Origin of the sequence: Vibrio sp. 2-2(8), assembly GCF_963888495.1 — a bacterium.
GTDB classification, from domain to species: Bacteria; Pseudomonadota; Gammaproteobacteria; order Enterobacterales; family Vibrionaceae; genus Vibrio; species Vibrio anguillarum.
This window is the reverse complement of the sequence record NZ_CAWPJM010000033.1, coordinates 173014-288356: the sequence shown is the minus strand read 5'-3', so window position 1 is coordinate 288356 and position 115343 is coordinate 173014. Positions and strand designations below refer to the sequence as shown.

Annotated in this window: 102 protein-coding genes and 2 tRNA genes (2 of these 104 only partly in view); 46 read left to right on the top strand and 58 right to left on the bottom strand. The window is 44.6% G+C overall.

Going from position 1 to position 115343, the window contains the following annotated elements; translation table 11 throughout:
* Positions 1 to 715, bottom strand: the beginning of a protein-coding gene (locus AACV12_RS10525; protein ID WP_017048956.1) for a SulP family inorganic anion transporter. Its footprint begins 776 nt before the window's first position; the window shows 715 of its 1491 coding nt (coding positions 1-715); its start codon is at positions 713 to 715; its stop codon lies off the left edge, out of view.
* A gap of 301 nt (positions 716 to 1016) precedes the next feature.
* On the opposite strand from AACV12_RS10525, the gene AACV12_RS10520 reads away from it, so the two are divergent.
* The 7 genes from AACV12_RS10520 (at position 1017) to trmY (ending at position 6686) form a co-directional block, all read left to right on the top strand.
* Positions 1017 to 1346, top strand: coding sequence for a metalloregulator ArsR/SmtB family transcription factor (locus AACV12_RS10520; RefSeq protein WP_017046037.1), 330 nt, complete (start codon positions 1017 to 1019; stop codon positions 1344 to 1346).
* An 84-nt stretch (positions 1347 to 1430) separates the two neighbouring features.
* A complete protein-coding gene (gene arsB, locus AACV12_RS10515; protein ID WP_094163596.1) occupies positions 1431 to 2489 on the top strand; it encodes an ACR3 family arsenite efflux transporter in 1059 nt (352 codons plus the stop codon).
* A gap of 368 nt (positions 2490 to 2857) precedes the next feature.
* A complete protein-coding gene (locus tag AACV12_RS10510; protein ID WP_088733488.1) occupies positions 2858 to 3199 on the top strand; it encodes a metalloregulator ArsR/SmtB family transcription factor in 342 nt (113 codons plus the stop codon).
* Positions 3200 to 3220: 21 nt separating this feature from the next.
* A complete protein-coding gene (locus AACV12_RS10505; protein ID WP_170888552.1) occupies positions 3221 to 4222 on the top strand; it encodes an ArsJ-associated glyceraldehyde-3-phosphate dehydrogenase in 1002 nt (333 codons plus the stop codon).
* 12 nt (positions 4223 to 4234) lie between these two features.
* Positions 4235 to 4732, top strand: a complete 498-nt coding sequence (locus AACV12_RS10500) for a cyclin-dependent kinase inhibitor 3 family protein (RefSeq protein WP_170888551.1) — start codon at positions 4235 to 4237, stop codon at positions 4730 to 4732.
* Between the two features lie 42 nt (positions 4733 to 4774).
* Complete coding sequence (gene arsJ, locus AACV12_RS10495; protein ID WP_170900310.1) at positions 4775 to 6007, top strand: organoarsenical effux MFS transporter ArsJ; 1233 nt, start codon at positions 4775 to 4777, stop codon at positions 6005 to 6007.
* 79 nt (positions 6008 to 6086) lie between these two features.
* Positions 6087 to 6686: a tRNA (pseudouridine(54)-N(1))-methyltransferase TrmY gene (gene trmY, locus AACV12_RS10490; protein ID WP_094149725.1), complete on the top strand. Its 600-nt coding sequence runs from the start codon at positions 6087 to 6089 to the stop codon at positions 6684 to 6686.
* On the opposite strand, the gene AACV12_RS10485 is transcribed toward trmY, so the two are convergent.
* Positions 6683 to 9559, bottom strand: coding sequence for an HD domain-containing phosphohydrolase (locus tag AACV12_RS10485; RefSeq protein WP_249371335.1), 2877 nt, complete (start codon positions 9557 to 9559; stop codon positions 6683 to 6685). The two genes, trmY and AACV12_RS10485, sit on opposite strands and share 4 nt — an antisense overlap.
* A 189-nt stretch (positions 9560 to 9748) precedes the next feature.
* Between AACV12_RS10485 and AACV12_RS10480 the strand changes: the two genes are divergently transcribed.
* Both AACV12_RS10480 and AACV12_RS10475 read left to right on the top strand, forming a co-directional pair.
* A complete protein-coding gene (locus AACV12_RS10480; protein ID WP_064626355.1) occupies positions 9749 to 10492 on the top strand; it encodes a phosphatase in 744 nt (247 codons plus the stop codon).
* Positions 10493 to 10589: 97 nt separating this feature from the next.
* Complete coding sequence (locus AACV12_RS10475) at positions 10590 to 10976, top strand: cytochrome b562 (RefSeq protein WP_013868020.1); 387 nt, start codon at positions 10590 to 10592, stop codon at positions 10974 to 10976.
* A 45-nt stretch (positions 10977 to 11021) separates the two neighbouring features.
* Here the strand turns inward: AACV12_RS10475 and AACV12_RS10470 are convergent, their stop codons facing one another.
* The 4 genes from AACV12_RS10470 to uhpT form a co-directional block, all read right to left on the bottom strand.
* The gene (locus tag AACV12_RS10470) at positions 11022 to 12356 is read right to left on the bottom strand and encodes an MFS transporter (protein ID WP_017048480.1); all 1335 of its coding nucleotides are present in this window, start codon (positions 12354 to 12356) and stop codon (positions 11022 to 11024) included.
* 19 nt (positions 12357 to 12375) lie between these two features.
* Positions 12376 to 13911, bottom strand: coding sequence for a signal transduction histidine-protein kinase/phosphatase UhpB (gene uhpB, locus AACV12_RS10465; RefSeq protein ID WP_170900308.1), 1536 nt, complete (start codon positions 13909 to 13911; stop codon positions 12376 to 12378).
* Positions 13911 to 14516, bottom strand: a complete 606-nt coding sequence (gene uhpA, locus AACV12_RS10460; RefSeq protein ID WP_026028260.1) for a transcriptional regulator UhpA — start codon at positions 14514 to 14516, stop codon at positions 13911 to 13913. Before uhpA ends, uhpB begins: the two co-directional genes overlap by 1 nt.
* 195 nt (positions 14517 to 14711) lie before the next feature.
* A complete protein-coding gene (uhpT, locus tag AACV12_RS10455; protein ID WP_017048964.1) occupies positions 14712 to 16106 on the bottom strand; it encodes a hexose-6-phosphate:phosphate antiporter in 1395 nt (464 codons plus the stop codon).
* A gap of 344 nt (positions 16107 to 16450) precedes the next feature.
* Here uhpT and AACV12_RS10450 point away from each other — a divergent pair, with 344 nt between their 5' ends.
* Positions 16451 to 16810 carry a hypothetical protein gene (locus AACV12_RS10450; protein ID WP_170900307.1) on the top strand — a complete coding sequence of 120 codons (360 nt, stop codon included), beginning with the start codon at positions 16451 to 16453 and terminating at the stop codon, positions 16808 to 16810.
* A 35-nt stretch (positions 16811 to 16845) separates the two neighbouring features.
* On the opposite strand, the gene gloA2 is transcribed toward AACV12_RS10450, so the two are convergent.
* The 4 genes from gloA2 to hchA form a co-directional block, all read right to left on the bottom strand.
* Positions 16846 to 17229 (bottom strand): SMU1112c/YaeR family gloxylase I-like metalloprotein, encoded by a 384-nt coding sequence (gloA2, locus tag AACV12_RS10445; RefSeq protein ID WP_017046047.1) that lies wholly within the window; start codon positions 17227 to 17229, stop codon positions 16846 to 16848.
* Positions 17230 to 17238: 9 nt separating this feature from the next.
* A complete protein-coding gene (locus tag AACV12_RS10440) occupies positions 17239 to 18162 on the bottom strand; it encodes a LysR family transcriptional regulator (protein WP_170900306.1) in 924 nt (307 codons plus the stop codon).
* A gap of 104 nt (positions 18163 to 18266) precedes the next feature.
* Positions 18267 to 18986, bottom strand: coding sequence for a PA1136 family autoinducer-binding transcriptional regulator (locus AACV12_RS10435; protein WP_170900305.1), 720 nt, complete (start codon positions 18984 to 18986; stop codon positions 18267 to 18269).
* A gap of 3 nt (positions 18987 to 18989) precedes the next feature.
* The gene (gene hchA / locus AACV12_RS10430) at positions 18990 to 19850 is read right to left on the bottom strand and encodes a glyoxalase III HchA (RefSeq protein WP_170900304.1); all 861 of its coding nucleotides are present in this window, start codon (positions 19848 to 19850) and stop codon (positions 18990 to 18992) included.
* A 338-nt stretch (positions 19851 to 20188) separates the two neighbouring features.
* Here hchA and AACV12_RS10425 point away from each other — a divergent pair, with 338 nt between their 5' ends.
* Positions 20189 to 21385, top strand: coding sequence for a glycine C-acetyltransferase (locus tag AACV12_RS10425; protein WP_170900303.1), 1197 nt, complete (start codon positions 20189 to 20191; stop codon positions 21383 to 21385).
* Positions 21382 to 22413 carry an L-threonine 3-dehydrogenase gene (gene tdh, locus AACV12_RS10420; protein ID WP_170900302.1) on the top strand — a complete coding sequence of 344 codons (1032 nt, stop codon included), beginning with the start codon at positions 21382 to 21384 and terminating at the stop codon, positions 22411 to 22413. Before AACV12_RS10425 ends, tdh begins: the two co-directional genes overlap by 4 nt.
* 165 nt (positions 22414 to 22578) lie before the next feature.
* Here the strand turns inward: tdh and AACV12_RS10415 are convergent, their stop codons facing one another.
* Positions 22579 to 22938: a diacylglycerol kinase gene (locus AACV12_RS10415; RefSeq protein WP_013868010.1), complete on the bottom strand. Its 360-nt coding sequence runs from the start codon at positions 22936 to 22938 to the stop codon at positions 22579 to 22581.
* A 350-nt stretch (positions 22939 to 23288) separates the two neighbouring features.
* On the bottom strand, positions 23289 to 23798 hold the full coding sequence (locus tag AACV12_RS10410) for a cytochrome b/b6 domain-containing protein (RefSeq protein WP_170900301.1): 510 nt from the start codon (positions 23796 to 23798) through the stop codon (positions 23289 to 23291).
* 273 nt (positions 23799 to 24071) lie between these two features.
* On the opposite strand from AACV12_RS10410, the gene AACV12_RS10405 reads away from it, so the two are divergent.
* Positions 24072 to 26027, top strand: coding sequence for an LTA synthase family protein (locus AACV12_RS10405; protein WP_170900300.1), 1956 nt, complete (start codon positions 24072 to 24074; stop codon positions 26025 to 26027).
* Between the two features lie 110 nt (positions 26028 to 26137).
* A complete protein-coding gene (locus AACV12_RS10400) occupies positions 26138 to 26353 on the top strand; it encodes a DUF3820 family protein (RefSeq protein WP_026028221.1) in 216 nt (71 codons plus the stop codon).
* A gap of 17 nt (positions 26354 to 26370) precedes the next feature.
* On the opposite strand, the gene AACV12_RS10395 is transcribed toward AACV12_RS10400, so the two are convergent.
* Both AACV12_RS10395 and AACV12_RS10390 read right to left on the bottom strand, forming a co-directional pair.
* Positions 26371 to 26715 carry a YajD family HNH nuclease gene (locus AACV12_RS10395; protein ID WP_010318547.1) on the bottom strand — a complete coding sequence of 115 codons (345 nt, stop codon included), beginning with the start codon at positions 26713 to 26715 and terminating at the stop codon, positions 26371 to 26373.
* 121 nt (positions 26716 to 26836) lie between these two features.
* Complete coding sequence (locus AACV12_RS10390; RefSeq protein WP_013868005.1) at positions 26837 to 27319, bottom strand: L,D-transpeptidase family protein; 483 nt, start codon at positions 27317 to 27319, stop codon at positions 26837 to 26839.
* Positions 27320 to 27609: 290 nt separating this feature from the next.
* On the opposite strand from AACV12_RS10390, the gene AACV12_RS10385 reads away from it, so the two are divergent.
* Entirely contained in the window at positions 27610 to 29757 is a 2148-nt protein-coding gene (locus AACV12_RS10385) for a GGDEF domain-containing protein (protein WP_094167537.1), read from the top strand.
* 47 nt (positions 29758 to 29804) lie between these two features.
* Here the strand turns inward: AACV12_RS10385 and AACV12_RS10380 are convergent, their stop codons facing one another.
* From AACV12_RS10380 to AACV12_RS10350, 7 genes are all read right to left on the bottom strand, one after another.
* Entirely contained in the window at positions 29805 to 30521 is a 717-nt protein-coding gene (locus AACV12_RS10380; RefSeq protein ID WP_026027736.1) for an SIMPL domain-containing protein, read from the bottom strand.
* Positions 30522 to 30639: 118 nt separating this feature from the next.
* Entirely contained in the window at positions 30640 to 32292 is a 1653-nt protein-coding gene (locus AACV12_RS10375; protein ID WP_170900299.1) for a BatD family protein, read from the bottom strand.
* Positions 32286 to 34169, bottom strand: a complete 1884-nt coding sequence (locus AACV12_RS10370; protein ID WP_170900298.1) for a vWA domain-containing protein — start codon at positions 34167 to 34169, stop codon at positions 32286 to 32288. The genes AACV12_RS10375 and AACV12_RS10370 overlap by 7 nt, the downstream gene beginning before the upstream one ends.
* Positions 34162 to 35130, bottom strand: coding sequence for a vWA domain-containing protein (locus AACV12_RS10365; RefSeq protein ID WP_170900297.1), 969 nt, complete (start codon positions 35128 to 35130; stop codon positions 34162 to 34164). The genes AACV12_RS10370 and AACV12_RS10365 overlap by 8 nt, the downstream gene beginning before the upstream one ends.
* A gap of 7 nt (positions 35131 to 35137) precedes the next feature.
* Positions 35138 to 35608, bottom strand: coding sequence for a DUF4381 domain-containing protein (locus AACV12_RS10360; RefSeq protein WP_013867999.1), 471 nt, complete (start codon positions 35606 to 35608; stop codon positions 35138 to 35140).
* Entirely contained in the window at positions 35605 to 36531 is a 927-nt protein-coding gene (locus AACV12_RS10355) for a DUF58 domain-containing protein (protein WP_013867998.1), read from the bottom strand. Before AACV12_RS10355 ends, AACV12_RS10360 begins: the two co-directional genes overlap by 4 nt.
* Before the next feature lie 20 nt (positions 36532 to 36551).
* Positions 36552 to 37508, bottom strand: a complete 957-nt coding sequence (locus AACV12_RS10350) for an AAA family ATPase (protein ID WP_017044390.1) — start codon at positions 37506 to 37508, stop codon at positions 36552 to 36554.
* Between the two features lie 282 nt (positions 37509 to 37790).
* On the opposite strand from AACV12_RS10350, the gene AACV12_RS10345 reads away from it, so the two are divergent.
* Entirely contained in the window at positions 37791 to 39707 is a 1917-nt protein-coding gene (locus tag AACV12_RS10345) for a methyl-accepting chemotaxis protein (RefSeq protein WP_170900296.1), read from the top strand.
* Positions 39708 to 39765: 58 nt separating this feature from the next.
* Positions 39766 to 39966, top strand: a complete 201-nt coding sequence (locus tag AACV12_RS10340) for a restriction endonuclease subunit S (RefSeq protein WP_013867995.1) — start codon at positions 39766 to 39768, stop codon at positions 39964 to 39966.
* A 100-nt stretch (positions 39967 to 40066) separates the two neighbouring features.
* Here the strand turns inward: AACV12_RS10340 and AACV12_RS10335 are convergent, their stop codons facing one another.
* Positions 40067 to 40747, bottom strand: coding sequence for a DsbA family oxidoreductase (locus tag AACV12_RS10335; protein ID WP_013867994.1), 681 nt, complete (start codon positions 40745 to 40747; stop codon positions 40067 to 40069).
* A 272-nt stretch (positions 40748 to 41019) separates the two neighbouring features.
* On the opposite strand from AACV12_RS10335, the gene AACV12_RS10330 reads away from it, so the two are divergent.
* Positions 41020 to 42381, top strand: coding sequence for an alpha-amylase family protein (locus AACV12_RS10330; RefSeq protein WP_170900295.1), 1362 nt, complete (start codon positions 41020 to 41022; stop codon positions 42379 to 42381).
* Positions 42382 to 42467: 86 nt separating this feature from the next.
* Here AACV12_RS10330 and AACV12_RS10325 read toward each other — a convergent pair whose 3' ends face one another.
* Both AACV12_RS10325 and AACV12_RS10320 read right to left on the bottom strand, forming a co-directional pair.
* Positions 42468 to 44336, bottom strand: a complete 1869-nt coding sequence (locus tag AACV12_RS10325; RefSeq protein WP_170900294.1) for a methyl-accepting chemotaxis protein — start codon at positions 44334 to 44336, stop codon at positions 42468 to 42470.
* A 97-nt stretch (positions 44337 to 44433) separates the two neighbouring features.
* On the bottom strand, positions 44434 to 45042 hold the full coding sequence (locus AACV12_RS10320) for a hypothetical protein (protein ID WP_017043337.1): 609 nt from the start codon (positions 45040 to 45042) through the stop codon (positions 44434 to 44436).
* Between the two features lie 176 nt (positions 45043 to 45218).
* Here AACV12_RS10320 and AACV12_RS10315 point away from each other — a divergent pair, with 176 nt between their 5' ends.
* Complete coding sequence (locus AACV12_RS10315; RefSeq protein ID WP_026028217.1) at positions 45219 to 46325, top strand: 1-acyl-sn-glycerol-3-phosphate acyltransferase; 1107 nt, start codon at positions 45219 to 45221, stop codon at positions 46323 to 46325.
* Positions 46326 to 46409: 84 nt separating this feature from the next.
* Here the strand turns inward: AACV12_RS10315 and AACV12_RS10310 are convergent, their stop codons facing one another.
* A complete protein-coding gene (locus AACV12_RS10310) occupies positions 46410 to 47036 on the bottom strand; it encodes a hypothetical protein (protein ID WP_013867989.1) in 627 nt (208 codons plus the stop codon).
* 121 nt (positions 47037 to 47157) lie between these two features.
* Positions 47158 to 47460 carry a YfcZ/YiiS family protein gene (locus AACV12_RS10305; RefSeq protein ID WP_010318562.1) on the bottom strand — a complete coding sequence of 101 codons (303 nt, stop codon included), beginning with the start codon at positions 47458 to 47460 and terminating at the stop codon, positions 47158 to 47160.
* Between the two features lie 510 nt (positions 47461 to 47970).
* Between AACV12_RS10305 and AACV12_RS10300 the strand changes: the two genes are divergently transcribed.
* Positions 47971 to 48432 carry a TetR/AcrR family transcriptional regulator gene (locus AACV12_RS10300; protein ID WP_013867986.1) on the top strand — a complete coding sequence of 154 codons (462 nt, stop codon included), beginning with the start codon at positions 47971 to 47973 and terminating at the stop codon, positions 48430 to 48432.
* A 93-nt stretch (positions 48433 to 48525) separates the two neighbouring features.
* Here the strand turns inward: AACV12_RS10300 and nadE are convergent, their stop codons facing one another.
* Positions 48526 to 49356, bottom strand: a complete 831-nt coding sequence (gene nadE, locus AACV12_RS10295; protein WP_026029071.1) for an ammonia-dependent NAD(+) synthetase — start codon at positions 49354 to 49356, stop codon at positions 48526 to 48528.
* 104 nt (positions 49357 to 49460) lie between these two features.
* Here nadE and AACV12_RS10290 point away from each other — a divergent pair, with 104 nt between their 5' ends.
* The 6 genes from AACV12_RS10290 to AACV12_RS10265 all read left to right on the top strand — a co-directional run bounded on the left by AACV12_RS10290 (position 49461) and on the right by AACV12_RS10265 (position 54717).
* Positions 49461 to 49973, top strand: a complete 513-nt coding sequence (locus AACV12_RS10290; RefSeq protein WP_170900293.1) for a nicotinate-nicotinamide nucleotide adenylyltransferase — start codon at positions 49461 to 49463, stop codon at positions 49971 to 49973.
* A gap of 40 nt (positions 49974 to 50013) precedes the next feature.
* Positions 50014 to 50523: a hypothetical protein gene (locus tag AACV12_RS10285; protein WP_064626298.1), complete on the top strand. Its 510-nt coding sequence runs from the start codon at positions 50014 to 50016 to the stop codon at positions 50521 to 50523.
* Between the two features lie 490 nt (positions 50524 to 51013).
* Positions 51014 to 51580 (top strand): diaminobutyrate acetyltransferase, encoded by a 567-nt coding sequence (gene ectA, locus AACV12_RS10280; RefSeq protein WP_013867982.1) that lies wholly within the window; start codon positions 51014 to 51016, stop codon positions 51578 to 51580.
* Positions 51581 to 51591: 11 nt separating this feature from the next.
* Positions 51592 to 52857 (top strand): diaminobutyrate--2-oxoglutarate transaminase, encoded by a 1266-nt coding sequence (gene ectB / locus AACV12_RS10275; RefSeq protein ID WP_047689962.1) that lies wholly within the window; start codon positions 51592 to 51594, stop codon positions 52855 to 52857.
* Between the two features lie 9 nt (positions 52858 to 52866).
* Positions 52867 to 53253 (top strand): ectoine synthase, encoded by a 387-nt coding sequence (locus AACV12_RS10270; RefSeq protein ID WP_017048323.1) that lies wholly within the window; start codon positions 52867 to 52869, stop codon positions 53251 to 53253.
* 48 nt (positions 53254 to 53301) lie between these two features.
* Positions 53302 to 54717 carry an aspartate kinase gene (locus tag AACV12_RS10265; RefSeq protein WP_013867979.1) on the top strand — a complete coding sequence of 472 codons (1416 nt, stop codon included), beginning with the start codon at positions 53302 to 53304 and terminating at the stop codon, positions 54715 to 54717.
* Between the two features lie 134 nt (positions 54718 to 54851).
* Here AACV12_RS10265 and AACV12_RS10260 read toward each other — a convergent pair whose 3' ends face one another.
* The 6 genes from AACV12_RS10260 to proV form a co-directional block, all read right to left on the bottom strand.
* Positions 54852 to 56198: a magnesium transporter gene (locus AACV12_RS10260; RefSeq protein WP_017046070.1), complete on the bottom strand. Its 1347-nt coding sequence runs from the start codon at positions 56196 to 56198 to the stop codon at positions 54852 to 54854.
* A complete protein-coding gene (locus tag AACV12_RS10255) occupies positions 56195 to 56761 on the bottom strand; it encodes a mechanosensitive ion channel domain-containing protein (protein ID WP_013867977.1) in 567 nt (188 codons plus the stop codon). The genes AACV12_RS10260 and AACV12_RS10255 overlap by 4 nt, the downstream gene beginning before the upstream one ends.
* 136 nt (positions 56762 to 56897) lie before the next feature.
* The gene (locus AACV12_RS10250) at positions 56898 to 57428 is read right to left on the bottom strand and encodes a MarR family winged helix-turn-helix transcriptional regulator (RefSeq protein ID WP_013867975.1); all 531 of its coding nucleotides are present in this window, start codon (positions 57426 to 57428) and stop codon (positions 56898 to 56900) included.
* Positions 57429 to 57432: 4 nt separating this feature from the next.
* Positions 57433 to 58440, bottom strand: a complete 1008-nt coding sequence (proX, locus tag AACV12_RS10245) for a glycine betaine/L-proline ABC transporter substrate-binding protein ProX (RefSeq protein WP_017043349.1) — start codon at positions 58438 to 58440, stop codon at positions 57433 to 57435.
* Positions 58437 to 59543, bottom strand: coding sequence for a glycine betaine/L-proline ABC transporter permease ProW (gene proW / locus AACV12_RS10240; RefSeq protein WP_017043350.1), 1107 nt, complete (start codon positions 59541 to 59543; stop codon positions 58437 to 58439). The genes proX and proW overlap by 4 nt, the downstream gene beginning before the upstream one ends.
* A 2-nt stretch (positions 59544 to 59545) precedes the next feature.
* Complete coding sequence (gene proV, locus AACV12_RS10235) at positions 59546 to 60733, bottom strand: glycine betaine/L-proline ABC transporter ATP-binding protein ProV (RefSeq protein ID WP_094149352.1); 1188 nt, start codon at positions 60731 to 60733, stop codon at positions 59546 to 59548.
* Between the two features lie 339 nt (positions 60734 to 61072).
* On the opposite strand from proV, the gene AACV12_RS10230 reads away from it, so the two are divergent.
* The 6 genes from AACV12_RS10230 (at position 61073) to AACV12_RS10205 (ending at position 69719) form a co-directional block, all read left to right on the top strand.
* Entirely contained in the window at positions 61073 to 61897 is an 825-nt protein-coding gene (locus AACV12_RS10230; RefSeq protein WP_228209362.1) for a tetratricopeptide repeat protein, read from the top strand.
* Positions 61898 to 62084: 187 nt separating this feature from the next.
* Entirely contained in the window at positions 62085 to 63995 is a 1911-nt protein-coding gene (gene speA, locus AACV12_RS10225; RefSeq protein ID WP_026027469.1) for an arginine decarboxylase, read from the top strand.
* Positions 63996 to 64925, top strand: a complete 930-nt coding sequence (gene speB, locus AACV12_RS10220) for an agmatinase (protein ID WP_013867969.1) — start codon at positions 63996 to 63998, stop codon at positions 64923 to 64925.
* 269 nt (positions 64926 to 65194) lie between these two features.
* Positions 65195 to 67105 (top strand): methyl-accepting chemotaxis protein, encoded by a 1911-nt coding sequence (locus AACV12_RS10215; protein ID WP_020977858.1) that lies wholly within the window; start codon positions 65195 to 65197, stop codon positions 67103 to 67105.
* Positions 67106 to 67158: 53 nt separating this feature from the next.
* Positions 67159 to 68841 carry a pyridoxal phosphate-dependent decarboxylase family protein gene (locus tag AACV12_RS10210; RefSeq protein ID WP_170900292.1) on the top strand — a complete coding sequence of 561 codons (1683 nt, stop codon included), beginning with the start codon at positions 67159 to 67161 and terminating at the stop codon, positions 68839 to 68841.
* 158 nt (positions 68842 to 68999) lie between these two features.
* Entirely contained in the window at positions 69000 to 69719 is a 720-nt protein-coding gene (locus tag AACV12_RS10205; RefSeq protein WP_170900291.1) for a carbonic anhydrase, read from the top strand.
* A gap of 120 nt (positions 69720 to 69839) precedes the next feature.
* Here the strand turns inward: AACV12_RS10205 and AACV12_RS10200 are convergent, their stop codons facing one another.
* The 3 genes from AACV12_RS10200 to AACV12_RS10190 form a co-directional block, all read right to left on the bottom strand.
* Complete coding sequence (locus AACV12_RS10200) at positions 69840 to 71555, bottom strand: putative bifunctional diguanylate cyclase/phosphodiesterase (protein ID WP_013867965.1); 1716 nt, start codon at positions 71553 to 71555, stop codon at positions 69840 to 69842.
* 292 nt (positions 71556 to 71847) lie between these two features.
* On the bottom strand, positions 71848 to 73152 hold the full coding sequence (locus tag AACV12_RS10195) for an inosine/guanosine kinase (RefSeq protein ID WP_094164392.1): 1305 nt from the start codon (positions 73150 to 73152) through the stop codon (positions 71848 to 71850).
* Between the two features lie 113 nt (positions 73153 to 73265).
* Complete coding sequence (locus AACV12_RS10190; RefSeq protein ID WP_026028212.1) at positions 73266 to 73742, bottom strand: CreA family protein; 477 nt, start codon at positions 73740 to 73742, stop codon at positions 73266 to 73268.
* 188 nt (positions 73743 to 73930) lie between these two features.
* On the opposite strand from AACV12_RS10190, the gene AACV12_RS10185 reads away from it, so the two are divergent.
* Together AACV12_RS10185 and AACV12_RS10180 are read left to right on the top strand one after the other, a co-directional pair.
* Positions 73931 to 74440 (top strand): hypothetical protein, encoded by a 510-nt coding sequence (locus tag AACV12_RS10185; protein WP_013867962.1) that lies wholly within the window; start codon positions 73931 to 73933, stop codon positions 74438 to 74440.
* 231 nt (positions 74441 to 74671) lie between these two features.
* On the top strand, positions 74672 to 75364 hold the full coding sequence (locus AACV12_RS10180) for an HAD family hydrolase (protein WP_029189709.1): 693 nt from the start codon (positions 74672 to 74674) through the stop codon (positions 75362 to 75364).
* On the opposite strand, the gene AACV12_RS10175 is transcribed toward AACV12_RS10180, so the two are convergent.
* Together AACV12_RS10175 and AACV12_RS10170 are read right to left on the bottom strand one after the other, a co-directional pair.
* Positions 75321 to 75533 carry a hypothetical protein gene (locus AACV12_RS10175; RefSeq protein ID WP_010318303.1) on the bottom strand — a complete coding sequence of 71 codons (213 nt, stop codon included), beginning with the start codon at positions 75531 to 75533 and terminating at the stop codon, positions 75321 to 75323. The two genes, AACV12_RS10180 and AACV12_RS10175, sit on opposite strands and share 44 nt — an antisense overlap.
* Before the next feature lie 114 nt (positions 75534 to 75647).
* Positions 75648 to 76316 (bottom strand): DUF2238 domain-containing protein, encoded by a 669-nt coding sequence (locus AACV12_RS10170; RefSeq protein ID WP_170900290.1) that lies wholly within the window; start codon positions 76314 to 76316, stop codon positions 75648 to 75650.
* Positions 76317 to 76621: 305 nt separating this feature from the next.
* Here AACV12_RS10170 and AACV12_RS10165 point away from each other — a divergent pair, with 305 nt between their 5' ends.
* Positions 76622 to 77245 (top strand): DNA-J related domain-containing protein, encoded by a 624-nt coding sequence (locus AACV12_RS10165; RefSeq protein ID WP_170900289.1) that lies wholly within the window; start codon positions 76622 to 76624, stop codon positions 77243 to 77245.
* A 165-nt stretch (positions 77246 to 77410) separates the two neighbouring features.
* On the opposite strand, the gene AACV12_RS10160 is transcribed toward AACV12_RS10165, so the two are convergent.
* The 4 genes from AACV12_RS10160 to tesA all read right to left on the bottom strand — a co-directional run bounded on the left by AACV12_RS10160 (position 77411) and on the right by tesA (position 83148).
* Positions 77411 to 79066: an ABC-ATPase domain-containing protein gene (locus tag AACV12_RS10160; RefSeq protein WP_026028209.1), complete on the bottom strand. Its 1656-nt coding sequence runs from the start codon at positions 79064 to 79066 to the stop codon at positions 77411 to 77413.
* An 87-nt stretch (positions 79067 to 79153) separates the two neighbouring features.
* Positions 79154 to 81064 (bottom strand): sensor domain-containing phosphodiesterase, encoded by a 1911-nt coding sequence (locus AACV12_RS10155; RefSeq protein ID WP_170900288.1) that lies wholly within the window; start codon positions 81062 to 81064, stop codon positions 79154 to 79156.
* A 200-nt stretch (positions 81065 to 81264) separates the two neighbouring features.
* Positions 81265 to 82464: an enoyl-ACP reductase FabV gene (gene fabV, locus AACV12_RS10150; RefSeq protein ID WP_170900287.1), complete on the bottom strand. Its 1200-nt coding sequence runs from the start codon at positions 82462 to 82464 to the stop codon at positions 81265 to 81267.
* 81 nt (positions 82465 to 82545) lie between these two features.
* The gene (gene tesA, locus AACV12_RS10145; protein WP_170900286.1) at positions 82546 to 83148 is read right to left on the bottom strand and encodes a multifunctional acyl-CoA thioesterase I/protease I/lysophospholipase L1; all 603 of its coding nucleotides are present in this window, start codon (positions 83146 to 83148) and stop codon (positions 82546 to 82548) included.
* Here tesA and AACV12_RS10140 point away from each other — a divergent pair.
* The 3 genes from AACV12_RS10140 (at position 83147) to AACV12_RS10130 (ending at position 88019) form a co-directional block, all read left to right on the top strand.
* On the top strand, positions 83147 to 83821 hold the full coding sequence (locus tag AACV12_RS10140) for an ABC transporter ATP-binding protein (RefSeq protein WP_170900285.1): 675 nt from the start codon (positions 83147 to 83149) through the stop codon (positions 83819 to 83821). The two genes, tesA and AACV12_RS10140, sit on opposite strands and share 2 nt — an antisense overlap.
* Positions 83821 to 86262, top strand: coding sequence for an ABC transporter permease (locus tag AACV12_RS10135; protein ID WP_170900284.1), 2442 nt, complete (start codon positions 83821 to 83823; stop codon positions 86260 to 86262). Before AACV12_RS10140 ends, AACV12_RS10135 begins: the two co-directional genes overlap by 1 nt.
* Positions 86263 to 86537: 275 nt before the next feature.
* On the top strand, positions 86538 to 88019 hold the full coding sequence (locus tag AACV12_RS10130) for an FAD-dependent oxidoreductase (RefSeq protein WP_445286166.1): 1482 nt from the start codon (positions 86538 to 86540) through the stop codon (positions 88017 to 88019).
* A gap of 44 nt (positions 88020 to 88063) precedes the next feature.
* On the opposite strand, the gene AACV12_RS10125 is transcribed toward AACV12_RS10130, so the two are convergent.
* Genes AACV12_RS10125 through AACV12_RS10115 form a run of 3 tightly spaced genes read right to left on the bottom strand, consistent with a single transcriptional unit; the run spans position 88064 to position 90506 of the window.
* On the bottom strand, positions 88064 to 89008 hold the full coding sequence (locus AACV12_RS10125; protein WP_445286165.1) for a biotin-dependent carboxyltransferase family protein: 945 nt from the start codon (positions 89006 to 89008) through the stop codon (positions 88064 to 88066).
* Positions 88990 to 89709, bottom strand: coding sequence for a carboxyltransferase domain-containing protein (locus AACV12_RS10120; protein WP_170900281.1), 720 nt, complete (start codon positions 89707 to 89709; stop codon positions 88990 to 88992). Before AACV12_RS10120 ends, AACV12_RS10125 begins: the two co-directional genes overlap by 19 nt.
* Before the next feature lie 53 nt (positions 89710 to 89762).
* Entirely contained in the window at positions 89763 to 90506 is a 744-nt protein-coding gene (locus AACV12_RS10115; protein ID WP_026027410.1) for a 5-oxoprolinase subunit PxpA, read from the bottom strand.
* 208 nt (positions 90507 to 90714) lie between these two features.
* On the opposite strand from AACV12_RS10115, the gene galE reads away from it, so the two are divergent.
* Positions 90715 to 91731, top strand: a complete 1017-nt coding sequence (galE, locus tag AACV12_RS10110; protein ID WP_029189705.1) for a UDP-glucose 4-epimerase GalE — start codon at positions 90715 to 90717, stop codon at positions 91729 to 91731.
* Between the two features lie 95 nt (positions 91732 to 91826).
* On the opposite strand, the gene AACV12_RS10105 is transcribed toward galE, so the two are convergent.
* Both AACV12_RS10105 and AACV12_RS10100 read right to left on the bottom strand, forming a co-directional pair.
* Positions 91827 to 93254, bottom strand: coding sequence for a methyl-accepting chemotaxis protein (locus AACV12_RS10105; RefSeq protein ID WP_026029078.1), 1428 nt, complete (start codon positions 93252 to 93254; stop codon positions 91827 to 91829).
* A 186-nt stretch (positions 93255 to 93440) separates the two neighbouring features.
* A complete protein-coding gene (locus AACV12_RS10100; RefSeq protein ID WP_017047351.1) occupies positions 93441 to 94658 on the bottom strand; it encodes an aromatic amino acid transport family protein in 1218 nt (405 codons plus the stop codon).
* 607 nt (positions 94659 to 95265) lie between these two features.
* Between AACV12_RS10100 and AACV12_RS10095 the strand changes: the two genes are divergently transcribed.
* Positions 95266 to 96531 (top strand): DEAD/DEAH box helicase, encoded by a 1266-nt coding sequence (locus AACV12_RS10095; RefSeq protein WP_017047353.1) that lies wholly within the window; start codon positions 95266 to 95268, stop codon positions 96529 to 96531.
* A 10-nt stretch (positions 96532 to 96541) separates the two neighbouring features.
* Here the strand turns inward: AACV12_RS10095 and AACV12_RS10090 are convergent, their stop codons facing one another.
* The 3 genes from AACV12_RS10090 to AACV12_RS10080 all read right to left on the bottom strand — a co-directional run bounded on the left by AACV12_RS10090 (position 96542) and on the right by AACV12_RS10080 (position 99005).
* Entirely contained in the window at positions 96542 to 97252 is a 711-nt protein-coding gene (locus AACV12_RS10090; RefSeq protein WP_013867941.1) for a TetR/AcrR family transcriptional regulator, read from the bottom strand.
* Between the two features lie 114 nt (positions 97253 to 97366).
* Positions 97367 to 98380 (bottom strand): low-specificity L-threonine aldolase, encoded by a 1014-nt coding sequence (ltaE, locus tag AACV12_RS10085; RefSeq protein WP_170900280.1) that lies wholly within the window; start codon positions 98378 to 98380, stop codon positions 97367 to 97369.
* Positions 98381 to 98489: 109 nt separating this feature from the next.
* The gene (locus AACV12_RS10080) at positions 98490 to 99005 is read right to left on the bottom strand and encodes an NUDIX hydrolase (protein WP_017046096.1); all 516 of its coding nucleotides are present in this window, start codon (positions 99003 to 99005) and stop codon (positions 98490 to 98492) included.
* A gap of 277 nt (positions 99006 to 99282) precedes the next feature.
* On the opposite strand from AACV12_RS10080, the gene AACV12_RS10075 reads away from it, so the two are divergent.
* The 4 genes from AACV12_RS10075 (at position 99283) to AACV12_RS10060 (ending at position 102940) form a co-directional block, all read left to right on the top strand.
* Positions 99283 to 100941, top strand: a complete 1659-nt coding sequence (locus AACV12_RS10075; protein WP_013867938.1) for an ATPase RavA domain-containing protein — start codon at positions 99283 to 99285, stop codon at positions 100939 to 100941.
* A gap of 9 nt (positions 100942 to 100950) precedes the next feature.
* Positions 100951 to 102396 carry an ATPase RavA stimulator ViaA gene (viaA, locus tag AACV12_RS10070; protein ID WP_019283198.1) on the top strand — a complete coding sequence of 482 codons (1446 nt, stop codon included), beginning with the start codon at positions 100951 to 100953 and terminating at the stop codon, positions 102394 to 102396.
* A 346-nt stretch (positions 102397 to 102742) separates the two neighbouring features.
* Positions 102743 to 102829 (top strand) — tRNA-Leu (locus tag AACV12_RS10065).
* Between the two features lie 37 nt (positions 102830 to 102866).
* A tRNA-Cys gene (locus AACV12_RS10060) sits at positions 102867 to 102940 on the top strand.
* A 130-nt stretch (positions 102941 to 103070) separates the two neighbouring features.
* On the opposite strand, the gene choV is transcribed toward AACV12_RS10060, so the two are convergent.
* The 8 genes from choV to accD all read right to left on the bottom strand — a co-directional run bounded on the left by choV (position 103071) and on the right by accD (position 112329).
* Positions 103071 to 104258 (bottom strand): choline ABC transporter ATP-binding protein, encoded by a 1188-nt coding sequence (choV, locus tag AACV12_RS10055; RefSeq protein WP_170900279.1) that lies wholly within the window; start codon positions 104256 to 104258, stop codon positions 103071 to 103073.
* A 2-nt stretch (positions 104259 to 104260) separates the two neighbouring features.
* Entirely contained in the window at positions 104261 to 105109 is an 849-nt protein-coding gene (gene choW / locus AACV12_RS10050) for a choline ABC transporter permease subunit (protein WP_017048787.1), read from the bottom strand.
* A gap of 49 nt (positions 105110 to 105158) precedes the next feature.
* Positions 105159 to 106103, bottom strand: coding sequence for a choline ABC transporter substrate-binding protein (locus tag AACV12_RS10045; RefSeq protein WP_170900278.1), 945 nt, complete (start codon positions 106101 to 106103; stop codon positions 105159 to 105161).
* Between the two features lie 36 nt (positions 106104 to 106139).
* Positions 106140 to 107840: a choline dehydrogenase gene (gene betA / locus AACV12_RS10040; RefSeq protein WP_170900277.1), complete on the bottom strand. Its 1701-nt coding sequence runs from the start codon at positions 107838 to 107840 to the stop codon at positions 106140 to 106142.
* An 18-nt stretch (positions 107841 to 107858) separates the two neighbouring features.
* Positions 107859 to 109319 (bottom strand): betaine-aldehyde dehydrogenase, encoded by a 1461-nt coding sequence (gene betB, locus AACV12_RS10035; RefSeq protein WP_170900276.1) that lies wholly within the window; start codon positions 109317 to 109319, stop codon positions 107859 to 107861.
* 21 nt (positions 109320 to 109340) lie between these two features.
* Positions 109341 to 109934 (bottom strand): transcriptional regulator BetI, encoded by a 594-nt coding sequence (betI, locus tag AACV12_RS10030; RefSeq protein ID WP_017046103.1) that lies wholly within the window; start codon positions 109932 to 109934, stop codon positions 109341 to 109343.
* A 216-nt stretch (positions 109935 to 110150) separates the two neighbouring features.
* On the bottom strand, positions 110151 to 110939 hold the full coding sequence (locus AACV12_RS10025; RefSeq protein WP_017048783.1) for a lipase family protein: 789 nt from the start codon (positions 110937 to 110939) through the stop codon (positions 110151 to 110153).
* A 523-nt stretch (positions 110940 to 111462) separates the two neighbouring features.
* Positions 111463 to 112329, bottom strand: coding sequence for an acetyl-CoA carboxylase, carboxyltransferase subunit beta (gene accD, locus AACV12_RS10020; protein WP_017050137.1), 867 nt, complete (start codon positions 112327 to 112329; stop codon positions 111463 to 111465).
* Positions 112330 to 112437: 108 nt separating this feature from the next.
* Here accD and AACV12_RS10015 point away from each other — a divergent pair, with 108 nt between their 5' ends.
* Positions 112438 to 113343, top strand: a complete 906-nt coding sequence (locus AACV12_RS10015) for a LysR family transcriptional regulator (protein ID WP_017050136.1) — start codon at positions 112438 to 112440, stop codon at positions 113341 to 113343.
* Positions 113344 to 114002: 659 nt separating this feature from the next.
* Positions 114003 to 115343, top strand: the 5' portion of a protein-coding gene (nirB, locus tag AACV12_RS10010; RefSeq protein WP_170900275.1) for a nitrite reductase large subunit NirB. It continues 1248 nt past the right edge of the window; 1341 of the gene's 2589 nt are visible here — the first part of the coding sequence; it begins with the start codon at positions 114003 to 114005; its stop codon lies off the right edge, out of view.

Genomic DNA, 115343 nt, shown 5'->3' with positions numbered 1-115343 from the left:
TCATTGATTCTAATAAACCGACAACGGCCAATCCGGCTGAATAAGGAAATATAATCCATAAGGTTTCAAGGTTGAGCGGAACATCTGGCCATAAAAATATCGGTAAAGTATCTGGTAATTCACCCATATCGCCCACAGTGCGAATATCAATGCCAAAGCTGATAGCAATCAGAGTTAAGGCGATAATGCACACTAATGGCGAAGGTAGCAATTTGCCAACCACAGGAACGTAGGGGAATAGGTAGATAATCGCCAGCCCACCGAGTGTCATGGCGTAAACGTGCCATGTTACATTGGTCAGCTCTGGTAATTGCGCCATAAAAATCAGAATCGCCAGCGCGTTAACAAACCCCGTCACGACCGAACGAGATACAAAACGCATCAAATCGCCCAGTTTGAGGTAACCGGCCAGTATTTGTAGAACCCCGGTCAAAACAGTGGCTGCCAATAGATATTGCAAGCCATGCTCTTTGACTAAAGTGACCATCAACAGCGCCATTGCTCCAGTGGCTGCTGAGATCATGCCGGGTCGTCCACCGACAATTGAAATGATCACGGCAATACTGAATGAAGCGTAAAGGCCGATTTTAGGGTCTACACCTGCGATGATAGAAAAGGCTATTGCCTCAGGAACTAATGCTAACGCAACGACAGTGCCAGCTAGAACATCCCCTCGCACATTGGAAAACCAATCGCGCTTAATATTTTGTAGCATACTTGATCTCTAAAAAATGAAATAAAAAGGTGAGTTGTGAGAGGTAAAGATCAATCTAGGGCGGCGTAAGCAGCATTCGCAACGTCTCTTAGTTGATTTTTAAAATGTGATCCTAATCATTGATGTGGTATAGGTCAACCAAACGATCGTTATTTGTATTGCAGTAATCATTTCTCCCGTTATCACGCTGCTTTTCAAGCGCCGCCCGTCGTGCGCGAGGCGCGAGGATAGTTCTGGCGTTTGACTTCCACTCTTTTGCTCCTTACACTTAAATACATTCGATATTCCATATGTATTGTTTATGTGTCGCAGTTTATCTTTTTATAAATCCTTGTCTGAAGAAACGAGGCTTAAATCCTTGCTGTTGATGAAGCACAAAGGGCAGTTGTGTGTGTGTGATTTAATGAATGCGTTGCAATTAAGTCAGCCCAAAGTGTCCCGTCATTTAGCTGAACTGAGAAAAAATGAGCTAGTGATTGATGAACGTCGCGGCAAGTGGGTGTACTACCAAATCAATCCTGAGCTGGAAAGTTGGATGGTGCAGATATTGGACATCACGCTGAGCCACAATACCGCATTGATTGCGCAAGAGCTAACGCGTATTGCTGGCCCATCTTGTCAAAATGAATGAAATTTTAGCGTTGCTATTTCGCCATGGCTGTAAGTAGAAAGTTGTGCGCGGCTCCCTTTTTAGACTGACCGAGAGATGTGATGTATGAGTGAATTACCTGTCTGCGCAGAAGCCTCTGCAGCCGAAAAAATGAGTCTTCTCGATCGCTATCTAACCTTGTGGATTTTCCTTGCGATGGGGCTCGGGGTAGCGATCGGTGTCTTCTTTCCGCAAGTGGCGCAATGGAATGAAAATATGTCGGTCGGTTCGACCAATATTCCGCTGGCGATCGGTTTGATTTTGATGATGTATCCACCACTGGCAAAAGTGAATTACAGCCTACTAGGTGAAGTGACTCGTGATAAACGCGCCATCACACTCTCTTTAGTGATGAACTGGATTGTCGGGCCTATCTTGATGTTTGCATTGGCGATCATTTTCTTACGCGATTATCCGGGTTATATGGTCGGACTGATCTTAATTGGTCTGGCGCGTTGCATCGCGATGGTATTGGTGTGGAATGATATCAGCGGTGGGAACAAAGAGTACGGCGCAGCGTTGGTGGCGCTCAACAGTGCATTTCAAATTGTCACTTACAGTTTTATGGCGTGGCTATTTATTACTGTTTTGCCGCCGTATTTTGGGCTCGAGAGCTTTGTGGTTGATATTACCATTCTCGATATCGCAGAAAGTGTGCTGATTTATCTCGGTATCCCATTTTTAGCTGGTTTTTTAAGTCGCAAATGGTTGGTGGCCGCGAAAGGTGAGCAATGGTACAACGAGGAGTTTATTCCGCGTATTTCACCGATTACGCTAGTGGCACTACTAGCGACGATAGTTTTGATGTTCAGCCTGAAAGGCGAGATGATCATTGAACTGCCGATGGATGTGATACGCGTTGCCATCCCTTTAGTGATTTATTTCTTAGTGATGTTTTTTGTCAGCTTTTTCATTGGTAAAAAACTGGGCATTCCTTACGATCAAAATGCCTCAATTGCTTTTACCTCATCAGGCAACAACTTTGAACTGGCGATTGCCGTTTCGATTGCTGTGTTTGGTTTAAATTCCGATCAAGCATTTGCGGGTGTGATTGGGCCCTTGGTTGAAGTGCCGGTGTTGATTGCCTTGGTCAACGTTGCGCTGCGTATGAAAAAGAAATACTAGCGCTCTCTGAGTCCGAACTTCAGGATATTTTTCTCATTAAATTTCATAACCGTAGACTGTTTTGAAAATGTGAAATGTTTGTGAATGAGTTAGAAACGTCATCTATGTTCTGCTACGCACGAACTCTTGATCCCAATGTTGCGATGCATCGGGGTATGATCGGCGTATCAAAAATAGATCTATTGGGAAATCGATTGTAATCAAAATGCCACAAAAGCCCTGCAACATACCATCAGCTATTTTACTGCTCGCTTTAGCATTGTTCTCTGAAGTCAGCGGTAACTTTTATTTAGCGGTAACTTTTCTATTGACAGCGATTTCTTTTTATATGATACATGTGTACATCCGTATATGCAGAGATAAGTAAAATGCTACCTCATCAGTTTTTTAAATTGCTGTCCGATGAAACACGGGTGCGCTGTTTACTCATGATTGCACGCGAGCAACGAGTGTGTGTCGGCGAGTTGACACAAGCGTTAAATGAGAGCCAACCGAAAATTTCTCGCCATCTGGCTCTACTTCGTTCCAGTGGCGTGGTGGTTGATACAAGGCAAGGCCAATGGGTGTTTTATCGGTTATCGGACCAACTACCCGGATGGATGAAAAAACAAATTCAAGGGCTGATGGAATCCAACTGCCTGAAAAAAGAATACCAACAAGATATGCAAAGGCTGGCAGAGATGGAATCTCGCCCAGAATGCTGTGTTTAGAAGGGATAAAAGGAAATAAAGATGTCGATTAAAGTCGGAATTAACGGATTTGGCCGCATTGGTCGTTTAGCATTAAGGGCGTCATTTGATTGGCCAGAGATCGAATTTGTGCAAATTAACGACGTTGCGGGTGACGCGGCGACCTTGGCTCATTTGCTCGAATTTGATTCAATACAAGGCCGTTGGCATCACCAAGTGACAAGCGACGGTAATGCGATCATTGCCAACGGTAAGGTTATTCGTACCTCACAACAAAAAGCGATCAATGATGTGGATTGGTCTGGTTGTGATGTGGTCATCGAAGCCACGGGAAAACACCGCAAATCTGAGTTTTTGAATCAGTATCTCGCGCAAGGTGTCAAACGCGTGGTGGTATCGGCTCCGGTAAAAGAAGCGGGGATTGTCAATATCGTGGTTGGGGTCAATGACCACATCTTTGATCCACAAATACATCAGATTGTTACGGCCGCTTCTTGCACCACCAACTGCATTGCGCCTATCGTCAAAGTGATTCATGAGCAACTGGGTATTGAACATTCCTCGTTTACGACCATTCATGATTTAACCAACACGCAAACCATTTTGGATGCACCGCATAAAGATCTACGCCGCGCTCGTGCGTGTGGTATGAGTTTGATCCCAACCACAACCGGTTCTGCGACAGCGATTGTGGAAATCTTCCCCGATCTGAAAGACAAAATTAACGGTCACGCGGTGCGTGTGCCGCTAGCCAATGCCTCGTTAACCGACATTATTTTTGATGTGAAACGCGATACCAGCGCGGAAGAAGTCAACGCGCTACTGAAAGCGGCTTCAGAAAATGAGCTCAAAGGCATTCTCGGTTTTGAAGCGCGCCCACTGGTGTCGATTGATTACAAAGGCGATCAACGCTCAACGATTGTCGACGCACTCTCGACCATGGTGGTGGGCAAGCGCATGGTGAAAATTTACGCTTGGTATGATAACGAAATGGGTTACGCAACGCGTACCGCAGAATTAGTACGCAAAGTCGGTTTGGCATAAAGGAGCAAAGAAATGACACATCCTACATGGGAACTGCCTGTTGCAGAAAACAGCGCTGGTTTGGTATTGACGCCTTGCCCGGGGACAAAAGATCTTCCTCTGGTTGAGAGTATTGAACAACTGAGATCTCAAGGTGTTACCGTTGTGGTGACGGCTCTAAGTCACGAAGAGATGCAAGAGAAAGGTGTTGGTGACTTGCCTAAAGTGGTTGAGCACGCGGGGCTGCAATGGTTTCACGCCCCAATTGAAGATGATTGCGCGCCCGACCATCAGTTTCAAACGCATTGGCAAAGTATCTCCCCGTCACTTCATCAGGCGCTTGCCAAGGGAGATAAGATTGCCATGCATTGCATGGGTGGATCGGGTCGTACTGGTTTACTTGCTGCTCATTTATTGCTGGAGAAAGGTTGGGAACTGCAAAACATTATTACTCACGTTCAATCATTAAGACCGGGTGCGTTTACCAAAGATGTACAAGTTGAGTACATCAAACAATTTGTTAATCAATAACAGTCCCAAAGAGCTGCCTTAGGCGGCTCTTTTGCAAAGAGAGTGATTATGCTGTCTCAACTCAACCAAAACGTTCGCCAGTACATGCTAGTGACTTTTAATTATTGGAATTTTACCGTCACTGACGGCGCGCTGCGCATGTTAGTGGTGTTGTATTTTTATGATTTGGGTTATTCGACCTTAGCGATTGCGTCTTTGTTTCTCTTTTATGAATTTTTTGGCGTGGTGACGAACCTGATTGGCGGTTGGCTTGGTGCGCGTTTAGGGCTGAATCGCACCATGAATATTGGCCTTGGCATGCAAATATTCGCGCTCTTGATGCTTGCTGTACCTGCTGCATGGTTAACCATTCCTTGGGTGATGGCGGCGCAGGCGTTATCGGGCATCGCAAAAGATCTCAATAAAATGAGTGCAAAAAGTGCGATCAAAACGTTAGTCCCTGAAAATGCACAAGGCGCACTCTACAAGTGGATAGCCATTCTTACGGGTTCAAAAAACGCTCTAAAAGGGGCCGGCTTTTTTCTCGGTGGCGTCTTGCTCTCTTGGATCGGCTTTCAATATGCGGTAGCGGCTATGGCGGCGGTATTGCTGTTGGTTTTTATCGGCAGTTTGCTTAGCTTGCAAGCCGATATTGGCAAAGCCAAAACCAAACCGAAATTTTCAGAGATTTTCTCCAAATCGCGCAGCGTGAATATTTTATCGGCGGCTCGCCTATTTTTATTTGGCGCGCGAGACGTTTGGTTTGTGATTGCCTTACCCATTTATCTGGGCAGCGTTTTTGGTTGGGATCACAGTGCCGTGGGCGGCTTTTTAGCGTTATGGGTGATTGGCTACGGCGTGATCCAAGGGTTTGCTCCTAAAATAACGGGCAGTGCTTCAGACCAAGTGCCAGATGGGCACTCTGCGCTCGGTTGGGCGGCGTTACTGGCGCTGATTACCGGTTTGATCGCCTACAGCATTCAAGCGCAGTGGCATCCGGAAGTCGTGATCATCGCGGGGTTACTGCTTTTCGGCGCGGTCTTTGCGATTAACTCATCGCTGCATTCCTATTTGATCGTGAGCTATGCCAAGGGGGATGGTGTATCGCTTGATGTTGGTTTTTACTACATGGCAAACGCGATGGGGCGTTTAATCGGTACCGTGCTTTCCGGGTGGGTTTTCCAACTTTGGGGATTAGCGGCGTGTTTGTGGGTTTCGTTTGGTTTTCTGCTGCTGACCACTCTCATTTCATTGGGGCTCCCGAAAAGCAAAGCTGTGTTGACGAGCGAACCGTAGCTTCACCAGTAGATCACTATTCCAGTAGATGGAGATTGTGATAGAGTCCGTGCTTTATTGAATGAATTGAGTCAGTCACATGAGAGCTTTTGTTGTAAGGGCCCGCGCCGCTTCCACGGATAAACAGACTTTTTTAGCCTCTGTTGGGCAAGAAGCCCACACCGAAATTTTGGCCCACGTACTCATGAACGCTATTTTTACTGCGCAGTCGCATCGTGATGACGTGGTGGTCTACTTAGTGCTGGAAAGTACGCAAGATTTCTCGCGGACTTTATGCTTTGAGTCGAGCCAGTTGCACAATATCGGTGGCTTTCACGAGCAAGCCTTGCTGACCAAAATAGGCCTCGCTTTAGATGTTTCTGTGGGTATGGGCAAAGAGCAAACCCGAGAGGTCGAGCAAGGACTCACGGTTGAAACCATCAGTTTTGAAAAGTTGGTGCAACGCCTTTCTGAAAGTTACCACTTGTATTTACTGGATAAAAAAGGCGAAAGTGTCCGTGAGCATCAATTTTCTGACGACAGCTGCTTTTTACTTACAGACCACATCCCGATGCCGAAAAAAAGTTGGAACAGTTTAAAGCGCCTTAATACACAGAAAATCAGCCTTGGGCCTCGAATGCTGTTTGCCTCGCAGTGCATTGTGCTGATCCAGAATGAGTTAGATATTCGCGGTCTTTAAAAAGTCTTTTTCAAACTCATTTTTACTTTTTTTATCTGTGCTTCTTTATCAATTGGGCTGTGCTGATCGGAGTGTAAAAACCGATCCGCATAGTCTTGATAAATCTCTTTTTCTAAAAAGAGTAAGTAAAGCTTCGGATCAATATGGCCTGTGGTGGCCATGGTGGTCATGATCGCGATCGATTCGCTGAGCGTTTTGGCCTTTTTATAGGGGCGATCGCTAGAGGTCAGTGCTTCAAACACATCGGCTATTGCCATCACTCGAGCGGGGATGGAAAGCTGCTCTTCACTTAAACCTCTTGGATAACCCGCGCCATCCATTCGTTCATGGTGGCTTCCCGCAATATCAGGAACGTTTTTCATATGTTCAGGATAAGGTAGCCGCTTGAGCATCATGATGGTTTGCACAATGTGATCATTAATCATAAAGCGCTCTTCGTTAGTGAGCGTGCCACGGCGAATGGACAAATTATAGAGCTCACCTCGGTTATAGCGCAGTTCTCCCGGTTGTAAAATAAAGTTTTCTTGCCACAGATCTTGTGGACGGCAACCGTTCACCCAGTGCAACTGGTGTACGGGTTTATCATCAAGCAAGCGCTCCATAGTGGGCAATGGTTTTGACTCTCCTGCACGTTGGTTCTCTATCCAAGAAGTACCGAGTTGATCATCCAAAGTCCGTTTCCACTCTCTTTGCGCAATTCGCTCTAAGCGGGAAAGGTCATCATCGCTCATAAACTCACTGCCAATATTACATTGCGCGACGAAAGCAAATTCCTCATCAAGGATGTGTTGGTTCGTCAGCAACTGCTGCTTGAGATCTGGCTCGTTCTTGCCTTGCGCAACACCTTGCCAGTAGTCCGTTTCAGCTTGACATTTGAGCAGCTCAAAACGCATTCTAATTTCGTGAATTCTGTCGTAGATCGTTTCTAATTTGGTCGCTTTATCAATCACATATTCAGGCGTGGTCACTTTTCCACAATCATGCAACCAAGCGGCGAGAGTGAGCTCTTCCCACTCTTCATTGGTCATGGAAAATTGTGGGAAATAGGTGCGATCGTTTTCCGCCGCTTTAGTGATCATTTTGGTTAATTCAGGAACTCGCTGACAATGGCCGCCCGTGTAAGGGGATTTGGTATCAATGGCTGATGCGATCAATTCAATAAACGAGTTGAGCATCTCCTTTTGCCGCTGCATTTTGTCGATATTGTCTTTAGCGATTTCGGCAAAACTGAGCAGCTCTCGTAAAAATGCATGTTTGTCTTGCTGATCGGGAGTGATGGCCCGTTCGTAGCCTAGGTTTAATACGCCAACTAACTGCTTGTCTCGGTTGAGCAGTGGGAAAAGATAAAGATCAGAATTATACAGCTCATCTTTATGCTTACGCATCGAATTATCGGTTTTAGATAAGTGAACCGTTTGGCCTTTGCGCAGTTCAGAAAGTAGCCACGGCATCTCTTGAGACAACTGATTGATATCAAGCTTAAAGGGAATGATGGCGTGGTTTGCTGCGGTGATAAATTGGTTATTTTCGTTGGCATAAGTGTAGAGCAAAATAGTTTCAGCTCGAGTGATCAAATAGCTTTGATGGGTAATCGTTTTGGCTAACACACCGAATTCTTGGTTGCTGGCGGTTTCGCGTAATAGTCGCAGCAAGTCGTGCAGTGTATGCTCCATGAGCTCTATCGATTGGGTTAAATTGGCAACTTCGCGGATCCGGCTTTTTGGGTAGCGTGTCTTTTTAAATTCAAAGCGCGTGATGTTGTCGGTCAATTGCACTAGGTTACCTAAAGGGCTGGCGAGCCTTTGCGCCACAAAACCAACTACTGCAAAAGCGATAGCGAGCATGATTAACGCGACAAAAATCTGCTGATCTCGCATCGAGAGCAAATCTGCGATCAAATCGTCTTGCGGTACCGCTTCTGCCAGCAACAAGCGTACATTGTTGTTTAACAGTACTGGCGTTAACGTCACCGACCACGTTGTGCCATTCATATTGACCGTTTCATACAAAGTTTGGCTGCTGACCCGATTCAATATTGGTGCAAAAGTACTTTGCTGTAGCTGCTGTGCAATCTGTGAGGGATCTTGTTGTAGCTCGAACTTAGTATTGTGTTGGGCGAGTGGTCTAAATTGATTATCGAACAAAATGAGCTGAGCACTGTCAGAAAAACCCATCGTACTCATCTGTTTTGACAGTGAGTCAAGCGTGAAATCAGCGCCAAGCACACTCTTTCCATCGGCCGATCTACGTGACAGTGTGACGCCGCTCGTTTGTAGGAAGAAAAAGAAATAAGGTTCCGTTAAGCGTATCGCGCCATCTTGACTTGCCGAGGTAAACCAAGGACGCACGCGAGGATCAAATTTATTATTGTTATCTTGTTTGTCGAGCAGGCTTTCAAGGTTCTGGTCTAAATAGATAAAGCGGTTAGTGCCATCAACTTGAGTGTAATGGGCCAATAGCTGAGCTTGCGCGGGGGCATCAAAACGCTGTTTGGCTTTATCAAAGCTCAGCGATCGAAATGTAGTACAAGCTCCGGCTTCGTCACAATAATAGAGCGCGACCAACTGTGGATTACGTTGGAAGGTCAGCCAAACAGTGGCGAGTTGGCGTGGGTCCGAGATGACTTTATCCGGTTGATCAATTACGTTACTAAAAGCTAAAAAATCGAGCGTAGTCAAGATAGGCGCGGCACTTTGTTTAAATGCTGATTCCAGTTTTTTGCTGTTTTCGCTACTTAATCCTTGTGCACTTACCGTCAGTAGTTGCTGACTATGGTGATAACTTATGCCAATCAATACAATGCCGATCACCATGGCGAGCACTAAAAAGAGACTCGTAATGTGAATGCTCAGTGAGTAACGACGTCGTTTCATAACCAACTCCGAATTGGATGACATTGCTAAGTATTGTTCAATGTGGGTAAGTTGCAAAAAACCATTTCACATCGGTGTGTTTTCATCCGGTCAGAAAGTGTCGATATGGTGAATATATCGCCCTTAGATTGAAGTGCCATCAGCGAGGCTGTTACACTGAAGCATCGCTGTTGGAATGGAATAATTAAAATGAATCTTGTCGTTGATACTCATACTCACACTTATGCAAGTGGTCACGCTTACAGCACGCTCATTGAAAACGCGCGTTCAGCTAAAGAAAATGGATTGGCAATGTTTTGCACAACCGATCATGCGCAGTCGATGCCTGGAGCGCCGCACTATTGGTTCTTCTCCAATCAACGTATTTTGCCGCGCTTTTTAGACGGTGTTGCCATTATCCGAGGAATTGAGTCCAACATCATGAATCGTGCTGGCGAGATTGATGTTCACCCTTCGGTTGACCAAAACTTAGATTGGGTGATCGCCAGTTTTCATGAGCCCGTATTTCAGCCTGCCGATAAAGCGGCGCATACCGAAGCGTTAATCAATGTGATTAAAGGTGGACGAGTGGATGCGCTAGGGCACTTAGGTAACCCTAATTTCGATTTTGATTTTGATGAGGTGATCGCCTGCGCCGCCCAGCATCACGTTGCGATAGAAATTAATAACAGCACCTTAAAAGGACACAGCAGGGTAGGGAGTGTCGATCGCTGTTATGAAATTGCTAAGGTGGCGAAAGCGCATGGTGCTTATGTTACCACTGGCAGCGATGCCCATTTTTGTCAAGATATCGGCCAACTTCACCTGGCCAGTGAACTGCTTGAGAACGTTGGTATTGCTGCTGAGAAAGTGATTACGCACAGTGTCGAGCAGTTTCTGGCCTTTTTAGCACTGCGCGGGCGAAAAGCGATCGCAGAATATCAAACACTATAAGCCGTAAAGAGGTCATAAAAATGACAAAAATTTGTCCTTCTTTTATCTTGAGATCCATTAAACTTGGCACTTCTTGCCAGAATAAAAAGAAATAATTATGAAAAAAATAATGATATTAACAGCTTGCGCATTATTTGCGGCTAGCGTGTCGGCGGCTAATGTTGACTTAAAACAGAACATGAAACAAATGAAGCTTGAATTTAAACAAGCGGCAGAAGCGACCAGCGTTGAAACAATGCAAGCACCCATTGAGAGATTAAGTCAGTTGGTTGAAGAGTCAAAACGGGGAAATTATCCACCGGAGAAGCAAGATCTCTATTTAGAAGGGTTTAATAAGCTTTCCGTGGCATTAGACAAAATCGAAGTGGATCTTGAGCAAGGAAATTTAGAGCAAGCTCAACAAACGCTGCGGACGGTAGACGAACTGCGTGTTGAATACCACGAGCAGCGTAACCCAAGTATCTGGAAGCGCTTATTTGGTTAATCAGCTTTGTGGCCCCTCACGATAACGTTGGATTGGTTATAACGTTCAATGGTTCGTGGGGTGGTCGCTGCCTGAAAACTGAGCTTGTAAGAAAGGCAGCAGTAGTAAGCCGATCACAGCGGCGCAAACAGAAATGGTGACAAAAAAGCCTCGCCATTCGAATTGCTCGACAATAATGGCTAACGGGTAACCAGCGAGCGCTGCGCCCATATACGCAAATAACCCCACAAACCCAGTTGCTGCGCCAGCCGAATCTTTGTGAGAACATTCCGCGGCGGCCATACCAATTAACATTTGTGGGCCAAAGACAAAAAAGCCAATCGTAAAAAAGCCAGCGGCTTGGAATACAAACCCCGTTAACGGCATCAGCCACAGCGCTGCCACCGAAAGAAAAATGCCCATTGAAAAAATCAGATTCATTGGTCCACGGTTGCCGCCAAACAGTTTGTCTGAGCCCCAGCCTGCGACTAACGATCCAATAAACCCACCGACTTCAAACAGCGAAAGCGCGCCATTAGCCGTGATCAAATCATAGCCTTGTTGCTCGGTAAGGTAGATATTTCCCCAATCATTGATGGCAGTACGCACTATGTAAACCAGTACATAGCTCAAGGCGAGTAACCAAATGTACTTATTTCCTAACACATATTTGTGCAAGATCTGTTTAGTGCTAAGGCCGAGGCCTTCATTTTCTTGCGCCAGTTCAAGGGCGTCATTACGCCATTGACCAACACTGGGTAAACCTTGGGTCATTGGTTTATCACGCAATCGCCAACATAAGAAAACCCCACCAATAACGGCTAAACAGCCCGGTACAATAAAACCTTCGCGCCAACTAAAATGGAAAGTGAGAAAGCCAACCAGTAATGGGATCAACGCGCCCCCCACGTTATGAGCGGTATTCCATAACGCCCACCAAAAACCACGTTCAGAGCGCGAATACCAAGTTGTCAGGAGTTTAGAGCAAGAAGGCCATCCCCAACCTTGGAACCAAGCATTGAGCACCCAGAGTAAGATGAACATACTGATTGAGCTTGAAAAGCCAAACAGAATATTGATAAAACCCGTTGCCATTAACCCTAGGCCCATAAAATAGCGCGGGTTGGAGCGGTCCGACAAAATCCCAGACAGAAATTTTGAGATACCATAGGTGATGTAAAACAACGTGCCCATGATGCCAATATCACTCTTATCTAAACCGAGGTCAGCAATCATCGCGGGCATGGCGTAATTCAAACTTTTACGCGTGAAGTAGAAAAGCGCATAACCGACATACATCGCCATCATGATGTGAAAGCGCCAATAACGGTACTGCTGGTTAACCTCTTGCGCTGATGCAAGAAGCGGTTGCGGTGGTTGAGAGCGTAGAAAATTTATCATAGTGCTTTATATTCCACGATTATAAGTGGGGCAGTGTGACGGTAAGCTGAGTGCCATTCCCGCTTAGATCGTGGTTGGCTGTTGTAGACTGACAGTGGCTAATAATCTGAAAGTGGCCACCCAATGCCTCGACTCGCTCACGCATCCCCCGTAAACCAAAGCCGTTCAGCTGCGCTTGTGCTTTGAAACCGATGCCATCATCGTGAATGCGCAGTGTGACATCACTTGCCAACGAAAACTCAATCACAATGTGGCTAGCTTCCGCGTATTTTAAGGCGTTATTGAGCGCCTCTTGGCACAATCGATAAAGGGTCACTTTGGTGGCATCACTTAGCTTTTGCAGTTGAGCGGTTGAATTCCCCGTCCAAACCACTTGGGTTTGAATGCCGTGCGTCTCAAATTCAAGGTCACGCAGCAGTTGATCCAGTGCTTCGACTAGGCCTAAATCATCTAAGGTTTTAGGGCGTAAACGGGTTAGCAAACTTTTAGTTGTGTCGTAAACATTTAAAGAGAGAGATTCAATGGTTTTAGCACAATTGCTGGTGACGGGCTGAGATTCGACGCGTTGAATAATGCTGGCTTGAGTACGGATAGCGGTAATGTTTTGACCGATCTCATCGTGCAGCTCGCGAGCAATATCGCGCCGAACGGATTCTTCAGCTTTGACTAATTGGCGGGACAAATTTTGGTTACGATCAAGCTGTTGGCGCAGCTTGGTGTTGAGATCTCTTTGTCGCTGCACACCCATTCCCAGCAAAATGCCGGTTAAACTTTGTGCTGAAAGAGAGAGCAGGAGATCAGTGACTTCCATATTAGAGACACCACTACGAGCCGCGATCAATGCAATGCTATTGAGCAGCGTACCGAGCAATGCACCTTGCCAGCCGTAGCGAAAAGCGAGCAAAATGATCGGGATGGCTAAACAAAATGGCGCAAAACGCCGAAGTTCATCAGGTAAACCAATTTGCAGCGCAATGCTTAAAATAAATAGTAAAGAGTAGAGTAAGACGTGACGCGTGCGAAATTCGATATGACGAGAGACTAAGTTCGCCGTCAGTGGAACCCAAGTGCTTTGGAAAAGATAATTCCATATCAAATAGCAGCTTGGCACAATCATTAAGCCAGCTGTGATGCTGACTAACATCACCATTGACGCGGCATGGCCGTGGTAGGTGGTGGCCAGCGTATTAATGATAGCGCTGACGAGGATCAACCCGCCCATCACAATAAAGCGACGCCACTGACTTCCGTGGTAGTAGCGTTGGGCGAGCAGGTTTAAGGGCAGCGTTGCGATACTGGCGGCGAGTACTGTCAGCCATTGAGGTTGTTCCATTAGCATGGCGAGCGCAATCGTCAGCCACCATTCTGCACCATAAATCGCGGGCCAGTAACGTTGTGGACTGTGCAGCGCAGTGCCTAAACGCAGAGCAAAAGGAAAGAAGAAGATCGCCAGTTCCGGATCGTTGACAAAATAGTAGGCGATAACCCACAAGCAAAACCAACTGCAAGAGAGCAGAAACCAAGCGCAGAGTGACGTAATAAAATAGCGTGGCATTAGAATGAGTCAGAAAAATATTTCGCTAAGGCCACGTTATTGCTCACACCTAACTTATCCATGGCATTGGCGCGATGGACATGAATGGTTTTGTGGCTAAGTCCAAGCTCATTGGCGACCGCTTTCACATCCAGCCCGGCAGCCAGCATTTCACTGATTTGCCGCTCACGTTTGGTCAACTGTGCTAATAGCTTTGCCTCGCGCTTGGGAGAGGTGAGTTTAAGCGCAATATCGGGTGTTAAGTAGCAACCACCATGGGCGCTGGTTCGTACGGCTTGGATAAGTTCATCTGGGCTACAACGTTTGCTTAAGTAGCCTCTTGCTCCAGCCTCCAAGGCTTTTTCGACCATGGCCGCGGAATCGTGAACGCTCAGCATAATGCATGCTATCCCAGAGGGTAGATCTTGAAGCAGCGACAGCCCGCTTTCATCAGGCATTGAAATATCAAGAATACAGACGTTTGCCCCCGTGCCGGGAAGCCCTGCGCGCGCTTCGGCCGCCGAGCTAAATTGGCCGACCACTTGGATATCGTCTTCAAGGTTCATGAGTTGGGCAAAGCCTGAACGTACCACGATATGGTCATCCACTAGTGCTACTTTGATCATCACAATCCCCGCTGTTTATATTGCCTGAGTAAAAAGGGAGCTTAAACTAACGCCACAGAGACAATTAAACAAGCAATATATCCCTTTGCTATGGATGCCATTGTAGAGGAGTCTAGCGCGTCAAAAAGGAAGGGGTGGCACAATAAAACGCGACACACTCATAAAAGAGAATATCGCGTTTGATTTTGCTGGGAGCTAAGCGGCAGCTGCGGCCAGCTTTAGCCTTTTCTCATGGCGGATCTTACGCTCTTCTGCGATCGCGACAAAAATCAGCAGTACGATACAGATCATCGCTGAAGTGTCGAGCGCAGCAAAGGTGCCCTTCCAGCCAGTGAGGCCAAAAATCGGTGTACCGTCGGCGATCATACCTAGGCCAAGTTTGGCAAAACTATCACCAATTAAGTAAGCAAAGGTGCCCTTAACGCCATCGGCGACACTGATCGCTTTTTTCGGCACAAAGCCAACCGCAGCAACACCAATCAGTAATTGTGGGCCAAAAACAAGGAAACCTAGCACAAACAGTGACCCGAGATACATAAACTCGCTGGTGGCGTGCTGATAGAATTCGAGCGCAACAATGATGAGTCCCAGAGAGACACAGGCGACCAAAGCACGGCGGCCATTAGCAAGATCGGACAGATAACCCCACATTAAAGTGCCGACTAATGCGCCCACTTCAAAGAGAGTGAAGCCTGAAATGGCCGCTTCTTTTGACAAACCAAGTTCTTGATAGGCATACACAGTAGACCACTGGTCGATGCCGATACGCACGATGTAGAGGAATATGTTGGCAAAGCAGAGTAACCAAATCACTTTGTTTTTCAAAATGTATTCAACAAAGATCTCACGTTTGGTCATTTGGTTTTCTTCCGCGGCAATATCTTCCTCGCTGACCGCTTCATCAAACAACTCTTCGACCGTACCTAAACCGTATGCTTCAGGAGAGTCACTACCGTAACGCAAACCAATGAAACCCACCACTAATGCGATGATCGACGGGAACACAAACATGCCCACAACGTGACCATTAAAGAGATAGTTTGCACCAAACAGTGCTACGCCTGCCGCACCTGCGCCGCCGACATTGTGCGACATATTCCATAAACCCAAGTAGGTGCCGCGTTTATTTTTGGGCGTCCATTTGGTGATAGTGGAGTAGCTTGATGGCCCACCAGTACTTTGGAAAAAACCGCTTAGCGCATAAAAAGCAACCATTAGGAAAATGCTGACGCTTGAACCGCCCATGCTCATGCTAAATCCAAGCATTGCAATACCAGAAAGGATCAGCATAAAAGGTAGGAACTGTTTCGTGTTCTTGCCATCGGCGTAGTAAGAGACCACTGTCTTACCAATCCCGTAAGTGATCGAGAAACCAAGACCAATCAGCCCTAGCTGTGTCATCGACAAGCCGTAGGTTGAAATCATATCGTTTTGTGCAACGTTGAAGTTTTTGCGCACTAAATACATCGCCATGTAGCCAATAAACACCACAAGGTATGATTGTAAAAATGGTTTGAACCACATTTTACGGCGTTCTGCTGCGGGGAGATCGAGGGTCGGTAGCCGAACCTGTTGCAAAAGTTTTAGCATGTGAAATCCTTAGAAAATCACGTCAAAGAAATCTCTGCTGTTAGTCAATTCACACCAGAGTCGAATGGCTAGCAACCGTCTGGCTGCATCATAGAGTGATTGTAAAAATCGGCTTGGCGATTGACTTGAGGGCATGGCCTAACTGAGTTAGGAATATTTCCTAGTTTGGGTGGATTGATAGACAAAGCGTGAATGGAGTCACATTGATATGCATCTTGAAACGTCGTCTTTAAGCTAACGATTTGTAGCGAACTTGAGGGTATTTGTTAAGTTTTTAGCGCTGCCGCACTGTTATTTTTATCATTGCGTTATATAGTGTCGACAAGAAAAAATTGAGTGTTGCTATGATTCGCCTAAACCGTTTTAACAGAATAATGTTGCTCACCAGCGCGCTCAGTTGGGTGCTGGTGTCGCTTATGCCTGTAATAAACGCGCATGGCAATACGGCGGGGGTTTGGGCCACACTGTGCACCATTAATGGTTTTGAGCTGGTTCAAATTGAAGAGGGAAAAGTACAGACACAGCATACGAAACCCTGTCCCTTTGCTCATTTCTCCACCTTTCATCAAGATTCACTTCCAACGACACCTTTACTGACACGACTGAACTTGTTTGTTTCATACAGCTACACTTTTTTGGCTCTAAGTGTACGATTTGAAAAACAAGTTCCTCGTGCGCCACCATTATTTAATCTGTTGTACTGACGTTAGAAAATAGCCTTGATTCCTTCCTCTATTCACTATTCAGAATAAAGCTCTAACGGTAAACCATCTGGGTCGGCGAAAAATGTGTATTCTCGACCAGTGAACTCATCAACGCGGATGGGTTCGACGATGACGCCTTTTTCCTCTAAATACGCTTTGACTTCACTGACACTGTCCACCACAAACGCTAAATGTCGTAGCCCTTGAGCTTCAGGGAAGCTTGGTCTTGGTGGTGTATTTGGAAATGAGAACAGCTCAATTTGTCCGCCATCGGGCAGAGCAAGATCCAGCTTGTATGAATCGCGAGCGGCGCGGTAATTTTCAGCAATAACAGGCAGCCCTAAGATCTGAGTATAAAACGCTTTGGAACGTGCGTAGTCTGAACAAATAATCGCCGCGTGGTGGATTCGTTTTAGCATGATTAACCTTTATTTGTTGAGCTGGCTGACCAAATGTTCAGTGACGTAATCAATGAACACCCGCAGCCTTGCTGGCATGTACTTGGTTTGCGGATATTGCATGGCAATTGAGCCGTAGTAATTACTTTTGATCGTCCAATCGGCTAATAGCCGGACGACGCTGCCTTCAACGAGCGCTTGCTGAATGACAAAATCATGGAAGATACCGATACCTAAGCCATTTTTCACGCCGTTCAAACGCATTTGTGAGTGGTTTACTGCATAGCGGCCTGAGACGGCCACTGTATGGAACTCATCTTCTTTATGAAAATCCCAGAGATGGTCACGCTCGGTTTCGGCAAGATACAAGCAGTCGTGATCCGTTAATTCGATAGGGTGTGTGGGCGCGCCTCTGGCCGCTATATATTCTGGGCTGGCGCACAACACTAAGTGGGTTTTGCCAATTTCACGCAGTACCAAGTTTTCATCTGGCTTATCAGTCAGTTTAAACGCCACATCAATATTGTGTTTGAATAAATCGATCGCACCATCTGCAGCTCTCAGCTTAAGTTGAATTTCAGGGTATTGAGTTAGAAAAGGAAGCACAAGGGGTTGCAGAACTGAGTTCAAAAATGCTTCAGGTGCCGCAACAGTGAGTGCACCTGCAGGTTCGGTGTGGTCAGAGGTGGAAAGCTCAACCGCTTGCTGCGCAGCGTTGACCATTAACAGACTTTGATCATAAACGCGCTTTCCTGCCTGAGTGATTAAGAGTTGGCGCGTGGTTCGCTCAAATAACTTCACTGATAGCGCTTGTTCTAAACGGGTAATCAATTTACTTAATGCCGAAGGTGTTACCCCCAGCTTTTGAGCGGCTGCCGTAAAGCTACCTTCATTGACCACCACAATAAAATTGGCGAGATCGGGCAAAAGAGCAATTAATTTGGGATGTAACATAAGTTTCGCTGAGTCGGCCACAAGTGGCGTCACTGTCGCAGAATCATCAGGAAAATGCAATTTAGCGATAGCAACGACGGGGTTAGCAGTAATGGTGATATGCTTTAGACTGAGTTGCTATCGATATCGCCACGCTGCATGGCAATTCTTATTGTTTCGGCGGTTGTTGCTCCACCGAGTTTGAGTCTGGCGTTACGTAAGTGATTTTCGACTGTTCTATGGGACACTCCAAGTGCGATAGCAATATCGGCTTGTCTACGTCCAAGAGCTGTCCACGAAAGTACTTCTTTCTCTCGCTTTGATAGTGATAAAAGTTGGTTTGGCTCAGAAGAATCAAGCAAGCGACGTGCAGCAAAGAAGGCATAGGTTGATAAAAGAGTGAGTTCATGACGAGCTCGCGCAGAGCTATTAATCGTTTCCCCTCCTAGACTAACGGCTCCTTCTAGCCCAAGGTGACCAAAAATAGGAATTTGTAGGCCGTGTATTCCGCTACCTTTGGGTTTCGTAACCACTCTATACTGTTCTCGATTTACGTCAGGTTGTTTAGTCCAAAAGAAAGGACGATTGGTCTCAATGATATGACGCGTGATAGGACAATGTTTGATGTAAGTGGCTGCATCAATATTGTTTTCATTATAAAACCAGTTGCCTTCAATCCAGTATATCCGCTCTATAATGCCATCGAGCGTAGAATGGGTGGAGAAAAATACGATCTTATCGTACCCATAAAAATGAGCCCGTTGCCGAACAATATCTTGAACAGTTGAAAAGCTTTTGCTCTCTTCCAGTTGGCTGAGCAAGGTTATTAAATCGACAGCGGGCATAGGTTATTCTTGATCTACTTCGGCAAGTAACGCTTTTGCTGCTAGTTGCCCTAAAGCATTACCAGCGAGAGGACTATCACCAGTCAGCATTTTACGATCTTGGAAGACCTGTCCTGATATTCCGCTATTCAGTAACTCAAAACCAATCGCCTGCAGTTTTTCTCCAAACTTCCATGTCAGATGACCTGGCATATAGCCTATACTTGGCGTTTGTTCATCCATTTCGTCAGGAAATGCCACAATTTTATATCCAGCAAAAAGTGGATCATCACCAACAGCAAGAAATGCTGCAGGACCATGACAGAGTGAAATAATAAATTTATTTTGTTTAACTGCCCATTGCAGAACGGCTTTCATATCTTGGCTATCTGGTAAACCCATCAGCGCTCCGTGGCCTCCAGGGATAAACACCCCGATATAGTCGGAGTTCTCACCTAAGGCATTAGCGATCACATCACTTAATTTTAGTGGTTGTTGAAAAGAGGATTGATATTTTTCATACAGTCCTTTTACCTCTCCATCTTCTCTTGGCATTGCCCACCATTCAAACTTAACTGAATTACCAGAAAGCGTAGCGATATCAAAAGAAAAGCCTGCTTTATCAAGATGGTACATTGGTAACAGTGTTTCAATAGGATGGTTGCCTGTAGAGAAAAAGGTACTGTTCCCCATCCTCAAATAGCGCTCATCAGCTCCTACGACAAGGATCTTCCAGCGTCCACCTTGATAAGGCTTAGCGTAATTGGTACCGCTTAAATCTGATTTGGCGGCAGTGAATTGGCTGAGAGAGTAAGCAGATGGGAAAAAAGCATTATCTTCTGCGGGATCGGGGGTCGGATGTTTATCATTAATTGCTGTTGTCATGTTGCTCTCCTTGGTTAGACTAGACCTTAAGTCGCTTTGATTATAGCGGTGACCTTTGATTACAAAATAAGGGATTTCCCCTAAATGAAAATAATTCTTATGCTTAGGACTTAATTCTAAGAGTCTAAAAATGATTTACTATCTGTGCCTGAGATTCACTAATGCTTTTCCGTTACCGCAGATAATTGCTTGTGCAGCCTTGGATTACACTAAGAGAAAGGTTTTTACAGTGTAAATATCCCCTTCCTACTTGAAGCCGCAACTCTAAGTAGTTTGGTTATATGTGCTCTGTTTCTACATCCTGTTACCCACAAAACAGAAACAAGAAGGAACACGCAATGTCTTCTGCATTTTATCAGCAACTTCGTATTCAGCTTGAGGAAGTGAAAGCTGAAGGGCTTTATAAATCTGAACGTGTGATTACCTCGCAGCAACAAGCGGCGGTCGAAATTTCTACTGGTGAAGAAGTGTTGAACTTCTGTGCCAACAACTACCTTGGTTTGGCTAATCACCCTGCGTTGGTTGAAGCGGCGAAGCAAGGCATGGACAGTCACGGCTTTGGTATGGCTTCGGTACGTTTCATCTGTGGTACGCAAGATATCCATAAGCAACTGGAACAGAAGCTCTCTCAATTCTTAGGTAAAGAAGATACGATTCTTTACACCTCATGTTTTGATGCAAACACCGGTTTATTTGAAACTATTTTAGATAAAGAAGACGCGATTATCTCTGACGCGTTGAACCATGCCTCAATCATTGATGGTGTGCGTTTATGTAAAGCGATGCGTTTTCGTTACTCCAACAATAACATGCAAGAATTGGAACAGCAGTTGATCGCAGCAGATGCGGCGGGCGCTCGTAATAAGCTCATCGTAACGGATGGTGTATTCTCAATGGATGGCGTAGTCGCAAACTTGCCTGCGATTTGTGATTTAGCCGATCAATACAACGCGCTCGTCATGGTGGATGATTCACACGCGGTTGGATTTATGGGTGCAAATGGCCGTGGCACGCATGAATACCATGATGTGATTGACCGTATTGATATCATCACCGGTACCCTTGGTAAAGCGATGGGTGGTGCTTCAGGTGGCTATACTTCCGGTAAAAAAGAGGTGATTGATTGGCTTCGTCAACGTTCACGCCCTTATTTATTCTCTAATTCGGTTGCGCCAGCGATTGTTGCAGCATCGATTCGCGTGCTGGATTTACTGGCAGAAAGCGCCGCGCTTCGCGACCAACTTTGGGATAACGCCGCGCATTTCCGTACTCGTATGGAAGGCGCGGGGTTCACTATGGGTGGCGCGGATCACGCCATCATCCCGATTATGCTCGGCGATGCTATCGTTGCAGCAGAGTTTGCAGAACGAGCACTAGCTAAGGGCATTTATGTTGTTGGTTTCTCGTTCCCTGTCGTGCCAAAAGGCCAAGCTCGTATTAGAACACAAATGTCAGCCGCGCATAGCCGCGAGCAACTCGACCACGCCATTGATGCGTTTATTGCTGTTGGCCAAGAAATGGGGCTCATTAAATGAAAATTAAAGCATTATCCAAACTCAAACCAGAGCAAGGCATTTGGATGACCGAAGTGCCAATGCCTGAACTTGGTCACAACGATCTGCTGATTAAAATTAAGAAAACCGCAGTTTGTGGCACCGATGTTCACATCTATAACTGGGATGAGTGGTCACAAAAAACCATCCCAGTGCCAATGGTGGTTGGCCATGAATACGTCGGTGAAGTGGTTGGCATTGGTCAAGAAGTTCGCGGTTTTGAATTAGGTGATCGCGTGTCTGGCGAAGGTCATATTACTTGCGGCCATTGTCGAAATTGCCGCGGTGGTCGTACTCACTTATGTCGTAATACTGTGGGTGTTGGTGTGAACCGCACGGGTGCATTTTCTGAATACTTAGTTATCCCTGCGTTTAATGCTTTCAAGATCCCAGATGGTATTTCCGATGATCTAGCCTCGATTTTTGACCCATTTGGTAACGCGGTACATACCGCATTGTCATTTGATTTAGTCGGCGAAGATGTGCTGATCACTGGTGCTGGTCCAATCGGTATCATGGCGGCCGCAGTGGCGAAACACGTTGGTGCTCGCCATGTGGTGATCACCGATGTCAACGAATACCGCCTTGAGCTTGCACGCAAAATGGGCGTGACACGCGCCGTGAATGTTGCGGAACAAAAGTTAGAAGAGGTCATGAGTGAACTTGGCATGACAGAAGGTTTTGACGTCGGCCTTGAAATGTCAGGCGTACCGAGTGCCTTTAGTTCTATGCTGAAAACCATGAATCACGGTGGTCGTATTGCTTTATTAGGTATTCCACCTTCAGATATGGCGATCGATTGGAACCAAGTGATCTTCAAAGGTTTGGTGATCAAAGGTATCTATGGCCGTGAAATGTTTGAAACTTGGTATAAGATGGCGAGCCTCATTCAATCTGGTCTCGATCTAACGCCTATCATCACTCACCATTACAAAATTGATGACTTCCAAACGGGCTTCGATGCTATGCGCAGCGGGCTTTCTGGCAAAGTTATCCTTGATTGGGAATAATCGAATATTGAAGTTGAAGCGCTCCGGTTGGGGCGCTTTTTTGAACAGCATTTACTCTGAGACTACAGAATAAACAAGCAAGTTAACGGCGGTGGCAAAATATAGCGCTAGGAGAAAACTAATACCGACGTAAGAAAACGAATAATTTTCAAACGATCATTTCATTTAGCGCACCAAAATAAAAATCCATGTAAATGCAGCAAAAAGTAGTGCAATCAAAACCGCAGCTGATCCTATATCCTTCGCACGGCCACTGAGCTCATGCCACTCACTACCTACGCGATCAACTACAGCTTCCACGGCTGAATTCATAAGCTCAACGATGACAATCAGCACTAAGCTACCGATCATCATTAACTGTTCTAATTCATTGACCGGCAAGAAAAAAGTGATCGCAATTAGAATGATAGAAGCGACGATTTCTTGCCTAAAGGCGGCTTCATTTTTCCATGCAGCCTGAAGGCCTTTCATTGAATAACCTGTAGCGTAAAATAAACGACTTATTCCTGTACGGCCTGGTTTCATAAAGTGAGTAACCTAATAGTTAATAATGAGATAATAAAAATGTCGATAGCTTGAGTTGACTCTCATCTTATTAAAAAGTGCTATCGGATGTAGCATACTGTATCTATCTATTATTTTTCTATATGAAAATCCATTGCCATGTCACTTTTTTGAAATAATATAAAGTTGATGTTATCCCTATTAACAAAAATCGCCATAGTAATGATTAAAATTTAGACGGCCTCTTCAGTCATGAATACTAATTAAAAGTTAAATAGAGCATTAAATACGGATCTTTTTGTAAAGACACCCCTGTTACTTAGTCGATTAAACCTGATGAACCTAAGCACTCAGGTTCAATGAACATATTTCTATTTTTTATGTAACAGCATATTTTTTAAATAATTGTGGTCAGTCCAGTGGCTCATTATCACAATGGCGGCTATATGGCTTACCGTTGCCAGCATCGTTAGATTTGCGAGCGCTCCATGCAATTCGCTGAGCCAGTCATTTGCCGATAACATGTCCAGTTGTGTTGCCCAGCCGCTAAGTCCTGTTAGGAGGAGGCCAGACCACAAAATCCAGACCATCACAGCTCCAGCTGGGTTGTGCCCTTCATGGTGATCTTCTTTTGTTTCTATCACTTGCTTTATGTGAATAAACGCATTGTGTATTGAAGGCTTAAAGGCAGACAAGCGAGCAGGGGAATGGACAATAAGACCCCAAATGAGACGAAGGCATATCGTGATCATCAGTAGATAGCCAACCCATTGGTGTGTTTTACTACCTTCTTCTGTTATGAGGTAGTTGGTTAAGAAAGATCCCGCCACAATCCAATGTGTCAAGCGAACAAATAGATCCCATTTGTAAGTTTTAGGCATTTTAGCGTTCCTCTATTTTGTTTATATTATCAAGATTGAAATGGATTTCTGTCGTTTAATTAATCTAAATAAATCCCGCCATTCTTAATTCTGTCAGTGTTCGATAAAGGAATTTGCCATATTAATCTTAAGAAAAACTTAAGACATTTAACGCATGAAGATAAAATAGGCGATAGTTTTTCGTTTTACAAAATGAAATGGAACTTATTTCTTTTATCAATGCCTTAACGTATTATCTAATCATTCATTTAATCTTAATAGTTGTTGAAATTTATGCTCAATAAAATCAAACCCTACTTAGGGCCTCTCTATCCGATTGCTGCCGTATTCGTGGTGGGGTTAGTTATCTTTTTTGTCTCTCGTTTAGGACTGGCTATCTGGCATTTTGAACGGGTGAGTGATGCTGGTGGATGGCTGACCATTTTCTTAAGTGGTCTGAGAGTTGATATTGTTTCTCTTTGTTATTTGCTCATTTTACCAGCGTTGTTATCTAGCCTACTGTCTGGCGATCATGCTGTCGGTCGGGTTTGGCATTGGTTTTTACGTGTGTGGATTACCGGCGGTTTGTGGCTGATTGTTTACATGGAAGCAGCAACACCGCCATTTATTATCGAGTACGATCTGCGACCTAATCGAATTTTTATCGAATATCTCATTTATCCCAAAGAAGTTTTCAGTATGCTTTGGAGTGGCTATAAATTTGAACTTTTCCTTGGTGCCGTAGTTTCCACGTTCACACTTTTTGTCGGTTGGAAATGGAGCAAGCAGCTTGTTTCGAACTTAAGCTTTCCTAAGTGGTATTGGCGTCCGCTGATTGCTATTTTTGTTGTGGCTATTGGTATTTTGGGGGCGCGTTCTTCACTGGGACACCGTCCATTAAATCCGGCGATGGTGGCTTTTTCTAGTGACCCTTTGGTGAATGATTTAACGTTAAACTCCTCATTTTCAGCAATTTTTGCTGCCAAACAGATGAAATCTGAAGCAAGTGCTTTCGAGTTTTATCCGAAAATGGATAAGCAGGAGATCGTCCAAGAAATTCGTGCATCCATGAATGTCGACAATAAAGACTTTGTCTCTGCACAACAACCTAGCATGGCAATGCACCAAGCGACCTATCAAGGCCAGCCTAAAAATATCGTAATCCTACTGCTTGAAAGTCACGGTGCACGTTATGTTAGCCGCCTTGGTGGTATCGATGCGTCACCCAATATCGATAAACTGATTGATGAGGGGTGGGCATTCACCCGTTTGTACGCAACGGGAACGCGTTCTGTTCGTGGTATTGAAGCGGTGACCACTGGGTTTTCTCCGACTCCTGCACGTTCGGTGGTTAAGTTAGGTAAAAGCCAAACGAATTTCTTTTCAATTGCGGATTTATTAAAGTCTCGAAATTACCACACACAATTTATTTACGGTGGTGAAAGCCACTTTGACAATATGAAGAGTTTCTTCTTGGGTAACGGTTTTGTCGATATGCAAGACTTCCCAACTTTTGATTCGCCTAAATATGTTGGTTCATGGGGCGCGTCAGATGGAGATCTCTACAATAAGGCAGATCAGCAATTTACGAAGATGAGTCGTGAAGGTAAACCCTTCTTTAGCTTAGTTTTTAGCTCATCGAACCACAGCCCATTTGAATACCCTGATAACGTGATTGAACCGTATAATGAGCCAAAGCAAACGGTGGAAAATGCGGTGAAATATGCAGACTATGCGCTTGGACAGTTCATTGAAAAAGCGAAAAAGTCACCATATTGGGATAACACGGTGTTTGTTGCTGTGGCAGATCATGATGCTAGAACACAGGGTAATCAGCCTGTACCAGTCGATTACTTTCGAATTCCAGCGGTGATTTTTGGTGGCGGCATTGAACACCGCATTGACGATCGTCTAGTTAGTCAAATTGACCTTGCACCCACACTGCTTTCTTTGGCCGGTATCAGTAGCCAAAACCCAATGATTGGGTTCGATTTAACTCATGATGTTCCTGCTGAGAAGCAGCGAGTAATGATGCAGCGAGATAAAAACTATGGCTATATGACAGCAGACAACCAACTGGTTGTTATTCGGCCTGAGCAAGGTATTTCTACTTATCAATATGATTTTAAATCAGATACCTTGACAGAAAAAGAGTTGGATCCAGAAGTGGTTAAACGTGCCCATGCCAATGCTATGTGGGGAAGCTTAGCGTTTAAAGAAAACTACTACACCGCATCTGATTCATATTGATTATATTTTTATCCACCTACAGCGTTATGCGATAAATCAGTACCCAAAAGTGGCTGAGAAACATAAACTGGTTGGACTTAAACAAGTTTAGCCAGTTTGTGAGACGCAAAATGTTAGAAAAAGAGAACCTGATTAAACTTGCGCGTATGCCAATGCCGTTTGGTAAGTATGCAGGGCGAGCGCTTATCGACTTACCAGAAGAGTATTTGCTGTGGTTTGATAAGAAGGGCTTCCCTGAAGGGGAGCTCGGGCGTTTGTTGCAACTTTGTTTAGCGTTGAAAATTGAAGGATTGGATAGCGTGGTTAAGCCACTAAAACGTATGTGATCTAGTGGCTAACCGCGTTATTTTTTCATCAGTTTGGCGAGATCGGCAAAGGGGTTATAGGTCGCGCTTTGATGATCGTCTAATCTCGCAACAGGCTCAGCGCCAAATCGGTCGTGGTCTGAATATTTAGAGTGCTCATGATCGTGACAATAGAGGCATAAAAGCTCCCAGTTACTGCCATCTTCAGGGTTATTGGTGTGATCGTGATCTTTGTGGTGCACAGTTAATTCTCGTAAATTTGAATAAACGAATTCACGCGCGCAATTGCCACACACCCAAGGGTAAAGTTTAAGTGCTTTTTCTCGGTAACCGCTCTCTTTACGAGCATAATTGGCACTTGAACCATAAAAATCTGACGACATGTTAATTCCAACCATTGATTAAAAATACTTTTTCGATATTAAAAACCAAAAATCTGCGCTAATCAAAGTTTGTGTGATTTATTTTAATGCACACCCTCACACCTTAGCGTAAGTGTCACTTTTACCACTCAATCTCAATCGGCGTGCCTTCTTTGACTAGGCTCAAAAATTCATCCATTTCTGAGTTAGTCAGTGCAATACACCCATTAGTCCAATCAAAACTTTGCACATATTCTGGTCGTTGCTTGTCGCCATTTTTTAGGCCATGGATTTTTATATCACCACCGGGATTGATGTTTAAGCGCTGTGCATGCACTTTATCTTGATGATTCGGGTAACTGATATGAATCGAACGATAATAGCCAGAATCATTACTGATAGCTTCAAGATAGTATCGACCTTCTGGAGTACGTTGATCGCCTTCTTGCTGTTTATGTCCTTTGGGTTCTTTACCCAAGGCAATTCGATACTCTTGAATGATCTGCTGTCCCGAGATCAAGTACATGCGACGCTTAGATTTATCCACTTTGACCAGATCAATCTCAGCCGCTGCGCTGTTGAGTGAAAAACATAGAAACAAAAGTAGCCTAAAGTATCGGGTCATAAGAGAGTGTCAGTACTGATAAGGTGGCAAATAGAGAGACATTATGCAGCGGAAGAATGAACGTGGCTAGTTGTCAATATTGTCTTGCAAATAAGACAATGCTAAAAATAATAGGGCTAACCATGTAATAAATGGAAACAGAATCTCAAAAATGTAGGTTAACTCTAGGATGTAAAAACATAGAGTGCAAATTTGCGGCCGACTTAACAGCGACCTTTTTAAGAGTTTGATTGCACATGATCTTTTGTCTAATTTTGCAATGAAAATTATTAAAATGTCAGGCCGCTCATATGTTCTCTCGTACTTTACTCAAACAGATTTCTTCTGCTCGCAACCACCGTATGCTCGCGGAAGCAACGTTTGATTTTCTTCAAAGTTTCATTTCTCCCAAATCAATGCGGATCTTTCATGCACCAACATTAAACAAGCGCCATGAGTCATTATTTGAGTACAACTTACCGACTGCTCTGCAAAATTATCCAAATACCTTTTGGAATTGGGCCGCACAATTTGACACCTCTGATGGTCTAATTCCACTAGCGATCAACACCTGCAATTGGGACTACCGTAGTGTGATGGGCGGTGAGTCTTATCTTTTTATGTTAGATAACCACCCTGATTTAAGAACCTATTTGCTGCTTGAGGCAATTGATAACGTCAACATTCATGCGAAAACAGAATCCGGAGAGCTCGATTGTTTGCAACTGATTGCGGCTCGTTGGCAATGTCTTCGCGCGGAATCTGAAGCGGCAAAGGAGTTTAAAAATAGAGATATCCGCGAAGCAAAGTATTTGGATGAAATTAAACAGCGCGAAATGTTCATTGATAACATGAAGCTGGTTCATCAATTAGCGATTGAACTGGCTAACCCAGACAATTTGGATGCGCTGCACAGAGCGGCCGTTGATGTAACGAAAACACGCTTAGGGTTTGATCGAGCCGCTTTTTTAGTTCTTGATATGAAAAAACGTTGTTTTAGCGGAACTTATGGTACGGATGAAAGCGGAAAAACGGTGAGCGAACACCATACCCAATACGATTTGCACCAGCTAGAAGAAAGTTATTTAAGCGGTCTTTCTGATGATACTAAAAGTTTGGTGCTGATCGACGATGCCCCTCTATACACGGCGGGAAATGTGGTGGGACAAGGGTGGAATGGGATGTTAATCCTACGTGATGGTAATGAAACCATTGGTTGGATCGCGATTGATAACTACATTAACCGACAGCCCATTACTGAATACCAAAAGCAGATGTTGGAATCTTTTGGTTCATTGCTTGCGCAAATTTATATTCGCAAGCGTCAGGAGCAAAATGTTCGCATGTTGCATGCGAGCATGGTTGAACTGTCACGTTGTATGACGGTAAGTGACGTGTGCAAATCGGCGGTCAGTTTTGCGATTAACCGCATGGGTATTGATCGTCTGGCGGTGTTTTTGACCGATAAACACTGCTCGTACATTCAAGGAACGTGGGGAACCGATATCCAAGGCAACATTGTGGATGAATCCTATTTTCGTTCTGGGACCACCAATAATATGATTGTTGATATGGCCAAAGCCAACCCCAATGAGGTGGTGTTTGAAGAGTCAGTCCCTATTTATCATGACAGCAACATTGTTGGTTTTGGCTGGACAGCCATGACAATGCTTACCAACAATGGCGAGCCTATCGCTTTCATTGCTGCGGACAATTTGATCCGCCGCTCACCACTGACTTCACAACTGCGAGAAGTGATCCGCATGTTCGCCTCGAATTTAACCGAAGTATTGATGCGCACCAGTGCTCAGCAGGCGATCAGTGAACTGAATGAGAATTTAGAAATTGAGGTGCGTAACCGTACCTATGAGTTACAAAAAGTGAACGACAAACTGGACTTAATGGCCAAAATGGATCCATTAACTCGCCTTGGAAATCGTCGGATGTTAGCTCATTTATTGGAACGCATCGGTTCGAGAGTACAAGCGGAGACCGTAAGTTATGGTTTAATTTTGCTTGATATTGATCACTTTGGTTTATTTAATAATTACTACGGTCACTTGGAAGGGGATATTGCTTTGATTCGTATTGGCCATATTCTCAACCAACATGCTCAGGCAGAGAATGAACTCTTTTGCCGAATTGGTGGTGAAGAATTTATATTGTTGGTGGCCAACCGCGATGCAGCAGAAGTGAAAGCGTTGGCTGAAAGCATACGCTTTAGTATTGAACGAGAGCAGATTGAACATAGTGAGAACCCTGATGGTGACTGCTTAAGTGTCTCGATTGGTTACACTATTGCCCAGTACCTTCCCAGTGAACTTAAGTTTGAAGAGATGTACAGCAAAGCAGATAAGGCACTTTACCAAGCAAAAGATAATGGCAGAAACCAAGTCGTTGGTTACTCTGAGCAAAAACACCATACTCGAAGTGATAAAGTCGCCGCGCCAAATTCATAGTGTTGGCGCGGCGAGTCATGGCAAGGATAATGAGAACAGCAGATTATTCAGTCTGAGAGGTAATATTCAACCGTTGAAACGACGCGTACTTTTTTGATGTAAGGAGTATTGTTATCACGATCCACAATACTAAATTGTCCCTGTGAAGCGCGTTTAATCTTGCCAAGTGAGCTTTGCGAATCTTTGGCAAATTTCTCTGCGACTTCTCTTGCTTGTTTGGTCGCTTCTTCAATCATGTCGGGTTTGATTTCATTCAGTCCAGAGAATGAATAATCAACGCGGTTGTTGTAAGGATCTTGATTAAAAACGATGCCTTGTTTTCCTAAATTGCCGAGCTTATTAATGGCCTCGCGCACTAGGTCAACTTGATTGCTGTACACCGTAATGGTTTGGTTCGCTAAATAACGAAACTCGACTAAATTTTCTCCACCATACTGCTGTGCTTTTTTGTCGATCACCGCTGGCGATGATAGCGAGACACTTTTTTCATCAATGCCTTGTTGAGCTAAAAATGCGGTCACCAGTTGGCTCTGTTTTTCAATCGTGTTGAACATGGTGGGTAAATCATTATCGGCCACACTAAATTGGATCGGCCAAACAACTGTGTCGGCGGGATATTCTCTCTCTGATAATCCTTTAACGGTCACCACGCGCTCATACTCTTTATATTTCACAGCCGTTTGCTGCACAAAGTAACCGAGGGTTGCGAGCCCGAGTATTAAACTCAAACCGATGATCAATGAAGCGCTACTTTTTATTTGCATGCCTTGTTTTCCTTTTGTTGGCAACAGTCCCAAAATGACTTGAAGTCACAGCGGTTAGTCGTTTGAATATAACAGCATACCTTAGATTTGAGATTGTGATTTCGACAGCCATTTTCGGTTAGAGTTTTGCCAGCGATTCTAACTTTTTATGCTGGCGCTTAGTTTGCTTTTTTTGAATGGCATCAATCATAGAGATTAACGCTGAGCCATCCCAATCACTTTTCTGAGGTGCGTACAAAGTTTTAAGTTGCTGGTTGACTTGTGCATCTAGTGCGGTTTTCTCTTCATCACTTAATACGACTGAATCGCGCCAGAGGGTGAAGTAATAGCTGATTTTGGCACCATCTTGGCTTTGTACAGCTTCTTTTAACTGTTGATATTGGTGGCCTTCAAGCGGTTGATGATGAGCGTTGGTTTCCTGTGCTGCTGTTTGTGGCGCGTTATGAAATGACCAAGTAACGACCATAGTAGCCATCCATAACAGTGCAAAAAATGCGGTAAAGTAGGGCCAGTATCCTGCATCTTTAACGGTGACGGTTTGTACTGTTGGTGGTGTCAGCACAGAGGTGGATGGGTTGAGTAATTCACCTGGCGAAACCTCTAGCTTTAATCCTTTGGCTTGCGCGCTTTGCTGAGATTCGTTTTTGGTGTCCCACCAACTGACGGTGAGATCCGCCAGCTCAACCTTACCGACGGTTTTGGGGATGAGTACTTGTTTTAGCGTCATTTGCACATCGCCATTATCTAAGCTTTTAAACTGAGGCTTTTCAGCATAGAGCCGAATTGAGTCTGGATATTGCACTGAGAGGTTAGGCAACTGCGTCTGCGTAAGGCCTTTCACTGTCAGAATCCATTCACGAGTCAACGATTCACCCACTTTGGTTTTAAAGCTCTCGGCGGTGATGATCTGCCCTGTGGCATCTCGCCACGTTTGGTTGAGTGTTAGTTTTGGCGTAGGTAGCCAAGTGCCTTGATAGCTATCTGGTTTCGGCAGTACGGTGAGCGAAAAGGTTTTGGCCGGAATATCGACTTGCAGCAAGCGGGTGCTGCCCGTTTGGTTGTTACCATAGATGAGGCCAGCTTTAAACGCAGGGCCGGATAACGTGAAAGTTCCTGCCTCTTGGGCCGTGACTCTAAATTTTTGGTCTACAACGGTGACTTCAACCCCATCCAATAAGCTTTGGTATTGGTTAGCTTCTCCCTCGGTCGTCAGTTCTAATCCTTGTACAGCGGGTGGCGTAATTTGTGGATTTTGCAGCCTTCTTGGGTCAGCTTTGATGATTAGGCGAGCATTGAGAAAAGTGCTTTCACTCGGGTAGAGTTTGCTACGTTCTAGATCGGCTTGTATTTCAACAAGGTCAGATTGCTTGGGCGCTTCACCATCAGCGATAACTTGAATCGCGATCGGTTGAGTAGTTGCCCCATTGACGCTAAAACTAGGAATGGTCAGTATGCCGAGTTTGTTGGCTGCCAACGATACATTCCATTCACTGCGCGTGCTGCGATCGCCATTGATGATGTTCACCGAAGTACCAAAACTTGGGCGGCCAAGAAAAAAATCGCCTTCTAACACCTTAAAGTCGATCGCATCGGTCGATACTTTTTCATCGGCAACAATTCGTAATTGGAATACTTCATTTTTTGCGACCTTATTTTTACTGACGCTGGCGTAAAGTGCAGCCGCGTTAGCGGCCGAGCTCAGTAGAGCAACAGAAACTAGGCTGATAATCGCAGCCCAAAATGAACGCTTGATCGATTTCATACTTACCACTTCTTGCTGTTATTTTGTGGAGGTTGTGCTTGGTCTTCTTGCCGTTGTCTTGCTTGTAGCAACAATTGTGCTTTGAGTAAGCCACTAGGATCTCGTGCACTTTCGACTTGTTCTAGCTTACGAAGTTGCGGGTCAACGGTTTGGCTATCGCCTTGCTGTTGCGATTGCTTTTGTGTTTGCTGCTCAGAGGCTTCTTTGTCACTGACCTCATCTTCGTTGTTCATTGATTCATTTGTTTGAGTCGTTTCAGTCGGCTGTTGAGAGGCAGGCGATTCATCCGCCGTGTTGGCCTTGGATCGCTCACCTTGCTCATCTTTACTTTGTGCCGATTGAGGCGAAGACTGAGAGCCGTCGTTCTGCGGTGAGTTATCGCTTTGTTTGTCAGATTTATCTTCTGTTTGTTCGCCGTTTTTATTCTGCGCATTATTTTTATTTTCTGAGCGATTTTGATCTTGATTTGGATCGGAAGGCTCACCAGACTGTTGCTGTTGCTGTTGCTGTTGCTGTTGCTGTTGCTGTTGCTGTTGCTGTTGCTGTTGCTGTTGCTGCGCTTTTTTTACGATTTCCAAATTATGCTGAGCATCTTTATGGTTTGGGTCGCGCTTTAACACCTCTTCATACAAGGTTCGGGCCTTTTCCAATTCTCCATTTTGCGCGTAGGCGTTGGCCAAGTTGTATTGCACTCGCACATTGTCTTGTGGCAGTTGAGAGAGGGTCTCCACCGCTGCCTGATATTCTCCAGCCTGATATTGAGCGATGCCTTTCCACTCTAAGTCTGTAAATTGTTCACTGGCCGCTTGATACTCCTTTGCATCAAACGCTTTTTTGGCTTGTTGATTGCTATTTAGCCAAGGAGAAGCCTGTACACTATTGCTGTGCAGTGTAGGGATGAAGAGCAGTAATAAAGAAAAAATGACGCCACGGCGAAACAAAAGCAAACACGGGATAATGAGGAGCAGCACTAACCAATAGCCATTGTTAACGCGCTCTTTCACCATTTGTTGACTCTTGGCTGTACTGTGTGGCTGTTCGTTTTGGTCTAGCTTAGCGATCATTGCGACATCGCTATTGTCTAAGCTGATTGGCGTAAATAATCCATTTATAGTCTGCGCGAGCGACTGCATATTGGCAAAGTTGGTCTTGGCCACCACGGTCTGCCCTTGTGCATTTTTCAGTAAGCTGCCATCGCTGAGCGTAATGGGCGCGCCCGCTTGTGTACCAATGCCTAAGATCACTAATTTCCAACGCGTATTGGTAAGCTGTGTTTCAATCTGAGCTTGCTCTTGTGAGTCGATGTCATCGGTCAATAACACAATGTCACCTTGTGCAAGGCCGGCATTTTTCATCATGTCGATGGCTAATTGAACCGCGCGAGCTGCATCTGCGCCGGGGTAGGGCATAATATCGGGCGATAGATTGGGCACTAAGTTGCTTAGGGTTGCGGTGTCGGTGGTTAATGGGCTAACGGTATAGGCATCACCAGCATAGGCGACAAGCCCTGTGCTACCTTCTTGCCATTGCATGAGTAAGTCGAGCGCTTTATAACGCGCTTGCGTTAAGCGGTTGGGTTTTATATCAGTAGCGTACATCGATAGCGACATGTCCATCACTAATACGCGCGCGTTACTATTGCTGTAACTGGGGCGTGTTTGAGATTCAAAACTCGGACCAGCTAGCGCCAGTACTGCGAGCAGCCAACTGACGCTGATGATCACAATGGCCGCGTTATGTTTTTTAGCGTTCAAACCCATCGCCTTAGCCAGATGAGGTGCTATCAAAGAGTGTCGTTTGGCACGCAGAGTGAACCAGCCCAGCAGTAGTGCTAAGGGGAATAGTGCGGTTAACCACCAAGGTGTAAGAAAAACAAACTCAGACATGATTTCTCCTTAGTAGCGCTAAGAGTACAGAAAGCGCGAGCGCTATCGCCAACGGATAAGCAAACCATTCGCTTTGTGGACGCCAAGTTTGGCTTGCTTGGCTTATGGGTTCTAATTGATTAATGGTGTCGTATATTTTGGCCAGATCTTGGCTATTTCGTGCGCGAAAATATTGGCCACCAGTCATGGTCGCTATTTGTGTTAACGTCTTCTCATCTAAATCTTCCGCGGTATTGATTTTTCGAGTCATAAAAAACTCTTTGACCATCATTTCGCCAGCGCCAACACCGACTGTGTAAATGGTGGCATTGTATTTTTGGGCAATTTTCGCAGCTTCGATTGGGTCGAGCACGCCAGCGGTATTGCTGCCATCGCTGAGTAAAATCATCACCCGCTGTGGGGCATCACTATCGATAAACGTTTTGGTCGCAAGCCCAATCCCTTCACCAATGGCGGTTTGGGTGCCGATCAGCTTAAGGACGGCTTGATTAAGCTGCTGGCGAATGGTGTTTTTATCCAGAGTCAGAGGCGTTTGTAGATAGGCGTGATCGGCAAATAAGACTAACCCAAGGCGATCACCTTCGCGTTTGTCAATAAAATCAGAGAGCACATTTTTAACGGCGCTCAAACGATCAATGTACTGATCGCCAAGCAGCATATCTTCTTGGCTCATGGAGTAAGAGAGGTCAACCACCAGCATCAGATCTCGGTGTTTGGGCTGAGCAATAACCGGGTCGCCAAACCACACTGGACGGGCTGCGGCGATCAATACTAAGCACCAAATAACGCTCGCAATGATTTTAGCGATGATCTGGTTTGGTGCTTGACGCTGATTATCTTTAGGAAGGTAGGGCAGGTGAATCGCTGCCCTTTCTTTTGCTGGTGGTAAGAATCGATAAACGACCAGCGGGAGTGGCAGCAGACATAGCATCCACCACCACAATAACTCTATATTTGCCAAAGCCTAGCTATCTCCGTTTTTTAGGCGGCAAAGCATCATTAACCCATTGATAGCAGTGATTAATCAGCTCTTGACTGTTTTCTGTTTTCTGCTTTTGGTATAACGCTTGCTGCCACAATGTTTCATTGGGAACAAAAAGAGGGTAAGAAATTTGTGAATCTAAAAAGGTGTACCACTCTTTGCCGGTAAGATGTGCGATTTCCATTCGAGGGTAGTAACAAAGCGCGGCTTGACGAAGTAGCTCAATCGCTGAAGAAGGAGTTAAATGCCCAAATTGGGGGTTGAGTAAACGCAGCGCCGTTTTTTTCGGGGCTAAGCGTTTACGACGCCAACGAATGGCTAACACCAGAATCAGCAGACAGAGCAGTATGCCCGCCGCGCTTGCCCACCATCCCCAAGCCAAGGGAAACCAAGAGGGTAGCTCAGGCAGTTGCATCGCGCTTAAATCTAAAAGTGTAGCTATTGATGATTCCTTCATTCTTTATATCCGGATAGTTGTTGCAACAAAGGTTTCTCACTAGAGAGTGAGGTATAAGAAATTGCCATAGTTTGACTCAATGATTTTAGTTTTTCTTTTTGAGATTCAAAGGCTTTTTTTAACCCTAAGCGCGTACTATTTTTCGAAAAGTTGAGCCAGCTCGTCTGTTGGTCATCGGTTACGCGTTCTACACCGCGAAATTGGGTCTCTCCTTGCTCTAATGGATCGTAAATGTGCACAATTTTTACACGATTATGTCTCTGCAATTGGTTGAGTATTGGTTGTAATGTGGCATTGAAATGGACGAAGTCACTGATCAAAATCACTTCACTGCCTTTAGGGCACAAACGATTCAACGCAGTTAGGCCGCGCTGCATGCTGTGTGATTTCGTTTTATCAAGCTCCAGCAGCTGTTGGTTTTGTAGTGTCACCAACTGTTGCAACAGCTGTAATGGCCCTTTTTGGCGGCTAGTCGGTTTTAACTCAACCAGTGTCGAACCAGTATCAATCACCGCGCCCACTCGGTCCTTGTTGGCAATGCTTAACCAACTGAGCAAGCTTGCCATGTGCGCCGCTTGCACTGATTTGAGCATTAACTGCGATCCAAACTGCATAGAGCGGCTCAGATCAACGTAAAGAATGACGGGTTTTTCTCGTTCTTCACTGAACAGTTTGGTATGAGGCTTTCCCGTACGCGCAGTAACGCGCCAGTCGATGGTCCGAATATCATCTCCTGCTTGGTATTGCCTGACCTCAGCAAAGTCCATTCCTCGGCCGAGTTGCTTGCTCTGATGCTGCCCCAATACTTGCGTCCATAAACTTTTAGCCGGTGGCAGCCAGCGAATAGCGTGCTGCTTGTAAGGCAACAGTTCAGCCAATGAAAGTGTGACACCCGTACTAAACGGTGGAAGTGACTCTTGCATAGTAAACCTTAGTCTTAGTGCTAAGCACTACCAACCAGTGAAAGTAAGTGAGTGATAACTTGGTTGGGATGCACGCCCTCAGCCTGTGCTTGGTAGCTCAATAATAGCCGGTGGCGCAAAACCGGAAATACCATCGCTTGAACATCTTCAGGGCTGACAAAATCACGCCCACTGAGCCATGCATGAGCGCGAGCGCATCGATCAAGCGCGATGGTTGCTCGCGGGCTGACGCCCATCTCTAGCCATTGTGCCAACGTGGTATCGTAGTCTGCGGGTTTACGCGTTGCCATGATCAGGCGAATAATATATTGCTCAATAGGTTCGGCCATGTGAATGTTCAGCACTGCTTGCCGAGCACTGAAAATATCGCTTTGGCTTAATGTTGGCGGAGAGACTTTCTCAATTCCCTGCGCTTCCCCGCGGTTCAAACGTAAAATGGCGAGTTCATTTTCAGCGTCTGGATAATCAACATTTAAATGCAATAAAAAACGATCCAACTGCGCTTCGGGTAGAGGATAAGTACCCTCTTGCTCGATAGGGTTTTGGGTAGCCATCACTAAAAAAAGTTCAGGTAACGGGTAGGTTTTTCGACCTGCCGTGATCTGTTTTTCGGCCATCGCCTCGAGCATCGCAGCTTGTACTTTGGCTGGAGCGCGGTTGATTTCATCAGCCAATACTAATGAGTTAAAAATAGGGCCCGCTTGAAAGGTGAACTCACCTGTTTCAGGGCGGAAGATATCGGTACCGGTTAAATCGGCGGGGAGCAGATCAGGCGTAAATTGGATTCGATGAAAATCACCTTCTATGCAATCGGCGAGTGATTTCACGGCACGGGTTTTTGCAAGGCCAGGAGGCCCCTCGACCAAAATGTGCCCATCAGCAAGAAGTGCAACTAATAACTGTTTAACCAAACCTGTCTGGCCTATGACTTGCTGATTTAAATAGTGTTGTAGCGATTGAAATGCGTGCGATGGCATTGAATGGGTCTCCTGCTGTTTTGCTGAATTAGTAATTTATTGATTCGAAAAGTTCCATGAAAAGTGTGATGCATCAACTGATTGGCGAATTATTATCCATTTGGCGAAACGAAAGAATGTTTGGTCACCATACTCGACTATGCTTAGGAACAGCTATTGTTGGCCATGATCACATTCTACGTGAAGATAAATCGATTCTATCGATAAATTTCTCAAGAGAGAGGGTTTGTTGCCGATACAAAAAAGTTATTCATGACAAGCCAATAATAAAGAGCGCAAATAATGTTCAAACTTAATTCGATGAGTATTAAGCAAAAGGTTGTATTAGGAATTACGTTCGCGGTACTCGCTTCGACGGTTATCGTTGGTGTAATGGCGCAGCGTCAAGCACGAGAGGTACTGGAGCACCGATTAATTGATATCGAACTTCCCTCGTTACTTGATCAAATCAGTAGCCAGATAGATCGAGAAGTATCGCAATTGCTCTTTTCTGCTGAGCAACTAGCCAATAATGAATTCATCAAGCAAGCCGTTCAGACGACCGATATTAATGCTGACGCAGAGGCGATGCTGATTAAGCAGCTCAATAATGTACGCGATCAATATTCGTTAAATGATGCTTCTGTGGCTAACCGAAAAACGGCGTATTACTGGAACCAAAATGGTTTTCTGCGTCAGCTTAATCAACAGCACGATGGCTGGTTTTTTGGTTTTACGCAATCGGGACAAAAGACCATGGTCAGTATGTTCCAAGAGGCAAGTGGCGAAGTGAAAATGTTTGCCAACTATCAAAATGTCAGTGGCGATACGATGTCTGGTTTGTCGAAATCAATGGATGACATGGTGAGCCTGCTCAATGGATTTAAAATCGAGGACACAGGTTTTGTCTTTTTGACCAACTCGAAAGGGGAAGTGCAAATCCATCGCCAAAAAGAGAAAGCTAAAGCCTCATTAACACAATTGTACGGCTCAAACGCAAACCAACTATTGAATAAAAGCCGCTTCAACCTGATTTCGACAACCTATCAAAACCAAGATGTTTTTGTCGCTAGTGTCTACGTGAAATCGATGGACTGGTTTGTGATTGGTTCAGTACCTGTGTCGGAAGTCTTCGCCGAATTAAATGCCGTTGCGCAAAAAATGTTGTTCACAACCTTAGCTGTGGCGGGTTTGTTTATTTTGATGGGCCTTTTTCTGGCCAATAGTATTGCCAACCCAATTAAACAGATTGCACAACGCTTTACCGATTTAGGTAAAGGCGATGGTGATTTATCGCAACGGATTGAGGTATTGGGCCGCGATGAAATCGCTCAATTATCAGCGGGCTTCAACGGTTTTATTGAGAAGATTCATCAATCGATGAAAGAAGTTGCTTCTACCAGTCATGCATTGCAGTCGGCGGCGGGTCGGGTGTCAGAAAAATCGACGCGAACTCATGACAATAGCCAAGAACAGCGTGACCAAACTATACAAGTGGTGGCGGCGATCAATCAAATGGGGGCCACTATCAGTGAAATTGCTTCTAACGCGGCGACGGCAGCTGAAACAGCAAATCACGCGGCTGATAACACTGAAGTGGGGCGCGAAGTGGTCAGTAAAGCCAAAGATGCCATCAGTCGTTTAGCGGCGGATATCGAAAATACGGGTAAAGTGGTGGAGCAGCTAGCATCGACCACTCAAGATATTGGCTCTATTTTAGGTGTTATCCGTGGTATTTCTGAACAGACCAACTTGCTGGCATTAAACGCTGCAATTGAAGCGGCGAGAGCCGGAGAGCAAGGCCGAGGTTTTGCTGTGGTGGCAGATGAAGTGCGTAATTTGGCCAGCCGCACGGCCTCTTCAACGGAAGAAATTCAAAAGATGATCAATCAATTACAAAACGATGTAAAAGATGCGGTCTCGGCGATGTCTTCCGGTAAGGCTGTTACACAGGAAGGGGTTGACGCTTCCGATGAAGCAGTGAACGTTTTAGTGAATATTTCAAACAGGATCCACGATATTTCCGATCGGAACACTCAGGTTGCCACGGCGACTGAAGAGCAATCAACGGTGGTGCACACAATCAATCAAAATATTGAAGAGATCAACGCCATCAATGAAGTGACCACCAGCACCGCAGAAGAGTTGGCAGAAGCGAGCCAAGAGCTGCGTGATCTGTCTGGTCGTTTAGATAAAATGGTGGGTAGCTTTAAGCTCTAGAATCATGAGGGGGAAATCGGTACACTTCCCCCATTACGTTTATGTTTAGGTAAGTAAAATGAGTGATTTCGAAAAAGAGTTAGCACAATTGTCGCAACAGGTGGCGGGTGAACCTGAAGTGAAACTGCCTTCGTTGGAAGAGCAAAAAGCGATTGTGGCTGAGCTTAAGCAGCTAGAAGCGGAAGGCAAGTTGACGCCAGAAGTGCTGGAAAAGCATTTTGGGCAATTCTTTACAGAAACGGATACCCCCGTCCATTAATTCAAACCCACTTTATTTAATTTAGAGCACACAAGTTTATTTAGAGTAAACAATAGTATTTAGGGCACACAGTAGTGGTGCCCTTTTTTATCAGAAAACGTTATTGAGTCATAGGAAGCTGTTGCGCGATATCTTCGAGTGCCTGTTGAAGGATCTCTGTCGTTTGCGCGCCTGAGATAAGATGGCGTTGCTCAATGATCAAGGCTGGCACAGCTTGAATTCCTGCCTCTAACCACTGTTGCTCTGTGACAGAAACGGTTTTCGCCCACGACTCATCAGTTAAAACTGCGCGGCAGATTTCTCTGTCTAAACCAAGGCTCTGTACTAGGTCGAGCAAGACATCATCGTCATCTAAGGCTTGCCCGAAAGTGAAATAAGCACGAAATAGTGCCATTTCCAGCTCTAATTGTTTTCCTTGGCTATTCGCCCACATTAATAATTGATGCGCTTTACGGGTATTATAAATACGCATGTCGTCACTAAAATTGAATTGAAAGCCGACTTCTTGCCCTAAGGCGCTGAGGGTTTGGCGTGCTTGTAAACTTGCTTCTATCGACGTGCCATATTTTTTGGCTAAATGTTGCTGTAGGTGTTCACCACCTATAGGCATAGCAGGGTTGAGTTCAAAAGGGTGCCAATGGATGTCTGCATCGATCGTATCGCTGAGAGCCAGCAGCGCTTGCTCTAACCGCTTATAGCCAATGATGCACCAAGGGCAGACAACATCTGACACGATATCAATGCGTAGTTTTTTCATTTTCTTCCCTACCGCGATTGGCAATTCACTGACCTTAATTATAGCGAGATTATCAGCATAAACTGTGACTTGTTGTGTAGCCCTTTGGAAAGCTAGGCGCTTTTTTATCGCTCTACGCCTTTTCTCTCATACAAACAATATTGCAATAAGGCTGATGGAATTGCTGAAACGCTCTCTATACTCTAAAAACGTTAAATGCAGAGAATTAAACTGCGCTTTGAGAAACAAGTGACGTATTGTGAGGTTTCGCCTCTTTCAACTTGTGAGTTAACCATGATGAACAGGGACATTGACGTATGACAAATGTTCAACCAACCGATGTGATTTTGCATGCTTTTGATTGGCCGTATCGTTTAGTCGCTGAGCGTGCAGAGCAAATTTTCCAACTGGGTTATAAAACGGTGTTGATTTCACCGCCGATGAAATCGTTCAAAACCGCTCAAGGTACAAAATGGTGGCAACGTTACCAGCCGCAAGATTATCGCATCATTGATAATCAACTAGGCAATACCCATGATTTTAAACAGATGGTTGAAACCTTAACCGCATTAGGCTTGCGAATTTATGCCGATGTGGTGTTCAACCATATGGCCAACGAATCCAAATTACGTTTGGATTTACAATACCCGAGCGCACAAGACTTAGCTTCCTACCAGAATAAAAGCGATGAGTACCAAGCGCTGCGCCTCTTTGGTGATCTGACCCAGCCACTCTTTGATAAAGATGACTTTGTGGAAGCGTTTGGCATAAAAGATTGGAAGGATCGTTGGCAAGTGCAAAATGGCCGCATTACTGGAGGGGCGCATGACCCGGGCCTACCCACGTTGCGTGATAATGAACATGTGGTTGTACAACAACAGGCTTATTTAAGGGCGTTGAAAGCGTTAGGAGTCAAAGGATTTCGAATTGATGCTGCTAAGCATATGTCTATTGAGCATTTGAAGAAAGTATGGGCCGATGACATTACGCAAGGCATGCATATTTTTGGCGAGATCATTACTGATGGCGGTGCAACCAAAGAAGAGTACCAACTTTTTCTAGAGCCTTATCTGCAAGAAACCAAGTTGGGTGCTTATGATTTCCCACTATTTCAAACGGTATACGATGCGTTACACACAAAAGGTAGCCTGAAATGGCTGATTGACCCTTATTGTTTTGGTCAGGCGCTTTCCAACAACCGAGCGATTACGTTCACCATTACGCATGATATCCCCAACAACGCTGTGTTTGCCGACCTCGTCATGGATGAAGCCTTAGAAAATATCGCCTACAGCTACATTCTTGGTCGCGATGGGGGAGTGCCATTAATTTACACCGATTTAAACACCAGTGGCATTTTGAACCATGCTGGTCTTCCGCGCTGGCAAGAGGCATGGTGTTCGCCACAAATGGCGGCGTGTATTGCTTTTCATAATAAAATGCATGCGTTGCCAATGAAAACGCTAGAAGCGAGTGATGACTTGTTAGTGTTCAGCCGCGGTAAGGAAGGGATAGTGGTTTTGAACAAATCTCAACGCAGTCAGCGCGTTGAAATTGATTGGACAAATCCAATGCTAGAATTGTTTACGAAGCAGCAGTATCAACCCAATAACCAAAAGATTGTCATGGATATCGCCGCTCGCTCTAGCGCCATGCTTTGTCGGCTATCAAATGTCTGATGGTGAATAAAACGGTGAGTCGTTAGAAAAGTAAAGGCGCGTAATCAGCGCCTTTACTGAGTCTACCCAGTTGCTGTGGTAGAGGATTAAACGATAAATTTATTCAATATAGCATCTTGCTCTCTGATATTTTCGGTTTGAGCTTGCATGGCTATGTTGGCATTGTCAGCGGCGTCTGCAACTTGAACGGAAAGATCTTTGATCTTAACCGTGTTGTTGTTGATCTCTTCTGCTACCAAGCTTTGTTCTTCGGCTGCCGAAGCTATTTGGATATTCATATCACTAATTTGCTGAATAGCATCGCGGATTTTCAGCAGAGCATTATTCGCTTCTTCGGCACGGCTGACCGCCTCAGCTGCCGTTGTTTTACTCTGATTCATCGCATTGGCAACAGAAGTAGCGCTCGACTGCAACTTCTCAATCATATTACGGATCTCCGTCGTGGATTGCTGCGTTCTTTGCGCCAGCGTACGCACTTCGTCTGCAACGACCGCAAAGCCTCGGCCTGACTCTCCAGCCCGAGCCGCCTCTATCGCTGCGTTTAGTGCCAGCAAGTTGGTTTGGTCGGCAATGTCGTTGATCACTTTCAAAATGGTTTCGATGTTTGCCGTTGCATTTTCTAGTGCACTTACCTCTGTTACTGCTTCATCAATACGCGTCGAAAGATTATCAATCGCTTGAGTGGTTTGGGTCACAACATTGGTACCAAATTCTGTCGCATCATCAGCATCTTTTGCCGCCGACGCCGCGCCTTGCGCGTTGTTGGCGACATCGCCAGAAGTGGTGGCCATCTCATGCATGGCTGTGGCTAATTGCTCAAGTTCATGGAGTTGATCACGCATCGCTTCGGCCGATTCTTGCAACCCCATCGAGGTCATTTCCGAACCGCGTAAAATTTCTGAACCGATGGCTTTAGACTGGGTAATTTGTTGTTGTAAGGCTTCAGTAAAGGTATTGAAACCGACCGCTAATACCGAGAATTCTTTATCCGTGTCGGTGGCTAAGCGTTGGGTTAAGTCACCACTACCAGAGGCAACGTTCTGTATTGCATTATTAAGTGCATCAAGCGGTTTCATCAACAGACGGATAAGCACAAGCAGTATCGCAATACTGAAGACTAAAGCGATTAACGTATAGATGATCGAACTGTTGCGCAGTGTTGCTAAAGACGCATAGGCGATCTCTTCATCCAAAACGACACCGACATACCAATTCTCTCCGGGTACTTTTGAAAAATCGAGTGTGTAGTGTTTGCCATCAATCAGCACTTGTTTAGGCTCTTCGGCGATAACCGCATTGCCTAAGTATTCTTTCATTGGCTTGCCGTTCATCTCTGCTCGGGGGTGGGCTATGGTTGTGCCGTCGGATGAAACAATAAACACATAGCCTGCATCAAATAATTTTACGGTGTTGACCAATTCTGCTAACCCAGCAAGGCTAACATCGTAGAAGATGGCGCCGATAAATTTGCCGTTATCTTTAACTGGGGTAGCAATAGACACCAATATTTCATTAGTGGCAGAGTCGGCGTAAGGTGCAGTAATAATCAGTTTGTCGGCATTTTTTGCATCAATATACCAAGGGCGCACGCGTGGATTCCATGATGCGCCTGGGTTCCAAGTAGGATCATTACTTATGTAAGAGCCATCACTCTCAAAACCGACCCCAGCCAGTAAAAAAGTTTGTTTGACAATCGGCCTTGTGATGACCTTAGACATACTTTCTCGGTTAATGTCGACTTCCAACATGCTGGTGGCGTAAGCGGCAATGGCCTTGCGGCTATTGATCTCTGCACCAGCTGTATTGCTAACCCCATCCACTATTTCAGTTACACTCGCTTCAACTTGTGACTTCACTTCTTTTTGGACGGTGAAGTATTGTTGTATCGTCAGCAGAGTAACGGTGACCAACAGCAGCAAAGATGACGCCGCGACGATCTTATGGCTGAATTTCATGGCAATCCCTTCCATCAATAAATATTAATATTATTAATAAATGTATAGTTAGGGATTAATCATTCAGCCAGTAAACAATCCATTTTTAAGCGAAAAATTACAAATTTCGCCCGAGAACTAAAAGCGCAAGTTGTTGGCACTCTTGTTCATTTCCTTGGAAAAGCTCATCGACGATTTGGTTCAGCTTGATGCCAGACAGTTTGCGCTTTTGTGCCTCACGAACACGTAGTGCTATTTGACATTCAATTGGTAGCTCACTTACTTGATGTGGTTGCCACGCTGATAGCTTTTCGCTGAAGTTGTTTAACGATAATTTGGGTTTAAAATGCGTGGCTTCACTTTTTAGTACATGAAGAAGGTGCGAATAGATTTCATCGTTAGGTTGACATTGGCTCAGGTGATCACAAGCGGCTTGGCTCAGTTCAGATAAGGTGACGTAACCCGCTTGATGGGAAAAATCGGCGGTTAAACGTACTGAAAAATCGACACGCTGCCACTGCGTATTAGGAAAAATAGTCAGCGAGCATAAACAGTCAAAAGGGATCCAAAAACTCTGCTTTGCTTCAACTGAATATTCATGTTTGCCAAGTTTACACAGTACTAATCCGCTCATTACTCGAATCAAACTGTGTTTGATGACTTTCTTGCGAGGGGTGACAACTAAGTTAGCAGACAGTAAGGCTTCAAATTGAATCGCGTAGTTCATGGTACTTCTCACTGATTTTGGGGCGCTAAGAGTACCTCGTCTCACAGAAAATGCCAAATATGCGAACTAAAATCACCTTATTCTGGTCTGACCTTAGTGAATCTGTTACGACTGTAGCTGCGAGCTACGTCAACTATGCGTAGAATGAGCCAGCTTTTTATTTGATGTATGAATATATGACCACCACAACTGATCCTTATGTAGATATCCGTCCTTACAACGACGATGAGATTCCAGCGGCTATTGACCGTTTAATCAATGATGAAGAATTTATCTCAGCTATTTTGCAACATCGTTTTGATAAACGATCTGCTTGGCTAAAATCGATACTGAGCCCTTTTGTAAAAGCATACTTAAAGTTTAAATGGGCCAAACTCACGTCCGTGGAAGCAATCCAACTTGAAGTGAAGAAATATCTCACGAAAACGCTAGAATCAACGACACAAGGTGTCACCTTCAGTGGTCTCGATAAATTGGATAAACAGACGGCTTATTTATTTATCTCGAACCACCGTGATATCGCGATGGACCCAGCATTGGTCAATTATGGTCTGTATATGTCTGGGCATAAAACTGTGCGTATTGCGATTGGTGATAACTTATTGAAAAAGCCTTGTGCTACAGAGCTGATGCGTCTTAATAAGAGCTTTATTGTGAAACGCTCGGCTAAAGGTCCGCGCGAGATGATGAAAGCGCTCAGTACCTTATCTGCCTACATTAAACACTCACTTGAAACTGGAAATTCTATCTGGATAGCGCAAAAAGAGGGACGAGCAAAAGATGGTAACGATTTTACCGATCCGGCCATTTTGAAAATGTTCCATGTGGAAGGGCGCAAGCAGAAAATAGAGTTTGCTCAGTATATTCAATCGCTCAAAATTGTCCCGGTCGCGATTTCATATGAAAACGATCCGTGTGATATGGCCAAAGCGTGTGAGTTGTATGAAAAAGCGACGCATGGGCGTTATGAAAAAGGGGAATTTGAAGATATTGAAAGCATTGTCCAAGGTATTGTCGGTGAGAAAGGCCGAGTGCATGTTGGCTTTGGTGAAGTGATTACTCAAGCATTTGAAACGCCAGAAGCATTGGCGCAAGAGATAGATCGCCAAATTCACGCAAACTACAAATTATTCCCGATCAATAAGTTAGCGGCTGGGATAGAAAGTAGTGATATCACGCCAGATATCCGCGCTCACTTAGAAAGCAAGCTGACTCAGATCCCTGAAGGGGCACAGCGCTATTTACTCGATAGCTACGCCAACCCAGTAAAGAATCAGCAATAATTATTAAACGATGAAGAGAGGGGCTCACGGCTTCTTCTCTTCTCTTCTCTTCTCTTCTCTTCTCTTCTCTTCTCTTTTTCTAGCCTATCTTGCGACCGCGCCGCCAAGGGTCAGTTTGCTTGGCCATTTACTGATGACATTACCTCCCAAATAAATATTGCCATTGACGGTCATCGTGTCAGGAAATTCGGTGATTTTGGAACCACCAATAAACAAACTCCCTTCCACAACCAAACCTTCGGGCAATTGGGTTAATGGCGTTCGAATTACGCTCAAATCCCCCTTGACTAAGAGATTCGCAGGCAGCGTTTCAAGCGGTGTATCCGTGAAATTCAGGTAACCACCGACCTTGATTCTCATTGGCCACGATTTGATTTTACTACCCAGTAAGTTCGCATAACCACGAATGGTGGTACCTTTTGGAATATTCTCTAGCAAGCTATTAGATGCTTCTAAACTACCCTGCACATTCAAGCCCTTAGGCAGGGATTTTATCGATGTCTTAGCAATATTTAGGTTGCCTTTGAGCGTGAGATTTTCGGGTAGTGTTGTGTAGGGTTTATTACGCAAATAGAGATTGCCATAATTATCAAGGTGGTTAAGGATTTGATATTGATCGAGCGGCTGTGACCATGCACAAGAGGCATAGAGAAGGTTGCATAATGTTAGTAAAAGCGAAAACTTATTCATAAAGCCTGCAGATGAAGACACGATACCTAAAGTATCGGCAGATTACGGTTAAGCTTCAATAATGCATTGCCTAGGATGAGAAAGCAAAGTGCTTGGGCGATAAAAAAGCGAGCCATGATTAGGCCCGCTAAGAGCAATTAGATTAACGAGCCAAAGAGCGCGACTTCAGTTCAAAAATAAGCTTTTCAGCACTGACTTCAAATTTGAAACGTGCATGCAATTCAGTAGAGTTATCATCTAACGGTGAAACTTCAAACTCAACATTATCTGAAACCTGTTTGGCAAGAGCGAGGTACTTCTCAAATTCAGCTTCTAGCTGAGCTTTGTTGGGTGCCATGACCATCACTTCTGCAACTTCATCACCTTCTTTGATAATAAAGCCAATTTCGCCAGCGCAGCCACATGCTTCGCAGACTTGGATATCAACGTCTTTTTCGATACTCATTGTGAATCCTCTTAGTAAATGTATGGACATTCTAACGGGCAAATCGTTTATCAGCCACAAAAAGCCAATCAGGTTTGGGGCAAATCGCGTCTTATTTTGGTTGTTCGAAAGTTTTTAACCATCGTTATGAATTAATGAGTGTGATACTGCTCAAATAATCACTAGTTTTTGTGTCATAAATTTGTCAGAACAGTGTTCAGTTCGTTGCGAATTGTTGATGATTGTAAGATTATTCGGTTGAAACAATTATTAATATTATAAATTGCGCTTCATCCATTAGTGGTGATGACTAATAAACTGGAAATTTAAGTTTTATTAGTGATAGCTAAAGGAGTGACAGTAACAAGCCAGTAGATAACGCTTTTAACAAGATAATTCTGGTTTGAATTTACTGTTTTAAAGGATGGTTTTTTAGACAGAAAATGCCATACCACGAGGGGTGATTCGCGAAACGGCACTATCATCGCAATTGAGTTAGATGGATTAATAAAAAAGAGAAGAGTCTGGACCATGCCAAAGCGTAGTAAAGAAGATACTGAAATCACCATTCAGAGAATAATGGATGCTGTTGTCGATCAGCTATTGAGACTAGGTTACGACAAAATGTCGTATACCACGTTGAGTCAGCAAACAGGGGTTTCACGAACGGGGATTAGCCACCATTTTCCAAAGAAAACCGATTTTACGGCCGCTTTAGATGGGCGGATTTTTAAGCTGTTTGTTGAGCATTTAGATTTTGAAAATGACCTTTCAAGTTTTTCAAATAGCTGGATAAATGCGCTGGAAAATGCACAATTTTTGGCCATTTTGCGTTTATTATTTCATCATGTTGTGACGACTGAAAATGCGGATGAATTTGCAGCAAACGGTGTCGATCGGTTATACAAAACGGTGGCTGTACAGTTTGGCAAAGAGAGCGCAAGGGAGCTTGAGTGGCTGATTGGTAAATCACTGATTAAAATGAGTCAATAATTTGGCACTTTGTGCAAGCTTGTATTGTCGACTTTAACACTAAAGCCAACTGAGAAGTTGGCTTTAGTGCTTTTTATAGAGAGATTGTGTCGATCAATCGTACAACGTTGGGATCGGTTGACGTTTATGCTGAGTTGCTGTGTAAATCGCGACAAGACGGTCAATCACGTGCTGTGAAACAGGCTTCCCTTCTAAAAAATCATCGATTTGGTCATAACTTAAGTTTAACGCATCTTCATCTGCTTTTTGTGGTGCGAGCTCTTCTAAATCCGCGGTGGGTGTTTTTTGAACCAATTGCTGTGGTGCGCCTAATTTAGCCGCTACCGCGCGCACTTGACGTTTACTCAAGCCAAAAAGTGGTGCTAAATCACACGCGCCATCACCAAATTTAGTATAAAAACCGGTGATGTTTTCTGCGGAATGATCCGTGCCGAGTACTAACGCACCAACAAAACCTGCAATTTCGTACTGCGCAACCATGCGAGCGCGCGCCTTTACATTTCCTTTCACGAAATCAATTTTGGCACTGTCAGTTGGAGTTAAGCTTGTGCCTTGTAGCGCATCAAGAGAGGCTGAGTGCAGGCCATCTACACCCGCTTTAATATTGACCGAAATTGAGTGTGTAGGTTGAATGAAGGAGAGAGCAAGCTGCGCTTCATCCTCATCTTTTTGTTCGCCATAGGGTAAACGAACGGCGATAAACTGATAGTCGTTAACGGCGTATTCTTGGTTGAGTTGTGTCACGGCGAGCTGGGCTAGACGGCCGCACGTTGTTGAGTCGACGCCACCACTGATGCCAAGCACTAAAGACTTACAACCAGATTCAACCAATTTGCGTTTAATAAACTCAACGCGCCGTTCAATTTCATAAACAGGGTCAATGGATGAGAGAACACGCATCTCATCACGGATCATTTGTTCCATTAGGGTTCCTTTTCCTGCAAGCAATATAAATCTTTGGTGTATCATACCGAAATCATCAGATTAGAAAACCGAGAAAATGGTTTTCAGACTTGAATAGGATTGCTATGACTAAAATTGCCGTCTTTGGGAGTGCTTTTAACCCTCCGAGCTTAGGACATAAAAGTGTGATTGAATCGCTAAGCCATTTCGATTTAATTCTGTTGGTACCGAGCATTTCACACGCTTGGGGTAAGCAGATGCTCAGTTATGAGATCCGTTGTGAACTTATTGATGCTTTTATTCGTGATTTGCAGTCAGATAAGATACAACGCTCAATAGTCGAAGAGGAACTGCAACAGCCCGGGCAGAGCGTCACAACTCACGCTGTTTTGTCATTACTGCAAAAACAATCACCTGATGCTGACATTACTTTTGTAATGGGCCCGGATAATCTGTTCAATTTTGCGAAATTCTATAAAGCTCAAGATATCTTGCAACGCTGGTCAGTCATGGCCTGTCCTGAAAAAGTCGCGATTCGTAGTACTGATATTCGTCAGCGGTTAGCTGAAAATTTAGATATTGCCGATTTAACGACTATCTCTGTTAAGGAAATCTTGCAGCAAAGAAAACTTTACTAGACAATCCACGCCCTTTTCGTGGTCGGAGCTGTTTGCATTCATGAAGTTAAATGTGGCTGTTTGTGCGTTAATCATGTTTTCGTCGCTGACGGAAGCTTGCGATCTCTATTCCGGTTCATTATTAACGCCAGAGTTAGAATTAACATTAGGTGCAGATAGTAGCCCAGCAATGTTACCAGCATCGGGCGTCTGCTTTTCTATATTAGATAGTATGGGCTACGCATCGAAACAACTGCTGGCTTTAGGTTTATTTGAAGAATCTCCAGCCGACTCTTCTTACTGGGCCGATTGGTTTTTAAAAGCCGATTCGGATCCCCTGTTTACTCAGAAATTGGCCACAAGCTACATTGGCTTTGGAGTCTGGATACCCTCTGAATTGCTTGACGAGCAAAGTGATATGTCAACCGAAGAGTGGTTAATGAGTCACGGCTTACAGCTAAGTATCGGTTTTGGCGAGAAAAAAGCGGGTGAGCCGCGCATGCGTTTTGACTATCGTTGGCATGAAGATTTCGACAGTGTTGTCATGATGCAAATTGAAGTTCCCTTCTAACGTTTTCCCTCAGTAAACACACTCCCTCAGAAAACAAAAAAGCCAACCGCAATATTCGCGATTGGCCTATGTAAATTGTGAACAAAGAGTATTCACTAACAACGTCAGTTGGCTAGGTGACCCTCGGCTTAAGAAGGGTCGATATAGTTATTGCAGCATACGTGCCAAGTTTTATAGCGCTTAGTTGCTATTGTTTCCTTGTTTTTTCAAACTTCACCAAGAAGATTTTTGCAGGCTGCAAATGCAAACTGCAAAAACGACTCAGATTGCTAATGCCGCTAGGTTCAATCACATTCGCTCTGCTATCTTACTTTTATTTGATTACACATCTAACTAATTGGTTCTTTTTTAGTTAAATGTCCAAACTTATTTATTCGTTTTAAATCAGCACCATATATCTATTATCGCTATTTTTTTGAATTTTTTGGTTGAATTTTCCATTTGTACTGTTAGTTTATATAGAGATTTTTAATTAGAGCTCTAACTATTTATGTGGCAGGCAATGATTACAGCAGCACCTTGGGTTGCATACCCGGAAATTATGCAAACAAAGACAGAACAATGGACGTTTCGTACCCCTAATCAAGCCGACGGGCAGCGTGTACATGATTTGATTGGGCTATGCCCTCCCTTAGATGAAAACTCCTCATACTGTAACTTCCTACAAGCGATTCACTTTCAAGAGACTTGCATCTTAGCGGAAAGAAATGGCGAAACCGTGGGGTTTATTTCGGCCTATTTAAAGCCTGACAATTCTGATGAATTGTTTATTTGGCAAGTGGCCGTGCATCCAAATGCTCGTGGGCTAGGGCTTGCCTCACATTTGTTACATGAATTGCTCGCTCGTGACGTTATGGCTGATGTTCGTGTATTGGAAACGACTATCACGAAAAACAATCAAGGTTCATGGAGCCTCTTTAAGAAGTTTGATCGAGCACATGGCGAGCAAGGAGAGGTATCGACCTTTCTCGATCAAACTCGTCACTTTGAAGGAGAGCATGATACCGAGTATTTGTACCGTATTCCGCTCAAACCTCGTTCTAACTTAACAGGATAACTATCATCGTTATGGACATTTTTAAAAAGAAAGAATCAAACGTGCAATCTTATGCCAATCACTTTCCCGTGGTTTTCTCTACGGCAAAAGGGAGCTGGCTATTTACCGATTCTGGTGATCGCTACTTAGATTTTTTGGCTGGAGCTGGTTCGTTAAATTATGGTCACAATAACGCCCTCTTTAAGCAGGCGCTATTGGAGTACATTGATAAAGACGGCATTACTCACGGCTTGGATATGCACTCCTCTGCCAAGGCTGAGTTCCTCGCGGTATTTGAAAGTCTCATTCTTGAACCAAGAAACCTCGACTACAAAGTGCAGTTTACTGGTCCAACTGGGACTAATGCTGTAGAGGCGGCAATGAAGCTGGCCAGAAAAGCCACGGGCAGAAGTAATATTGTGGCTTTCACTAACGGCTTTCATGGTTGCTCTTATGGCGCACTTGCCGCAACAGGAAATCAACATCATCGAGGCGGCGCTGGGCTTAGCTTAGGTGGCGTGACGCGGCTCCCTTATGATGGCTATGCCAATATTGATGGCCTGTCGCTATTTGAAAATATGCTGAATGATAACTCATCGGGTTTAGACAAACCGGCTGCGGTATTATTGGAGGTTGTCCAAGGCGAAGGTGGCTTAAATTGCGCGTCCAACGAGTGGTTGCAACGCTTAAGTCGTCTCTGTAAGAAAAACGATATTCTGCTTATCGTTGACGATATTCAAGCTGGTTGTGGACGTACGGGAACTTTTTTCAGTTTCGAGCCATCAGCAATAAAACCGGACATAGTGACGCTATCGAAATCGCTCAGTGGTTATGGGTTACCTATGGCGATTGTGCTGCTGAAACCTGAGTTAGATGTGTGGAAACCGGGAGAGCACAACGGAACCTTTCGCGGTAATAATCACGCCTTTGTAACCGCTACAAAAGCGCTGGAAACCTATTGGTCAAATGATGATTTTACCACTCATATCGCACATCGAGCCAAGCAAGTGACGCATGTCATTCAAACCACACTGCGTCGTTTCCCCACACTGTTTAACCGCCACAAAGGGCGTGGACTAATGCAAGGCATTGAATGCAGCAGTGGTGAGATCGCCCATAAAATTGCTCGTCGTTGTTTTCAACTAGGGATGGTGATTGAAACCGCAGGCCCAAATGACGAAGTAATTAAGTTTTTCTGCCCACTTACTATCACAGAAACCGAACTTGACCAAGGTTTAGATATTTTTGCACAAGCGGTAGAAGAGCTAGCCTCTCAGTTAATTAAAAAAGCATCTTAGGAATAAAAAATGATTGTTAGAACATTAGAAGAGTGTCGCCAAAGTGAGCGCCGGGTTGTTGCTCAAACTTGGGAAAGCGTTCGTATGCTGCTGAAAGATGACAATATGGGTTTTTCATTTCATATCACGACTATCTTTAAAGGCGGCGAGACCCATATTCACTATCAAAACCATTTGGAATCAGTGTATTGCATGTCAGGTGAAGGGGAAATCGAAGTGATAGGAGGGGAAACTTACCCGATAAAGCCCGGCACTTTGTACATCCTTGATCAACATGACGAGCACTATTTAAGAGCTTATTCTGGTGCAGATATGGTTATGGCATGTGTTTTTAACCCGCCACTGACAGGAACTGAAACGCATGATGAAAAAGGTGTTTACCCAATCATTGAGTAATCACTCGCGACGATTCACTGCATTCAATTTAAAAGAAAAGGAGATCCCATGTCTTACACCGTAGAAAAAATCGGTGGAACATCAATGAGCGCTTTTGATGCTGTGCTCGACAATATTTTACTAAGGCCTCATCACCCTTATGATCGAGTGTTTGTGGTATCAGCGTATGCAACCATTACCGATGCTCTACTGGAATGCAAACGCACTGGCAAGCCCGGTATTTACCAGATGATCGCGAAACATGATACGCAATGGCAAGAAGCCATGTACCAACTTGAGCAACGTATGTTGCTGATTAATGAGCATTTGTTTGCCGATCCTATGAGTCGTATTCGCGCGGATAAATTTATTCGTTCTCGGATCTCAGAAGCAGTCAACTGCATTAATAATATTCTAGAAACGTGTCAATACGGGCAGTTTTCATTGCGTCAGTATTTGCCTCAGGTGCGAGAATTTTTATCTTCAATAGGCGAGGCTCATAGTGCCTATAACACCAGTTTGAAGCTAAAAACTCTTGGGATTAATGCATGCTTCATTGATCTCTCTGGGTGGAATAATGGGCAAGCAGGAAGCTTAGATGAGGTGATTTTGGCTGCCTTCGAAGACATTGATGTAGCAACACAATTGCCAATCGTGACTGGCTACGCCTACTGTAATGAAGGATTAATGAAAACCTATGATCGTGGCTATAGTGAAATGACCTTTAGCCGCATTGCTGCATTAACCAACGCAACGCAAGCGATCATCCATAAAGAGTATCACTTAAGCTCCGCAGACCCGAGAATTGTAGGCGCCGATAAGGTTAGCCCGATGGGATTGACGAACTTTGACGTAGCAGACCAACTGGCTAATTTAGGTATGGAAGCGATTCATCCGAATGCGGCAGCTGGGCTGCGTCAGCAGGGGATTGAGCTCAGAATCAAAAATACGTTCGAACCAGAGCATAAAGGTACTCTCATTTCCAATGTTCATAAGCCTCAGAACAATAAGGTAGAGATTATTGCGGGTAAGGACAAAGTGTTCGCCTTGCATATTTTTGACCAAAGTATGGTCGGGAAAATTGATAATGCCAGTTATGAATTGATGGAAGTGATCGCCGAAGCTAAGGTACATCTCGTTGGTAAAGAGATGAATGCAAACTCGATGACGTATTACCTCAGTGGCAGCAGCGATAACTTAAACCACGTGTTGTACAAAATAGAGAAGCGCTACCCGAATGCATCTGTATCAGGAAAAATGGTCGCCCTCATTTCCGCAATCGGTGCATCAATGAACACCAACAACGCATTAACGCAGGGCATGCAAGCATTAGTTAACGCAAAAATTAGCCCTATTGCCGCTCACTCGTCGATGCGTAATGTCAATGTACAATTCGTAGTTGAAGACAACGATTACAATCGCGCGATTTGTGTTTTACATGATGTGTTGATTGCGAAACCGCTATCTACCAAAAAAGCGGCTTAGCGGTTCAGATTGAAGGATCGTTCCCCCCAATCGCCCCCCCAATCACATAGTAATCTACGTGATTGGGGATTTATTTTCTGAGCGGCTGTTTTTTAAGTGGTTTAGCTCGCTTAGGTTTCAAGCGGTTTGGAAAGCTACAACATCACTAAACTTGCTGTGCCCAAGAAGGCAAAGAAGCCAACCACATCCGTTACTGTGGTTAAGATGACAGAGCCCGCTAATGCTGGGTCAAGCTTAAACTTATCAAGCGTGATCGGGATGAGTACCCCAAACAGCGCGGCGGTAATGATATTTACGACAATGGCCAGTGAAATGGTGGCGCCAATCATCGCTGACTGGAACCAGAGCCCTGCCAAAGCACCAATGATCAACGCCCATAACAAACCGTTAATGGAACCAATACCAATTTCATTTTTGAGCAACGCAAAACGGTTACCCGGTGTAATTTGGTTCAATGCCATGGCACGTACCATCAAGGTTAAGGTTTGACTTCCCGCAATACCGCCCATCGAGGCAACAATTGGCATCAACACCGCTAACGCGACAACTTGCGAGATGACCGTTTCAAACATACCTATAGTGACCGAAGCGAGGATGGCGGTCAGCAGGTTGATCCCGAGCCAAAGGCCTCGTTTTTTGGAACTTTTAATGATGGGTGCAAATAAGTCATCTCCTTCATCCATACCTGTACCGGCCATTAAGCGCGATTCGTAAATCTCTCGTTGTGTACTCAGGGCAAATTGCCAGTCAATTTCACCCACTAAGATTTCATGGTTATCAATGATGGCGACGGTCGGCAATTGGGAATGTTCTAACGCTTCAACTGCTTCAGAAAGTGACTGGTGAGCATTCAGCGTAAAGAGATCATCTTGCTTGATGTTTTTCAGTAAAGTTTTGCTTTCAGCAAGCAAAATTTCTGTATAACTCACGATACCTTGGAATTTTTTTGCTTTGTTGATCAAATAGATATGTTGTGGAGAGTCATAATGATATTTCTCCAATAGTATCTTGGCTTTGTCGACACTGATGCTGAAAGGCAAGGTATACACTTTACGGTTTGCCCAGTGGCCAACTTCAGTATCTTCATAGGCATTGGCTTGATCATACAATTCAAGCTCGTCGCGACTAATTAAGCGCAGCGCTTCACTGATGATTTCATCAGGCAGAGAATCGGCCCATTCGAGCAGAGACAAGTTATCGAGCTTGGCGAGAGTCAGTTTTAGTTCTATTTCTGACAGTGCGTTGATGATAGAAAAACGTACTTCAGCACGCATCTCTGTCAGTACATCAATGTGTAGCTCTAAGGGTAGGCTACGCCACAGACGTACCCGCTGCTCGACAGGAAAAGCTTCTAAGATGATTGCGATCGAGCTTTCATCAAGCCCACTTTCCACGTACTCGCCGAGTAAGTCGATTTGTTGCTGCTCATCGGCTTTTGAAATCGTTTCAATATGCAGTGAAAGGTCTTGATATTCGTTCAACGTTTTACTCCGATAGGAAGTTGTTTCTTCTCGATTTTTTTCACGGCTTTTTCTGGAGTTTTGTTTAATACAATTACAGGGCGAACAATAAAGAGGTTGTTTGGATAGAGCACTGTATTGCCATCAACATTCTCTAATACGACATTGAGTAGGTTCATGTCGACGATTTTACCTTCAACAAAATTTGCGCCATCCACCACTCGCACCCATAAACCGATGCGACAGTGGTTTTGTACAAATAAAACCAGAAATGAGGTGACGTTGCTCAGCAAAGACCAACCTGCAAACAAACCGACGCCAAGCAACGCAAAAAGTGATGAGCCAACAACCAATAACCCACGCAGTTCCACGCCCCACATCATTAGCAGAGTCAACACTAACACCAAGAAGAGTAAGGTCTTCACCAGCCAACGTGCTCGTTTAAGCCGATGAATATCGACTTTGCCTATGACCATATTCTCAAACCATCGCACGGTGTAGCTGGCTGTTTTAGGATAAATAAGCAACGCCATGATCGTGATGATCCATTGATAATTTTTTTGAAATAAGTCTAAGTATTCCATGACGAATCAGAAAAAGGAGATTTGGTTCAAAATAACCGAAATTCAGTCAATTACAACCTCTAATCTGGCTGAGGTTGATAATTGGAATTGGGTTGAGAAAAAAGTAACCAATTTGCTTTAGTCGGTCGAATAAAAACTAGAGAGGATCATCGGGTTCTAGACTAGACAATAGCGTCGATGCTTCTATTTCTGGTGTTTTCATCATCATCGATAACCGCTGTAAAGTGGAGAGAATGAGAGTTTGTTCCCATGCGTTTAACGCCTGAAATTGTTCAATAAAGCTATCTTTTAGCAGTGTGGGTGCTTTGAGTAATAATTCATCTCCTGTTGGGGTCAACAACGCATGAACTTTACGTTTATCTTGTTGATCTCGCTCTCGAATGATCAGTGCGCGCTTTTCTAAGCGATCCAAAATGCTGGTCGCTGTAGCTTGGCTCATATTCGTATGATCGGAGAGTTGCTTTATGGTCATATCGGCCGAGTTTTGGATCGCACGCATTAACAATAGTTGGGGGCTAGTGAGGCCAAAATCTTTGTTTATTTTTTTGGAATGGAGATCTGTCGCACGAATAATTTGGCGTATAGCGACCAGTACTTCTTCATGAATATCCAATACTTTCCTCCTTGAAAATAAGCAGAGCCACCCTTTTGATATGGGTGGCTCCATATTCTTACTTCGCTGCTTCTTTGGCGGTTTTTATCCACGAATCGAATTCAGATTGGTGAGCTTTTATCCAACCATTGGCATGAGCTTCAATATCTTTGGCAGAGTTTTTACCTTTACTCATGATCATGTTTTGCGCACTGATATCATTAATATTCAACTTCATGATTTCAAAAAGTTTTGCTGCGGCTGGGTTTTCTAGAGCGAATTTTTTATTGGCGACAATCAGCATGCTGTTCATCTCAAAGCCGAAGTTCTTTCCGTTGGGTAGGGTTGTATCAATATTTTTGCGCTCACCAGGTAGGGCAGAGAAAGGGACTTCAAGCCAAGTGACATCTTTACCAGGGACCAACACCCCACTCACCCAATAAGGTGTCCAAGTGTAATAAAGGATAGGGTCGCCTTTTTTGTAGCGTGAAATTGTATCGGCAATGATAGCGGCATAGTTACCTTGGTTGTGAGTAACGGTCGGTCGTAAACCGTAGGCGGTTAAGTGCTCCTCAATCACCATCTCACAACCCCAGCCGGGTGTGCAGCCAGTTAAGTCTGCTTTACCATCGCCATTTGCATCAAACAGCTTGGCGATTTTAGGGTCTTTTAACTGAGCAATATTGGTAATACCGTATTTATCTGCCGTTTTTTTATCAATCAAGTAGCCTTGCGCTGCTCCTGATATATATTGACCTTTTCGATAGAACTTAGCGTCGCCGCCCGCCATCGAGTATTTGTCGGCGTGTAAAGGAAACCACCCAACGGCGAGATAGGTTGCATCGCCTTCGGCAATCGAAGTATAAGCCACGTTGTAGTCGACTTCTTTGGTCGGTTTGACATCGTACCCCAGCGCTTCCATCGCTTTGTTCACGATGAGAGTTTGAAATGTTTCTTCAGCCACTGTCGATTGTACGGGTTGTACACTAATACCTTTGCCAGGAAGTTTATCAGCCCAAGCGCTGATGGGTAATGCCGCCGATGCGATTAAACTGGTTGAGATTAACGTCTTCCATGCGTAATTCATTTCTGTTCTCCTAGATTGTTTGCACTCTGATGAGTCAGTTTTTGCTTCAGTAAATAAAAGGGTGAGATAGGGCCGGTTTGATACCAGCGTACTTTTTGATCGCGATTTTCTGTACCGATATGCTGAGTTAGGCGATCAAGTAAGATGGCGAGAATGACAATGCCAAGCCCTCCCACGGCAGCGAGTCCCATATCAAGTCGGCCAATACCACGCAAAACCATTTGCCCTAAGCCACCGACAGCAATCATGGAGGCAATTACAACCATCGACAGCGATAGCATCAGTGTTTGGTTGACACCGGCCATAATGGTCGGCATGGCTAGTGGTAACTGAATACGGTAGAGCATCTGTTTTGGGCTTGCGCCGAATGCATGGCCTGCTTCGATAAGCTCTTCGGGAACTTGTTGAATACCTAAGATGGTTAAACGAACAATCGGTGGCAGGGCGAAAATAATGGTTACCACCACGCCAGGTACGTTGCCAATTCCGAACAGCATCACGATCGGGACTAAATACACGAATGCGGGCGTGGTTTGCATCGCATCCAAAACGGGGCGGATGAATTTTGCAGCCGTTTGATTTCTGGCCAGCCAAATCCCAAGTGGCAAGCCAATCAATAGGCAAAAGAATACCGAGGTCATGACCAAGGCGAGGGTGACCATTGCTTGTGACCACGCTCCGATTAATCCAATCGTAATCAGTGAGGCTAATGAAGCGATACCCATTTTAGGTCCAGCAAGTTGCCATGTGATCAAAAATAAAATCAACAACATCACAGGCGCTGGCGTTGAAACTAACGTGGTTTCAAATGAACTTAAAATAAAATCAACAGGTACTCTGACAGCTTGAAATAATGGCCTTCCGTGTTCCACTAACCAACCCAGCCCGGTTTCAACCCAGTGATCAAAGGGGATAATTGCATCTTGAAATGGGTGCAGCCAATCGAAAGGCGCGGGAGCGTCGGTTGCGCCATTTAACCAATCACCTGCTGTAGTTGGAGACGCAGTAGTCGCTGACCAAGGATCGCTGCTGACAGGCGTTTGCGCGGTAGACGCCCATGGGTCAAGCGCCTCTGTGGATTGAATGTTGGTTTCCGTTGTCATAATTATTCCCTATCCAAAGTCTGCAATAAGCGTGATTTGGTGATCACGCCGTAATAATTTCCCTGCTGATCGACAACAGGCACGGCGTAGGGGACTTCAGCAACTTGGCTGATTAATTCACTAACAGACAGCTCCGGATCAACCGTCACAATGTCAGGCAGTAGTGCCGCGCTAAGTGATGTTTGTTGCTTGAGAGCTTGTTTCAGAGAGTCGAGCGACACAATGCCAGAGTATTTATTCGTACGGTCAACTACAATTCCGTAGTCTCGGTCATGATCCATCAGTAACTGCATTGCTGCAGCCGGGCCATCATTGTCGTGTTTTTTAAAAACGGCCGCGGGTTTTTTGCGGGCAATGTCTTTAGCTGAAAAAACACTGGCAACATTAACGCCACGAAAGAATGAACTGACGTAATCGTTAGCAGGATGATGCAATATTTCATCGGGCGTGCCCGTTTGTACGACGATGCCATCTTGCATGATGGCGATACGGTCACCAATTCTCATTGCTTCATCAAGGTCATGAGAAATAAAAACGATGGTTCGCTTATCATCATTTTGCAGGCGGATTAGTTCATCTTGCATTTCGGTGCGGATTAACGGGTCGAGTGCGGAAAATGCTTCGTCCATTAACAAAATGTCAGGGTCGTTGGCGAGTGCACGAGCCAAACCAACGCGTTGTTTCATCCCACCCGATAACTCATCAGGGAATGACTCACAGTAGGCGTCTAAGCCAACCCGAGCGAGTGCTTCTTTTGCACTTTTATTACGTTCATGAACCACCACTCCTGATAATTCTAATCCAAAGGCAGCGTTTTCAAGAACAGTCATATGTGGCATGAGTGCGAAGTTCTGAAATACCATTGAGATATTTTTACGTCTTACATCGCGCAGCTCTTGCTCTGAAATATGGGCAATATCCTTACCCTTCAGTAAAACACTCCCTTGGGTTGGCTCAATCAGGCGGTTCAACAATCGAACTAAAGTTGACTTGCCTGAACCGGACAAACCCATAATGACAAAAATCTCCCCTTCATTGATTGAAAGAGACACATCCTTGACCCCAACAGTGAGCCCGGTTTGCTCGAAAATTTGGTCCTTATCCAACCCTTTTTCTAACAGCGGGAAAGCTTGTTGTGGAGTCTCTCCAAATACCTTGTAGAGGTTCTTAACTTCTAACACGGGTGACATGATTTACATCCTTTGTTCTTCATGGCTATTTAATGTTTAGCCGTAAATATGTATAGTACACTAAACATTAATTTGACGGTTTTCAAGTTTTAACCCAGTTGTCACTAGCCATTTTGTCATTAACTTACTGATTTTTTATATCAAAAATAAATTTAAAAAAACAAAAAATAGTTTGAGTTAAAATGGTTATATGTGGATGACAGGCCAGAGAAATTTGGGTCCATCGGTGTGCAGATTTGAAAATGGCGACGAATAAATCGACAACGTGTCTGATGAAAGAGGTAGAGAGTGAGAAAAATAAATGAGCAACCGATTGTGCGGCAATTATTGCCGCTATTCTTGTTCCTGATAGTGCTAACGTCTTTCCCAACGCTGGCACAGGAAGAGCCTTATTCTGAATCGCCAATATTGGATCGTCCTTTGGTTGAGCGCTACATATTGGATGAGCTGAAAGCGTTAAGACAAGATCAACAAGATCTTGAACGGCGACTCACGATTCAAATTACCGACAGAGAACTGTCCGTTGCAGACAAGTCACTGAATTACTCGAATGTGACGGTGACCTATTTTTTCTATGTCATCGCTGGTGTTGCCTCATTAGTTGCATTAATTGGTTGGCAGTCACTTAAAGAAGTGAAGCACAACACGCGTGAGCTGGCCGATAAACGGCTAAATCAAATTGCGCAGGAATATGAGAAAAAATTCCTCGCCTTGGAGCGAGATCTTAAGCGCAAAACACGCATCATTACTGAAAACAACCGTGAAATTGAAATTATTAATGAAATCCATAACTTATGGTTGAGAGCGCAAAGTGTCCAAACACCAGAGCAGCGTATTGAAGTGTATGACGAAATTTTAAAAATCCGTCCCGGAGATTTGGAAGCGTTGACATACAAAGCAGATGCTGCGATGGAAATTCGGGAATACTACTGGGCACTGAGCCTATGTAATCGCGTGCTAGAGTTAGATGATGCTAATGCGCCAGCCTTGTACCAACGAGCATGTGCGTATGCGCGTATCGGAGCCGAAGAACAAGCGATTGAGGATTTACAAAGAGCCACGGAAATTAGCGCTTCATTGCGAGATTTAATTGCAGAAGAAGCTGATTTAGAAGGGCTACACGGCAATAAGAAGTTTGACGAGCTGATCAGTGGTAACGTTTGATTTTGTATTAAATTTCATCCACTTTTTATAGCGAACTGGTGATAATCAAACGTAATCTTAACGACAAATTATTATCATTAGACACACATACGCTTTTAACCGTTAATGCGCCTGACGTTACAGGCGTCAAGTCGTGATATCAGACTTTCTGATTCACTTTTTACTCTCTGTTTTTGTGAGATTAGATGTGGAACAACCATCCAAATTAGATCGCGTTCGCGCTGACTACAATGTTCATTATTGGAGCCAAGGCTTCTTCGGTATTGACAATCAAGGCGAAGTTTATGTTTCGCCGCGCCATGATAAGGCGCACCAAACCCCCTTGAGTTCGATCGTAAAGCAGCTTGAAGCGCGTGATTTAAATTTGCCTGTGCTTGTACGTTTTCCGCAGATCCTGCATCAACGCGTACATAACATCTGTGACGCCTTTAATCAGGCGATTGAAGAATACCAATATCCAAACAACTACCTGTTGGTCTACCCAATCAAAGTGAACCAACAAAAAGAAGTGGTGGATGAGATTTTAGCCAGCCAAGCGCAGCTAGAGACTAAACAGCTTGGATTGGAAGCGGGCAGTAAGCCAGAATTATTGGCGGTATTGGCTTTAGCCCAACAAGCAAGTTCAGTGATTGTATGTAACGGCTACAAAGACAGAGAGTACATTCGTCTGGCCCTGATTGGTGAAAAGCTTGGCCATAAAGTATTCATCGTTTTGGAAAAATTGTCTGAGCTGGATCTCGTGCTGAAAGAAGCGAAAAGCCTAGGCGTGAAACCACGTTTAGGGCTCCGTATTCGTTTAGCTTCTCAAGGCGCGGGGAAATGGCAGGCGAGTGGTGGTGAAAAATCGAAGTTTGGGCTCTCTGCATCTCAAGTGTTGACCGTTATCGAACGCCTTAAAAAAGAGCAGCAACTAGAAGCGTTGCAACTGGTGCATTTCCACTTAGGTTCGCAAATGGCGAATATTCGTGATGTGCGTAATGGCGTGAACGAAGCGGCGCGTTTTTACTGCGAGCTGCGTGATATTGGTGCGGAGATTGACTTCTTCGATGTGGGTGGCGGTTTAGCGGTGGACTACGACGGTACACGCAGTCAATCATCCAACTCGATGAACTATGGTTTAGCTGAATATGCACGCAATATCGTAAGCACGGTGAGCGATGTGTGCCAGTTATATAGTCAGCCAAGGCCAGTCATTATTTCTGAATCAGGCCGCTCGATTACCGCGCACCACGCCGTACTTATCACTAATGTTATTGGTACAGAAGCGTATTACCCAGAAGAGATTCCAGAAGTCGGTGAAGAAGCTCCGGTATTGCTACAAAACATGTGGCGTAACTGGCAAAGCTTAAGTGAAGGCTCTGATGCGCGTGCACTGATTGAAATTTACAACGATACACAAAGCGATCTGTCGGAAGCGCACAACCAGTTTTCGACTGGCGTTATTAACCTTCAGCACCGTGCTTGGGCTGAACAGCTATCGCTGCGCATTTATCACGAACTGACACTGCAAATGAGCACCAAAAACCGCTTCCATCGTCCTATTTTGGATGAACTGAATGAGCGTTTGGCGGATAAGTTTTTTGTTAACTTTTCACTGTTTCAATCATTGCCAGATGCGTGGGGAATCGACCAAGTTTTCCCTGTGTTGCCATTGTCTGGCCTTGAAAAAGTGGAAGATCGCCGCGCCGTGATGCTGGATATCACTTGTGATTCTGATGGTGCAATCGAGCAGTACGTCGAGGGGCAAGGTATTGAAACGACGCTGCCAGTGCCAGCATGGAATGCCGATGAACCGTATTTGATGGGATTCTTCCTTGTAGGGGCCTATCAAGAGATCTTAGGCGATATGCATAACCTATTTGGCGACACACACAGCGTGGTGGTGAACATGGCAGAGAATGGCGAAACTGAAATCGTATCGATCAACGAAGGAGACACGGTTGAAGATATGATGCGCTATGTTCATATTGATGTGGATGCCATCCGTAAAAACTACCGCGAATTAGTTAGCCAGCGTGTGGCGGTTGAAGAACAAGAAAATGTATTGCAAGAGCTTGAGCAAGGCTTGAGCGGTTATACCTATCTAGAGGATTTCTAAATGAATGATTTGTTTACTAAAACTGATTATTCCCTGTATTCCAATGCGATGACGTTTGTACGTCGTCCTTATGTTAAAGACCCAGTAAGTGCAGATGCCGATGTCGTGGTACTGGGCGTACCTTTGGATATGGCTACATCAGGTCGCCCGGGGGCGAGAATGGGTCCAGATGCGATTCGTCGTGCTTCAGTGAACCTTGCATGGGAAGGTAAAAAGTTTCCTTGGAACTTTAACTTGTTCCAAGATACCAAAGTGATCGACGCGGGTGATTTGGTGTTTGATTGTGGTGACGCTGAAGATTTCACTTATCGCTTAGAAGCGGCGACTAGCGAAATTCTAAAAAGTGGCAAAACCATGCTTGCTTTAGGTGGTGACCACTTTATCACGCTGCCTATATTGCGCGCTTATGCCAAATATTATGGCGAAATGGCATTGATTCACTTTGATGCTCATACTGACACCTATGCCAATGGCAGCGCTTATGATCACGGCACTATGTTCTATCATGCGCCGAAGGAAGGGTTAATCTCAGCCAAGCATTCTGTGCAAGTGGGTATTCGTACCGAATACAAACAGGAAGGCCACGGTTTTAATGTCATCAATGCGATGCAAGCGAATGATATGTCAGTGGAAGAGATCGTCGCTAATATTCGTCAAACTATTGGTGATAAACCCGTATACCTGACGTTTGATATTGACTGCTTAGATCCCGCTTTTGCTCCTGGAACGGGTACGCCAGTATGTGGTGGATTGAATTCCGATAAAGTGCTGAAAATCATTCGTGCATTGGCCGGTATTAATTTGGTGGGAATGGATGTTGTTGAAGTTTCTCCTCCGTACGATCAAAGTGAGCTAACTGCTTTGGCTGGTGCGACAATTGCTCTAGAGCTGCTTTACGTTTGGGCTTCTAAGCCAAATGTGGCGTCATAAAAAATAAGTCAGCGCGCAGCATCACCACTGCGCGTTTTTCTTAACCATCATCTCAACGTATTTCCATTAAAAATCATCATCTTGTCTTTCAATGTAAAATTCATTTTGCGCACTCAATAATAAATATTAATGACATAACTTGCATAAGTGTTCGCCGTGTACCAATTTTATTAGGTTGGCTAGGTGTCTCATTGGTCTACCATTCATATTAATAATATGATCAAGTTTCACCTTAATCTTTCTAGCTGTTATACGGTGAGGGTGAATCTATGACTTTAGGTTTTAAAAGCAGAATATATGTGAGCGTAGCACTGCTCGTTGCGATTTCTTTAATCGTTTTGGGCACCATCAACATGCTGTCGTTAAAAGAGAAGATGATTACCTCTTTAACCACAGAAACTCAAAACAAGCTCAACTATCACGTTTCTGAACTCGAATCTTGGGTGAAAACACGTTATCAAGCCGTAGTTAAAGGTTCACAACATTTCCGATCTGCTCTTTCTGATCAAGAGAATGTCAACTTAGTTCGATTGTTAGCTGAGAGTGCGCAAATTTCAAATGTCATTATGGCGTATGACGATGGGCGTGCCTATATGTCGTTTGACAAAGACAACGGAGTTGTTACAGGTCAACAAAATTTCACCAGTAGGGATTGGTATCAGCAAGCAAAAACCTCTCGAACTGCTCAGGTAACTGAAATTTATGAAGATAAAATCACCGGTAAACAGGTTATTAGTGTAGTTATGCCTGTCTACCAACAAAGCCGTTTCATTGGTGTTTTGCTGGGAGATATCCAACTGGATGAGGTTATTGTCCAAGTCAGTAATATGCGCTTTGCCGGCGGTGCAGCGACACTAACCGACAAGAATGCTGTCTTTTTTGCTAGTGATGATCCTAGTGATATTGGACGAACGCCCTCGCAAGTCAGCCCTAATTTCCTCGAAATGGAGAAACTTTTTAGCCAGCAAGATGCTGGTCACTTGTCATTTCCTTATTTAGGCATTGAATTTGATGGTTATTTCAAGCGCGTTAACCTAACCGATAACATGTACTGGACCATGATGGTGTTCGTCGACAAAGGTACGGCGTTAGCTAATGTGTATGAAGCGCAAAGTAGCGCTATTTACACTGGGGTGATTTTGCTCATTATCAGCGTCGCGGCAATCTTCGTCATTCTTAATTATATCTACAAGCCTTTGCTACGCCTGAAAAAAGCGGTACTTGATCTTTCGAAAGGCTCTGGTGATTTGACACGCCGCTTGGAGGTGAATGGTGATGATGACTTAGCGCAGATAAGCCAAGGCTTCAATTTATTCTCAGAAAATCTACAAAAAATGATGTTGCAAATATCTGATGCCAGTCAAAACATCTCCTCTAATATTGAGCAGTTAGGTCAAACGGCAAAGGAAAATGAGCGGATGCTGCTTTCGCACTCATCTGAAACAGAGCAAGTAGTGACGGCCATTACTGAAATGAGTGAAAGTGCACGTACTGTGGCAGAGAGCGTTACGCAATCGAATCACATTACTGACTCGGCGAGCAAAGAGGCCAAACAATCGATTATTATTGTGAATAATGCGGTTGAAACGGTCAGCTCATTGGTGAGTGACGTCGAACAGATGTCTGAGCGCATTGCCAATATGAACAAAGATGCGATCAAGATCAGCGAAGTATTGACCGTGATTGGCGCCATTTCAGAGCAAACGAACTTGCTTGCGTTGAATGCGGCGATCGAAGCGGCGCGTGCGGGTGAGCAAGGCCGTGGGTTTGCGGTGGTTGCAGATGAAGTTCGTGCTTTAGCAGCGAGAACGCAAAACAGCACTACTGAAATATCAGATATGCTGGCCAAGCTACTTGAAGGGACGGATAGCGTTGTAGCCGCAATGGACAAAACTAAAAACCAATGTCAAACCACAGCAGATAAAACGTCTGAAGTTTCTGGCAGTTTAAACATCATGAGCACTTCCGTGTCTGAAATTGATGATCTGAGTACCCAGATCGCAGCTGCGACCGAACAGCAAAGTACCGTCGCAGAAGAGCTCAGTCGCAATATGCTAGCGATAAGAGACATCGTTGAATCATTGGTGGTGAGTGGCAGACAAACCGTCAGTGCTACAGAGTCACTCTCTTACTCAAACCATGAGCTTGACCGCTTGGTCTCCAACTTTAAATTAAAGTAATAAAACGCCGCTAACGCGGTGTTTTATTTGGGATTAAGCACGGAGAGAGCATCATGAAAACAGCGTACTATAGCGTGTGGCTAGATGAGCACGCCAATCAACTGAACCCTGCGTTTGAGCAAATTTTCCAGACAGTGAAAGCGCATTTTTTTGCTCGCGATCCCAATCGTTGGCCTTTGTATCGTATTCACGAGATTGCCCGTTGGCTTGAAGAGCGAAAAATTGATGCGCCAACCGTGGTAAATACTGCATTGCAGCAACAATTACGGCATTCAAACACCATTCCTCGACAATCGAGCCACGCCATTCACCCTTTTAACGACTTAGCGCTTTATGCCGCCAAACGTTCAAAAAACTGGGATGACCCTCGCTCAGTGGAAAATGTGATCTCGACACCTTGTGACCCGGCCATTCACGGTGCGCTACTTGCGACTATTGCCAACCCTAACTTGGTTTATAGCGAATATGCGGGAGATGCCATTGAACTGGAAAAATTAGTCGTGCGGCAAATCGCGCATTTAGCTGGTTATGATAGTGATCAAGCGACTGGAGTATTCACACAAGGAGGTACATTTTGTAATTTGTACGGCTATCTATTAGGTATTCGAAAAGCGTTGCCAAAGTCAGCTCTGAATGGTTTGGCGGGCGAAGATTACAGGATATTCAATTCAGAAGCAGGTCACTATTCAAACATGACAAATTTGTCGTTGTTGGGGGTTGATGTTCAAGGTAAAGCGATTCGGATCAAAGTTAAAGATAACAATGAAATGGATTTGGCTGAATTAGACCAACAATTGATTTTCTGTTTTAAAAATGGCATTGCTGTTCCTAGCATAATGCTGACATTTGGCAGTACCGATACCTTCGCAATTGATGATATTGAACAGGTTTATGCGATAAGAGAAAGAAGATGCCAAGAATATGCGATTTCGATAAAACCACATATTCATGTTGATGCTGCTGTTGGGTGGAGTATGTTGTTTTTTCAAGAGTATGATTTTGAACGCAACCCTTTATCGCTTAATCGGGCAACACTGACGGGTATTGAATCCTTATTGCCGAGGATTAAAAGTTTACAATTAGCGGATTCATTTACGGTCGATTTTCAAAAATGGGGTTATGTCCCTTATACTTCCAGCTTGGTGATGCTCAAAAACAAACACGATCTCGCGGTATTAAAAACAGATCCTGGTTATTACTCCTACTTTGAACATGCTCAAAGAGAAGAGAGCCATTTGCAATCGACCATTGAATGTTCACGCAGTGCCGTGGGTGTTTTTTCTGCCTATTCAGCACTGCAACATTTAGGTATCGAAGGCTACCAAACCGTGATTGGTCATACATTGCAAAATGCTAATTATTTACGCTGCCAATTAGCCGCTCTACCACACTGCAAGGTGGCAGCAGTAGAAAACCAAGGGCCAAGTGTTACTTTTCGTCTCTATGACCCACAGAAAGTGACGTGTGCTGAATCGATGTTTGATCAAGAAATGAACGTCGCACGTCAGGGTTCTATGGTTGATTCGATAGTAGAGAATACGCTCTACCATCGTCATCAGTTCTTATCTCATAAAGGCCAGCATCTTAACACCAATTGGGTCGATTCGATTGCGCGCACTCATTATGATGACACTGGACATTGTTTACATATTCCGGGAGAAAAAGCGGTTTTAATGAACCCCAATACCACCCGAAAACATATCGAACAGTTTTGCCAAAACATTGTTCGGCGCTAGCCATGGAAAGGGTGAGCGCGAACTGAAATGAATGACTAGTCACGTCAATGTAATGTTATTTTTCACCACGGATGCGGTATGAAGAATGTATTACCATGTGCGCGTGATATTAACCTGAATGTTACATTTTAGATAACAAGCTGTCTCAAGGAACGATAATGAAAAAACAACTGTTGACCCTAGCAATTAGCGTTTGCTTTACCTATGTGGCGCAAGCAAATGAATGGGGATATGAAGGTGAACGTGGCCCTGAACATTGGGGACATGTTTCTAAAATTTGTGAAATGGGCAAAAATCAAAGCCCAATTGATATCAATGGCCTCGTTGAAGCTGATTTAAAATCTTTAGATATCCACTATTCAGGCGTTGTGGGTGCATTGACCAACAATGGACACACGCTGCAAGCCTCAGTTTCAGGGAAAAATACACTGGTAGTGGATGGTACAGAATTTGAACTCAAACAATTTCACTTCCATACCCCTTCTGAAAACTTAATTAAAGGACATCAATATCCTTTAGAAGCGCATTTTGTGCATGCTGATGCGGCTGGCAATCTGGCAGTTTTGGCGGTGATGTTTGAAACGGGCGCACAGAACGAACCATTAGCCCAGCTTACTGCGGAGTTGCCTAAAGTTGGGGCGAGTGTGCCGTTAGCAAAAGAGTTAGCAGTACAGTCACTGTTACCTAAGCTAGATGAGTATTACCGTTTTAATGGGTCACTCACAACGCCACCTTGCAGTGAAGGCGTGAGATGGTTGGTGGTCAAGCAGCCGAAAAGTTTGTCACAGCAACAAAGTGCAGCACTACATAGTGTGATGGGAAATAACAATCGGCCCATACAAGCTCACAATGCTCGCTTAGTGCTAGAAAAAGAATAACAACGCTCTTTGAGCGATTTGAAGTCGCAGTCGGGCTCACAGGGTTTACTATTTCCTTTCCGCTCTGCTTCTTCAAATTTTAGGTGTAAGTGCTTAATTTAGCTAAGCTATTTTTTGTGCTTATTCATTGACAGCATTTAATGTATAGCGGCTTGCACTGGCTAAAGATAGTGGTTTTGAAAACCAATAGCCTTGTAAATAAGTTGCCCCCATCTCTTTAAATTTTTGGTACATGTCGCCATTTTCAACCCCCTCAATAACAATGTCGACGCCATTGGTGTGACAAAACTGGATGAGAAAGGCTAAATATTGTTCTGATGCTGGGTTAGTCAGTGTTTTCCATACAATGCTTTTGTCTATTTTAATTTGATTGAGGGGCAAATCAAAGAAGCTATTGAGTGAGCTAAAACCAGCTCCAAAATCATCCAGCGACAGTTGAAACCCCATTTCATTTAAGGAGTGAAGCTGGTTAATCGCATTTTTATCGCCATCGAGTATGACAGTTTCCGTCAGTTCTAACACAATAGAAGAGGGCAATACACCGGAAGCCTTAGCCATCGTTAGTATCTGTTGTGGGAAGTCACTTTTCAGAAGTTGAAGGACTGAAACATTAATATTAACCCGAATATTAACCCCATTTTGTTTATTGTAACGGCCAATAAACTCACAGGCTTTTTTGAAGACAAAATAGCCTAAATCAACAATCAGCCCCTTTTTTTCTGCAACGGGAATAAATTCGTCCGGGAAAATCTCACCAAACTCTTTTGAGCGCCAGCGGACTAAGGCTTCAAAGCTGGATACCTGTCCTGATTGTGCATGAATAATGGGTTGGAATTTCACGGACAATGAACGTTGATCTAATGCTTCCTTTAAGCCTCTTTCGATGAAGAAATAACGATCAACGTTTTTTTGAATTCGGCCACTGTAAATTTCGATACGAGAATGATTTTTAGCACTAGCAAATTGACAAGTTCGTGATGCAATATTTAACAACTCATCGGCAGATATAGCACGGTTTATCTCAGGATAGACACCAATGCTAATATCATTACCATAGAGGTGCCCATGCTCCGTGGCTGATTTCGAATAGTGCTTCATTATTTGAGAGCAGATATGCTTGAGCTCATCGTATGAGCGTTCTCCTCTAAGTAATATGGCAAAATCGTCAGAACGAATACGGTAAAAATCAGCAAATTCATCGGGCAGTTCACGCAGTGCACTGACGACGTGATTCAGTAAATCTTTAACAATGTCTGAGCCGTATTGATTGAGATAAGACTTAATATCTTCAAGTTGGATGTAGATAAGTGAATAAGGCTCTCCAATTTTGAGTGCTTTCTCATCAATATCGAGCAGTAATTTACTTCGATTATAGAGGCCTGATGAGCTGTCAAAAAATGCAGCTTGATGAATGTAATCTTCCATCAATTTTTGATCGGAGATATCTTTATGGCTACCCACCATAAAATGTTCACCGTTCACACTTTTTGTGACCGCATTCCCCTCTAACCAGATATATTGACCATTTGCTTTTTTGACTCGGTATTGAATCGTTTCCCTTGATTCAGTGGTGCTGATATGCTCGTCGACGCGGCTATTGAGCAGTGCACGATCCATAGGGTGAACCAAACTCAGCCAATCAGCATAGGAAATAGTTTCGCTGTTTACACCAAATTGTACATAAAATGTTGGATTATAGAGCACCATGTTTCCATCGCTGCTCATATAAAACAGACCTTGACTAAAAAAATCGAGAATATGAACCAGACGCTGCTTTGCAACGGCACTGTCTAGGTCTGAAATTGAATACTCTTCCTGCGGAAATGACATGGTCATGTTAATCCTAATTCAAGCGAAAGCAGCAATGGATGATAATTGTGAGTCTTGATCCAAAACCTTTATGACTCATCTTTAAAGAGTACTATAACGCTTGTACTAAGATGTCTCAATTATAAAACTATTGATTCATCAATTAGGCACAAGTTATCAGTTTATTTCACGGAAGTTGTTATTTCTGAAACGAAATGGTGAGACTTAAATAACGTAGGATCGCATCGTGCGGTTTATTCGTTGTGGAAAGAATAAAAGCGACAAATTGTCGCTTTTATTCATGTAGAGGTCATACGATTTAACGATCCCAATACGCTTCTTCTAGGCTATCTTCACGTTCTGGTAATGCTCGCGATAAACGAGGAGAGTGCTGTGTGAGCACTTCGTAGCTGACACGGTTTGCATATTTGCAGATCTGAGATAACGAAGAGTAAGTGAGATACGGCACATCATGTTTGGCAGAGTTTGGAACATTGCGTTGATGATAACTATTCGCGGCCATATCGTGCAATAAAGCCGATAGCGCTCCGTCTCCCGCTCCGTTAGTGTTTTTGATTTCCAATGGGCCACCCAAGTAAGGGCCAATGTGTGAATACACTTTTATTGGGTTGAGGCAGTCTTGTTTTCGCATCGCACGGCTAAATTCGTACTTGTTAAATTCAGCAATATTACCCGGTAGGAGAGGCAGTTCAGTTTCGCGCTTTGCACTTTCATCGGTGTAGCTAGCCATATAAAGACCCACGGGCCCCGCGGTGCAGAGGATTAAATCTACCCATTCGAGTGCTTTGTTAGCCGCAAGCAGTGGATCTTTCTCACCAGTTAACGCTTCACCTTCTTCTTCATTCATGGCGACGACTGTGATGTTTTCTTTGATGTAGTCTTGCCACCACTTCGCATTACCTTCAATTACATACTTAGTGCCTAGGGTTAACACCACTGGAATGTTCTTGGATTTAGCGATCTCAATAGCGCGTTTGACCGCAAGTGGCATTGGATCTTCGGGCTTTCCACGCATTAAGTAAGAAGAAACAACTAAAGCGGAAGCTTTTTCAAAAACTTCTTCAGGAACACTATCAGGGCGAAGTTTATTCATATGCCCTTCATTAATGGCGAAGGTGCGCTCTCCATCATCAGAAATTAGGGTGTAGCAACGCCCGATAGGACCATCGACAGTTTGAAGATGGTTTAGGTTCATGCGCGATGAGGTTCTACACAAATAACGATAGCTGTATGAGCCGACTTCAATATTTTTGGACATCACGCCGAGCAAAACGGATTTGCTATCGGCCAACACAGAGTAGTTGTGCAGTGTGTTGCCAATCGTATCTCCCGGGTATTGGTGAGTAATTAAACCTCGTTCGACTAGCTCTTCATAGAGCGCATCGGCTTTGCTCTCTTCGAGCACCAGTGAGTGACCTTTACTCAATTGATGTTTCTCTAAGAACTCATTGTCTACACGAGCTTCAATATCAACAATGGTTTGTCCAACACCGACCACTGTTGGGCGGTGGAGCATAGCCGTTTGTTGAATTTGATTGACGAGAGGGTCACGAGCATGAGTCGGAAAATAGTGCTTAGATTTACGCTGTCCAGGAAACTTCATGTTGAAAAATGAGAATTGAAAATTTCCCGTATCATATCACGGATATGAAAGGTTCCTTTCATTTTTATTACATAAAAAAGTGAGCTAAATCCAGATCGCCGAGGTGTTAGCGGCTATTTAGTGAGCGTTATGTCCGTACTATAAGCCTTAGTCCCCCAAAGCGGTACGGTCGATAGGCTGTGCTTGAAGCTACCATCTGTTTCTTTGGTAGTATAAGACAAGTAGATCAGGGTTTGATTTTCTGCATCGTAGATACGTCTGACTTTCATTGACTTGAAGAAAATGCTTTTTGACTTCTTAAACACGATTTCGCCTGATTTGCTCTTATCAATTTTTGCAATCATCTCTGGCGTAATGTCACCAGTCTGACGACACGAGATTGAGCTATCACTTGGATCAGAAAGACTCAAATTAGCCTCAATTGAAGCAATATGGCACGTAACACCAGTCACAATATCATCACTTAGATTTTCGATTTTTACGTCTTTAAGCGTGAAAAATCCGAGCGATACATCGCCAACTTCATTGCTATCGCAGCCAACTAAACCAAAGCTAAGTATGAATGCGGTGGTGATGAGTTTCTTGTTCATGTCTATAATCCATTTATCCATCTTTCTGCACATGATAGCAGCATCAAAGGAGAATGATATAGGCTGTTATGTTGATGTTTTGGCCAGCATATCTGCAGTTTAGATGAGGATAATGTGAGTAATGGCTTGTCGCATATCGATCTGGTCAGTATCCTGCTTGCAACAATTAGAAGAAGAAGTAAATAACAATGATTAACCAACCTGACGTTGCCGCCATTAAAAACCAATGGCTATTTGACCAAGTGAATGTCGAATTTCCAACAGAAGAGAGCTTACAAGGTCGAGATCTCTACCAAAAAGCGGTTGTTCAACGCAGTTCTCGCCCTTTTATTGAGCTCACTGAGGAGCCTAACCTATCGTTGCTCGAAGAGGTTTATTTGGTTGATTTTCATCGGATGACAATATGGTTTGCTCTGTTGCAAGCAAGCTTATGGAGCGATAAAAACGATCAATCAAAAGTTATCGAATTCTTTACCCAAATCATTTATTCAGCACCTTGCGAGCTTTACTTAGGTTTTCAAAATGGGGAGCCTGTGGCTGCTGGTATCGTCACCTCCACTTCACATGAGATACTCATCTCTGACATCGTGACTCTGGATAAAAATGCATTTGGAGGTGAGGATGTATTCACGCGGTTGTTGCTCGCAAAATGGCGTGCTAATCATGAGTGCAATGGTAATGTTTTTATAGAACAGTAGATTGTCCTGTTAAAGTGCTTCATTCAGAGTCTAGAATCATATTTATTCTGAATTTGCACTTCGACACGACAGGTGGTGATAACGTCAGCTGCAACATCGTACTGAGCGTAAAAGAGTGATGTGGCTATAAGTTATGCATATCAACTCTTATCTTCGTTTCATTCTGTTAACTCAATCATTTTATACATTCACCCAGCGGTTAAAATTAAGCATTGGATGAAGGAAGTGTTTATGACTGAGAAAAAAATAAAATGTATTATTTTCGACTGTGAAGGTACTTTAGTTGATAGTGAGCGTTTGTGCTGCGAAGCGCTAGTCAATGTATTGAACCAACTAGGAGCCCACCTTACTTTTGCACAAGTGAGTAACCATTTTGAAGGTGGGAAGATTGCGGACATACTGTTTCAGGCACTTGAACATACCAACATTAACGCCGATCTTGATCTTTTAGAGAACCTTTATCGGGATAAAGTTAATGAGCTCTTCCAGCAATATCTTTCACCCATGGATGGTGCGATAGAACTACTTGAGTATTTACGCCAGCAGGGTATTGAATACTGTGTCACCTCTAATGCACCTAAAGAAAAAATATCATCAATTTTACAACGGAGCGGTTTGCTCCCTTTGTTTGAAGGACGCATTTTTTCAGCCTTTGATGCGAATAGCTGGAAGCCTGAACCTGATTTGATTCGTTATTGTGCGATGAATATGGGATTTCTTTTGCAAGAATGTATTTATGTGGATGATTCAGCAAAAGGGGTTGAAGCGGGTATCAATGCAGAGGTACCAACCGTTCAGCTAGCACCTCTTAACCCACAGGGTTTTTCTCAAGCGCCTAATGTCGTTGTTATCGACACATTACTTGAGCTTAAACCATGGCTCAATGCACATTGTTGGCCAAGCAATGAATGTGTTTATGACTGATTAGCGCTGTGTGTACACCAATCATTTGCTGGACGCTTTGTAAGTGGTCGGTTTTAAAACCACATTGTGCGCAGATAAACTTTTCATTGTTTGTGGAAATAAAGTATTCGTCATGTTGACAAAGTGGACAGCAGTCTATTTTTTCAAGTGTTTTATTTATATTTTTCATAATCAATTCTCAGCAGCAAAAAGGGAGAGTCACGTTCTCCGTACTCACAGAATAAACACTAATCAAAACTTGCTCTCGGTAATATTTACCTTAGTTCCAAAAATTAGAGGCATTTCATACTTCACTGTAAGGAATGTTTGATTTTGGCCTAAACCATAATAGGCAAAGTGCCGTCATTGCCCCAAGGGTATCGCATAACATGTCTTTTTGTGCGTCCCAAATGTCGCCTTGTGAACCCAGAAAAGCGATTCCCTCATCACCACCCGCGATTGAGGCATACCACCATTCAATAATTTCGTAACCTGCTGCGATACTCATGATAGAGAAAAGCCCGAACAATGAGGCAATTAGCGGTTTACAGAGCTGCTTTCTAATTAAATATTCAGCGATAGGGTAGACATAAAAGCCAATTGAGAAATGAGCGACGCGATCAAAATTATTACGAGATGATCCGATCAGTTCGTTGAACCAAGCAAACGGAACATCTGCAAATGTATATTTAGCCCCAATGGTATGCAAACTAAGCCACACAAACATCAGAATATAAGCCGTTGAGCTAAAGCGTAGTTTTGTTGAAGCCCAATAGACGAGTGCTAAGATCCCTAGCGCAGGGATGATTTCTGCTAACCAGACAGCACGAGAAACCGGCGCGATCGCTGAAAATAGAAAGAGTACACCGTAGATCGCCGTCAAAAATAAAAGCGTGCGTGAGAAGTTGAGAGACATGTTTTTTCCTATCACAAAATACCGATGGATAGTGCCACTATTTTGCACGATGTTCAATTTTGTTGAATTCTGTATCTTATAGACGTAGAAATTTGTGTTTGAGATGTGTGTATCTACCTTCGTTTTGTGATTGATTTTCGCATCGTCTTAGCAAAGAGATCAGCAAGGTGGAGAAGATCATGCAACAACTCGATCTTTCTCTTTTTATGTATTGATAGATAGTGCGTGTGATAAACGGACTCTAGTTCAAAAAGCCAAGATAATATGCGGTAAGAAACTCGACAAAAAAGCGATATTGGATTTGAATGAAGAGAGAACCTTAATATGAACGTCGAGACTATGTCCAAAGTAGGCCCGAAAGTATGTCTGAAAGCTTAGAACTTACCGCTCAGTTTCAATCTTACATGGAAAATCCGCTGCTTTGGCCAATGTTGGAGGTGTTGCGTAAACAGCCTTCCGGTTGGAAAGTCCATACGTTAGCGGCACATTTAAGTGAACAGGGATTCATGCCTGTACTTGATAGCGCACCTGAAAAAGACCTCTTTAAGCGTAATTTTTTGATCATGAACGCGCTCTATCAGCTTCAAGAGACGCTTTACCCTGAAAAGTGGTTACAAGTATCAGCAATGGACATTGTACTAATGCCTGCGCATCGTGCCGTTAGTTGCGAAATCGACCCAGATGATCCATTGCGTGATTATTACACTCAGTGGAAAAATTATGAGGCTGATGAAGGAGAAGTGCGCCGCTTGTTGAACGAATTTTGGACTCGTTACCGTAAAGCAATGGGTGGAACGAGTAACCTTAATATGAATCGTCTTCAAGCATTGAGGCTGTTTAAATTACCAGTGGAAGCGACGCAAATTGAAATCCGAAAAACATGGCGCAAGTTGGCACTAAAGTGGCATCCAGATAGAGACAATGGCAATGCTGAAACGTTTCGAGTGTTGTGTGAAGCATGGAATATTTTGCGGCAAAATAGTTAAAGCCCAAACCTTAAACTCTAGACAAGATATTTGTCGAATAAGGTCAACTGGCACTGTAAGGCATACCTAAGCTAACTACCTGTAATGTACTGAAGCAATAAGGTACTGAAGTAAAAAAGAAGCGATCTCTCGCTTCTTTTTGCTTTTGTTATAGGGAGTTAATCTTTACTGGTGGTTTTTAAATTGCGACTTGCGCATACGGTTCAACGCCGCCATCACATCGATGACACGCGGTTTCGCCAAATCACCGTGGTTTGGCATATTTTGGTGCCATGTTCCTGCTAATAAAGCCATCATCTCTTTGCTTGGTTGCGCTGACCACCCCGGAGTCTGCGCAAACTGGAACCAAGTCCAGCCAATCGCATTGACTTCAGAAGGTGACTCCAATTGTTCTAACGCATTTAAATCCGTAAATTCTTTGCCAAAGCGAAGCGAATCAACGCCTTTGGCAGAGACTCGGAATTTACCATCAACCAGTAATTTTTGCAGCGCAGTGCGATTCACAGCGCGTTCTGGGAAAATAGCCAGTGGCGTTTCACACTCGTTGTGACGAGCAGTTGGATGTTGTTTGATGACTTCTTTAGCCTTGTTAGTCACATCAACGGCGTGGTAGTCATGCATCTGGATGACAGTATCGGCGACATCTAAGTAATCACCGGATCCCCCCATAACGATCAGTGTCGAGATATCCAAATCATCGCGAAGTTGCCCGATACGATCAACCAATGGTGTAATGGGCTCATCACCTTTACTAACCAGCGCTTGCATACGCTCATCACGGATCATGAAGTTGGTGGCGGAAGTATCTTCATCAATCAGTAATGTACTAGCGCCAGATTCAATGGATTCTTGTAACCACGCTGCTTGCGATGTTGAACCGGACGCATCTTGAGTGCTGAAATCGGAGGTTTCTTTACCCATAGGTAGGTGATTGATGTAGTTGGACAAATTTAAATTATGTACGCAACGGCCATCTTCAGCGCGAATTTTCATGGCTTGATGATCCGTAACAATTCGCTCACGGCCATCGCCGGGAATATGGTTGTAAATTGAACGCTCAATCGCCGTTAACAAAGTCGATTTACCGTGAAAACCACCGCCGACGATAAGGGTTATACCTTTGGGGATACCGAGTCCTTTAATTTTGCCTTGGTTTGGTGTCTCAAGCTCGACTTCTAGCGATGTGGGGGCTTGGAAAGTAACGGCGTCTTTCATCGGCAGATCACAGTTACCTGCCAAGCGAGGTAATACGCTGCCATTAGCCACAAAAGCAACCAGATTGTGCTGTGCCAGTTGTGCACGCATTGCTTCTTGATCTTCGATCACAGCGCAATGCTCAAGTAGGGCATCTTTATCCAGTTCACGTTCAATGGTGGCCCTGCGAATGAATTTTGGCAGGTAGAAGGTGATGATGTTGAGCGCTTTCTTGGCCAGAATGTCACGACCTTCAGCGGGTAAATTGATGCGAAAACGAAGCTCAATACCATGCTCCGTAAAGAGAACAGCTGTACTATCAAGCACCGTTTGGCCCGTCAATGCGATGGCAATATGGTTCTCTTGCTTAGCAAACTCTGCAAAACTACGAGCGATAAAATCTCTTGCAGCCATTTGATAAGCAGGTGATTTCTCTTTTAACCATTCCAGACCGGTCAGAGACCATGCTCGAGTAGCGCGAAAGCGAGATGCAGAAGCGTAAGGGTCCGCTTGGATATGATCGATATGCAAGGTGAAATCACCAAATTCGTATTGACCTTTGATCTGCTGATAGGCGCGGTAGTTCTGTTTTTCTAGCTTTTTGAGAATTGATGTTAATAAATCCATCTCGATATCGCTCGTTTGGAAAGGAAAGGCGGCGATTATAGGAACCGCCACACTGAGAGTAAAGACATGATAAGGGATTCCTTTATCCTACAAAACCTTTGTCTCGGCAGGGCGTGCATAATTTTGGTTCAGTAGCCCAGCCTCAAACTCGTCACAAGGCATTGGTTTACCATAGAAATAGCCTTGACCAAACTCACACCCTTCACTGATGATAAAGTCTTCTTGGCTTTGATTTTCAATCCCTTCGAGGATCACTTTCAGCTTTAATTTTTTGGCAACGTGAATGATTGAGCGAACAATTTCTTTATCTTCCTCACTTTGATCCAATTGATGTACAAAGCTTTTATCTATTTTTATGCAATCGAAGGGAAATTTTTTCAAATAGCTGAAAGAGGCGTAGCCCGTGCCGAAATCATCAAGTGACAACGTCACACCTAGTTGGTGTAGAATTCGCAGTGTGTTGCGAGCCACCACTTCATCCGCAATCAAACAGCTTTCTGTTACTTCCAACTCTAAGTACCGAGCTGGAAGTTGGTAGGTGTTCAGTAGCTCACGAACTTGGTCTGCGAATTGGGCATTCTTCAATTGGACGGCTGAAACGTTAATAGCCATTTTGAAATTATCGACCTGTTTTGCCCATTGGCTCGTTTTTTCGATGGCCGATCGCAGGACAAAGTTACCCACTTCAAAAATCAGTCCATTTTGTTCGGCCATGTGAATTAAGGTTTCATTGGATATATCGCCCAATACGGGGTGCCGCCAACGTAGTAGCGCTTCTGCCCCCGTCCAGCGATGAGTGGTTGGAGAGACCTTAGGTTGAAAATAGAGCATGAGCTCATCGTTGCGCACTGCTCGTAATAAGTAGCTTTCTAATTGGTTGATTTGCCGGAGTGAGTCACTGAACACTTGCGAGTGATAGCAAAACTTATGACCGGAATCTTTGCAAGAGACCATGGCAGCAGAAGCTTGTTTGAGCAGTTCTATAGCATTGTCAGTGTCTAAACTCGTTGCAATACCAATATAGGAATGAAGATGAACATTATGGTCATCGAGCTTAAATTCAGAATGCCCGATTTCGACCAATTTATGGCACAACTTTTCCAAGTGACGCGCTAATAGTTTTGTTTTGACGATCAAGACTAAATCTGTCGACGTGGGTCGAGCGGTCAATATTTCAATTTTATCGCAGCGTCCTAGTCGCTCACGATATCGAGCGATGACTTGATCCCATGCTCGGTAGCCAAAGTGAGATTGAATATGACGAGCATTAGTGAAACCAATATGAATGGCGGCAACTTCGGTGTGCTGCTTTGTTGCTTGTAAAAGGCTATTTTTGAGCTCCAGTTCAAGTGCGTTGCGATTTAAAAAACCTGTGCTGATGTCATGCCACTTTTGATATTGAATCTGTTGTTCTGCGGCGCGGCGTTTATCGATTTCTTGCGTGAGCGAGTAGTTGAGATCAGCAAGATCTTGTGTTCGGTTATCGACGCGAAGCTGAAGCTCATCATTGAGCTGCTGAAGTCTTACCTGTTGGTATAAGGTGGTGAGCTGGGATTCAATGGTATCGCGAAAACTTTCCAGTAACTGCCGATAGGTGGGGCTAAAATGGTTCTCCTTGCTATCGAGTACGCAAATGGTGCCAAACATATCACCATTCGGCCACTTTAATGGGATGCCACAATAGGCAATCATGCCCAGTGGTACATCTGGATTATGCATCCATTTTTTATCGGCTAAAGCATTCGGGACCAATAGTTCCTGCTGTGTTTGCATCACAGTTTCACAGTACAGACCTTGTCCTAAGGGTTCTTTATGTCCGGTTTGATAGGGGTTGTCGACGTTGGTATTTTTACAGAATATTTCGAGTTTTTGCTGGCTAGCACGCATGATTAATGCGCTCGGGACGTTTAAAATTTCAGCGAGTAAATTCACAATGCGCTGCCATCCATCCATCATTGAAGAGGGGATGAGCATCTCATGTGTCTTTATTTTCGACATATTATCAAATTCCTTTGGACGACAAAGCTTAAAAAAGCCGAGCATTCATTGCTCTAGACTGACGATGACAAGATCCGCTCCTATGACCATAGTATGGTATTAAGAATAAGAACGCGCCGCCAATGTAACAAAAAAAAGCCCCAATAAAATATTGGGGCATTGAGATAGTTAGCTGTGTCTCGTAAATGATACGGAAGGAGTTAATCGGCTTGCTTGATATAATGGTCGATATTAATTTCTTGAGCATAATCAACACAATCAAAGTCGAAGCCATTGAGCTGCATGAATTCTTGCTTAAAGCCCTTGTAGTCACCTAGTTGCTTAAAGTTGTGCTGATCCATTTTCTCCAGTAAATCGGCCACTTTTTGCTGAGTATCTGGGTTGAGCTCCCAGTCGTCCATACGGATCAGTCGTTCGCCATCAACGGGTACTTTGCCTTTGCTAGAGAGTTTTTCGCTAAACAGACGCTGCATTTGCTCGATACATCCTTCGTGCGTCTCTTTTTCTTTCATCACCTTATACAATGCGACAATGTAAGGGCTTAAATTGGGAATGAACACGCTCGCCTTCGTGACTAAAGCTTTGCAAACAGTTGCGTAAGCCCCGCCGCCATAGTTAGACAATTTTAGGTTGAGAGAGTGGCTGGTTTGGTGCAAATCAATTTTGGCGCGCCCCAGTGTACCGTCAAGATAAATGGGGTGAGTAATCTGAGGGCCGATGTATGAAAAAGCAATGGTTTTACACCCTTGTGCAATCGATTCAGTGTTGATCAGCGTATCTATCCAGTTTTCCCAATCCTCGCCACCCATCACTTTCAGTGTACTTTCGATCTCTTCGTCATTTGCAGGGGCAATGGTGGTTTCTACCCACGTATCGTTTTCTAGTAATATCGTCGCACCAGAAACGGCCTCACCAATCGGTTTGATGGCGGAGCGCCAATACTGATCTGAATTGGGTTTTGGTCTCATGCCGCTGGCGATACTGTAAATGACTAAATCGACTTCCCCTTCAAAATAGGTCTCTATCGCTTCAATCACTTGCTCGCGTACTGATGGTGAAAAAACATCCCCATCGATATTGACGGCGACTCGACCCGCTTGCTCGGCCTGTTGTTTAAAAAAGAGATTGTTGTACCAACCAGCACTACCAACCCCTTTTTCTGATGGCGTTTTTTCAAAGGAAACGCCAATCGTATCGGCTTCTGAACCACCAAAGGTTAGGGCAATGCGGGCGGCGAGCCCAAAGCCTGAAGATGCGCCTAAAATGAGAACTCGTTTTGGCCCGTGAGTGATCGGTATGCAAGATTTTACGTAATTAATCTGTTGTAACACAGCTTGTTCGCATCCGAGTGGATGAGCAGAGCGAGCGACCACACCTTTGATCACAGGTTCAATGTGCATAGTTTGTACCTTTGCGGTTAGGGGAATGGTCTAAAAAATATCGTAAAACTAGGTAAAGTTCATTGAGCTGAGGCATTAAAATCAGAGATGCTCTGCTAAATGTTGCGCAACAAAATTGGCGATCCACGGCTGAGCGTCGACCGTCGGATGTAAGCCATCAGCCATCATCCACTCGGGTTTAATGATCACTTGCTCTAAGAAAAAGGGCAGTAACGGCACAGTGTGTTGGAGGCTAAGCTCAGAATAGAGGCTATAAAAGGCATCGCTGTAGCGTTTGCCATAGTTTGGTGGAATGCGGATCTGCATCAAAAGAGGGGTTGAGCCTGCTTTTTTTATTTGGCCAATGATGGCGGTTAAATTGCTGCTGATCAATTGAGGTGGAAAGCCACGCAATCCGTCGTTCGCACCAAGCTCAATAAGCACTGCATCAGGGGTATGCAGGGTGAGTAGTGACGGTAAGCGGGCTAGGCCATTGCCCGTTGTATCGCCAGAAATACTGGCATTAATGACATCAATGTCTGATTTACCTTCAGCTTGTAACGGATTAGGTAGCAAGCTAGGCCAAGCTTTTTCAATCGGCATTTGGTAACCGGCGCTTAAACTATCACCCAATATCAAGAGTGTGGTACTACTAGCGCTAGCTGAGAATAATAAAATACAAATCAAGGAAAGAAGTCGAGTCATGCAAACATCCGTTATTAGAGCACATTCATTATCTAAAACAGTCTCTACCAATCAAGAGCATTTAACAATCCTAAAAGAGGTAAACCTAGAGATCAAAAGTGGTGAAAGCGTGGCGATAGTCGGAACGTCTGGTGCAGGGAAATCAACCCTGATGACGCTGTTGGCTGGGCTTGATACGCCGACACGCGGAGAGGTAGAGCTATTGGGCCAGCCATTGTCTCAACTGGATGATGAAGGACGTGCGGCGATCCGCAGTCAATCTGTTGGCTTTGTGTTTCAAAGCTTTTTGCTGATCCCAAGCTTGTCTGCGTTAGAGAACGTGACGCTACCTTGTTTGTTAAAAGGCGAAAAAGAGGATTTGGATCGTGCTAAATCCTTGTTGACGGCCGTTGGTTTATCGCATCGAATGCATCACTCTCCTGCACAACTTTCAGGGGGCGAGCAGCAACGAGTCGCGCTAGCAAGAGCCTTTATGATCAATCCGAAAGTGCTGTTTGCCGATGAGCCTACTGGCAACCTTGATCAAGAAACCGCGGCAAAAGTGGTTTCATTATTGTTTGAATTAAATAAGCAGCACGGAACGACCTTAGTGCTGGTTACCCATGATCCCGCTCTTGCGGCTCAATGTGATCGTATTTTCCACATGCAAGCTGGTATGTTGGAGGAGCGGTAATGAGCGAGATGTCGAGCCGTTCACTCAATAAACGATTAATTCGCTGGAGCTTAGGTGAAATCCGCCACGGACAGCTATGGCCTATTTCAGTGGCGTTAACCTTGATCATTGCTTGTATTTTTGCGCTGACTGCCTTAGCTGAGCGTATGGAGCAAGTGATTGTTAAACAAGGTAAAGACGCACTCACTGCCGATAGTGTGTTTGTTTCCGCAAACCCACCCCCAGCGTCATTGCTCGATCAGATCGAGCGCTTGCAATTGCCGTCTTCACAACTTACGCGTTACGCGACAATGGCATTCAGTGAGCGCGGTATGCAGTTGGTTACTGTTAAAGCGGTGGATAGTGCTTATCCGCTACGCGGTGAAATGCGTCTTTCTGATGATGTGACGACATTTCAGCACCTTGCGCCGAATCAACTGTGGTTAGATGAACGAGTGTTTGCGCAATTAGACGTTCAAATTGGTGATCAGGTCACGCTGGGCGATGCCGATTTTACGGTATCGGGACGCATCCTTGAGGAGCCGGGACTCAGCTTTAATCCGTTTCAACAGATGCCCGCGGTGTTGATCCACCAAGACGATGTGGCTCGTACTGGTGCACTTCAATTGGGGAGCCGAGTGCAATTTAGCGTGTTCATTAATGGTGATGATGGACAGATTGAAGCAGTAAAACAGCCCGTTACTTTAACGCCTAGCGATCGTTGGCGCGACCGAAATAGCGCCAGCCGAACGAATGAGGTTTTTGAGCGGACAGAGCAATATTTGTCGTTAACCGTAGCGATTGTGATCATCATGGCGGCAACCACATTAGTCCTGACTTGTCAGCACTATGTTTCTACGCGGCAAAAAACCATCGCCATGTTAAAAAGCCTTGGGGCGAGCAAACGTTGGATCCGCCAATGGTTGTTCGTACAAGTGGTGATTTTGTTTGTTTCTGCTGCGGTGCTTGGGGTATTGATCGGCATTGGCCTAGAGTCTTTATTACGCGTGCCGCTGGTGGATTTATTGCCTACGCCTTTACCGAGTTATGGCGCTAAACCCGCTTTTATTGCGCTGATGGCGAGTGTATTGATCGCTTTTCCTGCACTCGGCATTCCTTTACTGCATTTGCTAGATACCAGTGCGCTCAATGTCATGCAAACAGAGCGAGCGAAACCGAATCATCGCCGTAATGGGTTGCTCATCTTGATTCCGTTAGTGCCGATGCTGTGGGTTTATTGGAATAACCTCTTAGTGTGGATTGTGTTGGCTGGGATAGTGACGCTTTTTGCAGTGCTTGCTGTGGTCAGTGTTTTGGTGGCTCGTAGTTTAGGACGTCTTCCGCTCTCTACCGCGCTTAAATTAGCGCTCAGCCGAATCAATCGTTCGGCAATCACGACCGGAGTCCAGTTCGGCGCGTTAGGACTATCGTTAATGTTATTGGCGATCATCTGGTTAGTGCGTACCGATTTACTCTCTGATTGGCAGCGAACCTTACCCAGCGATGCTCATAACGCATTTGCACTCAACATTTCACCAAATGAAGTTAACGATTACCTTAACACGTTAGACAGCGCCAACATTGTGCGTTCGCAAGCCTATCCGATCATCCGAGGGCGTTTATCGACTATTAATGGCATAGAGGCCAAGCAACAAGCTCAAGGTGAAGAGGGGAGTGATGCGTTGAGGCGAGAGCTCAATTTCACTTGGGGAGAATCGCTACCCAGCAACAACCAACTGACGGCAGGAGCGTGGACAGAGCAAGGTGGCGTTTCGGTTGAATCCGACGTTGCTCGTGATTTGGGGCTGAAACTGGGTGATAGTTTGGGGTTTGTGATCAATAGCCAAACCGTGGAAGCGAAAGTAAATTCCATTCGCCAAGTCGAGTGGCGAGAAATGAAGCCTAACTTCTATTTCATTTTTACCCCAGACCTATTGCAGGAGATCCCTGCCACGTGGCTGGTGAGTTTCAGAGCGCAAGATCAAGATAACGCCTTGCTTGCCACCCTTGCTCGCACTTACCCTACGGTCAGTTTGATGGATATCCGGGCAATGGGCGATAAGATTAAAACTTTGCTGACGCAAATTATCTGGTCAGTGACAGTGCTGGCCGCAATGGGCGTGATTGCTGGTATTTTGCTGATTTTTACTCTGCTGCGTTTAAGTTTAAGCCAGAGGCAACAAGAAATTCGCTTATACCGCACTTTAGGGGCCAGCAAGCGCCGCGTCGAGCAAACTATTTGGGCTGAATACGGTTTGATGGCGCTCATTGCCGGAGTCGTCGCAAGCCTTGGCTCTGACGCGGTGGTGGCCAGCGTCATGAAGTTCGGTTTTGAACTAGAACCTATGGCGCATTACAGCATGTGGTTGGTGCTACCCTTGGCGACGTTTTGCACATTATCGCTGGTCGTGAGTAGTTTAATTAAGCGGCTGTTAACCCCTATAAATAAAGACTTTAACTAGCGGTATCCATAATCCCAGACGGAGTTATCCACAAAAACAGTGGATAAAGTTTGGGATAACTCGACGGCTTGATAACGGCCTATTTGCGCTTAGCCCCGTAGTTACCTTGGGTTGCGCAGTTTTGTTATTCACAAGGTTGAAAAAACGTCGTTTTGGCTTTATTGAGTCAAGCAATTTTTTAAGTTATTTGTCGATTATGCGTATTGCTTGTTAGTCGTAAAGCAGATAAGACCACGTGAAAAATGTGATTTTAATAACGCTTTACAAGCTTTAGAATGCATCCGGGTTTTCCAGAGTACTCGTATCTTATGTCATATAAAAAGTTCAATACAGATTCTCCATGTGTCGCAATTATTGGTGGGGGTGTGGCTGGTGCCACTGCCGCCGTTCATATGGGAGAACTGGGGCTCAATGTGCTGCTTTTGGAGAAAAGCGCCGGTCTCGTCAATGGGCCGCCGATTTGCCATCTGCACGCGGGCGGTAACCTCTATCGCGAAATTTCGCAGCAGCAGTGTCTTGAGTTACTTAAGCAGTCGATTGAAACCGTCAGGCTCTATCCCCACACGCTGAATAAGCGACCGACTGTGATTGCTGTTCCGCATAGTGATGGCGGTGAGCCGCAAGCCTTATTGCCAAGGCTAGAGCTTATTCAGCGCAGCTATCAACAATTGGTTGATGAAGACCCACGTAATCAGCAGCTTGGTCAACCCCAAGAGTATTTCAAACTCTACAGCCGTGAAGCACTGCAGGTATTAGCAACTCAGCAACAGAGTGATCAACCGACATCATTCGATGATTGGGTGATCCCTTTTGCTCAACATGCAGATTTAAATCAGTTGAAATACCCAGTCATTGCGGTGCAAGAATACGGTTGGAGTGTTTTTCGGCTGGCGGCCAGTGCTGAGCTTGCGTTAGCGGCGATGCCTCATTGCCAAGTTTTAACGCACGCTCAATTAATCAAATCTGATTTTATTGATGAGCAATGGCAGCTCGTTTATCTGGATGCTCAAAAGCATGAACACGTTATTCATGCAGATTATTTAGTCAATGCATGTGGTTATGAAACGGGAATAGTCGATGATTTGGCTAAGGCTCCGCGTCAACGCTTGGTGGAATTTAAAGCGGCTTACGTTACCCGTTGGGCAGAATGCGACCAGCAATGGCCAGAAGTGATTTTTCACGGGCCAAGAGGCACCCCACAAGGAATGGCTCAGCTAACACCGTATGCTGATGGTCTATTTCAGTTGCATGGTATGACTGAGGGAATCACGTTATTTAAAGATGGGTTAGTGGCCTCGCAAGCTGGATCATCACAGCCCGTATTGCCTGATTATCTCGAACGCAAAATTAAGAACGGTTGGCAACAGGACGCACTGCAAGAGCGCAGTGAACGAGCCATACACCACATGAGTCAGTTCATCCCACACTATATTCAAGCACAAGTGGCTGGTAAGCCACTGTTTGGTGCGCAGCAAATTCCCGGCCAAGATGCCACATTACGAGCCGCTGATGTTACGTTTGAAGCTCATAATTATGCGCGAATCGAAGTGGTCAAAGGTTCATCCGCGTTGGAAGCGGCAACTAAAATTGTTCAGCATTGGCAGTTAGTTAATGATGAAGATTTGCTACAATCGATAGAAGTTCGTCACCCAATCAGCATGAGTTTGTCTCTTGAACAGGTGGAAGAGAAAGCCATCGCGTTAGCTAAGGCACGCGCTTATCCTGAAGAATTAGCAAAAATTGTCGGTATGGTTTGATTGGTGACACCTTGCGGTTTTCTAAAGGAGCAAGGTGATAGTCGTTAGTAGCCGAAATAATGCGCCCATTGGCACCAAACCTCTTGCAGGCCTTGTATATCACCTTTGACAAAACGTATTTTTTGCCCCGGTTTTGCTTGTGCCAAACGGGGCAGATCAATGCGAGCCACACACCCTAACTTAGGGTAACCGCCGATGGTTTGGCGATCGTTGAGTAAAATGATCGGTTGGCCATCTGGCGGGATTTGAATCGCCCCCAAAGCAATTCCTTCCGATAAAATAGGTGTCGCGGGTGGGGTAACCGTATCGCCATTAAGACGATAGCCCATGCGATCGGCATGCTGACTGACAGTGAAGCTGGTTTGATAAAAGCGATCGAGTTGCTGCGATGAAAATTGCAGGGCTTGGTAGCCTTCAATGACGCGTAATTTAAGTGGCAGATTATAATCAGGCTTATAACGAAAAGTGATGTGTACGGGTTTGTTATCGATAGCGTGTGGATTAAAGTGCAGTGAATCGCCCGCTTGCAGTGGTACGCCGTTTTGCGTTAACCCACCAAGCTGTTCTTTGGGTACGGTGGCAACACTACCTAAATGATGAGGCACAATGAACCCTCCGCGCACGGCCAAATAAGCTCTTAAGCCATTTTTGGCTAGGCTAAATTTCAGTGTTTGCCCGGCTTGCGCGCTAAAGCTTTGCCAATTACCAATCAGTTTTCCATCTAACGTGGCCGATAAATCACCACCTGCAATTGCCAGCATACATGGGTGTTCAACATGAAATTCCGCCTGACCAAGCGTGATTTCAAGCGTTGCTAAATTGACTCGGTTACCCAGTAAATGGTTGGCCCAACTGTAGGCGTAATCATCGACTGGTCCTGATTGAGTAACACCGATATGACTGAGACCAAAGCGGCCAAAATCTTGAATTAAGCTCAGTTGACCGGGTTTTATCACCTGTAGTAGGGGGCTCATGAATGGTGCTCCCACTGCGCGGCTAATTGAGGTATTTCTCCTCCTAATGATAAAAATTCCTCGCGAGTCACCGCTGTAAACTTCACTTTAGTTCCAATCGAAAAAGGCGTCATTGGTGTTTGATTAGGAGAAAAGAGCGCACGGGGGCAATTGGCGATGATATTCCATCCTCCGGGAGAGTTGTTCGGATAGACGGCCGTTTGCTGTTCTGCAATCGCGACGCTGCCTTTGGCCACACTAAGGCGTGGGGTGGCATGGCGCGGTAAGCGTAATTGTTCATCTACTTCAGCCATAAAGGCAAAGCCTGGTGCAAAACCGACGGCACAAACGGTGTAGACCGTTTGAGTGTGCAGCGCGATAACTTGTTGCGTGGATAAACCAAGCGTATGGTAGCGCTTCAAATCTGGGCCGACACTTTCATCGTAGTAAGCGCCAAGCTCAACCAAATTGTGGGTGGCTTCCACAGCTAAAGATAAGGCTGCGATCGCTGTGATCAATTGCTGCTCTAGCTCCCTTTGACTTATACGATAAGGAAGGTAATCGATCAAAATGGTAGTGTAAGAAGGGGTGACATTCATCAGGTAAGCAGAAAGCTGCACCATGATCTGTTGCGCAATTTGTCCGATATCGAGTGACAGATCGGCCGATGGCGAATGGTTAAAACGCAGTAAGAGGCTGCATTCCGCAACGGGTTCAATGCTGTAGTTCAATGCCACTTAACACTCCTTGTGATGACGTTGTGGCTGCTAGGAGATATACGAGTAATGGTTCAACGCTCTCGTAGACAAATTCGGATTTTCTCTATCAGTTCAATCGCTGCCGGATTATCGCCATGCACGCAAATCGTATCGGCTTCGATAGGGATCACAAAGCCATCCGAACTGGTCACTTTTCCGTAATCAACCAGTTGTTTAATTTGATTGATGATCGCCTCTTCATTAGTCAGCACCGCATTGGCTTGGCCTCTTGGAGTGAGCATACCATTAGCGAGATAAGTTCGGTCGGCAAAGGCTTCAAACAGCAATGGCACGTCATAAATATCGGCGATATCAAGGTAATCTTGGTTATTGCCTGAAGCTAAGATCATCAAGGGCACATTGAAGCAAGAAACTGCATCGACCACTGCGCGAAAGACAGATTTGTCACGCATCATATCGTTATATAAAGCCCCATGAGGTTTAACGTAGCTTATCTCGGCATTTTTGCTCTCACATAATGCCTTGAGTGCGCCAATCTGGTAAATCAGTAACTCGCATATCTCTTCTTCGCTAAAACTCATTGAACGACGACCAAAACCTTGCAAATCGGGGTAACCCGGGTGAGCGCCAATCATTACATCAAATTGAATCGCCAGCTCAATCGTTCGGCTCATCACGTGTGGGTCAGAGGCATGAAAGCCACACGCAATATTGGCCATGTCAATCCAAGGCATCACCAACTCATCAGCGCCCATTTGCCATGCACCGAAGCTCTCGCCCATGTCACAATTGAGAGTGATTGTTCTTTTTGTCACAGGTTGCATCATCCTTGAGTGTCCATGTTGAGTAACTTGCCGTAATCAAAAGCAATATACAGTGATCCGATTCATTGTTTGGCGATAAGTACGGGCCGAAAGAGAGCGAATTGGCCTGATAGACAAACATTAAAGCAGATTGATTTATAAGTGAAGTTTAGGTTGAAAGTCGTTAAACTTGCACAACCAATGTCAGAAGGTAAAAACAATGAAAGTATTAGTGACAGGCGGGATGGGGTATATCGGTAGCCATACCTGCATTCAAATGATCCACGCCGGTATGACACCCGTAATTTTTGATAACTTATACAATAGTAAAGCATCGGTTTTAGAGCGCATCGAAAAAGTGTCCGGTGTGAAGCCGCTGTTCGTCCATGGTGATGTACGCAACCAAGCACAACTGGTTGAAGTGATGAAAGCGCAAAATATTCAAGCGGTGATCCATTTCGCAGGCTTAAAAGCAGTCGGTGAGTCAGTAGAAAAACCATTGGAATATTACGATAACAATGTTAATGGCACATTGGTACTGGTGGCGGCCATGCGTGAAGCTGGCGTGAAGGCACTTGTTTTTAGTTCATCTGCAACCGTATACGGTGACCCAGCCTCAGTGCCTATTACCGAAGATTTCCCAACCAGCGCGACCAACCCTTATGGCCGTAGTAAGTTAATGGTTGAAGAGTGCTTGGCCGATTTCCATAAAGCCAACCCAGATTGGAGCATTACACTGCTGCGCTATTTTAACCCTGTAGGTTCACATCCATCAGGCGAGTTAGGTGAAGATCCACAAGGTATTCCGAACAACCTAATGCCTTTTGTCTCGCAAGTGGCCGTGGGTCGAAGAGCATTTCTCTCTGTTTTTGGCAGTGATTACCCAACTAAAGACGGCACAGGGGTTCGCGATTATATTCACGTAATGGACCTAGCCGATGGTCATATTGCTGCGCTGGAAAAAGTAGGCCAACAAGCAGGCTTGCACATTTATAACCTAGGCACAGGAAATGGCTACAGTGTACTAGAGATGGTGAAAGCGTTTGAACAAGCGTCAGGTAAAAGCGTGCCGTACCAATTGGTCGAACGCCGCGCTGGTGATATTGCGGAGTGTTGGGCAGATCCAAGCAAAGCGATGGCGGATCTAGGTTGGAAAGCGACTCGCAGCCTAGAAGCGATGACACAAGATACGTGGCGTTGGCAGTCAAATAATCCACAAGGTTATCCTGAGTCTTAAGCTCTAGCTTCAACTTCTCTGCGATGAATGAAATAAATAGCCAGTCAAATGACTGGCTATTTTGATCTGACTTGGTTACTCAAGCAATCCAATGATCAGTTAGTCCGATAACGGCTTAAAATTTCACCAAGGTTGCGCGAAGCGTTTGCAAGGCTAGCGACACCTTGCGATGAGGTTTGCGCAACACTGCGAATCGCATTGGATTGTGTACGAATATCACTCAGCTCAGCAGCAATATCATTAGCAACGGCGCTTTGCTCTTCGGCTGAAGTTGAAATTTGAATACTCATGTCATTGATCATTTTTGCTGATTCAGCAATTTGATTGACGTTATTGCCGATGTTAGCGACTAAATCACTACTGGTTTGAGCTTGACTAACCGTTTGCTCAGTAATGCGTGCGATATCTTGACTTTCGGTTTGCAGCTTCTCAATCATGGATTGAATTTCAACAGTAGCCGCTTGCGTGCGGCTAGCTAAGGTACGAACTTCATCAGCTACCACGGCAAAACCGCGCCCTTGTTCACCAGCACGTGCCGCTTCTATTGCAGCGTTCAGTGCCAATAAGTTCGTCTGTTGCGAAATGGCATTGATGGTGGTGATCACATCGTTAATCTGAGCTGTATTTTCATTCAATGTAGACACCGAATGAGAGGCTTGTTCAATGAACTTTGACAACTGGGAAATTTCATTAATCGCTTGCTGAACTAGTTGTGAGCTCTCTTCCGCTTGTTTTGAATCTTGCTCGGCTTGCTGATTGGCTTGTTGGGAAATTGTGGAGACTTCTTGCGCCGAGGCCGTCATCTCTTCCATGGCCGTGGCGACGGAATCCAAGGAAGCGTATTGGCTACTGATTTGTTGCTCGCTCTCTTTCATCTCATGGGCAAAAGAGCTGGATGTCTCACCGAGAGTGGTGGCGTTTTGTTTTACTGAAACTACCAGTTCGGTCAAGGTGTCCATGGCGTTATCGAGCGCGCAGCCGATGGTACCAAACTCATCTCGACCGGGATGAAAACCTAATCGTGAAGTTAAATCACCTTTTGAAATTTTCAAGGTTGTTGTGTACAGCACCCACAATGCACCGCCAATAAAAGTAGCGACCCAATAGAGGAAAATAGCAAAAGGGATTGCCCACAAATAGCTCAACAGAAAAGTCGAGAGTGCCGATCGCTGAGCGTCTTTTTCAAGATAAGAGAGATTCTCTGTCAGTGCGTAAACTTTGCCATCGCTGTGTTTTGCTGTGGCGGTAATCACCCCTTTTTGATAACTAGTTGCGGCTAAAGAATGGCGAGTTTCAACCGCTGAAAGGGTTTGTGGATCTGCGCCGCTGGCAAGCAGACCTTGCAGTTTGTACTCAACGGCCAACTTCGATTGCGCTTCTATCTGGGCCAGTGAATCAACATAGCGATTTCCTGCGACAAAGCTTAAAGCGGTGAGGAATAAAGCGAAGATCACCCACATCTTGTCATTAATTGACATTTTAATGAACACGCGGTCAATCGTCCTGAACTGAACTTCTTTCATTGCTGCTCCGATATGCAAAAAAGTAATAGTAAATTTTATAAATATACTAAGGCTAAATGTGTGTGTTCGTGCAGAATTTTATGAAATGAATGTTGACTTAAATATCAAGATTGAGACTTTGATCTTATTTTAGGTTAAAAAAGTGGGGAGAGTAATATTACTCTCCCCACTTTTAACTTTAATTGATTAACCCAGAGCGGGTAGTACACCAAGGCTAATAAAGATTTGCGAAGTGACGATCATCAAACCAATGGTTGCTGTCATGGTCAGAGCCAGTTTGCCGCCTCTGACTTGATATTGTGTTCCACCCTGCGGTTGGAATACTTGGTTTGAACGCACTTTAATCACCATCACAATCGGTAAGAATATGGCCAAAATAGTCAATGCAATAGCCGCGTAACCGAGCGCCATAATAAAGCCTTGAGGGTAAAATAGCGCAAAGACTAATGGTGGCAGATAGGTGATGACGGAGGCAGCCATACGGTGCAATGGAATGTTCTTTTTCTTAATCGTATCGCCCATGAATTCAAACAAGCCCAAGCTTACGCCTAAGAATGACGTCAAAAGTGCAAGGTCGGCAAACACGCCAATAATGCTGCTTAAATTGGATTGATGAACGGTTTGCCCTAATGTCACAATTAGCGCACTCAGGCCGGAATTCTCAACCAGCTGAGGTTGGCTAACGACACCTAACGTGACGATCTGCCAAAAAATGTAAATAATCAACGGGATAGCAGAACCAATTAAGATGGCTTTGCGCAGCGAAGGGGTGTCGCCATCTAAGTAATTCACAATCGCCGGAATACTGCCATGGAAACCGAATGAGGTGAAAATGACGGGAATTGCAGCAACGATTAAGCCTTGCTCAAGTGGCATACTAAGCAAGTATGACTGAGAAACATTAGGTGCAAGAAATGAGAGCACTATAATCATCGCGACCATTTTACCGGCAAACAGCAGGCGGTTCACTTTATCAACCGTGCTGGTGCCGATCGTCACCACAAGTGCAACCAGTAAAGTAAAAAGCAAGGTGCCTAGCGGATTGCTGATCTCAATGCCAGCAAACTCTGTCAGGCGATGAGTGAATTGTGCGCCGCCACCGGCAATGTAAGCTGCACAAAGCGAATAGAACAAAAATAGCATAGCAAAGCTCGCTACCCATTTTCCTTTTTGCCCTAAGATCTGTTTAGCCAATGTATGTAAGGTGGCGTCTTTGTCTGCATATTGATGGATTTCAACCATTAACAATGCAGTGAAAGCCATTAATGCCCAGAGGGCGATCATAATCAGTAATGATGTGCCAAAGCCGATACCTGCAGAAGCGAGCGGTAGAGCTAGCATGCCTGCACCGATAGTGGTCCCTGCGATGATCAAAGTACTGCCGAAAATCTTTGATTGAGTCATGGTGTAAAGTTCTTTATACGTTATGTTGTGTTTCAGGGAGTGATATATATGAATACAACGGGGTGTTGACCATTAATCCACTCATTTTGGGCTATATTGTAGAACTTCGGATTCATTTTCAACAGCTTTGTAAAAATAAAAATCCATGAGTGTATTTTTTTGTTTACATGGCAAGATGGCGGCTAAATAAGAGTGGTCGAAATCGTTTCGCTGTGATAGATATTGTGGTGATGATTAATTTGACTATTCGCTTTCAAAAAACTGTCATATAAATCATTTAAAAAGGATCTTGCGACGTGATAATCCCGTCTCAGTAAATATCAAAGGAGGTCGATTAATGAGTGACCAATATAAAAACGATGAGTGCTTAGAGTGGCTCGACGCCATGGAGATCGGATTTGATTTATCCGATTATGACTCTGTATCTCATGAATGCTCTGAACAGAGCGCAGAATAGTACCAGCCAGCAGCCTATGCTGGCTATGCTCCTTACATTCCCCCCTCGTGTATCAATTCCTTAACACTATTGATTTCCGCTGATTTTGAATAGGCGATTACCTTGCGCTTTGTTACAATCCGCGCCCTGATTTCCAATAGGTAAGCTGCAATGTCTGATACTGTGCACCCATTCCAACGTTTAGGACTTTCAACCACATTAGTTAGCGCTCTGCAATCTTTAGGTTTTGAACAACCGACGGATGTTCAATCTCAAGCTATCCCGCATGTTTTGGCTGGTAAAGATGTCATGGCTGGGGCGCAAACGGGTACCGGCAAAACGGCAGCTTTCGGTTTACCTATTTTGCAACGTTTTCTTGATAACCAAGCCGAGCGAGAAGCCAATAGTAAAGTTGTGCGCGCGCTTGTTTTGGTTCCGACTCGTGAGCTGGCTCAACAAGTGTTTGATAGCTTAAGTGCTTATGCACAAAGTACTACATTGAAGATTGTCACCGCGTATGGTGGAACCAGCATGCAAGTGCAAACACGTAATTTACGTGGCGGTGCGGATATTTTAATTGCGACGCCTGGGCGGTTAATTGACCATCTGTTTGTGCGCAACATTATCCTGACGCAAACCGAAGTGTTGGTGTTGGATGAAGCCGATCGCATGCTCGATATGGGTTTTTTGCCTGATATCCAACGTATTTTGAAACGCATGAATGATGAACGCCAAACGCTGTTTTTCTCGGCCACCTTTGATGACAAAATCAAAGCATTAGCACACAAAATGATGCGCGACCCTGTCGGCGTGCAAATTTCACCGGCCAACGCGACCGCTGATACTGTAAAACAGATCGTTTATCCAGTGGATAAAAAACGTAAAAGCGAGTTATTAGCTTATCTAATTGGTTCACGTAATTGGCAGCAAGTCTTGGTATTTACCAAAACTAAACAAGGTAGCGATGAGCTAGCCAAAGAACTGAAGTTGGACGGCATCAAAGCGGCCTCGATCAATGGCGATAAAAGCCAAGGGGCGCGCCAAAAAGCATTGGATGATTTTAAATCAGGTAAAGTTAGAGCGTTGATCGCTACCGATGTTGCAGCTCGTGGAATTGACATTCAGCAACTTGAGCAAGTGGTTAACTACGACATGCCCTATAAAGCGGAAGATTACGTGCATCGTATTGGTCGCACAGGCCGGGCCGGGCTAACGGGTTTCGCGGTCTCTTTGATGAGCCGAGATGAAGAGTATCTGCTTGAAGCGATAGAGGCCTTACTCAATCAACGCCTGCCACAAGAGTGGTTAAAAGGGTTTGAGCCGAGTTTGTTGGAAGCCTTACCGACTGAGCGTAGCAGCCGTAAACCTAGCCGTTCAGCGGAAAAAAGAAAGATGAAAGCAAAACTAAACATCCATGCAGGTAGAGGTAAGCGATAAAGCGCCCGCTTTATCTGGCCCAGTCACATTCAATATCATACAGCAACTCATTGATGGAGTTCGGACAGAGCGTCTGAGCTTCGTCGATATGGAACTTGGCGATCATCAAGTCATTAAAGAGTTGCCAATGTTTTAGTAAGCATTGGTTCACATCTTGAGTTTCATCTGACCATGTTTCTTTTAAAAATGGCGTGAGGCTCGCCGCGCCGTGCGCGTACATGATCATCTGCCATTTTATCTCCCACACCTTTATTGGTGTGGCTGAAAATTCACGGTTGTATTGCTCGGCAAGTTGTTCGACGAGCTGCTCAATTTCACCTGCACTGTCGATAAAATAATCAAACAGAGCATCTTCTTGCCTTACCGCATCGGCGATCAGTTGAATCGGCTGTTTGACGGTCAGCATATGCGCGAGCAGCCGTACAATGAACAAATACAACTGCACGTTGGCGGGGGTGTTGGCTGGGATCTCTTTCAATATATGACGTAAATAATTCTCCATATAAAGATGGAGACCATCGCTGATACTGCGCCATATTTGCTCTTTACTACCGAAATGATGACGCAGCAAACTGTGCGAAACCCCAGCTTTTTCGCTGATCGTTCGTAATGACACTCGTGCATAACCTAGCTCGCAAAACAGATCCGCAGCGACCACTAGAATGTCTCTTTTGGTTTTTTGGGCATCAGTGGCACTTCGGCGGCCTTGTCTTTTGGTCATTTTTTAACTCGTCTCATTTTTTAACGAGCGCAGTTGTACCAGATTTGAGAGGTAGTTTCACGGAAAAAACGCTTTGGCAGTCATAGCCGATGATAAGGTTATGACTGCACAATGTTAATTGGGTCGGAGATAAAGGGAGAGTTTGCTGATTAGAAAATCAATATCATCGCGTGAGACGTCTTTATGGGTCACAAAACGTACCGGATTACCTGGCGAAACTTTTATTCCATCTTGCGCCAACTGATTGGTAATTGTATGGATATCGATAAAATCAGCTAATTTGGCAAATACGATGTTAGTTTGCACTAAATTTGGATTGACGGAAAACCCGTTTAAGTCCGCTAATTTGCGCGCTAAATATTGGGCATTGTCGTGATCAGTCTTCAGCTGAGTGACTTGTTCAGTCAATGCAAGATGGCCTGCTGCGGCCAAAATGCCTGCTTGACGCATGCCGCCACCGAGCATTTTTCTTAAACGTCGAGCCTTGGCAATGTAGGTTTTTGAACCCAACAGCAGCGAGCCGATAGGAGCGGAAAGCCCTTTAGATAAACAGACCGTCATTGAGTCAAAGTATTGCGCAATCTCTTTAACATCCACATCCAGCGCTACAGCGGCGTTGTATACGCGCGCGCCATCTAAATGCAGTGCCAAATGGTGTTGATCAACAAACGTTCGCGCTTGCGCTAAATAGGCGAGTGGTAGAACTTTGCCATTGATGGTGTTTTCAAGGCTAAGTAATCGAGTGCGAGCAAAGTGGGCATCATCAGGTTTAATGGCCGCGCGCAGTTTATCGAAGTCTAACGTGCCATCAGGGTTATTTTCGATTGGCTGCGGTTGAATAGAGCCAAGAACCGCGGCGCCACCCGCTTCATATTTGTAGTTGTGCGCTTGTTGGCCACACAGGTACTCATCGCCACGCTCACAATGAGACATTAAACCCAGCAGGTTGGCTTGTGTGCCTGACGTGGTAAATAGCGCCGCTTCAAAACCGTGTCGCTGCGCGGCCCACTCTTCTAAGGCGTTGACGGTTGGGTCATCGCCATACACATCATCACCCACGTCGGCATTAGCCATTGCTTCACGCATCGCAGCGGTGGGTTTAGTAACGGTATCTGATCGAAAATCCATATAATCTCCTCATGCGTTTTTCTATTTTTGCTAGAAGCATTTTCACTTCAATGTTTATCTGTGCTTGTGCTTTATTGATAACTAAGCACTTTATCGATAGCTAAGTATTTTATAGATAGCCACACAGCTTCGCCTTACTTAGGCAGGCAATGGTTTTTGAATCTGTGATTTGCCCAATGATGATTTTTTGCTCCAATTCCTGGATCGAAAGCGTCACCACCTCAATGACTTCATCATCGTCGCATGATAATCGTGCAGTTTTGCTCAACTGTTTAGCGACAAACAGGTGCTGTATTTCGTCACAAAATCCAGCTAATGGTGTGACTTGCCCTAAAGTGATCAGCTCACTTGCACTGTACCCTGTCTCTTCTTCAAGCTCACGGTGCGCGCATTCGGCTGGAAGCTCCCCCTTTTCTAAAGTGCCTGCTGGGAGCTCTAACAACCACTTTTTGAGTGAGGGGCGAAACTGATTAATCAGAATAATATCGCCTTGTTCTGTGATCGGCAAAATCACGGCCGCGCCGGGATGGACTATGGTGGTGTGCTCAATGCTTTTGCCCGTAGGAAGGGTGACATCCTCTTGCACTAATGAAATGGTTTTCCATGTATGTATGGTTTTGCTCATGCAAACTCTTCTTTAATTGTGGCTAGCCAATGACTGATATGGTGATAAGGGTTCAACCTTACCGAGAATCTGTGGCTAAGACAAAGTAAAACGATAACCTAAGTATCAATATTGCTTGCACAATCAGTGATGTCAGTCTCATATATGCAAACATTGATTTCGAAGAATTTCACAGAAAAGAGATCTGCTATAAGTGGGCGCTTATACTAAAATCTATTTGTAACAAAACAATAACAGTCGTATAAAGTTATGTATACAAACCATTTGGAGCGCTTAAGTGATCAATTTTACTCCTGCATCTCATGCGCAAAAAGCGCTACTTTCAGAGCGCATAAATAAGCTTGCTAAGGCTTTATCGGATGGTGTTTATGAGCGTGAAGACACCATCAAACTTTGTCTACTGGCTGCTTTAGCGGGGGAAAGTGTTTTCCTACTCGGCCCTCCTGGCATTGCAAAAAGTTTGATTGCTAAACGTCTGATCCAAGCCTTCGATAACAGCAGTTATTTTGAATACCTCATGACGCGTTTCTCAACACCAGAAGAGGTATTTGGTCCATTAAGCATTCAAGAATTAAAAGATAATGGGCGCTATGTTCGCCTAACCAAAGGCTATCTTCCTACCGCACAAGTGGTTTTTCTTGATGAAATTTGGAAAGCAGGCCCCGCCATTTTGAACACCTTATTAACGGTTGTGAATGAAAAGACCTTCAAAAATGGGAGCGATATTGAACGTGTACCAATGCGTCTTCTGGTTTCGGCATCGAACGAATTACCGGATGAAGAGAGTGGTTTAGATGCCTTGTACGATCGCATGTTAGTGCGTGTGTTTGTCAACCGTATTCAAAATAAGCAGAATTTCAAATCGATGCTAACTGTCGGTACGCCACAAGAAGCGCGCATCCCTGAAGGGCTTGCGATTACCGATGAAGAGTACCACTCATGGCAGCGACAACTTGACGATTTACTGTTGACAGATGACGTGTTTGAAAAGTTATTTGAGCTGAAAAACATGCTAGAGCATGCCGTTGAAAACCAGCCCGCTGCGGCAAGTATTGATATGTACGTTTCAGACCGCCGTTGGAAAAAAGCGGTGAAGTTGCTCAAAGCGAGTGCGTTTTTTAATGGCCGCGACTCAATCAACCCGCTTGATTTACTGCTGCTGCAAGATTGTCTTTGGAATAGCCCCGATTCTCGCGACATTGTGCGCCGCGTTATCCGCGACTTTGCGTTGAAACATGCTTTTGATCAACAAGAAGTTGAACATCAAATCGTAGTGTGTCGTGAAGAGCTGGCTGAGATTCAAGAAGAGCTAGAGTCTGAATTTGGCATGTTGCTCTCGCTGGAAACATCATCCGGTTTGATTAAAAAGCAAGTGCATCAGTTTGATACCAAATCGGCAAAAACCTATCAGGTAGGCACCGCTCATGACTTGGTCAAATTGGTATTGCTGCAAAGCAATATGTCCGTCTCTGAGGCCGAAAAAGGCGATAGCCGCTGGGTTTATGTGCCTAAAAGCGAGCTTGAAAGAACGATCAAAGAGGGGCATGGCGATGTGTATGGTTATGTGAATCAAAATACCAATTTGTGCCGTTTAAGGTTTGATTTAGATGCTGGTAATAACCTCGTTCTTAAAGATATTGCTAATCGCTCGGTGTTGGTGAGTTTGGTGACTGAGCAAGGTTTAGACGAAAGTCTTTATCAAGAGTGGCTTACGAAAGCGGATCAAGCCGTTGCACAGTTGCAACATGCCGAACACCATTTGCGTAAAGTGCGTTCTAAGTTTCACGGCGCTTTGCCGCATAACTTCATTGATCCGGAGTTGCCCACCGCTATGGAAGCGACGCTGCAGCATCTGCAGCAATTACTTGAATCGACTCATACCGAATGCGAAAAAACGGTGCTTCGTTTTAAAAACCTAAACCAGTTTTTTGCGTAAGGAGAGAAGATGCTTGGTGCCGATGGTTTAAATTTAGCGTTAATGATTGCCGATTCGGGCATCATTGATACGGCAGTGAATGATTTGCTTGCGCGCTCGCAAGTGATGATGATGGCTGAAAACCGCGGCGTGGCGAATTCAGTTAAAAATCACCTAACTAAGTGGCGTGGTAGTGTCAAAAAACGCATTACAAAAGTGTGTGAAACTGAGCGTTTTCAACAAGAGCTGACCTTATACCAAGAAGTAATTCACTGGGATGAAGAGACCTTCTTTACCCGGATTAACGAGATAATCAAACAGTTGGAATGGCACTCAGCATTTTATCTCCAAGCACGTCGTTTAATCGAAAAAAACAAGGGGTTGCATAACCCCATGTTCCCTCATTTCTTTTGTGATCAATGGTATCAAAGCCTTTGCCATGCGATTAAACAAGCGCAAATCAACGAACTTGAAAGTAACAAAGAAAAAGTGTTGGCCGATTTGTACCAGCGTATGGAAACCATGAAAAACATGGATAAAGTCACGGAATCGGGCGATGAAAGCAGCGTCGGTCGCTTGTGGGATATGGCATCGGCGAAGCTCAGTAAAACAGACATTAGTGTCATGAAACGCCATGCGGAATTTTTGAAAAAGAACAAAGGATTGCAAGAAATTGCTGAACAGCTTGGGCGCATGGCTGGCGAAGTCGATGACCCGGATCTCAACCGCACTCCAGCCGAAGCGCTGCAAATGGTGGAGGAGAAATCGGACGAAGCGACGGATGACATCGTCGGCATCCACGAAAGTGATGATCTGAACAAGCTACTGCCCAACGAAACCATGTTTCTTGCCTATCCTGAACTTGAGGTGGTTTTCTACAAGCATTTAGTGGATAAGCGCTTGATGAACTATCGCATGCAAGGCAAGTCTCGCACCTTGCGTAAAGTCAAAGCCTACCAACCAGAGCACAAACAGTTTGAGATTGAAAAAGGGCCGTTCATCGTATGTGTGGACGCTTCTGGTTCCATGAGTGGTTTCCCAGAACAGTGTGCAAAAGCGATGGCTTATGCTCTGATGCAGATCGCGCTTGCTGAGAGGCGCGAGTGCTACGTGATGCTGTTTTCTACTCAGCAAATTACCTATGAGCTGACCAAGCAAGATGGCTTGCGTGAAGCGAGTGATTTTTTAAGTTATTCATTTCACGGCGGAACGGATTTAGACCCTGTGCTAGAACAATCGGTTGAACTGATGAACAGTGACAAATACCGCAATGCAGATTTGGTCGTATTGTCGGATTTCATCGCACCTAAACCGCCGGAAGCTCTGCTAGAAAAAATCGCGACCTTAAAACATCAAAAAAATCGTTTCCATGCGGTGAGTTTGTCTCGCTATGGTAATCCACAGTTGATGGCGATGTTTGATCACTGCTGGGCATACCATCCTAATCTCGTCGGGCGACTGATGAAAAAATGGTAACGATTACTTGATAAAAACTGATGAATTGTTGCTCTAGTTGTTCGCCTTCTATCCTTTGCGGGTCGATTCTTAGTCACTTGATTCATAAGTGGAAAATTTATTGTTGACTCATTTTCTTAATCCGTTAAAGTACGCCTCGTTCTCACGGCAAAGCCCGAAAGAACAATGTCAGGAGTTAGTTGCTCAGCAAGATGAGCAAAGTTATTAAAAGCTGTAAAGCAATGTTTAATAACAAATGTTGTTAATAACCAAATATTATTAATAATAAAGCTAGCGAATGTACTTCAAAAAATTTTCGATGGTGTGTAACTGATTCAGTTGACGGCATCGCAATCCAGAATTGCGTGCCCTGGTGGTGAAATTGGTAGACACAAGGGATTTAAAATCCCTCGACTTTCGAGTCGTGCCGGTTCAAGTCCGGCCCGGGGCACCATCTATTCTTTGCTCATTAAGAGCAACAAAAAATTAAAGGCGCGATGGCAGACTGGTTATGCAGCGGATTGCAAATCCGTGGACCTCGGTTCGACTCCGGGTCGCGCCTCCAAAAACAAAAAAGACGCTTTTTAGCGTCTTTTTTGATCTATGTGATTAAGAATCAACAGCCTGCTTAGAAAATAACGCCATCGGTATGATGGCGTTAACATGACATTGACAGCAATGCATAGAGGTAAGTGTTAAGCCGCCTTTTCGGTTTGATAATTTCCCAGTAGGGCACTGTAAATTTCTTGGTCGCTTAAGACGCCGACGAGCTGATTATTTTCCACCAGAAGAATCGGATTTTGAGTTCGATGTTTCAACTCAATCGCACTACGCATATCAATATCAGGTGTTGTAATGATCATCATCGATGAATCAATGTTCGACATATCGCTGACTTGGGTATCCCAGTGGATAAGAGCGGTCGACGTTGCTCCATATAGTGTCAGAGTTTTATCATGTTGTGCGACCCAAATATCCTGTTTTTTGCAGACCTGCCAACGTTCGTCTTGTTGCTTTAACTGTTCGATGGGCTGCATTAACGAACGTCCTTTTAGTACGTTAAGAGGGTTAGTGTGTGCCACGAACTCTTTGACGTAGTCCGTTTTGGGTGTAAGGACAATTTCTTCTGGCTTACCGTGCTGAATCAGTTTTCCTGACTCCATAATCGCGATGTTATTGCCTATTTTTAGTGCTTCATCTAAGTCGTGGCTAACAAATAAGATGGTTTTGTTGAGTTTGCTTTGTAGATCTAATAACTCATCTTGCAGTTGCGCACGAATCAGCGGATCAAGTGCTGAGAATGGCTCGTCCATTAACAGGATGTCACTGTCCATTGCAAAAGCACGCGCTAAACCGACACGTTGCTGCATGCCGCCAGAAAGTTCGTGGGGGAATTTATCTTCCCATTCAGCAAGGCCAACCAGCGAGAGCTGAGCACGAGCATGTTGGTGGCGTTTTTTCTTACTCATTCCTTGCATTTCTAAGCCAAACGCCACGTTATCTAAAACCGATAACCAAGGCATAAGGGCAAACTTTTGAAACACCATCGAGACACGATTTGTTCTTAAATGCTGAAGCGTTGCTTTATCACAGCTGGCAAGGTCAACAAAGCGTTCGCCATCTTTTAATTCTAATGATCCCCGGCTGATGGTATTCAAGCCATTCACCGCGCGTAGCAAGCTCGATTTCCCTGAACCAGACAGCCCCATTAAGACGCAAATCTCGCCTTCTTTAACAGTAAGGCTGACATTGTTTACCCCTACGACTTGACCGCAGGCATCGATAATCTCTTGGCGAGATTCACCCGCGTCGAGTCGTTGCAGTGCTTCATTTGGGTTCTGACCAAAGATAACATCGAGGTTTTTAATGGTAATTGCATCCATGATTATGCGTCCTTATTATTTTGATGTGGGGTTTTGCATAAACGATCAAGAATGATGGCGACTAAAACGATGGCTAAACCAGCTTCAAAACCTTGAGAAATATTGACGGTGTTGAGTGCACGAATCACGGGTTTGCCAAGGCCGTCAGCCCCAACTAAGGCGGCAATCACAACCATTGAGAGTGATAACATAATGCACTGAGTGATCCCTGCCATTATGCTGGGTAGCGCTGCTGGCAACTCCACTTTGAGCAGTAAGTTCATACGGCTAGAGCCGAATGCTTTACCCGCTTCAACTAACTCTTCCGGTACCTTAGTAATCCCAAGATAGGTGAGGCGAATGGGGGCGGCGATGGCAAAGATAATGGTCGAAATGAGCCCCGGAACAATACCCAAACCGAACAGAACTAGCGTTGGAATGAGGTAAACAAAGGTTGGTACCGTTTGCATTAAGTCAAGAATTGGGCGCATCAGCGTATAAAGCCATGGTCGATGCGCGGCGATAATGCCCAATGGTACGCCAATTAATACGGAAATCGTTGTCGCGGCAAACACCAAGACAAAGGTTTCCAGCATTTCTTGCCAGTAGCCAAGGTTTAGAATAAGCAGTAGGGCAGCAATAACAAATACCACCAATGAAATCTGACGATGCAGATACCATGCAATGGCTGCGGTGACTAAAATCGGCACGGCAGGGGGCATCCATTTAAACACATCAACTAAAGATAAAATGATGGTCTCAAGTAAGTAGGAAACAGTATCAAAAAATGTGGCTGCATGGATGGTCAGCCAGTCAACGCCACTTTCCATCCAACGACCTAAGGGGATTTTGTTCTCTGTAATAAAATTCACGGTATAGCCTTTTGGAAGGTGAAATGCTCACCTCCTCCTTTAAATTAATTTATGCTTTAAATGGCGCTAAATGGTTGCTGATAGCTTGTTGTGCAGGTGTTCCAGCTTTGGTTTTTACATTCTTTAGCCATGGAACAATACTTTCTGGATGTTTGATTAACCATTGGCGAGCGGCTTGTTCTGGTAACACGCCTTGGTTGAGAATGGATTCCATCAGTTGGTTTTCCATTTCAAGCGAGAAGGATAGGTTTTTTAATAAATTACCGACATTTGGGCATTGTGCTAGGTAGCTCTGACGAACATTGGTGTAGACATTTGCACCACCGTAGTTTGGGCCAAAGTAATCGTCACCGCCATCAAGGTATTCCATTTCAACATTGCTGTTCATTGGGTGCGGAGCCCAACCTAGAAACACAATCCACTGATTACGACGTACTGAGCGTGCCACTTGTGACACCATGCCCGCTTCACTTGACTCAACAACGCTAAAATCTTTCAGCTCAAAAGCGTTTTCATCAACCATCGATTGGATCAAGCGATTACCGTCATTGCCCGGTTCAATACCATAGATTTTGCTGCGAAATTTATCTGAAAATTGAGCGATATCAGCAAACGATTGGACACCGGCATCATAAACGTACTTAGGCACAGCGAGTGTGTATTTTGCTCCTTCCAAGTTAGCGCGCAGAGTTTCAACCGTTCCAGCTTCACGGTATTTGGCAATATCGCCTTCCATGGTTGGCATCCAATTACCGAGGAATACATCAATGTCACCGTTTGCCATAGATGAGTAGGTCACGGGTACTGAGAGTAAATCGATTTTTGTCTGATAGCCTAACCCTTTGAGCAGCTCTGTGGTTATTGCCGTCGTGGCGGTAATGTCTGTCCAACCCACATCAGCAAAGCGCACCGTATCGCATTGATTGGCGTAAGCGTTGGCGCTGAGCAGAGTCGTCATTGCAAGTGTGAGCACGGTTTTTTTAGTAATAGACATGTTATTTCCTTGTATTTTTGACTAACTTTATAAATTTTATGAGTAAGCGTCCGGCTTTCTCATTGGTGGTTTTATTCTTTGTTTGGTTTGCCAGTCTGGTGCAATCCATACTGGAGCTTCAGTACTGGCTAATAGCGGTTTGCCTAAAATAAGATCGGCGGCGCGTTCTGCGACCATGATGGTTGGCGCATTCAGGTTCCCGTTGGGAATGCTTGGGAATATCGAGGAATCCACCACGCGTAAAGCTTGAATTCCGCGCACTTGGCATTGTTCATTCACCACGGCCATTGGGTCGTCATCTGCGCCCATTTTGCAGCTGCAAGAGGGGTGATAAGCGCTTTCCACATTCTGTTTGACCCATGAATCAATATCGTCATCGCTTTGGATCTCTTCACCCGGTTGAATTTCTTCGCCCCGATAAGTATCCAATGCTGGTTGCGCTAGAATTTCGCGGGTGAGACGAATGCAATCACGCCAATCTTGACGATCTTGTTCGGTTGATAGGTAATTAAATGCGATAGAGGGTGAAACCGTTGGATCGCGAGAGACAATTTGTACTTGTCCTCGGCTTTCTGGCTTATTGGGTCCCACATGAACTTGGAAGCCGTGACCATCAAAGGCTGCTTGGCCGTCGTAGCGCATCGCAGCAGGTAAAAAGTGGTATTGAATATTTGGCCATTTGAGTCCTGCGCGAGAGCGAATAAACGCGCACGACTCGAAGTGGTTGGTTGCCCCTAATCCTTTACGAGTTAAGATCCATTCAGTGCCGATAAGCCCTTTGCTGATTAAACCGAGTTTACTGTTTAGTGTGATCGGCTGTTTGCAGTGGTATTGAAAATAGATCTCTAAGTGATCTTGCAGGTTTTCACCCACGCCAGGTAGGTCTTGCTCCAGTTTCACACCAACTTGTTCAAGCAGCGCTTTAGGGCCAATACCCGAAAGTTGCAAAAGTTGAGGAGATCCTATAGAACCAGCACTTGAGATCACTTCTCGCAGGCAAAACGCTTGTTGGATCTTGCCCGATTTTTCAAACTCAACGCCGATGGCCTTTTGCTCTTCAATCAAGATTTTATGTGCCACAATTCCTGTTTTTACGGTGAGGTTCTGGCGCTTCATCGCGCGGCGTAAATAGGCATTGGACGTTGAGGCGCGAACTCCAGAATCTACCGTCATATGCATTGGTCCGAAACCTTCCTGCTGATAAGCATTGTAATCGTCAGTTTCTGGATAACCGGCTTCTTTGCCCGCATCGATGAAGGCTTGATAAAGTGGGTTCAATTGCATGTCGTTACCGTTACAAGTACCGACGGGCCCGTTGCCGCCACGATAAGCGTTCTCGCCACCTATCCAAGATTCAGCGCGGCGAAAATAGGGTAAACAATTTTGATAATTCCAACCCGCAGCGCCCAGTGATTCCCATTCATCAAAATCGCAAGCGTGGCCACGAACGTACACCATGCCATTAATAGACGAGCTGCCACCGAGTACTTTTCCCCGTGGGCAATGTAGCTGACGCCCGTCAAGATCGGGCTCTGATTCGGTTTCAAATTGCCATGCGTATTTTTCGCTGTTCATCGGGTAAGAAAGGGCGGTGGGCATTTGAATAAAAATGCTTTTATCGCTACCACCTGCTTCGAGCAGTAAAACCTGATGCTCGCCCGACTCGGTTAAGCGATCGGCAAGAACACAACCCGCCGAGCCCGCGCCGACGATAATGTAATCAAAGTGATTTAACATAGAAGGCTCCTTTGACGATTAAGCATATGGGCTAGCAAAATCATCTAGCTCCACTAAAATGCTCTTGGTTTGGGTATAGTGCTTCAAGGTTTCTATGCCATTTTCACGACCAATTCCGGAATGCTTATAACCACCAACAGGCATTTCTGCTGGAGAGTCTCCCCAGGTATTTATCCAGCAGATCCCGGCTTGAAGTTGGTGAATTACTCGGTGTGCACGTGAAAGGTTCTGTGTGAACACTCCTGCAGCTAAGCCATATTGAGTGCCATTCGCGCGCGCGATCACTTCGTCTTCATCGCTAAACTTAAGCACTGACATTACAGGGCCAAAGATTTCTTGTTCAACATGCGGCATGTCATCAGTGCAATCAATGAAAACGGTTGGAGCAACAAAGTTGCCCTTATCTAGGCCGTTATCGGTAACTTGATAACCGCCAGTGAGCAAAGTTGCTTGGCTAGCTTTGGCTTGCTCAATCGCTGTGAGCACTTTGCTTAAATGAGGCTTGGAGATCAGTGCACCAATCTGGGTGTTGATATCCATAGGATCGCCAATCACTAATTGTTCAGTACGCAGCTTAAGCTGAGCCACAAACGCATCGTAGAGGCTGTCGTGCACGAAAACGCGCGTCCCATGGGTACACACTTCACCTTGGGTATAAAAGTTTGCCACCATGGCGGCGGAGACAGCTTGATCAAGCTTGGCATCATCAAAAATAATGAGCGGTGACTTTCCGCCTAATTCCATGGTGACAGACTTCAAGCTGCGAGCGCTGTCTGCCATCACGGCTTTCCCGGTACCCGATTCACCGGTAAAAGAGACTTTGGCAATATCAGGGTGAGCCGTCAGCATTTGACCTACGCGGTAATCACCTTGAACCACGTTAAAGACGCCGTCTGGCACTCCCGCTTCACTGAAGATCTCTGCCAGTTTTAACGCGCTTAATGGCGTTTCCTCTGAGGGCTTGAAAATCATCACATTGCCGGCAGCCAGTGCTGGCGCTGATTTCCACATCGCGATTTGAATCGGATAATTCCATGCGCCAATGCCCGCGCAGATGCCTAATGGCTCGCGGCGAGTATAAAAAAACTGATGTTCATTGATCGGCTGTTGCTCGCCTTGAAGCGATGGGGCTAAATTTGCAAAGTACTCAATGACGTCTGCGCCAGTCGCAATATCAACGCAATTGGCTTCTTGAATCGGCTTACCGGTATCGAGAACTTCAAGTACAGCAAGTTCATCGTTTCGTTCTCTAAGTATTTTTACTGCTTTTAGCAAAATACGGCTGCGTTCTGTCGCGGTCATTCTTGACCATACCGCGAATCCTTGCTTGGCTGAGGTGATAGCTTGTTCAACGTCATTGGCACTGGCGTGCTGCAATCTTGCTATCACCTCACCTGTTGCTGGGTTATAGGTATCGAAACGTTCTCCTGAAGTCGCAGATCGGAGCGTTCCGTTGATATAAAGCGATTGTATTTCCATTTTAAGGCCTGAAGTGAGTTGTTATTGCGCGTAAAACGCTAATTGTTTATTGAGGTAATCGTTAATGATGGAATGTGCTTGAGCAGGGTCTATCCCTTTGGGGTTTAATGCTCCGCGTAGCCAAATGCCATCAATCAGTGACGCGATACCATGAGCCACGAGGTTGACTTGTTCTGATGGGAGCAGCGGCTTGAGTTCAATCTTAAGGTGAGAAAGTAAACGCTGTTCATTGACGTATTGCAGGCGATTTAATTGTGCGTCGTGCATGGAGTAAGCCCAAAACGCTAACCATGTTTTAACGACTTGGTTTTCCGCTTGGAACCCTTTGAAATTGCCGGTTACGATGGCATTAATGCGTTCGTAATGAGCCTCTTTTGGGAGTTGGTTTAAATGCTGAGTGATGGTGGTTGAAAGCTCACGTAAAACAACACGCATTGTCTCTTCCAATAATCCATGCTTGCCGCCAAAGTAGTGATTGATAATCCCTGTCGAGACCCCCGCTTCTTTGCTGATTAAAGCGATACTTGCGCCATGTAATCCAACGCGTTCAATGACTGTCATTGTTGCGGCGACAAGTTGAGGTTTGCGTATGTCTGGCATCCCTACCTTTGGCATAATTCATCCTGATTATTTTATATTGAGCGATTAGTTAAATATAAAATGCCATGATAATGTTTAGAGTTCAAATCTATTTTTGAATGATAATTGCCATTGAATTTATATGGTTAATGATAAATATTGCTTTAATTCAATTAATTACAATTAATTTTTCATAATTGTTTAGTGTGAAAAATATTTGAAGTCACCGTGTTTTTTGTTCGGTGCTAGCTTCTATCGTTCATCGAAGAAATCTTTATTGCGGATGTATTTACTCATGAGGTGATAAGAGAAGGGGCGAACTAGCCAGCTCAATAAAGACCTGCCTAATCGAATGAACGTTGGGGTGTTTTCGTAAATACGCCCATTGTAAAGCCACAGCAATTTACCCACATGCCAATAAATTAAAGGAATGGGTGGCATAAAGGTGACGATGTCGAGGTCACAACAGATACGATAGGTTTTGTGACTAAGCGCGTAGCGTTGACGAAAACGCCAATTACCAATCGCGGGTTGGCCGAATGTCACAATGCGTTTGATGCATTTTGGGTATTTCTTTTCGATGTAGTCAGCAAAGATACACCCAATAGCCCCACCCGAAGAGTGGCCAGTAATGGCAATGCGTTTGCCGCTCTCGATCAGAGGAACAACGACGGCTTCCAGCCGTTGTAAAACCGATAAGCCGAGTTTATCTTCGTTGCGCGTTGGCAGGCTCTCTTGATGCAGGAGATGGTAAAAGCCCGCATGAATACGGTAATCCAATCCTAAGTGCTGACAACTGCGTGTCCACATTGCAAAGTTCAAAAGCCAATCACTGACACAGTGCGAACCTTTGATGACCACCACAGCCTCTTCTTGGTTTTTACTCCACAGCACTCGAATCATGATTTTACCAAACTGGTTACGGATGATGTGCTGACCGTTCGGGTCAAAACCGTAACGTGTCTGCCTAAACACTCTGGGATAAGCAAGGTTGCACAGCACGGCATAGCGTTCGTATTGATAGCGTTTAAGTGGTTTCACATGACAGATCTCGAAGATATTGAGCTAACGTAGCGATTGAATGTGAACACTTTATGAATGATGCAGTTTAGGTTGGGGGAGTCTTTGTATTTAAATGCTGTCAGCCATAAAGATGCGAAGGAAAGAATGTCAATAATTCCCTCCCCTTCAAGGGGAGGGGTAGGGTGGGGTGTTTCTTGGTTGCTGACACCTCTGTACACCCCCTCCTAACCTCCCCTTGAAAGGGGGAGGAACAGAACGGTTCAGCTTCCACTCTAGATCATAATGGGGCAAAAATGAGCTAGCGAAGATCGGCCTGACACAAGTTTGAACAGAAGTTTGTCAGTGCTTTTACTAAATTAGCTATTCACGGATAACTTTTGATATTACAAAAGATTGAGTGGCACCGATTGATACGGTGCCGTACGTGAAAGGAAATGGACAATAACGTGCATCGTAACCTTGCGTTGCTCAAATTATTTATGCAAATATTCATGAAATATCATTCAGTTTGATAGATCAGCTTCGTTACAGAACCTATAAACTATGCTTCCAGCGAAATAGTGGTATGAGTCATCTTAGCTATTAGCCCCCCAATTCGCTTGCGCATCTCACGCCTATCCACAATCATGTCGATAGCACCATGCTCTAAAAGGAACTCACTTCGCTGAAAACCTTCGGGCAATTTCTCACGAACGGTTTGCTCTATAACTCGACGCCCAGCAAACCCGATAATTGCCTTTGGCTCACCGATGTTAATATCTCCCAGCATGGCTAGACTCGCAGATACACCACCCAATGTTTGGTCTGTTAATATAGATATATAAGGGAGGCCTGCACTGGACAAACGATTTAACGCTGCGCTAGTTTTAGACATTTGCATTAACGACATCAGAGACTCTTGCATGCGAGCGCCACCGCTAGCGGAAAAACAAACTAATCCACAATTTGCATCAATAGCGGCCTCAACCGCACGGACAAAACGAGCGCCGACAACAGAACCCATTGATCCAGCCATAAAAGAAAACTCGAAAGCACAGGCAACAACAGGTAAGCCCAGTAGCTTTCCTTTTATTACAACTAAGGCATCCTTTTCCCCTGTACTCTTCTGGGCTATAGCAAGGCGTTCCTTGTAGCGTCTCAGATCTTTAAAGTTCAGTAAATCTTGTGGTTCGTGTTCACTGGCAATCTCAACGCGTTCTCCTTTATCCAGAAAGCTGTCTAAGCGATGGCGTGCCGACATTCTCAAATGATGATTGCATTTAGGACACACCGCCAAATTTTCCTCAAGAGCCATTCGGTAGAGGATTTGGTCACATGAGGGACATTTAGTCCATACTCCTTCTGGGATCGACGCCTTGCGTGTATGGATTATATTCTTTTTATCTAATAGCTTTTCTAACCAACTCATGGGACACCTTTACCAGACAACTTCAGTAATGGGTATTGTATAAGCCAGTTTCTGGTAATAAAGTATGATTTATGGGTTTAATAATCCAATATTATGGGATTAAACAAAATGTTTGATAAGATTGACCAACAGTGGTTAAAAAGTTTTCATTGTGTCTACGAAAACAACAGTTTTAAACGTGCTGCGGAATTTCTAAGTTTGCCGACATCAAACGTCAGTCGCCATATCGCTTTACTGGAAGAGCGACTGGATACACGGCTATTTGACAGAACTACACGGAGAATTGCTCCGACAGATGCAGGAGAACATCTTTATTTACGAACACAGCCGCTGCTGGACAAACTTAATGATGCACTTGAGGAAGTGGCCCTTCATTCTCATGAGGTAATGGGACGACTTAAAGTCTTAATGCCTGATTCACCAGCTTTAGCCAAAGCAGTGGTTTCTTTTTGTACCCAGCATCCCTCAATTTCATTGTGTTGTGATACGAGCATTAGTCCCAAGGAAGATTTACTTGATGGGTTTGACGTCATTTTGAGTTTTCACAGAGGCAAGCTCGAAGACAACAGTTGGGTTGCTAAGGAAGTTAAACGTTGGCAAAGTGTTGTTGTAGCATCCCCTCAACTTCTACAGACCTCTCCTAGACCTTTTCAGATTACTGATTTGAAACACGTTCCGTGCATCAATAGTTTTACAGCATTAAATGGTACGCCTTGGGTTTTCAAAAACGCTAAAGGTGAGCCTATTACCCAAAAGGTACAGTCCTCATTTAAGGTTAATAGCGGACATCTTGCCAAATCAGGTGCGTTAGCTGGTTTGGGCTTCGCGATACTACCAATCGAATCCTGTCGTAATGAGATAGATGCTGGCTCTTTGAAAGTCGTAGAACTTGAGTTTGAACCTGAAGATCTAGTTCTGTACGTCTTTTATGCTTCCAGAAAACACTTGGCAAAAAAGATCCCGATGTTTATCGAACACTTACAGCACCAAGCAAATATAGATCAGAGTACATAGATACAAGAGCAGTTGTGATGCCAGACTTTGTGTTAGCCACTTCTTTTAGAATAAATTGTTAGCTAAGCGAATTGTTATGCAAAAGTAAGGCCACTGAGCATAGACGGTCTGCTGCTCGAAAATGGGATATTCCGTGCAGCAGTGTTCTGGCATCTGCCATAACCTCACGTATGGCAAACTCAGCAGGGTAATCTATCGCTGATTAATCGCACTAAGTAGAAAAGGGGCAAAAACATTCCAGCAAACTATACAGCTCATCATAAATAGCATGCCTAATACTCACTAAATTAATTCCCTCCCCCTAAAAGAGGGAGGAACAACACCGTGATGATCTTCCACTCTAAAGCACAATAGGGCAGCGTGTTTACGTTGCGTATATAACTTCTGCCAAGTGTTTTGACAGAGGAAAACTGACAAATTTTGTTGTAAATGATCAAGTTTGATTAGAAGCGATCATACTATATAAATTATCTTCCGATGCCTGTCGGCCTCTAGTATTCATGCTATTTACGATAAGGTGTTTATTTCTCTCTGATACTCCTCTTTATGGCTACCTCTTTAGGGTAGTTTGAGTTTGTAATTGATTTACATCAGTAATTCATTTTCTTTCATAATTAAAAATCTCGCTCAATTAAACGTTACCATAATTAGGAACCCATATGAGCAGGATGAAGCTGGTTGTCATCGGTAATGGCATGGTTGGCCATCGCTATATCGAAGATTTGGTCGAAAAAATGGATGCATCGGCTGTTGATGTCACGGTTTTTTGTGAGGAACCGCGTGTTGCCTACGATCGCGTCCATCTTTCTTCCTACTTTTCACACCATACCGCTGAAGAGCTTTCGCTTGTTAAGCCGGGTTTCTATCAAAAGCATGCGATTAATGTCTTGATGGGCGAGCGGGCGGTTAACATTAACCGCGAAAAGCGCGTGGTCTATTCAAATACTGGCCGTGAAGTGAGCTATGACAAATTAGTCTTGGCGACGGGCTCTTATCCCTTTGTACCGCCGATCAAAGGCAATGAAAGTAAAGACTGCTTTGTCTACCGCACCATTGAAGATCTAAAGGCCATCGAAACGTGCGCGAAAAAGAGCAAAAGTGGCGTAGTGATAGGCGGTGGTTTACTTGGCCTTGAAGCGGCTGGTGCGCTGAAAGCGTTGGGCGTACAAACCCATGTGATTGAGTTTGCTCCGGTATTAATGGCTGAGCAACTTGACTTGCAAGGCGGTTTACAACTGCGTAATAAAATTGAGCGGATGGGGGTGCAAGTTCACACTAGCAAAAATACGCTAGAGATCGTTGCTCAAGGCGAGACCGCTCGTAATACCATGAAGTTTGCCGACGGTTCGGATTTGGAAGTTGACTTCATCGTATTTTCCGCAGGGATACGTCCTCAGGACAAATTAGCTCGTGATATGGGTCTAGACATCGCGCCGCGTGGTGGCGTTGCCATTAACGATCACTGCCAAACATCCGATCCTGATATTTACGCGATTGGCGAATGTGCTTCTTGGAATCAAACTTTCTTCGGTCTGGTCGCTCCTGGTTACAAAATGGCAACGGTTGCGGTTGATCATCTTGTGGGCAATGAGAGCCAATTTAGTGGTGCAGACATGAGCGCCAAGCTCAAACTGCTGGGTGTGAAGGTGGGATCGATTGGCGATGCCAATGGGCGAACTCCGGGTTGTAAAAGCTACGTCTATCAAAATGAAGAAGATGAAGTTTATAAGCGCATTATCGTTTCTGAAGATGGTAAAAAACTGCTTGGTGCAGTTTTAGTCGGCGACACGTCAGATTACGGCGATTTACTGCAACTCAAACTCAATGATATTGAGCTGCCCAAACACCCTGACACCTTGATTCTACCTGCGCATGCTGGCGCTGAAAAACCGGCATTAGGCGCGGATGCACTACCTGATACTGCTGTGATCTGCTCTTGTTTTGATGTGACTAAAGCGAAAATTGCCCAAGCCGTGGCCGATGGTCATCATACGCTCGGC

What these genes read in the sequence shown, in the direction of transcription:
- AACV12_RS10520 (WP_017046037.1), top strand. Translation starts at nt 1,017, where the DNA reads ATGTGTCGCAGTTTATCTTTTTATAAATCCTTGTCTGAAGAAACGAGG.
- arsB (WP_094163596.1), top strand. Translation starts at nt 1,431, where the DNA reads ATGAGTGAATTACCTGTCTGCGCAGAAGCCTCTGCAGCCGAAAAAATG.
- AACV12_RS10510 (WP_088733488.1), top strand. Translation starts at nt 2,858, where the DNA reads ATGCTACCTCATCAGTTTTTTAAATTGCTGTCCGATGAAACACGGGTG.
- AACV12_RS10505 (WP_170888552.1), top strand. Translation starts at nt 3,221, where the DNA reads ATGTCGATTAAAGTCGGAATTAACGGATTTGGCCGCATTGGTCGTTTA.
- AACV12_RS10500 (WP_170888551.1), top strand. Translation starts at nt 4,235, where the DNA reads ATGACACATCCTACATGGGAACTGCCTGTTGCAGAAAACAGCGCTGGT.
- trmY (WP_094149725.1), top strand. Translation starts at nt 6,087, where the DNA reads ATGAGAGCTTTTGTTGTAAGGGCCCGCGCCGCTTCCACGGATAAACAG.
- AACV12_RS10485 (WP_249371335.1), bottom strand. Translation starts at nt 9,559, where the DNA reads ATGAAACGACGTCGTTACTCACTGAGCATTCACATTACGAGTCTCTTT.
- AACV12_RS10480 (WP_064626355.1), top strand. Translation starts at nt 9,749, where the DNA reads ATGAATCTTGTCGTTGATACTCATACTCACACTTATGCAAGTGGTCAC.
- AACV12_RS10475 (WP_013868020.1), top strand. Translation starts at nt 10,590, where the DNA reads ATGAAAAAAATAATGATATTAACAGCTTGCGCATTATTTGCGGCTAGC.
- AACV12_RS10470 (WP_017048480.1), bottom strand. Translation starts at nt 12,356, where the DNA reads ATGATAAATTTTCTACGCTCTCAACCACCGCAACCGCTTCTTGCATCA.
- uhpB (WP_170900308.1), bottom strand. Translation starts at nt 13,911, where the DNA reads ATGCCACGCTATTTTATTACGTCACTCTGCGCTTGGTTTCTGCTCTCT.
- uhpA (WP_026028260.1), bottom strand. Translation starts at nt 14,516, where the DNA reads ATGATCAAAGTAGCACTAGTGGATGACCATATCGTGGTACGTTCAGGC.
- uhpT (WP_017048964.1), bottom strand. Translation starts at nt 16,106, where the DNA reads ATGCTAAAACTTTTGCAACAGGTTCGGCTACCGACCCTCGATCTCCCC.
- AACV12_RS10450 (WP_170900307.1), top strand. Translation starts at nt 16,451, where the DNA reads ATGATTCGCCTAAACCGTTTTAACAGAATAATGTTGCTCACCAGCGCG.
- gloA2 (WP_017046047.1), bottom strand. Translation starts at nt 17,229, where the DNA reads ATGCTAAAACGAATCCACCACGCGGCGATTATTTGTTCAGACTACGCA.
- AACV12_RS10440 (WP_170900306.1), bottom strand. Translation starts at nt 18,162, where the DNA reads ATGTTACATCCCAAATTAATTGCTCTTTTGCCCGATCTCGCCAATTTT.
- AACV12_RS10435 (WP_170900305.1), bottom strand. Translation starts at nt 18,986, where the DNA reads ATGCCCGCTGTCGATTTAATAACCTTGCTCAGCCAACTGGAAGAGAGC.
- hchA (WP_170900304.1), bottom strand. Translation starts at nt 19,850, where the DNA reads ATGACAACAGCAATTAATGATAAACATCCGACCCCCGATCCCGCAGAA.
- AACV12_RS10425 (WP_170900303.1), top strand. Translation starts at nt 20,189, where the DNA reads ATGTCTTCTGCATTTTATCAGCAACTTCGTATTCAGCTTGAGGAAGTG.
- tdh (WP_170900302.1), top strand. Translation starts at nt 21,382, where the DNA reads ATGAAAATTAAAGCATTATCCAAACTCAAACCAGAGCAAGGCATTTGG.
- AACV12_RS10415 (WP_013868010.1), bottom strand. Translation starts at nt 22,938, where the DNA reads ATGAAACCAGGCCGTACAGGAATAAGTCGTTTATTTTACGCTACAGGT.
- AACV12_RS10410 (WP_170900301.1), bottom strand. Translation starts at nt 23,798, where the DNA reads ATGCCTAAAACTTACAAATGGGATCTATTTGTTCGCTTGACACATTGG.
- AACV12_RS10405 (WP_170900300.1), top strand. Translation starts at nt 24,072, where the DNA reads ATGCTCAATAAAATCAAACCCTACTTAGGGCCTCTCTATCCGATTGCT.
- AACV12_RS10400 (WP_026028221.1), top strand. Translation starts at nt 26,138, where the DNA reads ATGTTAGAAAAAGAGAACCTGATTAAACTTGCGCGTATGCCAATGCCG.
- AACV12_RS10395 (WP_010318547.1), bottom strand. Translation starts at nt 26,715, where the DNA reads ATGTCGTCAGATTTTTATGGTTCAAGTGCCAATTATGCTCGTAAAGAG.
- AACV12_RS10390 (WP_013868005.1), bottom strand. Translation starts at nt 27,319, where the DNA reads ATGACCCGATACTTTAGGCTACTTTTGTTTCTATGTTTTTCACTCAAC.
- AACV12_RS10385 (WP_094167537.1), top strand. Translation starts at nt 27,610, where the DNA reads ATGTTCTCTCGTACTTTACTCAAACAGATTTCTTCTGCTCGCAACCAC.
- AACV12_RS10380 (WP_026027736.1), bottom strand. Translation starts at nt 30,521, where the DNA reads ATGCAAATAAAAAGTAGCGCTTCATTGATCATCGGTTTGAGTTTAATA.
- AACV12_RS10370 (WP_170900298.1), bottom strand. Translation starts at nt 34,169, where the DNA reads ATGTCTGAGTTTGTTTTTCTTACACCTTGGTGGTTAACCGCACTATTC.
- AACV12_RS10360 (WP_013867999.1), bottom strand. Translation starts at nt 35,608, where the DNA reads ATGAAGGAATCATCAATAGCTACACTTTTAGATTTAAGCGCGATGCAA.
- AACV12_RS10355 (WP_013867998.1), bottom strand. Translation starts at nt 36,531, where the DNA reads ATGCAAGAGTCACTTCCACCGTTTAGTACGGGTGTCACACTTTCATTG.
- AACV12_RS10350 (WP_017044390.1), bottom strand. Translation starts at nt 37,508, where the DNA reads ATGCCATCGCACGCATTTCAATCGCTACAACACTATTTAAATCAGCAA.
- AACV12_RS10345 (WP_170900296.1), top strand. Translation starts at nt 37,791, where the DNA reads ATGTTCAAACTTAATTCGATGAGTATTAAGCAAAAGGTTGTATTAGGA.
- AACV12_RS10340 (WP_013867995.1), top strand. Translation starts at nt 39,766, where the DNA reads ATGAGTGATTTCGAAAAAGAGTTAGCACAATTGTCGCAACAGGTGGCG.
- AACV12_RS10330 (WP_170900295.1), top strand. Translation starts at nt 41,020, where the DNA reads ATGACAAATGTTCAACCAACCGATGTGATTTTGCATGCTTTTGATTGG.
- AACV12_RS10325 (WP_170900294.1), bottom strand. Translation starts at nt 44,336, where the DNA reads ATGAAATTCAGCCATAAGATCGTCGCGGCGTCATCTTTGCTGCTGTTG.
- AACV12_RS10320 (WP_017043337.1), bottom strand. Translation starts at nt 45,042, where the DNA reads ATGAACTACGCGATTCAATTTGAAGCCTTACTGTCTGCTAACTTAGTT.
- AACV12_RS10315 (WP_026028217.1), top strand. Translation starts at nt 45,219, where the DNA reads ATGACCACCACAACTGATCCTTATGTAGATATCCGTCCTTACAACGAC.
- AACV12_RS10305 (WP_010318562.1), bottom strand. Translation starts at nt 47,460, where the DNA reads ATGAGTATCGAAAAAGACGTTGATATCCAAGTCTGCGAAGCATGTGGC.
- AACV12_RS10300 (WP_013867986.1), top strand. Translation starts at nt 47,971, where the DNA reads ATGCCAAAGCGTAGTAAAGAAGATACTGAAATCACCATTCAGAGAATA.
- nadE (WP_026029071.1), bottom strand. Translation starts at nt 49,356, where the DNA reads ATGGAACAAATGATCCGTGATGAGATGCGTGTTCTCTCATCCATTGAC.
- AACV12_RS10290 (WP_170900293.1), top strand. Translation starts at nt 49,461, where the DNA reads ATGACTAAAATTGCCGTCTTTGGGAGTGCTTTTAACCCTCCGAGCTTA.
- AACV12_RS10285 (WP_064626298.1), top strand. Translation starts at nt 50,014, where the DNA reads ATGAAGTTAAATGTGGCTGTTTGTGCGTTAATCATGTTTTCGTCGCTG.
- ectA (WP_013867982.1), top strand. Translation starts at nt 51,014, where the DNA reads ATGTGGCAGGCAATGATTACAGCAGCACCTTGGGTTGCATACCCGGAA.
- ectB (WP_047689962.1), top strand. Translation starts at nt 51,592, where the DNA reads ATGGACATTTTTAAAAAGAAAGAATCAAACGTGCAATCTTATGCCAAT.
- AACV12_RS10270 (WP_017048323.1), top strand. Translation starts at nt 52,867, where the DNA reads ATGATTGTTAGAACATTAGAAGAGTGTCGCCAAAGTGAGCGCCGGGTT.
- AACV12_RS10265 (WP_013867979.1), top strand. Translation starts at nt 53,302, where the DNA reads ATGTCTTACACCGTAGAAAAAATCGGTGGAACATCAATGAGCGCTTTT.
- AACV12_RS10255 (WP_013867977.1), bottom strand. Translation starts at nt 56,761, where the DNA reads ATGGAATACTTAGACTTATTTCAAAAAAATTATCAATGGATCATCACG.
- AACV12_RS10250 (WP_013867975.1), bottom strand. Translation starts at nt 57,428, where the DNA reads ATGGAGCCACCCATATCAAAAGGGTGGCTCTGCTTATTTTCAAGGAGG.
- proX (WP_017043349.1), bottom strand. Translation starts at nt 58,440, where the DNA reads ATGAATTACGCATGGAAGACGTTAATCTCAACCAGTTTAATCGCATCG.
- proW (WP_017043350.1), bottom strand. Translation starts at nt 59,543, where the DNA reads ATGACAACGGAAACCAACATTCAATCCACAGAGGCGCTTGACCCATGG.
- proV (WP_094149352.1), bottom strand. Translation starts at nt 60,733, where the DNA reads ATGTCACCCGTGTTAGAAGTTAAGAACCTCTACAAGGTATTTGGAGAG.
- speB (WP_013867969.1), top strand. Translation starts at nt 63,996, where the DNA reads ATGAATGATTTGTTTACTAAAACTGATTATTCCCTGTATTCCAATGCG.
- AACV12_RS10215 (WP_020977858.1), top strand. Translation starts at nt 65,195, where the DNA reads ATGACTTTAGGTTTTAAAAGCAGAATATATGTGAGCGTAGCACTGCTC.
- AACV12_RS10210 (WP_170900292.1), top strand. Translation starts at nt 67,159, where the DNA reads ATGAAAACAGCGTACTATAGCGTGTGGCTAGATGAGCACGCCAATCAA.
- AACV12_RS10205 (WP_170900291.1), top strand. Translation starts at nt 69,000, where the DNA reads ATGAAAAAACAACTGTTGACCCTAGCAATTAGCGTTTGCTTTACCTAT.
- AACV12_RS10200 (WP_013867965.1), bottom strand. Translation starts at nt 71,555, where the DNA reads ATGACCATGTCATTTCCGCAGGAAGAGTATTCAATTTCAGACCTAGAC.
- AACV12_RS10195 (WP_094164392.1), bottom strand. Translation starts at nt 73,152, where the DNA reads ATGAAGTTTCCTGGACAGCGTAAATCTAAGCACTATTTTCCGACTCAT.
- AACV12_RS10190 (WP_026028212.1), bottom strand. Translation starts at nt 73,742, where the DNA reads ATGAACAAGAAACTCATCACCACCGCATTCATACTTAGCTTTGGTTTA.
- AACV12_RS10185 (WP_013867962.1), top strand. Translation starts at nt 73,931, where the DNA reads ATGATTAACCAACCTGACGTTGCCGCCATTAAAAACCAATGGCTATTT.
- AACV12_RS10180 (WP_029189709.1), top strand. Translation starts at nt 74,672, where the DNA reads ATGACTGAGAAAAAAATAAAATGTATTATTTTCGACTGTGAAGGTACT.
- AACV12_RS10175 (WP_010318303.1), bottom strand. Translation starts at nt 75,533, where the DNA reads ATGAAAAATATAAATAAAACACTTGAAAAAATAGACTGCTGTCCACTT.
- AACV12_RS10165 (WP_170900289.1), top strand. Translation starts at nt 76,622, where the DNA reads ATGTCTGAAAGCTTAGAACTTACCGCTCAGTTTCAATCTTACATGGAA.
- AACV12_RS10160 (WP_026028209.1), bottom strand. Translation starts at nt 79,066, where the DNA reads ATGGATTTATTAACATCAATTCTCAAAAAGCTAGAAAAACAGAACTAC.
- AACV12_RS10155 (WP_170900288.1), bottom strand. Translation starts at nt 81,064, where the DNA reads ATGTCGAAAATAAAGACACATGAGATGCTCATCCCCTCTTCAATGATG.
- fabV (WP_170900287.1), bottom strand. Translation starts at nt 82,464, where the DNA reads ATGCACATTGAACCTGTGATCAAAGGTGTGGTCGCTCGCTCTGCTCAT.
- AACV12_RS10140 (WP_170900285.1), top strand. Translation starts at nt 83,147, where the DNA reads ATGCAAACATCCGTTATTAGAGCACATTCATTATCTAAAACAGTCTCT.
- tesA (WP_170900286.1), bottom strand. Translation starts at nt 83,148, where the DNA reads ATGACTCGACTTCTTTCCTTGATTTGTATTTTATTATTCTCAGCTAGC.
- AACV12_RS10135 (WP_170900284.1), top strand. Translation starts at nt 83,821, where the DNA reads ATGAGCGAGATGTCGAGCCGTTCACTCAATAAACGATTAATTCGCTGG.
- AACV12_RS10130 (WP_445286166.1), top strand. Translation starts at nt 86,538, where the DNA reads ATGCATCCGGGTTTTCCAGAGTACTCGTATCTTATGTCATATAAAAAG.
- galE (WP_029189705.1), top strand. Translation starts at nt 90,715, where the DNA reads ATGAAAGTATTAGTGACAGGCGGGATGGGGTATATCGGTAGCCATACC.
- AACV12_RS10105 (WP_026029078.1), bottom strand. Translation starts at nt 93,254, where the DNA reads ATGAAAGAAGTTCAGTTCAGGACGATTGACCGCGTGTTCATTAAAATG.
- AACV12_RS10100 (WP_017047351.1), bottom strand. Translation starts at nt 94,658, where the DNA reads ATGACTCAATCAAAGATTTTCGGCAGTACTTTGATCATCGCAGGGACC.
- AACV12_RS10095 (WP_017047353.1), top strand. Translation starts at nt 95,266, where the DNA reads ATGTCTGATACTGTGCACCCATTCCAACGTTTAGGACTTTCAACCACA.
- AACV12_RS10090 (WP_013867941.1), bottom strand. Translation starts at nt 97,252, where the DNA reads ATGACCAAAAGACAAGGCCGCCGAAGTGCCACTGATGCCCAAAAAACC.
- ltaE (WP_170900280.1), bottom strand. Translation starts at nt 98,380, where the DNA reads ATGGATTTTCGATCAGATACCGTTACTAAACCCACCGCTGCGATGCGT.
- AACV12_RS10080 (WP_017046096.1), bottom strand. Translation starts at nt 99,005, where the DNA reads ATGAGCAAAACCATACATACATGGAAAACCATTTCATTAGTGCAAGAG.
- viaA (WP_019283198.1), top strand. Translation starts at nt 100,951, where the DNA reads ATGCTTGGTGCCGATGGTTTAAATTTAGCGTTAATGATTGCCGATTCG.
- choV (WP_170900279.1), bottom strand. Translation starts at nt 104,258, where the DNA reads ATGGATGCAATTACCATTAAAAACCTCGATGTTATCTTTGGTCAGAAC.
- AACV12_RS10045 (WP_170900278.1), bottom strand. Translation starts at nt 106,103, where the DNA reads ATGTCTATTACTAAAAAAACCGTGCTCACACTTGCAATGACGACTCTG.
- betA (WP_170900277.1), bottom strand. Translation starts at nt 107,840, where the DNA reads ATGTTAAATCACTTTGATTACATTATCGTCGGCGCGGGCTCGGCGGGT.
- betB (WP_170900276.1), bottom strand. Translation starts at nt 109,319, where the DNA reads ATGGAAATACAATCGCTTTATATCAACGGAACGCTCCGATCTGCGACT.
- betI (WP_017046103.1), bottom strand. Translation starts at nt 109,934, where the DNA reads ATGCCAAAGGTAGGGATGCCAGACATACGCAAACCTCAACTTGTCGCC.
- accD (WP_017050137.1), bottom strand. Translation starts at nt 112,329, where the DNA reads ATGAGTTGGTTAGAAAAGCTATTAGATAAAAAGAATATAATCCATACA.
- AACV12_RS10015 (WP_017050136.1), top strand. Translation starts at nt 112,438, where the DNA reads ATGTTTGATAAGATTGACCAACAGTGGTTAAAAAGTTTTCATTGTGTC.